Source organism: Marichromatium purpuratum 984 (genome assembly GCF_000224005.2).
Classification (GTDB): Bacteria; Pseudomonadota; Gammaproteobacteria; order Chromatiales; family Chromatiaceae; genus Marichromatium; species Marichromatium purpuratum.
In genome coordinates this window covers 1,568,734-1,682,987 of record NZ_CP007031.1, presented here as the reverse complement: position 1 = coordinate 1,682,987, position 114,254 = coordinate 1,568,734, and the positions used below count along the sequence as shown (strand labels likewise).

Annotated in this window: 97 protein-coding genes, 1 tRNA gene, 1 pseudogene and 1 CRISPR repeat array (2 of these 100 only partly in view); of the genes and pseudogenes, 38 read left to right on the top strand and 61 right to left on the bottom strand. The window is 69.0% G+C overall.

The genetic code is table 11. From position 1 onward, the window contains the following. The 3 genes from phoR to pap form a co-directional block, all read left to right on the top strand. Window positions 1–710 carry the 3' portion of a phosphate regulon sensor histidine kinase PhoR gene (phoR, locus tag MARPU_RS07610; protein ID WP_005223701.1) on the top strand. It extends 652 nt beyond the left edge of the window, so 710 of the gene's 1,362 nt are visible here — the last part of the coding sequence; its start codon lies off the left edge, out of view; its stop codon occupies window positions 708–710. A 340-nt stretch (window positions 711–1,050) separates the two neighbouring features. After that, window positions 1,051–1,533 (top strand): acyl-CoA thioesterase, encoded by a 483-nt coding sequence (locus MARPU_RS07605; RefSeq protein WP_005223702.1) that lies wholly within the window; start codon window positions 1,051–1,053, stop codon window positions 1,531–1,533. A gap of 68 nt (window positions 1,534–1,601) precedes the next feature. Further along, window positions 1,602–3,182 carry a polyphosphate:AMP phosphotransferase gene (gene pap / locus MARPU_RS07600; protein ID WP_005223703.1) on the top strand — a complete coding sequence of 527 codons (1,581 nt, stop codon included), beginning with the start codon at window positions 1,602–1,604 and terminating at the stop codon, window positions 3,180–3,182. Window positions 3,183–3,186: 4 nt separating this feature from the next. Here pap and MARPU_RS07595 read toward each other — a convergent pair whose 3' ends face one another. The 26 genes from MARPU_RS07595 to mutL all read right to left on the bottom strand — a co-directional run bounded on the left by MARPU_RS07595 (window position 3,187) and on the right by mutL (window position 27,801). Further along, window positions 3,187–3,963, bottom strand: coding sequence for a TatD family hydrolase (locus MARPU_RS07595; protein ID WP_005223704.1), 777 nt, complete (start codon window positions 3,961–3,963; stop codon window positions 3,187–3,189). Between the two features lie 10 nt (window positions 3,964–3,973). After that, on the bottom strand, window positions 3,974–4,345 hold the full coding sequence (locus tag MARPU_RS07590) for a PilZ domain-containing protein (protein WP_005223705.1): 372 nt from the start codon (window positions 4,343–4,345) through the stop codon (window positions 3,974–3,976). A 45-nt stretch (window positions 4,346–4,390) separates the two neighbouring features. After that, the gene (holB, locus tag MARPU_RS07585) at window positions 4,391–5,407 is read right to left on the bottom strand and encodes a DNA polymerase III subunit delta' (protein ID WP_005223706.1); all 1,017 of its coding nucleotides are present in this window, start codon (window positions 5,405–5,407) and stop codon (window positions 4,391–4,393) included. Further along, window positions 5,404–6,060 (bottom strand): dTMP kinase, encoded by a 657-nt coding sequence (gene tmk / locus MARPU_RS07580; protein WP_005223707.1) that lies wholly within the window; start codon window positions 6,058–6,060, stop codon window positions 5,404–5,406. Before tmk ends, holB begins: the two co-directional genes overlap by 4 nt. Beyond that, on the bottom strand, window positions 6,061–7,065 hold the full coding sequence (mltG, locus tag MARPU_RS07575) for an endolytic transglycosylase MltG (protein WP_025275193.1): 1,005 nt from the start codon (window positions 7,063–7,065) through the stop codon (window positions 6,061–6,063). An 11-nt stretch (window positions 7,066–7,076) separates the two neighbouring features. Further along, window positions 7,077–7,952: an aminodeoxychorismate lyase gene (pabC, locus tag MARPU_RS07570; RefSeq protein WP_407636535.1), complete on the bottom strand. Its 876-nt coding sequence runs from the start codon at window positions 7,950–7,952 to the stop codon at window positions 7,077–7,079. A 75-nt stretch (window positions 7,953–8,027) separates the two neighbouring features. Beyond that, window positions 8,028–9,266 (bottom strand): beta-ketoacyl-ACP synthase II, encoded by a 1,239-nt coding sequence (gene fabF / locus MARPU_RS07565; protein ID WP_005223710.1) that lies wholly within the window; start codon window positions 9,264–9,266, stop codon window positions 8,028–8,030. Window positions 9,267–9,365: 99 nt separating this feature from the next. Beyond that, window positions 9,366–9,602, bottom strand: coding sequence for an acyl carrier protein (gene acpP, locus MARPU_RS07560; RefSeq protein ID WP_005223711.1), 237 nt, complete (start codon window positions 9,600–9,602; stop codon window positions 9,366–9,368). A gap of 154 nt (window positions 9,603–9,756) precedes the next feature. Next, window positions 9,757–10,497, bottom strand: a complete 741-nt coding sequence (gene fabG, locus MARPU_RS07555) for a 3-oxoacyl-ACP reductase FabG (RefSeq protein ID WP_005223712.1) — start codon at window positions 10,495–10,497, stop codon at window positions 9,757–9,759. Beyond that, window positions 10,490–11,434, bottom strand: a complete 945-nt coding sequence (fabD, locus tag MARPU_RS07550; protein ID WP_005223713.1) for an ACP S-malonyltransferase — start codon at window positions 11,432–11,434, stop codon at window positions 10,490–10,492. Before fabD ends, fabG begins: the two co-directional genes overlap by 8 nt. 27 nt (window positions 11,435–11,461) lie before the next feature. Further along, window positions 11,462–12,418 carry a beta-ketoacyl-ACP synthase III gene (locus MARPU_RS07545; protein WP_005223714.1) on the bottom strand — a complete coding sequence of 319 codons (957 nt, stop codon included), beginning with the start codon at window positions 12,416–12,418 and terminating at the stop codon, window positions 11,462–11,464. Further along, complete coding sequence (gene plsX / locus MARPU_RS07540; protein ID WP_005223715.1) at window positions 12,418–13,452, bottom strand: phosphate acyltransferase PlsX; 1,035 nt, start codon at window positions 13,450–13,452, stop codon at window positions 12,418–12,420. The genes MARPU_RS07545 and plsX overlap by 1 nt, the downstream gene beginning before the upstream one ends. Window positions 13,453–13,502: 50 nt before the next feature. Further along, window positions 13,503–13,679, bottom strand: coding sequence for a 50S ribosomal protein L32 (rpmF, locus tag MARPU_RS07535; RefSeq protein ID WP_005223716.1), 177 nt, complete (start codon window positions 13,677–13,679; stop codon window positions 13,503–13,505). A gap of 70 nt (window positions 13,680–13,749) precedes the next feature. Then, window positions 13,750–14,319: a YceD family protein gene (locus MARPU_RS07530; protein ID WP_005223717.1), complete on the bottom strand. Its 570-nt coding sequence runs from the start codon at window positions 14,317–14,319 to the stop codon at window positions 13,750–13,752. Between the two features lie 49 nt (window positions 14,320–14,368). After that, window positions 14,369–15,505 carry a sodium ion-translocating decarboxylase subunit beta gene (locus tag MARPU_RS07525; protein ID WP_005223718.1) on the bottom strand — a complete coding sequence of 379 codons (1,137 nt, stop codon included), beginning with the start codon at window positions 15,503–15,505 and terminating at the stop codon, window positions 14,369–14,371. Between the two features lie 10 nt (window positions 15,506–15,515). Continuing rightward, window positions 15,516–17,312: a sodium-extruding oxaloacetate decarboxylase subunit alpha gene (oadA, locus tag MARPU_RS07520; RefSeq protein WP_005223719.1), complete on the bottom strand. Its 1,797-nt coding sequence runs from the start codon at window positions 17,310–17,312 to the stop codon at window positions 15,516–15,518. Between the two features lie 97 nt (window positions 17,313–17,409). Further along, the gene (locus tag MARPU_RS07515) at window positions 17,410–17,673 is read right to left on the bottom strand and encodes an OadG family protein (protein WP_005223720.1); all 264 of its coding nucleotides are present in this window, start codon (window positions 17,671–17,673) and stop codon (window positions 17,410–17,412) included. A gap of 11 nt (window positions 17,674–17,684) precedes the next feature. Further along, window positions 17,685–18,980: an adenylosuccinate synthase gene (locus MARPU_RS07510; protein ID WP_005223721.1), complete on the bottom strand. Its 1,296-nt coding sequence runs from the start codon at window positions 18,978–18,980 to the stop codon at window positions 17,685–17,687. 12 nt (window positions 18,981–18,992) lie between these two features. Beyond that, window positions 18,993–20,186, bottom strand: coding sequence for an ATP phosphoribosyltransferase regulatory subunit (locus MARPU_RS07505; RefSeq protein WP_005223722.1), 1,194 nt, complete (start codon window positions 20,184–20,186; stop codon window positions 18,993–18,995). A 13-nt stretch (window positions 20,187–20,199) separates the two neighbouring features. After that, entirely contained in the window at window positions 20,200–20,382 is a 183-nt protein-coding gene (locus MARPU_RS07500) for a DUF2065 domain-containing protein (RefSeq protein WP_005223723.1), read from the bottom strand. Window positions 20,383–20,682: 300 nt separating this feature from the next. Next, the gene (gene hflC, locus MARPU_RS07495) at window positions 20,683–21,570 is read right to left on the bottom strand and encodes a protease modulator HflC (protein WP_005223724.1); all 888 of its coding nucleotides are present in this window, start codon (window positions 21,568–21,570) and stop codon (window positions 20,683–20,685) included. Further along, window positions 21,570–22,733, bottom strand: coding sequence for an FtsH protease activity modulator HflK (gene hflK, locus MARPU_RS07490; protein ID WP_005223725.1), 1,164 nt, complete (start codon window positions 22,731–22,733; stop codon window positions 21,570–21,572). Before hflK ends, hflC begins: the two co-directional genes overlap by 1 nt. A 263-nt stretch (window positions 22,734–22,996) precedes the next feature. After that, window positions 22,997–24,283, bottom strand: coding sequence for a ribosome rescue GTPase HflX (gene hflX / locus MARPU_RS07485; RefSeq protein WP_005223726.1), 1,287 nt, complete (start codon window positions 24,281–24,283; stop codon window positions 22,997–22,999). A gap of 32 nt (window positions 24,284–24,315) precedes the next feature. Next, entirely contained in the window at window positions 24,316–24,576 is a 261-nt protein-coding gene (gene hfq, locus MARPU_RS07480) for an RNA chaperone Hfq (protein WP_005223727.1), read from the bottom strand. 258 nt (window positions 24,577–24,834) lie between these two features. Next, entirely contained in the window at window positions 24,835–25,803 is a 969-nt protein-coding gene (gene miaA, locus MARPU_RS07475) for a tRNA (adenosine(37)-N6)-dimethylallyltransferase MiaA (protein WP_005223728.1), read from the bottom strand. 27 nt (window positions 25,804–25,830) lie between these two features. Then, window positions 25,831–27,801, bottom strand: a complete 1,971-nt coding sequence (mutL, locus tag MARPU_RS07470) for a DNA mismatch repair endonuclease MutL (protein WP_005223729.1) — start codon at window positions 27,799–27,801, stop codon at window positions 25,831–25,833. A 532-nt stretch (window positions 27,802–28,333) separates the two neighbouring features. On the opposite strand from mutL, the gene MARPU_RS07465 reads away from it, so the two are divergent. Both MARPU_RS07465 and MARPU_RS07460 read left to right on the top strand, forming a co-directional pair. Then, complete coding sequence (locus tag MARPU_RS07465) at window positions 28,334–28,822, top strand: peptidylprolyl isomerase (protein WP_005223730.1); 489 nt, start codon at window positions 28,334–28,336, stop codon at window positions 28,820–28,822. Window positions 28,823–28,899: 77 nt separating this feature from the next. Continuing rightward, on the top strand, window positions 28,900–29,637 hold the full coding sequence (locus tag MARPU_RS07460) for a UDP-2,3-diacylglucosamine diphosphatase (RefSeq protein WP_005223731.1): 738 nt from the start codon (window positions 28,900–28,902) through the stop codon (window positions 29,635–29,637). Here MARPU_RS07460 and MARPU_RS16615 read toward each other — a convergent pair. The 5 genes from MARPU_RS16615 to MARPU_RS07435 form a co-directional block, all read right to left on the bottom strand. Continuing rightward, window positions 29,634–32,252: an ATP-binding protein gene (locus MARPU_RS16615; protein WP_005223732.1), complete on the bottom strand. Its 2,619-nt coding sequence runs from the start codon at window positions 32,250–32,252 to the stop codon at window positions 29,634–29,636. The genes MARPU_RS07460 and MARPU_RS16615 overlap by 4 nt on opposite strands. 48 nt (window positions 32,253–32,300) lie before the next feature. Beyond that, window positions 32,301–32,768, bottom strand: a complete 468-nt coding sequence (locus MARPU_RS07450; protein ID WP_005223733.1) for a rhodanese-like domain-containing protein — start codon at window positions 32,766–32,768, stop codon at window positions 32,301–32,303. 168 nt (window positions 32,769–32,936) lie between these two features. Next, complete coding sequence (locus MARPU_RS07445; RefSeq protein WP_005223734.1) at window positions 32,937–33,599, bottom strand: response regulator; 663 nt, start codon at window positions 33,597–33,599, stop codon at window positions 32,937–32,939. After that, a complete protein-coding gene (locus tag MARPU_RS07440; RefSeq protein ID WP_005223735.1) occupies window positions 33,599–35,188 on the bottom strand; it encodes a sensor histidine kinase in 1,590 nt (529 codons plus the stop codon). Before MARPU_RS07440 ends, MARPU_RS07445 begins: the two co-directional genes overlap by 1 nt. 12 nt (window positions 35,189–35,200) lie before the next feature. Beyond that, window positions 35,201–36,994, bottom strand: coding sequence for an ABCB family ABC transporter ATP-binding protein/permease (locus tag MARPU_RS07435; protein ID WP_005223736.1), 1,794 nt, complete (start codon window positions 36,992–36,994; stop codon window positions 35,201–35,203). A gap of 309 nt (window positions 36,995–37,303) precedes the next feature. Here MARPU_RS07435 and MARPU_RS17545 point away from each other — a divergent pair, with 309 nt between their 5' ends. Together MARPU_RS17545 and MARPU_RS18130 are read left to right on the top strand one after the other, a co-directional pair. Beyond that, window positions 37,304–37,474 carry a hypothetical protein gene (locus MARPU_RS17545; RefSeq protein ID WP_005223737.1) on the top strand — a complete coding sequence of 57 codons (171 nt, stop codon included), beginning with the start codon at window positions 37,304–37,306 and terminating at the stop codon, window positions 37,472–37,474. Between the two features lie 86 nt (window positions 37,475–37,560). Further along, a complete protein-coding gene (locus MARPU_RS18130; RefSeq protein WP_084015226.1) occupies window positions 37,561–37,761 on the top strand; it encodes a TOBE domain-containing protein in 201 nt (66 codons plus the stop codon). Between the two features lie 446 nt (window positions 37,762–38,207). Here MARPU_RS18130 and MARPU_RS07425 read toward each other — a convergent pair whose 3' ends face one another. The 9 genes from MARPU_RS07425 to MARPU_RS07390 form a co-directional block, all read right to left on the bottom strand. Continuing rightward, window positions 38,208–39,647, bottom strand: coding sequence for a hypothetical protein (locus MARPU_RS07425; RefSeq protein ID WP_025275190.1), 1,440 nt, complete (start codon window positions 39,645–39,647; stop codon window positions 38,208–38,210). An 894-nt stretch (window positions 39,648–40,541) separates the two neighbouring features. Further along, a complete protein-coding gene (locus MARPU_RS17540; protein WP_005223739.1) occupies window positions 40,542–41,516 on the bottom strand; it encodes a hypothetical protein in 975 nt (324 codons plus the stop codon). Window positions 41,517–41,804: 288 nt separating this feature from the next. Beyond that, window positions 41,805–43,220, bottom strand: coding sequence for a sigma-54-dependent transcriptional regulator (locus MARPU_RS07420; RefSeq protein ID WP_005223740.1), 1,416 nt, complete (start codon window positions 43,218–43,220; stop codon window positions 41,805–41,807). Between the two features lie 177 nt (window positions 43,221–43,397). Continuing rightward, on the bottom strand, window positions 43,398–46,805 hold the full coding sequence (locus MARPU_RS07415) for a PAS domain S-box protein (RefSeq protein ID WP_005223741.1): 3,408 nt from the start codon (window positions 46,803–46,805) through the stop codon (window positions 43,398–43,400). Continuing rightward, the gene (locus tag MARPU_RS07410) at window positions 46,802–47,602 is read right to left on the bottom strand and encodes a phosphate/phosphite/phosphonate ABC transporter substrate-binding protein (RefSeq protein ID WP_005223742.1); all 801 of its coding nucleotides are present in this window, start codon (window positions 47,600–47,602) and stop codon (window positions 46,802–46,804) included. The genes MARPU_RS07415 and MARPU_RS07410 overlap by 4 nt, the downstream gene beginning before the upstream one ends. A 34-nt stretch (window positions 47,603–47,636) precedes the next feature. Further along, window positions 47,637–48,317, bottom strand: a complete 681-nt coding sequence (locus MARPU_RS07405) for a sulfotransferase family 2 domain-containing protein (RefSeq protein ID WP_005223743.1) — start codon at window positions 48,315–48,317, stop codon at window positions 47,637–47,639. An 812-nt stretch (window positions 48,318–49,129) separates the two neighbouring features. Beyond that, window positions 49,130–50,218, bottom strand: coding sequence for a glycosyltransferase (locus MARPU_RS07400; protein WP_005223744.1), 1,089 nt, complete (start codon window positions 50,216–50,218; stop codon window positions 49,130–49,132). Beyond that, entirely contained in the window at window positions 50,215–50,388 is a 174-nt protein-coding gene (locus tag MARPU_RS17535) for a hypothetical protein (protein ID WP_005223745.1), read from the bottom strand. Before MARPU_RS17535 ends, MARPU_RS07400 begins: the two co-directional genes overlap by 4 nt. A gap of 224 nt (window positions 50,389–50,612) precedes the next feature. Further along, window positions 50,613–51,791: a glycosyltransferase gene (locus tag MARPU_RS07390; RefSeq protein ID WP_043763293.1), complete on the bottom strand. Its 1,179-nt coding sequence runs from the start codon at window positions 51,789–51,791 to the stop codon at window positions 50,613–50,615. Between the two features lie 69 nt (window positions 51,792–51,860). Here MARPU_RS07390 and MARPU_RS07385 point away from each other — a divergent pair, with 69 nt between their 5' ends. Next, on the top strand, window positions 51,861–52,805 hold the full coding sequence (locus MARPU_RS07385) for a glycosyltransferase family 2 protein (RefSeq protein ID WP_005223747.1): 945 nt from the start codon (window positions 51,861–51,863) through the stop codon (window positions 52,803–52,805). A gap of 366 nt (window positions 52,806–53,171) precedes the next feature. Here the strand turns inward: MARPU_RS07385 and MARPU_RS07380 are convergent. Then, window positions 53,172–53,262, bottom strand: a tRNA-Ser gene (locus MARPU_RS07380). A 139-nt stretch (window positions 53,263–53,401) separates the two neighbouring features. Between MARPU_RS07380 and MARPU_RS07375 the strand changes: the two genes are divergently transcribed. Continuing rightward, entirely contained in the window at window positions 53,402–54,220 is an 819-nt protein-coding gene (locus tag MARPU_RS07375) for a class I SAM-dependent methyltransferase (protein WP_005223748.1), read from the top strand. 9 nt (window positions 54,221–54,229) lie between these two features. Here MARPU_RS07375 and malQ read toward each other — a convergent pair whose 3' ends face one another. Further along, window positions 54,230–55,744 carry a 4-alpha-glucanotransferase gene (gene malQ / locus MARPU_RS07370; protein ID WP_005223749.1) on the bottom strand — a complete coding sequence of 505 codons (1,515 nt, stop codon included), beginning with the start codon at window positions 55,742–55,744 and terminating at the stop codon, window positions 54,230–54,232. A 443-nt stretch (window positions 55,745–56,187) separates the two neighbouring features. On the opposite strand from malQ, the gene MARPU_RS07365 reads away from it, so the two are divergent. The 10 genes from MARPU_RS07365 to MARPU_RS07320 all read left to right on the top strand — a co-directional run bounded on the left by MARPU_RS07365 (window position 56,188) and on the right by MARPU_RS07320 (window position 69,947). Beyond that, window positions 56,188–56,760 (top strand): carboxymuconolactone decarboxylase family protein, encoded by a 573-nt coding sequence (locus MARPU_RS07365; protein ID WP_005223750.1) that lies wholly within the window; start codon window positions 56,188–56,190, stop codon window positions 56,758–56,760. A 138-nt stretch (window positions 56,761–56,898) separates the two neighbouring features. After that, window positions 56,899–58,839, top strand: coding sequence for a methyl-accepting chemotaxis protein (locus MARPU_RS07360; protein ID WP_005223751.1), 1,941 nt, complete (start codon window positions 56,899–56,901; stop codon window positions 58,837–58,839). Next, window positions 58,836–59,873 (top strand): chemotaxis-specific protein-glutamate methyltransferase CheB, encoded by a 1,038-nt coding sequence (gene cheB, locus MARPU_RS07355; RefSeq protein WP_005223752.1) that lies wholly within the window; start codon window positions 58,836–58,838, stop codon window positions 59,871–59,873. The genes MARPU_RS07360 and cheB overlap by 4 nt, the downstream gene beginning before the upstream one ends. Continuing rightward, window positions 59,870–61,258, top strand: a complete 1,389-nt coding sequence (locus MARPU_RS16610; protein WP_005223753.1) for a CheR family methyltransferase — start codon at window positions 59,870–59,872, stop codon at window positions 61,256–61,258. Before cheB ends, MARPU_RS16610 begins: the two co-directional genes overlap by 4 nt. Window positions 61,259–61,274: 16 nt before the next feature. Beyond that, window positions 61,275–63,443 carry a hybrid sensor histidine kinase/response regulator gene (locus tag MARPU_RS07345; protein WP_005223754.1) on the top strand — a complete coding sequence of 723 codons (2,169 nt, stop codon included), beginning with the start codon at window positions 61,275–61,277 and terminating at the stop codon, window positions 63,441–63,443. A 47-nt stretch (window positions 63,444–63,490) separates the two neighbouring features. Then, window positions 63,491–63,841 (top strand): response regulator, encoded by a 351-nt coding sequence (locus MARPU_RS07340; RefSeq protein WP_025275188.1) that lies wholly within the window; start codon window positions 63,491–63,493, stop codon window positions 63,839–63,841. 14 nt (window positions 63,842–63,855) lie between these two features. Further along, a complete protein-coding gene (locus tag MARPU_RS07335) occupies window positions 63,856–65,580 on the top strand; it encodes a GGDEF domain-containing protein (protein ID WP_232229508.1) in 1,725 nt (574 codons plus the stop codon). Then, window positions 65,577–66,098, top strand: coding sequence for a chemotaxis protein CheW (locus MARPU_RS07330; RefSeq protein WP_005223757.1), 522 nt, complete (start codon window positions 65,577–65,579; stop codon window positions 66,096–66,098). The genes MARPU_RS07335 and MARPU_RS07330 overlap by 4 nt, the downstream gene beginning before the upstream one ends. A gap of 28 nt (window positions 66,099–66,126) precedes the next feature. Further along, the gene (locus tag MARPU_RS07325) at window positions 66,127–66,501 is read left to right on the top strand and encodes a hypothetical protein (RefSeq protein ID WP_025275186.1); all 375 of its coding nucleotides are present in this window, start codon (window positions 66,127–66,129) and stop codon (window positions 66,499–66,501) included. 233 nt (window positions 66,502–66,734) lie between these two features. Beyond that, complete coding sequence (locus MARPU_RS07320) at window positions 66,735–69,947, top strand: EAL domain-containing protein (RefSeq protein WP_005223759.1); 3,213 nt, start codon at window positions 66,735–66,737, stop codon at window positions 69,945–69,947. Window positions 69,948–70,038: 91 nt separating this feature from the next. Here MARPU_RS07320 and MARPU_RS17080 read toward each other — a convergent pair whose 3' ends face one another. Beyond that, window positions 70,039–70,638, bottom strand: coding sequence for a fasciclin domain-containing protein (locus MARPU_RS17080; protein WP_005223760.1), 600 nt, complete (start codon window positions 70,636–70,638; stop codon window positions 70,039–70,041). 244 nt (window positions 70,639–70,882) lie between these two features. On the opposite strand from MARPU_RS17080, the gene MARPU_RS07310 reads away from it, so the two are divergent. After that, window positions 70,883–71,440: a DUF1134 domain-containing protein gene (locus MARPU_RS07310; protein WP_025275185.1), complete on the top strand. Its 558-nt coding sequence runs from the start codon at window positions 70,883–70,885 to the stop codon at window positions 71,438–71,440. Between the two features lie 7 nt (window positions 71,441–71,447). Next, window positions 71,448–72,437 carry a metallophosphoesterase gene (locus MARPU_RS07305; protein ID WP_005223762.1) on the top strand — a complete coding sequence of 330 codons (990 nt, stop codon included), beginning with the start codon at window positions 71,448–71,450 and terminating at the stop codon, window positions 72,435–72,437. Between the two features lie 9 nt (window positions 72,438–72,446). Here the strand turns inward: MARPU_RS07305 and MARPU_RS07300 are convergent, their stop codons facing one another. Continuing rightward, on the bottom strand, window positions 72,447–72,923 hold the full coding sequence (locus MARPU_RS07300) for a cytidylyltransferase family protein (protein ID WP_005223763.1): 477 nt from the start codon (window positions 72,921–72,923) through the stop codon (window positions 72,447–72,449). Window positions 72,924–73,043: 120 nt separating this feature from the next. Here MARPU_RS07300 and cas3 point away from each other — a divergent pair, with 120 nt between their 5' ends. The 8 genes and pseudogenes from cas3 (at window position 73,044) to cas2e (ending at window position 81,756) form a co-directional block, all read left to right on the top strand. Next, the gene (gene cas3 / locus MARPU_RS07295) at window positions 73,044–75,659 is read left to right on the top strand and encodes a CRISPR-associated helicase/endonuclease Cas3 (RefSeq protein ID WP_005223764.1); all 2,616 of its coding nucleotides are present in this window, start codon (window positions 73,044–73,046) and stop codon (window positions 75,657–75,659) included. Between the two features lie 369 nt (window positions 75,660–76,028). Continuing rightward, the gene (casA, locus tag MARPU_RS07290) at window positions 76,029–77,546 is read left to right on the top strand and encodes a type I-E CRISPR-associated protein Cse1/CasA (RefSeq protein WP_005223765.1); all 1,518 of its coding nucleotides are present in this window, start codon (window positions 76,029–76,031) and stop codon (window positions 77,544–77,546) included. Between the two features lie 35 nt (window positions 77,547–77,581). Beyond that, complete coding sequence (locus MARPU_RS07285) at window positions 77,582–78,025, top strand: hypothetical protein (RefSeq protein WP_043763279.1); 444 nt, start codon at window positions 77,582–77,584, stop codon at window positions 78,023–78,025. Next, complete coding sequence (gene cas7e / locus MARPU_RS07280) at window positions 78,022–79,188, top strand: type I-E CRISPR-associated protein Cas7/Cse4/CasC (protein WP_005223767.1); 1,167 nt, start codon at window positions 78,022–78,024, stop codon at window positions 79,186–79,188. Before MARPU_RS07285 ends, cas7e begins: the two co-directional genes overlap by 4 nt. An 11-nt stretch (window positions 79,189–79,199) precedes the next feature. After that, window positions 79,200–79,880, top strand: coding sequence for a type I-E CRISPR-associated protein Cas5/CasD (gene cas5e, locus MARPU_RS07275; RefSeq protein ID WP_005223768.1), 681 nt, complete (start codon window positions 79,200–79,202; stop codon window positions 79,878–79,880). Further along, window positions 79,877–80,515, top strand: coding sequence for a type I-E CRISPR-associated protein Cas6/Cse3/CasE (cas6e, locus tag MARPU_RS07270; RefSeq protein ID WP_005223769.1), 639 nt, complete (start codon window positions 79,877–79,879; stop codon window positions 80,513–80,515). The genes cas5e and cas6e overlap by 4 nt, the downstream gene beginning before the upstream one ends. 50 nt (window positions 80,516–80,565) lie before the next feature. Continuing rightward, window positions 80,566–81,476, top strand: a pseudogene (gene cas1e / locus MARPU_RS07265) (type I-E CRISPR-associated endonuclease Cas1e). Continuing rightward, window positions 81,457–81,756 (top strand): type I-E CRISPR-associated endoribonuclease Cas2e, encoded by a 300-nt coding sequence (gene cas2e, locus MARPU_RS07260; RefSeq protein WP_005223771.1) that lies wholly within the window; start codon window positions 81,457–81,459, stop codon window positions 81,754–81,756. Before cas1e ends, cas2e begins: the two are co-directional and overlap by 20 nt. A gap of 91 nt (window positions 81,757–81,847) precedes the next feature. After that, a CRISPR array of direct repeats spans window positions 81,848–83,650; the repeat unit is 29 nt; unit sequence GTGTTCCCCGCGCATGCGGGGATGAACCG. 64 nt (window positions 83,651–83,714) lie between these two features. Here the strand turns inward: cas2e and MARPU_RS07255 are convergent. Both MARPU_RS07255 and MARPU_RS07250 read right to left on the bottom strand, forming a co-directional pair. Next, on the bottom strand, window positions 83,715–84,602 hold the full coding sequence (locus tag MARPU_RS07255; RefSeq protein WP_005223772.1) for a DMT family transporter: 888 nt from the start codon (window positions 84,600–84,602) through the stop codon (window positions 83,715–83,717). A gap of 245 nt (window positions 84,603–84,847) precedes the next feature. After that, entirely contained in the window at window positions 84,848–86,377 is a 1,530-nt protein-coding gene (locus MARPU_RS07250) for a sigma-54 interaction domain-containing protein (protein ID WP_025275184.1), read from the bottom strand. 213 nt (window positions 86,378–86,590) lie between these two features. Here MARPU_RS07250 and MARPU_RS07245 point away from each other — a divergent pair, with 213 nt between their 5' ends. Both MARPU_RS07245 and tsaA read left to right on the top strand, forming a co-directional pair. Beyond that, window positions 86,591–87,511 carry a sulfite exporter TauE/SafE family protein gene (locus MARPU_RS07245; protein WP_005223774.1) on the top strand — a complete coding sequence of 307 codons (921 nt, stop codon included), beginning with the start codon at window positions 86,591–86,593 and terminating at the stop codon, window positions 87,509–87,511. Between the two features lie 80 nt (window positions 87,512–87,591). Further along, complete coding sequence (gene tsaA / locus MARPU_RS07240; RefSeq protein ID WP_005223775.1) at window positions 87,592–88,305, top strand: tRNA (N6-threonylcarbamoyladenosine(37)-N6)-methyltransferase TrmO; 714 nt, start codon at window positions 87,592–87,594, stop codon at window positions 88,303–88,305. Window positions 88,306–88,312: 7 nt separating this feature from the next. Here tsaA and sbcB read toward each other — a convergent pair whose 3' ends face one another. The 9 genes from sbcB to ppc all read right to left on the bottom strand — a co-directional run bounded on the left by sbcB (window position 88,313) and on the right by ppc (window position 96,995). Continuing rightward, window positions 88,313–89,746: an exodeoxyribonuclease I gene (sbcB, locus tag MARPU_RS07235; RefSeq protein ID WP_005223776.1), complete on the bottom strand. Its 1,434-nt coding sequence runs from the start codon at window positions 89,744–89,746 to the stop codon at window positions 88,313–88,315. A 46-nt stretch (window positions 89,747–89,792) separates the two neighbouring features. Further along, window positions 89,793–90,137, bottom strand: coding sequence for a 50S ribosomal protein L19 (gene rplS, locus MARPU_RS07230; RefSeq protein WP_005223777.1), 345 nt, complete (start codon window positions 90,135–90,137; stop codon window positions 89,793–89,795). A 21-nt stretch (window positions 90,138–90,158) separates the two neighbouring features. Next, window positions 90,159–90,908, bottom strand: a complete 750-nt coding sequence (gene trmD / locus MARPU_RS07225) for a tRNA (guanosine(37)-N1)-methyltransferase TrmD (protein WP_005223778.1) — start codon at window positions 90,906–90,908, stop codon at window positions 90,159–90,161. 34 nt (window positions 90,909–90,942) lie between these two features. Then, window positions 90,943–91,455 carry a ribosome maturation factor RimM gene (rimM, locus tag MARPU_RS07220; RefSeq protein ID WP_025275183.1) on the bottom strand — a complete coding sequence of 171 codons (513 nt, stop codon included), beginning with the start codon at window positions 91,453–91,455 and terminating at the stop codon, window positions 90,943–90,945. 23 nt (window positions 91,456–91,478) lie between these two features. Next, window positions 91,479–91,742: a 30S ribosomal protein S16 gene (rpsP, locus tag MARPU_RS07215; protein WP_005223780.1), complete on the bottom strand. Its 264-nt coding sequence runs from the start codon at window positions 91,740–91,742 to the stop codon at window positions 91,479–91,481. 137 nt (window positions 91,743–91,879) lie between these two features. Further along, window positions 91,880–93,010 carry a toxic anion resistance protein gene (locus tag MARPU_RS07210; RefSeq protein WP_005223781.1) on the bottom strand — a complete coding sequence of 377 codons (1,131 nt, stop codon included), beginning with the start codon at window positions 93,008–93,010 and terminating at the stop codon, window positions 91,880–91,882. Window positions 93,011–93,059: 49 nt separating this feature from the next. Next, window positions 93,060–93,935: a 5-bromo-4-chloroindolyl phosphate hydrolysis family protein gene (locus MARPU_RS07205; RefSeq protein WP_005223782.1), complete on the bottom strand. Its 876-nt coding sequence runs from the start codon at window positions 93,933–93,935 to the stop codon at window positions 93,060–93,062. Further along, window positions 93,929–94,054 (bottom strand): hypothetical protein, encoded by a 126-nt coding sequence (locus MARPU_RS18080; RefSeq protein WP_005223783.1) that lies wholly within the window; start codon window positions 94,052–94,054, stop codon window positions 93,929–93,931. Before MARPU_RS18080 ends, MARPU_RS07205 begins: the two co-directional genes overlap by 7 nt. Before the next feature lie 154 nt (window positions 94,055–94,208). After that, window positions 94,209–96,995, bottom strand: a complete 2,787-nt coding sequence (ppc, locus tag MARPU_RS07200; protein WP_005223784.1) for a phosphoenolpyruvate carboxylase — start codon at window positions 96,993–96,995, stop codon at window positions 94,209–94,211. Between the two features lie 214 nt (window positions 96,996–97,209). Here ppc and MARPU_RS07195 point away from each other — a divergent pair, with 214 nt between their 5' ends. Beyond that, window positions 97,210–97,641, top strand: coding sequence for a hypothetical protein (locus tag MARPU_RS07195; protein ID WP_005223785.1), 432 nt, complete (start codon window positions 97,210–97,212; stop codon window positions 97,639–97,641). A 5-nt stretch (window positions 97,642–97,646) separates the two neighbouring features. Here the strand turns inward: MARPU_RS07195 and egtD are convergent, their stop codons facing one another. Then, window positions 97,647–98,663, bottom strand: a complete 1,017-nt coding sequence (gene egtD / locus MARPU_RS07190) for an L-histidine N(alpha)-methyltransferase (RefSeq protein ID WP_005223786.1) — start codon at window positions 98,661–98,663, stop codon at window positions 97,647–97,649. After that, entirely contained in the window at window positions 98,660–99,931 is a 1,272-nt protein-coding gene (gene egtB, locus MARPU_RS07185) for an ergothioneine biosynthesis protein EgtB (RefSeq protein ID WP_005223787.1), read from the bottom strand. The genes egtD and egtB overlap by 4 nt, the downstream gene beginning before the upstream one ends. A gap of 222 nt (window positions 99,932–100,153) precedes the next feature. Here egtB and MARPU_RS07180 point away from each other — a divergent pair, with 222 nt between their 5' ends. Further along, on the top strand, window positions 100,154–100,828 hold the full coding sequence (locus tag MARPU_RS07180) for an LON peptidase substrate-binding domain-containing protein (protein ID WP_005223788.1): 675 nt from the start codon (window positions 100,154–100,156) through the stop codon (window positions 100,826–100,828). 15 nt (window positions 100,829–100,843) lie between these two features. On the opposite strand, the gene MARPU_RS07175 is transcribed toward MARPU_RS07180, so the two are convergent. Next, window positions 100,844–101,950 carry an alcohol dehydrogenase catalytic domain-containing protein gene (locus MARPU_RS07175; protein ID WP_005223789.1) on the bottom strand — a complete coding sequence of 369 codons (1,107 nt, stop codon included), beginning with the start codon at window positions 101,948–101,950 and terminating at the stop codon, window positions 100,844–100,846. A gap of 107 nt (window positions 101,951–102,057) precedes the next feature. On the opposite strand from MARPU_RS07175, the gene MARPU_RS07170 reads away from it, so the two are divergent. The 3 genes from MARPU_RS07170 to MARPU_RS07160 all read left to right on the top strand — a co-directional run bounded on the left by MARPU_RS07170 (window position 102,058) and on the right by MARPU_RS07160 (window position 103,838). Beyond that, window positions 102,058–102,933 (top strand): LysR family transcriptional regulator, encoded by an 876-nt coding sequence (locus MARPU_RS07170; protein ID WP_005223790.1) that lies wholly within the window; start codon window positions 102,058–102,060, stop codon window positions 102,931–102,933. Between the two features lie 85 nt (window positions 102,934–103,018). Further along, entirely contained in the window at window positions 103,019–103,345 is a 327-nt protein-coding gene (locus tag MARPU_RS07165; protein WP_005223791.1) for a HesB/IscA family protein, read from the top strand. A 73-nt stretch (window positions 103,346–103,418) separates the two neighbouring features. Then, on the top strand, window positions 103,419–103,838 hold the full coding sequence (locus MARPU_RS07160; protein WP_005223792.1) for a SufE family protein: 420 nt from the start codon (window positions 103,419–103,421) through the stop codon (window positions 103,836–103,838). A gap of 10 nt (window positions 103,839–103,848) precedes the next feature. On the opposite strand, the gene MARPU_RS07155 is transcribed toward MARPU_RS07160, so the two are convergent. Together MARPU_RS07155 and MARPU_RS07150 are read right to left on the bottom strand one after the other, a co-directional pair. Further along, the gene (locus MARPU_RS07155) at window positions 103,849–106,002 is read right to left on the bottom strand and encodes a xanthine dehydrogenase family protein molybdopterin-binding subunit (RefSeq protein WP_005223793.1); all 2,154 of its coding nucleotides are present in this window, start codon (window positions 106,000–106,002) and stop codon (window positions 103,849–103,851) included. Further along, the gene (locus tag MARPU_RS07150; protein ID WP_025275181.1) at window positions 105,995–106,459 is read right to left on the bottom strand and encodes a (2Fe-2S)-binding protein; all 465 of its coding nucleotides are present in this window, start codon (window positions 106,457–106,459) and stop codon (window positions 105,995–105,997) included. The genes MARPU_RS07155 and MARPU_RS07150 overlap by 8 nt, the downstream gene beginning before the upstream one ends. Before the next feature lie 289 nt (window positions 106,460–106,748). Between MARPU_RS07150 and MARPU_RS07145 the strand changes: the two genes are divergently transcribed. Together MARPU_RS07145 and MARPU_RS07140 are read left to right on the top strand one after the other, a co-directional pair. Beyond that, a complete protein-coding gene (locus MARPU_RS07145; protein ID WP_005223795.1) occupies window positions 106,749–107,840 on the top strand; it encodes an efflux RND transporter periplasmic adaptor subunit in 1,092 nt (363 codons plus the stop codon). Then, on the top strand, window positions 107,837–110,944 hold the full coding sequence (locus MARPU_RS07140) for an efflux RND transporter permease subunit (RefSeq protein ID WP_005223796.1): 3,108 nt from the start codon (window positions 107,837–107,839) through the stop codon (window positions 110,942–110,944). Before MARPU_RS07145 ends, MARPU_RS07140 begins: the two co-directional genes overlap by 4 nt. Here the strand turns inward: MARPU_RS07140 and MARPU_RS07135 are convergent. Next, a protein-coding gene (locus MARPU_RS07135) for an EAL domain-containing protein (protein ID WP_005223797.1) crosses the window boundary here: on the bottom strand, window positions 110,901–114,254 show its 3' portion. 114 nt of this gene lie beyond the right edge of the window; only the last 3,354 of its 3,468 coding nucleotides appear in the window; its start codon lies beyond the right edge, outside the window — the gene reads right to left on this strand; the stop codon is at window positions 110,901–110,903. The two genes, MARPU_RS07140 and MARPU_RS07135, sit on opposite strands and share 44 nt — an antisense overlap.

Sequence of the window (114,254 nt, the reverse complement as noted above, 5' to 3'; positions counted from 1 at the left end):
GCACCCCGCTGACGGTGATCGGCGGCTTCGTCGAGAACCTGCTCGACGCCCCCAACACCCCCGAGCCCCACCGCCGCCCGCTGACCCTGATGCACAACCAGGCCGAGCGGATGCGCTCGATCATCGAGGATCTGCTCACCCTCTCGCGTCTGGAGATGCACGACAGCCCCGCCGACCAGCACAGCGTCGACGTCCCCGAGGAGCTGCGACTGATCCTCCAGGAGGCACAGGCCATCGGCGATGCCGGTCACCGACTCGACCCCCTGATCGACACCGGACTGCTGCTGCTCGGCAACCAACCCGAGCTGCGCAGCGCCTTCTCCAACCTCGTCTTCAACGCCATCAAGCACACCCCCGCCGGCACCCGCGTCCGCATCCGCTGGTGCCAGGACAAGGACGGCGCGACCTTCGTCGTCGATGACGACGGCCCCGGCATCGCCCCCGAGCACCTGCCCCGGCTCACCGAGCGCTTCTACCGCATCGACGCCGCGCGCTCGCGCCAGTCCGGCGGCACCGGGCTGGGACTGGCGATCGTCAAACACGTGCTCAACCGCCACGACGCCAGCCTCAACATCTCCAGCGAACTCGGCCAGGGCACCACCTTCGCCTGCCACTTCCCCGCCACCCGCACCCTGCGCCGCGACGCCCCCGCCCCCCACGTCGACACCACCCCACCCACTCCAAGCCGTTCGGCCAACGGCGAGGGTTGAGGCGACAGCCCATCTAACCGAAAGGCGCATCGAGATCGATGGGTCGTCTGGCATATCTCGATCGTCATCACCGCGACAGCTGCATCCAATCTGATGTCTCCGAGATCGGCCACCCAAACCGGCGCAACATCACGCGGCCCCTAAACCACAGCGACATTGGCGACGCCATCGGGCACACGAAGCGAACGGCGTACAATAAACCCGACGTCCAGGCTCGCGGCTCGGTCAACGGCAGATCACGACTCGATCGAGGCCCCGCCCTCCGACCCCGCAGTATCAGACCCCGCCCGATTATGCGAAGATCGGCGACAACCTTTTTGACCAACCATTCAAGCAATCCATGTCTTCGACCCTCGAATCCAGCCAACCCACCCCCACCTCTTCCGACGCCTGCGTGGTGCCGAGCGACCCGACGGCGGCGCCGGTGAGCGACCCGCGTCTCTGGCACCTCGGCACCCGCGTGGTGGCGATGCCGAGCGACACCAACGCCTATGGCGACATCTTCGGCGGCTGGCTGATGGCGCAGGCGGATCTGGCCGGGAGCACGGTGGCGATCCAGGTGGCGCAGGGTCGGGTGGCGACGGTGGCGGTCAAGGAGTTCCGCTTCCTCGCCCCGGTGCTGGTCGGTGATCTGGTCGATCTGTTCGCGCGGATGCAGCGTCTCGGCAACAGCTCGGTGACGGTCGAGGTACAGATCTGGGCACAGCGCGAGCCCGACCCGGCCAGTCGCCATCAGGTCGCTGCCGCGGCGATCACCTATGTCGCGGTGGACGACGATGGCCGACCGCGCCGGATCACGCCACCGCCGGCGCTGAGCGACTAGCGCCGCCCCGGGCGCACGCCCGGCCACCACACCTTGTCGCCCCACCCCGCAACACGAGGATTCGCACCATGTTCGAAGCAACCAAGGTCGGCCGCTCGGTGAGCAAGCAGGACTTCAAGGAGCAGCAGGCGCAGCTGCGCACCGATCTGCTGGCCGCGCAGCGCGAGCTGAAGGCAGCGCAGGTGCCGGTGGTGGTGCTGATCTCGGGGATCGAGGCGGCGGGCAAGGGCGAGGTGGTCAATCGGCTCAACGAGTGGCTCGACACCCGCGGGGTGCAGACCTTCGCCTTCTGGGACGAGTCCGACGAGGAGCGCGAACGTCCGCGCTACTGGCGTTTCTGGCGAGCGCTTCCGGGACGCGGCGAGATGGCGATTCTGTTCGGCGGCTGGTATCAGACGCCGATCGAGCACCGCTTCCGCGATCACTGCGGCGATGCCGAACTCGACGCCGAACTCAACCGCATCGTCGACTTCGAGCGGATGCTGATCCAGGACGGCACGCTGATCGTGAAGTTCTGGTTCCACATGTCGGAGTCCGACCAGAAGGCGCGGCTCAAGGAGCTTTCGCGCGACGACAAGAGCCGCTGGAAGATGCTCCCGGACAAGAGCAAGTTCTCCGAGCAGTACGCCGCCTTCGAGGAGGTCGCCGAGCGGGTGATCATGCACACCGATCGCGGCGTCTCGCCCTGGTACCTGATCGAGGCCGGCAACCGCCGCTATCGCGATCTCACCGTCGGCAAGACCCTGCTCCATGCGATGCGCTCGCGCCTGGCCGCCGCCGGGCCCGCCGACGAGCAGGTCTCGGGCATCGGCAGCCCGGAGCTGCCGGTCGGCGAGCAGGCACGGATCACCCTGCTCGATCAACTCGATCTCTCGCTCGCGCTCGAGCGCGATCCCTACAAGGCCGAACTCAAGCGGCTGCAGAACGAGATCAACGAGCTGGCCTGGCGCGCCTACAGTCAGAAGCGCTCGACGGTGCTGGTGTTCGAGGGGGTGGACGCCGGCGGCAAGGGCGGTGCCATCCGTCGCATCACCAACGCCATCGACGCCCGGCTCTATCGCGCCATCCCGGTGGCGGCACCGAGCGACGAGGAGAAGGCGCACCACTATCTGTGGCGCTTCTGGCGCCAGATCCCGCGCGCCGGCCATATCACCCTCTACGACCGCTCCTGGTACGGGCGGGTGCTGGTCGAGCGCGTCGAGGGCTTTGCCACCGACGCCGAGTGGCGCCGCGCCTACTCCGAGATCAACCGCTTCGAGGAGCAGCTGGTCGACAGCGGGGTGATCCTGCTGAAGTTCTGGCTGCACATCAGCCAGGACGAGCAGCTCAAGCGCTTCAAGGACCGCGAGAACGTCCCCTACAAGCGCTACAAGATCACCGACGAGGACTGGCGCAACCGTGAGAAGTGGCCGCAGTACAAGGAGGCGATCAACGAGATGGTGGTGCGCACCAGCACTCGCCACGCCGCCTGGACCCTGGTCGAGGGCAACGACAAACCCTATGCCCGGGTCAAGGTGCTGCGCACCATCTGCGCGGCCCTGACCGAGGCGCTCGAGGGCGAGCAGCCACCGCCGGCGGGTTATCTGCCCTGCGGCGAGCGTCGCCCGCAGCCAGCCGAGGGCGCAACCGCGGGCAAGAAGGGCAAGTGAGGACTCAGCCGGGCAGGTCGAACAGACGCAGTGCGTTGTCGCGGGTCAGTGCGGCGATCGCCTCCGGGGTCGAGCCGCGCACCTCGGCCAGGCACTCGGCCACGTGGGCGACCCAGGCCGGCTGGTTGGACTTGCCGCGATGCGGCACCGGAGCGAGATAGGGGGCGTCGGTCTCGATCAGCAGGCGCTCGTCCGGGACCTGGCGGGCGACCTCGCGCAGCTCGGCGGCGTTCTTGAAGGTGACGATCCCGGAAAAGCCGATGTGGAAGCCGAGTTCGAGGGCGCGGCGTGCCGTCTCCCAGTCCTCGGTGAAGCAGTGCACCACGCCGCCGACCTCGCCCGCGCCCGCCTGCTCCAGGATTTGCAGGGTATCGGCGCGGGCCTGACGGGTGTGGATCACCAGCGGCTTGGCGCAGGCGCGCGCGGCGGCGATGTGGGTGCGGAAACGGCGCTGCTGGCGCTCGGCGTCTTCGGCGCCACGATAGTAATCGAGCCCGGTCTCGCCGATGGCGCGCACCCGCGGATCGTCGGCGAGCGCGAGCAGGCGCGCCACGTCGGGGTCCTCGCCCTCGTTCTCGTTGGGGTGGACGCCGACCGAGCAGAAAACCTCGGGATAGGGCTCGATCAGCGCGCGCATCGCCGAATAGTGCTCCAGGTCGATGCCGATGCTCATCAGGTGGGTGACGCCCGCGGCGCGGGTCGCCGCGATCAGCGCGGCGAAATCGCCGCCATGAGGGGTGAGGTCCACCCGATCGAGGTGGCAGTGTGAATCAACCAGCATCAAAAACAGCCTACATGGTGTGGGTGGGACGCTCGGAGTTGAGCATGCCCGCCAGATAGTCTTCGATCTTGCGCCGCGCCGCGCCCTTGTCCTGATCGCTGAACTGCACCCCGACGCCGACCGAGCGGTTGCCCTCGGCGCCGGGCGGGGTGATCCACACCACCCGACCGGCCACCGGGATGCGGTCGGTCTCCTCCATCAGCTGCAGCAACAGAAAGATCTCGTCGTCGAGCTGATAACGCTTGGTGGTGGGGATGAACAACCCGCCGTTCTTGATGTAGGGCATGTAGGAGGCGTAGAGCGCGCTCTTGTCGCGGATGGCGAAGTTGAGGATACGCTGCTGGCCACCCAGCGCGCCCAGCGAGTTGGTCGGTGAACTCATCGATCGGGATCCTCGGGTGTGGATGCGTGCGGACGCCACGCGAGATCACGCCGACGCGGCTCGACCGGATACGGCCAGCTCACGCCATTCGATGGCCAGCGACTCCAGCAGCAGCTGGACGTTGACGCTGCCCTCGCACTGGGTGCGGGCCTCGAGCACTCGCCTGAAGAAGCGATGCGCGGCCACCGGATCGAGCCGTGAGGCGAGCGCAGCGAGCGCCTCGCGCTGATCGGGGTTGTCGAGCCGGGGCGGCGTCGCGCTCGCACCCAGCCGCAGCAGATCGCAGAGCCAGCCGGCCATCCACTCCAAGAGTAACGCGGCGCCGAGCTTGTTCCAAGCCGCCGCCTCTGCGAGCGGCGCGCGCTCCCCCCGGGCCAGGGCGATGAACCCCTGGAGCCGCTGCGCGCGCGCCTCCAGGCGCTCGGGGTCGAGCCGGTCGAGCGCGGCCAGCGGCGCGCCGTGGGCCAGACGCAACGCCAGCGCGGCCTGCTCATCGGGCAGACGACCACGCAGCCAGGCGAGCGCCTCGGCCTCCGCAGGCAACGCGATACGCAGTTGCTGACAGCGGCTGCGGATGGGCGCCGGCAGCCGCTCCGGGTGCTCGGCGACCAAACACAGCAGGGTGCGCCCGACCGGCTCCTCCAGGGTCTTGAGGAGCGCGTTGGCCGCCGCGGCGTTGAGATGATCGGCAGGATCGATCAGCACTACCCGCCGTTCGACGCGGCTCGGGGTCAGCGCCTCGCCGGCGCAGAGAGTACGGATCGCGGCGATCGGGATGTCACCGGACTTGCTCTCGGGGTCGGGACCGACACGCACCAGATCCGGATGATTGCCGGCGGCGAGCAGCACACACTCCGCACAGCGCCCGCAGGCCTGTCCTTCGGCGTCGGGCGCGGCGCAGAGCAGCGCGCGGGCAAAGCGTTCGAGCAGAGCACGCTTGCCGACCCCGGCCGGTCCGCTCAGCAGCAGCGCGTGCGGCAGCCGATCGGCGGCGCGCGCCTGCAGCAGCCGCGCCCAGGGCACGGCGAGCCAGGGCGGCAGTCGATCGCGCACCTGGCTCATCGTCCGGCCCCGAGCGTCTCGTGCAGCTCCACGGCGAGACGCTCGATCTCGGCGCTGACCGACGCCAGCGGCGCGGCGGCATCGATCACCCGATAACGCTCCGGCATGGTCGCCGCTCGTGTCAGATAGACCGAGCGCACGGCCTCGAAGAAACGCAGAGTCTCGCGCTCGAAGCGATCGGCCGCACCGGCACGGGCGCGGGCACGCGCCAGTCCCTGCGCCGGCGGCAGATCGAACACCAGGGTCAGATCGGGGCGCAGCGCACCCTGCACCAGCCGCTCGAGGGTGGCGATGGGGGCGACGTCGAGCCCGCGACCACCGCCCTGATAGGCGTAGGTGGCGTCGGTGAAGCGATCGCAGATCACCCACACCCCGGCCTCGAGGGCCGGGCGAATGGTCTTGTCGAGATGTTCAGCGCGGGCGGCGAACATCAGCAGCAGCTCGGCGCTCTCGCACATGGCGCCGTGCTCGGGGTCGAGCAACAGTTCGCGGATGTGCTCGGCGATCGGCGCCCCACCCGGCTCACGGGTGGTGATGACGCGCCGCCCCTGGGCACGCAGCGCCCCGGCGAGACGCTCGACCTGGGTGCTCTTGCCCGCGCCCTCGATGCCCTCGAGGGTGATGAAACGGCCAGCTTCGGTTGGTGCAGACATCTATTTTCCCAGGATATAGCGACGCACCGCGCGCTTGTGCTCGGCATAGGTGGCCGAGAACTTGTGGGTGCCGTCGCCCTTGGAGACGAAGAACAGGGCGTCGCCGTCGGCCGGGTGCAACACCGCATGGATGGTGCCGCGACCGGGCAACGAGATCGGCGTCGGCGGCAGGCCGTCGATCACATAGGTGTTGTAGGCGGTCGCCTCGCGCAGGTCGGAGCGGCGGATGTCGCCCTCATAGCGCTCACCCATGCCGTAGATGACGGTCGGATCGGTCTGCAGCCGCATCCCCATGCGCAGCCGTCGCACGAAGACCCCGGCGATCTTGGCCCGCTCATGGGTCGCGGCGGTCTCCTTCTCGACGATGGAGGCGAGGATCAGCGCCTCGTAGGGGGTCTCGACGGGCAGGTTCTCGGCGCGACCGGCCCACTCCTCGGCGAGCACCAGCTTCATCCGCTGCATCGCACGACGCAGGACGTCGATCCCGGTGGTGCCGCGGGGGAAGGCATAGGTGTCGGGGAAGAAGCGCCCCTCCGGGTGCTCGCCGGGATGGCCGAGCCGGGCCATCAGCTCGGCGTCGCTGAGCGCGGCCAGCCCCTCGCCGCCGAAGTGCGGATGGGCGTCGATCGCCTCGACCGCACGACGGAAGGTCCAGCCATTGACCAGGGTGATCGGATACTGGACCACCTTGCCGCGCACCAGGTGATCGAGCACCTCGACCGGTGTCATCGCTGCGGTGAGGGTGTACTCGCCGGCCTTGATGCGTGCCTGGTCGCCACGCCGGTAGGCCAACGCGATGAAGTAGTAAGGATGCGGGATGGCGCCGCGCTCGGTCAGTCGCTCGGCGATCTGGCCGAGCGAGCTGCCGACCGGGATGTCGAAGACGATGGATTCGCGATCGAGTGCGATCGGCGTCTTCTCGAAACGCTGGTAGTCGACCCAGACCCCGGCGCCGAGCGCGCCCAGGGCGATGAGCAGGATCAGGAGGATTCGCAGCAGGGTCATTCGATGAGTCGTCATCCAGGCGTGTGCGCGGCGGCCCGCACCGCGTGCAAGAGATCCCAGGGCTGATCGTCGAGGTCGAGGCACCGTGCCTCGAGCCTGGCCACCGGCCAGACACCGATCACCGCGTTGGTGAGAAAGAGCGCGCGGGCGCGCTCGAGGTCATCGACACACAGGCGTCGCACCGCGCAGCCGATGCCGGCCTCGGCAGCCAGCTCGCGCGCCAGTTCGCGCACCGTGCCGATGATACCGGCCTGATCGAGCGCCGGGGTGTAGAGCCGCACGCCGTCCCACAGGAACAGGTTGCTCATGGTGCCCCCGCAGATGGCGCCGTCCGGGGTCTGCATCAAGCCCTCGGCGATGGCGCCATCGTCCCACTCGCGCCGTGCCAGCACCGCATCGAGCCGGTTGAGGTGCTTGAGCCCGGCCAGCGCCGGATTCACCGAGACCGGCGTGCGACAGTAGCGCACCGCCACGCCCCGTCGCCACTCCGGCGCTGCCGGACGTGGATAGAGCAGCAGGATGCGCCGGGGTTCGGGCCGCGCCGGCGGTCGATAGCCACGTCCACCGCTGCCGCGCGTGAGCACCAGCTTGAGCACTCCCTCCTCGACGCCATCGAGCAACGTCGCGAGTTCGGATTCGAGCTGAACGGTAGATGGACACGGGATCCCCAGGCGCGCGCAACCATGCGCGAGTCGGGCGAGATGACGCAACCACTGACAGGGCCGGCCGGCACGCACCAGCAAGGTCTCGAACAGACCGTCACCATAATGCAGCGCGCGATCGGTGATCGTCAGATCGGACAGCGGACAGCCGTCGAGCAGCACCCGCAGCGGAGCACCCGGGGCGGTACGAAGCGATGCTGGGGAAGCGCTGGAATCGCTCAACACACGACTCCTGGAGGGGCGGGAGGACGCCACCGGGAGCGCGGCGCGAGAAACGCCGGTCCCGGTGGGTACGCGGGATCAGACCCGACGGAACACCAGAGAACCGTTGGTGCCGCCGAAGCCGAAGGAGTTCGACATCACTATGTCGAGCTTCGAGTCACGCGCGGTGTTGGGCACGTAGTCGAGATCGCAGTCGGGGTCCGGGGTGGTGTAGTTGATGGTTGGCGGCGCGACCTGATCGCGCAGCGCGAGCACCGAGAACACCGCCTCGGCGCCACCGGCGGCGCCCAGCATGTGACCGGTCATCGACTTGGTGGAGCTGACCATGGTCTTGTAGGCATGGTCGCCGAACGCGCGCTTGACCGCAGTGGTCTCGGCGATGTCGCCGGCCACGGTCGAGGTGCCGTGGGCGTTGATGTAATCGACCTCTTCCGGGCTGATGCCGGCATCGTTGAGCGCCATCAGCATGCAGTCGGCGGCGCCCGAGCCATCGGTCGAAGGGGCCGTCATGTGGTAAGCGTCGGAGTTCATGCCGACGCCGACCAGCTCGGCGTAGATGTGCGCGCCACGCGCCTTGGCCCGCTCGTAGTCCTCGAGCACCACCACACCGGCACCGTCGCTGAGCACGAAGCCGTCGCGCTCCTTGTCGAACGGACGGCTGGCGCCGACCGGATCGTCATTGCGGGTGGACAGCGCGCGCGCTGCGGCGAAGCCGCCGAGCCCGACCGGCGAGGTCGCCATCTCGGCGCCACCGGCGAGCATCACGTCGACATAGCCGTGACGGATCATCAGCGCGGCCTCACCGATATTGTGGGTACCGGTCGCGCAGGCCGAGACGATCGAGTAGTTCGGACCCTTGAGGCCGAATTTGATCGAGAGGTTACCGGCCACCATGTTGACGATGTTGGCCGGCACGAAGAAGGGAGAAATCCGACGCGGCCCCTTGGAGCGATAGGCCTCGTAGTTGTTCTCGATACCGGTGATGCCACCGATGCCGGAGCCGACGGCGACGCCGATGCGACGGCAGTTCGACTCATCGACCTCCAGTCCTGCGTCGGCGATGGCCTGAGAGCCCGCCGCGACGCCATAATGGATGAACTTGTCCATCTTCTTGGCGTCTTTCTCAGGGACGTATTCGCTCGGATCAAAGCCGTAGATCGGCCCACCGAAGCGGCTGCTGAACGGTTCGATGTCGAAGTGGGTGATCGGTTGGATCCCACTCCTGCCGGCAAGGATGCTGTCCCAAGCGGACTTGACGTTCAGACCAACTGGCGCCACCAGACCCAACCCAGTGACAACTACCCTTCTGCCTGCCATTGCTTACCTCTTCTCGTTCAGTACACCACGATTCGGCGGATCGAGCCGCGTGCGGCGTCCGTCTCCGACGGACGACTGCGCGCGGACAGCAACCCTGCCTCAGGCCTGGTGCTCGTTGATGTAGTTGATGGCCTGCTGGACCGTGGTGATCTTCTCAGCGTCTTCGTCAGGAATCTCGGTCTCGAACTCTTCCTCGAGAGCCATGACCAGTTCCACGGTGTCGAGGGAGTCCGCGCCCAGATCGTCGACGAAGGACGCCTCGGCGGTCACTTCTTCCTCTTTGACACCCAGTTGCTCGACGACGATTTTGCGAACTCGATCTTCAACGCTGCTCATAATGAAAGATTCCTCCGGAATGAATAAAGTGGCCCTCGCTGAGCCAGCCCGTATTCTAGTGACAAACGAGGGTCGATGAAAGCCAATAAATAGCCTTAGGTAAAAACCCTAACTGATTGATATAAGTCATTTATATCAATCAATGAAAAGGTTTTCACGCCATGTGCATGCCACCGTTGACATGCAGCGTCTCGCCAGTGACATAGGCCCCGCCGGGAGAGGCGAGGAAGGTCACGGCAGCGGCGATCTCCTCGGGGGCACCGAGTCGACCGAGCGGGATGGAGCCGAGCAGCGCCTCGCGCTGGGCATCGGGCAACACCCGGGTCATGTCGGTGTCGATGAAACCCGGGGCGACACAGTTGACGGTGATGCCACGCGCGCCGACCTCGCGGGCGAGCGACTTGGTAAAGCCCATCATCCCAGCCTTGGCCGCGGCATAGTTGGTCTGACCGGCGTTACCGCTGGCACCCACCACCGAGGCGATGTTGATGATGCGGCCCTTGCGCGCCTTGGTCATCGGACGGAGGCAGGCCTTGACCAGACGATAGATCGAGGTGAGGTTGGTCTCGATGACCGAATCCCATTCGTCATCCTTCATCCGCATCAGCAGGTTGTCGCGGGTGATCCCGGCATTGTTGACCAGGATGCTGGGCGCACCGAGACGTTCGGTGAGCGTCGCCAGGGCGCTGCTGATCGACTCCGCATCGGAGACGTTGAGTACCAGACCGATGCCTTGATGGCCGGCGTCCTTGAACGCCTGCTCGATCGCCGCAGCGCCGGCTTCGCTGGTCGCGGTGCCGGCCACTGCTGCACCCTGCTCGGCCAGCGCCATGGCGATGGCACGACCGATTCCACGCGAGGCGCCCGTAACGAGCGCGATTTCACCCTTAAGCATTGGCAGTCGCCTCCAGTGCCGCATCGAGGGTCTTCGGGTCGAAGACCGGCAGCGTCGTCATGTTCCTGTCGATACGCTTGCAGAGTCCGGCCAGCACCTTGCCCGGGCCCGACTCGATGGCCGCCGGCACCCCGTCGCCGGCGATCTTGCGTACCGTCTCGACCCAGCGTACCGGGCGATAGAGCTGCCGCACCAGGAGATCGCGCAACTCGGCGACATCGCCTGCAGCGGCAACGTTGACGTTGTGCAGCACCGGCACCTGGGGCAGCGAGAGATCGAGTTCGGCGAGACGCTCGGCGAGCTGCTCGGCGGCCGGACGCATCAGCGCACAGTGCGAGGGCACGCTCACCGGCAGCTGGACCGCACGCTTGGCGCCGGCGGTCTTGGCCGCCTCGACCGCGCGCGCGACCGCAGCGCTGGCGCCAGCGATGACCACTTGTCCGGGGGAGTTGAAGTTGACCGCCTCGAGCACCTCGCCGCTGGCCTGCTCGGCACAGAGCGCAATCACGGTGTCGTCGTCGAGCCCGAGCAGCGCGGCCATCGAGCCTTCGCCCGGCGGCACCGCCGCCTGCATCAGCCGCCCACGCTCGGCGGCCAGGCGGACGCCGTCGGCAAAGCCCAGCGCCTCGGCAGCGACCAGGGCGCTGTATTCGCCCAGCGAGTGCCCGGCCATCACCGTGGCGGGAGCGCCACCGGCCTGACGCCACACCCGCCACACGGCGATACCGGCGGCGAGCATGGCGGGCTGGGTGTTCTCGGTGCGGTTGAGCGCGTCCTCTGGACCGCTGTTCACCAGTTGCCAGAGGTCCTGACCGAGGGCGTCAGAGGCCTCCTCGAAGGTCTGGCGAACGCTGGGATAGGTCGCGGCGAGGGCATCGAGCATGCCGAGCGCCTGCGACCCCTGACCGGGAAAGAAAACGGCGAGTTGTTGTGGCATCGCAATACAGGAAGATCAAGAGGGAAATCAGTAACGGACCAGGACCGAACCCCAGGTGAAACCGCCTCCGAAGGCCTCCATCAGCAGCGTCTCGCCACGACGGATACGCCCATCGCGTACCGCCTGATCGAGTGCCAGCGGAATGGAAGCCGAGGAGGTGTTGCCGTGTTCGGCAACGGTCACCACCACTCGCTCCATCGGCAGATCGAGCTTGCGTGCGGTCGCCTGGATGATGCGGATATTGGCCTGATGGGGAATCAGCCAGTCGATGTCCGACTTGGTGAGGCCTGCGGCCTCGAGGGTCTCCTCGACGATGCGCCCGAGGGTGGTGACGGCGATGCGGAACACCTCGTTGCCCTTCATCTGGACGAAGCGGGCGTCGGGGTGGCCGTTACCGATCCCACCGGGGACCTGCAGCAGGTCCTTGTAGGCGCCATCGGCGTGAAGATGGGTGGAAAGGATGCCAGGCTCGTCGGCGGCCTCGAGCACCACCGCACCCGCACCGTCACCGAACAGCACACAGGTGGTGCGGTCGTTCCAGTCGAGGATGCGCGAGAAGGTCTCGGCGCCGACCACCAGCGCGCGCTTGGCCGCGCCGGTGCGAATGAATTTGTCGGCCACGTCCATTGCATAGACGAAGCCGGCGCACACGGCCTGCAGATCGAAGGCCGGACAGCCGTGCACATCGAGCCGCCGCTGCAGCAGGGTCGCGGTGCTCGGGAAGAACTGATCGGGGGTCGTGGTCGCCACCAGGATCAGGTCGAGGTCGGAGGCGGTGATGCCGGCCGCCTCCAGCGCCCTGCGCGCGGCCTGCTCAGCCAGATCGCAACAGCACTCACCCTCGCTGACCAGGTGACGTTTTTCGATTCCCGTGCGTTCCCGGATCCAGGAGTCCGAGGTATCGACGACAGCCTCGAGATCTGCGTTGGTCATGACGCGGGCCGGCAGATAGCTCCCGGTCCCGAGAATGCGGGAATACTTCATCAGGCGGTTTCCCTGTACTGTCCACTGCCCTCGAGCTGACGCCCGACCTGTTCGCCGATCCGCTTGGGGATATCCTCGCGGATCTCCTTCTCGGCGATGTAGATCGCGTTCTCGAAGGCGAATGCGTCGGCGCCACCATGGCTCTTGACCACGATGCCGCGCAGACCGAGCAGGCTGGCACCGTTGTAGCGACGTGGATCGATGTCACCGCTGAAGCGCTTGAGGATCGGCATCGCCGCCAGTCCGGCGAGCTGGGTGAACCAGTTGCGCTTGAACTGCTTACGCAGCGAATGACGCACGAACTTGGCCACGCCCTCGCTCGACTTGAGCGCAACGTTGCCGATGAAACCATCGCAGACGACCACGTCGACGTCATCGAGATAGATGCCGTCACCCTCGACATAGCCAACGTAGTTGAGGCTACTGTTGAGCAACAGCTCGTGAGCCTGCTTGACCTGCTCGTTGCCCTTGATCTCTTCCTGGCCGATGTTGAGCAGCGCCACCTTGGGGCGGTCGATGCCATCGACCACGCTCGCCAGCTCGCTGCCCATGACGGCGAACTGGAACAGGTGAGCGCCGGAGCAATCGACATTGGCCCCGAGATCGAGCATGTGGGTATGGCCGTGCAGCGAGGGCACCGTGGTGCTGATCGCCGGCCGATCGATACTCGGCAGGGTCTTGAGGACGAAGCGCGCGGTCGCCATCAGTGCCCCGGTGTTGCCGGCACTGACACAGGCGTCGGCCTCGCCGTCGCGAACCAGGTCGATGGCCACGCGCATCGACGAGTCTTTTTTGTTGCGCAGCGCCCGCGACGGCAGTTCGTCCATCGCCACCTCCTGGGAGGTGTGATGGATACGCAGACGCTCACGACTGGCCTTGCCGATACAGGCGTCGAGCCGCTGCTCGTCACCGACCAGGATCAGGTTGGCGTGGGGGTTGTCCGCGAGGTACTTGAGCGCCGCCGGGATCACCACGCTCGGCCCGTGATCGCCACCCATGGCGTCCAGGGCAATGGTACAAGGCTGTGCCTTCATTGCTCGACTCATGCGTCGCGACCCCGATGATCCGAAACGAACTCGACGGATCACTCAGACTTGTCCACAACCTTGCGGCCGCGATAGAAACCGTCGGCCGAGACGTGATGACGACGATGGGTCTCGCCGCTCGAGGGCTCGACCGAGAGCGTCGGCTTGCTCAGGGCGTCGTGGGAGCGACGCATGCCGCGCTTGGAAGGGGTCTTGCGATTCTGCTGAACTGCCATTGTTATCTCCAGGTACGGATCTGACGCCTCGTTGGCACGAGACGTCGCGTTGATCGAAATTGCGAAACCATCAGCCCTCGTCGTCGCGCCCGCGCGACTTCAGACTCGCCAGAATCGCGAACGGGTTGTCCCGCTCCGGCGGCGTCTCCAACAACGGCTCGGACTCGGCCAGCGAGGCATCGGTAGAAACCGGCGCCTCACACTCACCGGGCGCATGACGCGGCACCGCCGGGATCGCGAGCAGCAGCTCGTCCTCGATCCAGTCAAGCGGCTGCACCGGCTCGTCGTCTTCGACCAGCACCGGGTCGAGTGTCTCGTCGAGCTGCTCGGCCTGCTGCTCGCTGCGCACCAGCGCCAACCTCAAGGGCGCGCTCACCGCAACGGCGACCTCGCCGAGACAGCGCTGACAGGGCAGCCGCAACACCGCATCGACGTCCCCGAAGACACGCACGCGCCCCCGGGGATCACGCTCGAAGGCGAGACGGTAACAGACCTCGGCCTGGCCCTGCGCAAGCGGGGCGAGACCGAGGACGGCTTCGGCAAGCCTCGGCAGCCGCGCAAGCTCGATCGTGCCGGTGAAGACACGCGCGGCCTGCGCGGCACGCCATGGGTCCAGTCGCTCAGGTAACGACGCTGACATAAGCTAATCAAATTAACCCAGTTTTGCCGATTTCGTCAACTTCAACGAATCAACCACCGCCCACCAACGCGAGCAGGATACCGGCGGCCACCGCCGAGCCGATAACACCGGCCACGTTCGGTCCCATCGCATGCATCAGCAGGAAGTTGTGATGATCCGACTCGAGACCGACCTTGTTGACCACGCGGGCGGCCATCGGCACCGCCGAGACGCCGGCGGCGCCGATCAGCGGATTGACCTTGCCACCGGTGACCTTGCACATGACCTTGCCCATGATCACGCCGGTGGCGGTACCGATGCAGAAGGCCAGCGCGCCGAGCAACAGGATGCCGAGCGTCTGCACGTTGAGGAACATCTCAGCCGAGAGCTTGGAGCCGACGGCCAGGCCCAACATGATGGTGACCACGTTGATGATCTCGTTCTGCGCGGCGCGACTGAGGCGATCGACCACACCCGATTCACGCAGCAGGTTACCGAACATCAGCATGCCCATCAGCGGCGCGGCCGAGGGCAGCAGGGTCACGCACAGCACCAGCACCGCGAACGGGAAGAGGATGCGCTCGAGCTTGGAGACGTGACGCAGCTGCTCCATCTTGATCTGACGCTCGGACTCGCTGGTCAGCGCGCGCATGATCGGCGGCTGGATCAGCGGCACCAGGGCCATGTAGGAGTAAGCCGCCACGGCGATGGCGCCGAGCAGATCGGGCGAGAGGCGCGAGGCGAGGAAGATCGCCGTCGGACCGTCGGCGCCACCGATGATCGCGATCGAGGCGGCATCGGCCATGCTGAAGTCGAACCCGGGGATCAGGTTCAGCGTCAGCGCCCCGAGCAGGGTGGCGAAGATGCCGAACTGCGCCGCAGCACCCAACAGCAGGGTCGAAGGCCGCGCGATCAGCGCGCCGAAATCGGTCAGCGCGCCAACCCCCATGAAGATCAGCAGCGGGAAGATCCCGGTCTCGATGCCGACATGGTAGATCATGCCGACCATGCCGTCGGGACCACCGATCCCGGCCACCGGCGTGTTACAGAGGATGGCACCGAAGCCGATCGGCAGCAGCAGCAGCGGCTCGAACTTCTTGGCGATCGCCAGATAGATCAGCAGACCGCCGACGCCGATCATCAGCGCTTGGCCCCAGGTGAAATTGGCCAGTCCGGTGGACTGCCACAGTAGCAACAACTTTTCCATGGATCCGCGCTCAGCTCAGGGTCAGCAGGGCCTGACCGACCTGCACCGCATCACCCTCGGAGGCGCAGACCGCAGCCACGGTACCACCCTCGGGCGAGCGGACCTCGGTCTCCATCTTCATCGCCTCGAGAATCATTACCACGTCGCCAGAGGTGATCTGGTCGCCCGGCTTGACCAACACCTTAAACACAGTACCAGCCAGCGGCGCGGGAACCTCGCTCGCAGCACCCGCAGCGGGCGCCGGCGCAGCAGCCGGGGCGGCACCTGCCGCCGGGGCAATCATCTCGACCGCGCCCTCGGGCGAGACCCGGACGTTGTAAGCGTGACCATCGACCTCGACGCGATAGGCCTCGGCCATCGCGGTAGCGGCTGCGGCAGGCGCGGCCTTGTCGGCGGCGGCCGGTGCCTCGGTCCAGGGTGCCGGCTCGAAGGCCGAGGGGTTGTCGCGGTTCTCGATGAACTTGAGCCCGACCTGAGGGAAGAGCGCGTAGGTGAGCACATCGTCGACCACCGCCTCGGCGAGGTTCAGCGAACGCTCCTCGGCGATCTCCTGGAGCTGCGCGGTCAGCGACTCCATCTCCGGGGCGAGGTTGTCAGCCGGGCGGCAGGTGATCGGGCTCTGGCCCTCTTCCAGCACGCGCTGCTGCAGCTCGCTGTCGACCGGAGCCGGCGTCGCGCCGTATTCACCACGCAGCACACCGGCGGTCTCGGCGGTGATGCTCTTGTAGCGCTCACCCATCAGCACGTTGAGCACGGCCTGGCTGCCGACGATCTGCGAAGTTGGAGTGACCAGCGGGATAAAACCGAGGTCCTCGCGCACCTTGGGGATCTCGACCAGCACCTCGTCGAGGCGATCGCTCGCACCCTGCTCGCGCAGCTGGTTTTCCATGTTGGTGAGCATGCCACCGGGCACCTGGGCGACCAGGATGCGCGAGTCGACGCCCTTGAGCGCGCCCTCGAACTTAGCGTACTTCTTGCGCACGTCACGGAAGTAGGCGGCGATCTCCTCGAGCAGGTTGAGGTCCAGCCCGGTGGCGCGATCGCCGTCCTCGAAGATGGCGACCACCGACTCGGTCGGCGAGTGGCCGTAGGTCATGCTCATCGAGGAGACGGCGGAATCGACCATGTCGATGCCGGCCTCGACCGCCTTGACGATGGTGCTGGTACTCATGCCGGTGGTGGCATGGCTCTGCATCGCGATCGGAATCGAGCAGCTCTCCTTGAGGCGAGTGACCAGCTGCTCGGCGACATAGGGCTTGAGCAGGCCGGCCATGTCCTTGATGCAGATCGAGTGGCACCCCATATCCTCGAGACGGCGCCCCATGTCGACCCAGTAGTCGAGGTCGTGTACCGGGCTCACGGTGTAGGACATGGTGCCCTGAGCGTGCTTGTCGGTGGCGAGAACGGCCTTGATTGCAGCCTCGAGGTTGCGCAGGTCGTTCATCGCGTCGAACACGCGGAAGACATCGATACCGTTGGTCGCGGCACGCTCGACGAAGGACTCGACCACATCATCGGCGTAATGCCGATAACCGAGCAGGTTCTGGCCGCGCAGCAGCATCTGCTGCGGAGTATTCGGCATCGCCGCCTTGAGCTGACGCAGACGGTCCCACGGGTCCTCGCCCAGGTAACGGATGCAGGCGTCGAAGGTCGCCCCGCCCCAGCTTTCCATGGACCAGTAGCCCACCTGATCGAGCTTGGGCGCGATCGGCAGCATGTCTTCAAGACGCAGCCGAGTAGCGAGCAGGGACTGATGGGCGTCGCGCAGGACGACCTCGGTGATACCGAGCGGCTTGGGATCGTTCATGGTGAAGGTTCGATTTCGAAGTTCGCGATCAGGGGCGCCGCCGGTCAGGCGGGTACACCCCCCGACGACGCCTCGGTTACAGACGGACCCCTGGGTGTCAGGTCCGACGTCGCTTCCGGTACTGGACGACGGCAGCGGTGATCGCCGCAGTCAGGCGACGGTCGGTGACGGCGCCAGCACCTTGAGGGAAGGCGGGCCGCGCCTCGGGCGCGGTCTCCTCGGGCGCCCAGCGGCGCACGGCGGCGGCCACCAGGCGGAGCACGCCGATGAGCAGGATCAGAAAGGCGACCACGATGGTCATCCCGACGCCCATCAGCTGAAGGCCTTCGAGGAAGAGTTCGGAAAAGGAGATTTCGGTCATGACGATAGCCCTCAGACGTCAAACGGATGACGTCGGATCAGGGTCTGCACGCGATCAGGACCCGTCGAGACCAGGTCGACCGGCAGACCGCTGAGCTGTTCAATGGTTTCGATATAGCGTCGCGCGTTCTCGGGCAACGCCTCGTAGCTCTCGGCACCCACGGTCGAGTCACTCCAACCGGGTAGATCGAGATAGCGCGGGGTGCAACGAGCCATCGCCTCGCTGCCCACCGGCGGCGTCTCGAGCAGCTCGCCGTCGAGTTCGTAGCCGGTGCAGATCCGCACCCGCTCCATGCCATCGAGCACGTCGAGCTTGGTGATGCAGATACCGGTGACGCTGTTGATCGCGAAGGAGCGCTTGAGCGCGACCATGTCGAGCCAGCCACAGCGACGCTTGCGCCCGGTGGTGGCGCCGAACTCCGCGCCCTTCACCCCGAGGTGGTTGCCGTCGTCGTCGAACAGCTCCGAGGGGAAGGGGCCGGCGCCGACCCGGGTGGTATAGGCCTTGACGATACCGAGCACATAGTCGAGATCGCGCGGCCCTACCCCACTGCCACTGGCGGCACCGCCGGCGGTGGTGGTCGAGGAGGTGACGAAGGGATAGGTGCCGTGATCGATGTCGAGCAGCGCGCCCTGCGCGCCCTCGAACAGCACATCCTCGTTCCGCGCCCGCATCTGATGCAGCAGCCCGGGAACGTCGACGATCAGCGGACGCAGCTCCTCGGCATGGGCCAGGGCCTCGTCACGGATCGGCGCGAGTTCGAGCGGAGAGAGCTTGTAGTAGTGCTCGAGGACGAAGTTGTGATAGTCGAGCACCTCGCCGAGACGCGCCTCGAAGTGGCTCGCATCGAGCAGCTCACCGAGACGGATGCCGCGCCGCGCGGTCTTGTCCTCGTAGGCCGGCCCGATTCCGCGTCCGGTGGTGCCGATGGCGTTGTTGCCCCGCGCCCGCTCGCGCGCCTGATCGAGCGCGACGTGGTAGGGCAGGATCAGCGGACAGGCGGCACTGATGCCGAGACGCTCGCGCACCGGCACGCCGGCCTGCTCGAGCATCGCCATCTCCTCGAGCAGCGCCTGCGGCGAGAGCACCACGCCGTTGCCGATCAGGCAGCGCACACCTTCGCGCAACACGCCCGAGGGGATCAGATGCAGGACGGTCTTGGCCCCGTCGATCACCAGCGTGTGACCGGCGTTGTGTCCACCCTGGAAACGCACCACGGCGCCAGCGCGATCGGTCAGCAGGTCGACGACCTTGCCCTTACCCTCGTCGCCCCACTGGGTGCCTATTACAACGACGTTGTTGCCCATCTAGACTCTTTCCTACTCCGCATCGATAGCTTGTAATTCCCACTGCCCTTCGCGCCGCGCCAGGATCTGACTGCAGCCGAGTTGGCGTGGATCCTGTTCGACCCCGGGCAGTGCCTCGACCACCCGTCGCCCCGCGGCGCGCAGCCGCTCGATCTCGGCGCGCAGCGCCGGATCGGGATCGGCCGGCGCGAGCACCGGCGCGTCAACGCGATAGCGTTGCTCGAGCCCGCGCCCATGGCGCAGCAGCTCCTTGAGATCGGCGCTGAAACCGACTGCCGGGCGGGCCCGGCCGAACACCCGACCGATGTCGTCATAGCGTCCGCCACGCGCGACCTCGAGCCCCCAGCCGGGGACGAAGGCCGCGAACACCGCACCGGTCTTGTAGCGATAACCGCGCAACTCGGCGAGGTCATAATGGACCCCGACCTCGGGCAGCCAGCGCTGCAGCCCCTCGGCGATGCGCCGCAGATCATCGAGCGCCACCTGCACCGGACGGTCGGCGCGACTCAGCACCTGCTCGGCGCGTACCAGCGCGTCGGCGCCATTGAGTTCGGCGAGTGCGACCAGCATGTCAGCCGCCGCACCGTGGACACCGAAGCCGCCGATCAGCTGCTCGACCTCGGGCACCGCCTTGCGCTGGAGCGCATCGAACAGCGCATGCTCCTGTACCGCATCCAGCCCGGCCTGACGGGCCAGCCCGCGGAAGATGCCGACATGACCGAGATCGAGATAGCTCTCCTCGATCCCCGCCGCACGCAGCGTGAGCATGATCAGACGCAGGATCTCGATGTCGCTCTCGACCCCGCCGTGCCCGTAGATCTCGGCCCCGAGCTGGAGCGGACTGCGCGTTCCACCGAAGCCGTCGTCGCGGGTGCGCAGCACGGTGCCGAGATAGCACAGGCGCTGCGGCACATCACGACGCAGATGATGGGCATCCATGCGTGCGACCTGCGGAGTCATGTCGGACCGCACCCCGAGCAACCGCCCGGAGACCTGGTCGGTGAGCTTGAAGGTCTGCAGGTCGAGGTCCTGACCGGTGCCGGTCAGCAGCGAGTCGAGATAATCGATGAACGGCGGGATGACCAAGTCGTATCCCCAGCCGGCATAGAGATCCAGCAACTCGCGACGCAGCCCCTCGATGACCTGGGCCTGGGGCGGGAGCACTTCTTCGATTCCGGCTGGCAACAGCCACCGTTCCTCATTCATTGCGCACTAAAACTCAGTTCACCAGATAGAGCAGCCCGAGCCCGACGATCATGCTCGTCAACCCGGTCAAACGCAGCGCCCGATCCTGTTCGGCCGCTATCAGCAACAAGGCGCGCCTGAAGCTTCGCGGCGAGAGAAACGGCCAGATCCCCTCGACCACCAGCATCAGCGCCAGCGCGATCAGCAGCTCGTTCACGACCAGACGTCCTCGACCGGGGCTCGATCACGCGAACGCAACCGGGCCGGTACCCTTTCAAAAGGCGCCCATCTTTCCAGACGCAAGGGCATTTGTCCATCGTCGGGACATCGAAAAACACCCCACGAACAGACAAAAAAACGCAAATTCAGCGCAAAAGCAGCATTTTGTCAACAAAATGCATGCCTTTGACCGAGGAGCAAAAGAGTCACTGAAACGTGGACGAAACGTCCGACAGAGGTCTCGGGCGGGGGAATACGGCCCCGAAGCGGGGCCGCATCCTGCAACGGAGCGTGGGAATCAGCGGCCGATGGCCTCGACCGGGGCCTGTTGCTGACGGAAGAAGCGGAAGAACTCGGAGTCGGGCTCGAGCACCATCACGTCACCGCCGTTGCCGAAGGCCTGGCGATAGGAGCCGAGACTCCGGTAGAAGGCGTAGAACTCGGGGTCCTGGCTATAGGCGCTGGCATAGACCTCGGCGGCACGCGCATCGCCCTCACCACGGATCTCCTCCGACTGACGATAGGCATCGGCGGTGATCACGGTACGCTGACGATCGGCATCGGCGCGAATCCGCTCGGCGGCCTCAGAGCCCTTGGCCCGCAGGTCACGCGCCACCCGCTCACGTTCGGCACGCATGCGCTGATAGACCGACTCACTGACCTCGGGCGGCAGGTCGATCTTCTTCACCCGCACGTCGACGATTTCGACACCGAGGTCCTCGGTGTTGGCGTTGACCTCCTTGGTGAGGATCTGCATCAGCTCCAGACGGTCGTCAGAGACCACCTCCTGGATGGTGCGCTTACCGAACTCGTCGCGCAGGCTGGTGTTGATCCGCTCCGAGAGCAGCCGGCTGGTCCGCGCGCTGCTGCCACCGGTGGAGCGGAAGAACTGCGCCGCGTTGGAGATCCGCCACTTGGCGTAGGAGTCGACGATCACGTCCTTCTTCTCGATGGTGAGAAAACGCTCGGGGCGCGAGTCGAGGGTCTGGATGCGACGGTCGAAGATCTCGATGGAGTTGATCAAGGGCAGCTTGAAGTGCAGCCCGGGGCCGTACTGGTCGGAGACGATCTCACCGAGTCGCAGCTTGATCGCCACCTCGTACTGCTTGACCACGAAGGTACAGCTGTAGACGAGGAGCGCGAGCACCGCGACGCCGATCGGCAGCAGGGTCCTGTACTGATTCATCAACGCGTCCTCCGCTCACGGTCCACGATGCGCTGGGGCATGGCATCGCTCGCCCCGCTGGCGCTCGCCGGCGTCGCCGCGACCGGCGCCGACGCTGCCGGGCCACTCTGGACCGGCGTTGCTGATTGCTTGAGCATCTGATCGATGGGCAGGTACATCAGGCTGTTGCCGCCGTCCTCGACATCGAGCAGCACCTTGGCGTTCCCGCCGAGCACCTGCTCCATGGTCTCGAGATAGAGACGCTCACGCGTCACCTCGGGGGCCTTCTGATACTCGGTGAGGATGGCATCGAAGCGGGCCGCCTCACCCTCGGACTCGGCGATCACCTTGTCGCGATAGGCGCGGGCATCGGCGATGATGCGCGCGGCCTCACCACGGGCACGCGGCAGCACCTCGTTGGCATAGGCCTCAGCCTGGTTCTCGATGCGCTCCTTGTCCTCGCGCGCCTTGATGGCGTCGTCGAAGGCGGCCTTGACCTGCTCCGGCGGCTTGGCCGGCTGCATGTTGACCGTGGTCACCTCGAGGCCGGTCTTGTACTGATCCATCAGTGCCTGGATGCGCTCCTTGATGGTCACCGCCACCGCGCTACGACCCTCGGTCATCACGTAGTCGAGCTTGCTGCCACCGATGGTCACGCGTACCACGGTCACCGTGGCGTCACGCAGAGTCTTCTCGGGATTCTGGTCCTGGAACAGATAGTTCGCCGCATCCTGGATGCGCGACTGCACCGTCAGCTCGACATCGACGATATTCTCGTCCTGGGTGAGCATCGAGGCCTTGTGACTGAAGGTGGCGATCTCATCGACATTAACCTTGGTCACCGACTCGATCGGTGCAGGGATGTGCCAGTGCGGCCCCGGACCGGTGGTCTCGGTGAGCTTGCCGAAGCGGGTCTCGACACCGCGTTCGGCCGGCCCGACGATATAGATGCCGGTGGCCAGCCAGATCACCACCAGCACGGCCACCGCCACGCCGATCAGGCGCAGACTGAGGTCGCGCCCGGGACCGCCGCTCGGACCGCCCTGCCCGCCGCCCTTGCCACCGAAGAGCCCACCCAGGCGCTCCTGGAGCTTGCGTACCACCTCGTCGAGATCGGGCGGCCCCTGGTCGCCGCCACCACTCCAAGGGTCTTTGTTACCGCCACCTGGCTCGTTCCAGGCCATAGCTTCTCCGTCTGTACTGGTTGGTTGGGGAGTCGTCCCGGATTGCCCTGTCGGGGGTTGACGATCCGGCCACTGCAAACAGGGCGTCACGACAAGTCCGATGGCAGGTGAATATTGCGTAGAACAATGCCGACGTACGAGGCCGATATCAAGCGATATCGCATGATGAGGTCACGCGGACACGCATCCCTGATGCCCCAGATCGAAGGTGTCATTCTAAGATGGCGCGGCGGAGTGGGGCAAACGCCCCACCCCAATGAAACTCAGGGCTCGACACAGGCGGCCAGTCGCGCGTCGCGCGCTCGCAACCGCTCCAGATCGGCCCGCGCGATGCTGAAGGCCATCTCCCAACCGCCGCTCTCGAGCGGCGTGTCGGCGAGTATCTGCGCATGGGCGAAGAGCAGCGCCCGCACCCGCCCATCGGCCGGTTCGAGACGGACCCGACACTCGACGCGCTGACCACCGACACGCTCGGCGATCGCCTGCAGCAACAGCTCGATCCCCTCGCCCTCGCGCGCTGAGATCCACACCCGCACCGGCACGCCCTCGGCATCGCGCTCGAGACGCGGCGCGCCCTCCTCGAGCCGATCGATCTTGTTGAACACCTCCAAGCGCGGGATCTCGCTGCAACCGATCTCCTCGAGCACCTGCTCGACATCGGTGATCAGTCGCGAGCGCTGCGTGGCTGCGGCATCGATCACGTGCAGCAGCAACGCGGCGTTGCGCGCCTCTTCCAGCGTCGAGCGAAAGGCCGCCACCAGCTCGTGCGGCAGATCGCTGACGAACCCCACGGTATCGGCCAGCAGTGCCCGCTCGCCGGTCGGCAACTCCAATCGACGCAGCGTCGGATCGAGGGTGGCGAACAGCTGATCGGCCTGGAACACCCCGGCCTCGGTCAAGCGATTGAACAGCGTCGACTTACCGGCATTGGTGTAACCGACCAGCGAGACCACCGAGAGTTCGGCCTTGGCCCGCGCCTTGCGCCCCTGGGCGCGCTGCCCCTCGATCTTGCCGAGCCGGCGCTCGAGCATCGCCACGCGCTTGCCGAGCAACCGGCGATCGGTCTCGAGCTGGGTCTCGCCCGGACCGCGCAGCCCGATGCCACCCTTCTGGCGTTCGAGATGGGTCCAGCCGCGCACCAGTCGGGTCGAGAGGTGGCGCAGCTGCGCCAGCTCCACCTGCAGCTTGCCCTCGAAGGAACGCGCGCGCTGGGCGAAGATATCGAGGATCAGCCCGGAGCGATCGAGCACCCGGCACTGCACCAGGCGCTCGAGGTTGCGCTCCTGAGCCGGCGAGAGCGGATGATCGACGATCACCAGGTCGGCGGTGCAGGCGGCGACCAGGTCCTTGAGTTCCTCGGCCTTGCCGCTGCCGAGGAAGTAGCGCGGATCGGGCGCGGCGCGACTCCCCCCCAGGGTCGCCAGCACCTCGGCGCCGGCGGCCTCGGCGAGCAGCGCGAATTCTTCGCGCTGCTCGGCATCGACCCGCTCGCCGCCGAGATCGATCTGTACCAGCACCGCCCGCTCACCGACATCGGGACGCTCAAACACGTCGCGCCCCCACCAATCGTTGCGCGCACGACTCAGGCATCGTCGGACTTGTCCTCACCCTTCGGCGACTCATCGCTCGGCGGCAGCTTGACGTTGCGCGCCGGCACCACCGTCGAGATCGCATGCTTGTAGATCATCTGACTGACGTTGTTCTTGAGCAGCACGACGAACTGATCGAAGGACTCGATCTGCCCCTGCAGCTTGATACCGTTGACCAGGAACACCGAGACCGGCACGCGCTCCTTGCGCAGGGTGTTCAGGAAGGGGTCTTGCAGGCTATGGCCCTTTGCCATGTGTTGAGTCTCCTTGTTGTCGTTTGTTCGGTCGGCATCCGGATGTGACCGTGGCCGGACAGGCGCTCCGGGGCAGTGCTTCCCCCCATCCCGGATCACCTCCTCTCGCCACGCTCGCCATGACCGCAGCACCCATCAACGGGTTGCGGACTGGTGACGGACACCGGCCTGATTTGGAGCAGGCCCCCAGCGCGGGGACTTGACTGAGCATGCCTCGCTGGCGACACCGCGGCAAGGACCAGCAACACCGGCCACGACTCATCGGCCACCGCCCGCGCCACCGATACCAGCCGCCGCGAGCGCCGCCAGCGCCTGACCACAGGGATCCGGGTGATCATCGATCCAATGACAGTCGGGCTCGGCGCGCAGCCAGGTGAGCTGACGCTTGGCGAGCTGTCTGGAGGCATAGATACCGCGCTGCACCAGCTCATCACGGTCGTACTCGCCGTGAAGATATTTCAACACCTGGCGATAGCCCACGCAGCGCATCGAGGGCAGCTCCGGGTGCAGGTCGCCGCGCGCCCACAGCCGCTCGACCTCGGCCACCAGCCCCTGATCGAGCATGTCGCAAAAGCGCTGTTCGATGCGCCGATGCAGTAGCGCGCGATCGCCCGGCGCGCGCACCAGCTTCACCCAGCGATAGGGTGGCTCGGCGCGAGCGCGGGCCTCGGCGATCAGCGTACTCATCGGGCGCCCGGCCAGGGTGTGGACCTCGAGCGCGCGCTGGATGCGCTGCGGGTCATTGGGGTGGATCTGCGCCGCGCTCACCGGATCGACCTCGACGAGCCGCTCGTGCATCGCCTGCCAGCCGAGACGCGCCGCCTCCGCATCGAGCGCGGCGCGCACCGCCGCATCGGCCCCCGGCAGCTCGGCCAGACCGCGCAACAGACCGCGCACATAGAGCATGGTTCCACCGACCAGCAAGGGGATCCGCCCCCGCGCGCTGATCTCGGCCATCGCCGCCAGGGCATCGGCGCGGAACTGTGCGGTCGAATAGGACTCGCTCGGGTCGAGGATGTCGATGAGCCGGTGCGGAGCCTCGGCCAGCACCTCGGGGCCGGGCTTGGCGGTACCGATGTCCATGCCGCGATAGACCATCGCCGAGTCGACGCTGATGATCTCGCACGGCAGCCGACGCACCAGCTCGACGGCGAGATCGGTCTTGCCGGCAGCAGTCGGGCCGAGCAACAGGATGGCCCACGGCCGTGGGTCGGCGGAATCGATCATGACGGGGAGATCCTCTCGGGGTGCGGCTCAGCGGCCGCGCTCGAACAGTCGGTCGAGCTGATCGTGGGTCATCTTCACCCAGGTAGGACGGCCGTGGTTGCACTGATCGATACGCTCGACCTGCTCCATCTCGCGCAGCAATGCATTCATCTCTTCGATGGTGAGCCGCCGGTTGGCGCGCACCGCGCCGTGACAGGCCATGGTCGCGAGCACCGCGTCGATCGCCGCATCGAGCCGCCGACTGCGCCCGTGCTCGGTGAGATCGGCGAGCAGGTCGCGCACCAGCGGCGCGATCTCGGCCTGACGCAGCAGCGCCGGGACCTCGCGGATCACCAGGGTCTCGGCGCCGAGCGGCTCGATCACCAGCCCCAGCCGAGCGAGGGTCTCGCGCTGCGTCTCCAGCAACTCGACCTCGGCGCGACTGACCTGGAGGGTGACCGGCAACAACAGCGGTTGGGAGACGATACGCCCGCGCGCCCAGGCCTGCTTGAGCCGCTCATAGCCGATGCGCTCGTGGGCGGCATGGATATCGACCACGATCAGCCCGTCGCGCGCCTGGGCGAGCAGGAAGACGCCGTTGACCTGTCCCAGGGCGAAGCCGAGCGGCGGCGCATCGGTCGCCTCGGCCTCTTCCTGGCGCTGCGCGGGCCGCGCCCCGCCAACCTCGGGCAACGGCTTGGCCGGGGCGGCGGTCGCTGGCGAGGACGACAGCTCTCCCCCACCATCCCGTGCCGCTGGCGTCGGGTGCTGGAAGGCCAGATCGGCCTGATAGCGGGCCGGACGCTCGGCGACCCGGCCCGCTGGGGCGACGGGACTCCGCTCACCAGCGACAGCGGCTCGCGCGCCGGTGCCGACGCGTCTGGCCTGCCCGCCCGAGGTGGCAAGCGCCGGCGTCAGCGGCACGGCCGATGATGCGCACGCGGAGGCGGCGGCAATCGTCGCGGGTGCAATCGTCCCGGTCTCGGGCGTCCGCTCTCCGAGCACGCCGTCGGCGAGCCGGCGCTGCAGACTGCTGAAGAGGAAGTCGTGAACCTGACGACTCTCGCGGAAGCGCACCTCATGCTTGGCGGGATGGACATTGACGTCGACCTGACGCGCCGGCAGTTCGAGAAACAGCACGAAGGCCGGATGACGGGCATGGTGGAGCACATCGCTGAAGGCCTGGCGCACCGCGTGTGCCACCAGCTTGTCGCGCACCATGCGGCCGTTGACGTAGAAGTACTGCTGATCGGCCTGGCTGCGCGAGAAGGCCGGTGGCAACACCCAACCGTGCAGGCGTAACCCGACGGCCTCGGCCGCCACCGTCAGCGCCTGCTCGGCAAAGGACTGGCCGAGCAGCTGAGCGAGACGGGCGCGCTCACGTGCCGTCTCGCCACCGGCCGGGGCCAGATCGAACACCTGACGGCCATTGTGGCGCAGCACCAGGCCGACCTCGGGACAGGCCAGGGCGATGCGCCGCACCACCTGCTCGAGATGGCCGAACTCGGTGCGCTCGGTGCGCAGGAACTTGCGCCGCGCCGGGGTGTTGAAGAACAGCTCGCGCACCTCGACCGAGGTGCCGGGCGGGTGCGCGGCCGGTTGCGGCGACTCGAGCGTGCCATCGGGACCGACCCCGATACTCCAGGCCGGGGTGTCTTCGGGCGCCTCACGGGGACGCGAGGTCAGCGTCAGCCGGCTGACCGAGGCAATACTCGGCAGCGCCTCGCCACGGAAACCGAGCGTAATGATGCCGTCGAGATCCTCGAGTGCGGCGATCTTGCTGGTGGCATGCGCCGAGAGCGCCAGGCCCAACTCATCGCGCGGGATACCGCAACCGTCGTCACGCACCCGCAACCGCTTCACCCCGCCCTGCTCGACCTCGATCTCGATACGCTCGGCACCAGCGTCGAGGCTGTTCTCGATCAGCTCCTTGGCGATCGAGGCCGGGCGCTCGACGACCTCGCCGGCGGCGATCTGATTGACGAGATGGGGCGGGAGGGTACGGATCGGGGAAACCATCGCGCAGATGGAACCAGATCGACGCCCCCACGGCAAGGGCCAGCCGTGATCAGCGATCCGCTGATTGAACCGCAAGGCCGCAAAGTGCGCGACGGAGACAAGAGCCTCCAGCGGTCAGCCTCCTGTCGCCACCGGCGCACGCACCCTCGACAGCAGCACGGCTCGCCATCAGCCAGCTCCCCTCTCCTTGGCACCCGTGTTCGTGAGCAGGCCGCCACTGGCGGTTGGTCGCTGACAACTTGAACCGCTTCGCGTTCGTTATGGCCTTGCCGTTCGATCCTCCTGGCGGCGGGCTTACCTTTCGCGTATCAAGCAAAGCCCTTACCATGTAACATCTGCGACCCGTGTGACCATCGGACGGCCCTTGTGCCGACTGTGGTCGAGGTCCGGTCGAAGGGGGCAGACCATACACGCCGAAGGGCAGTCCGCCCCGGTGGTACGCCCCAGTGCCGAAGTCTATAAACGCCGTCGCCCTCGCGGGCGACCCGCTGTCCATCCCGTCCGTGAGGACGGGTCTCTCGCGGAGACATCCATGATCAAACTCACCACCAATCACGGCGACATCCTGATCGAACTCGACACCGAGCAGGCGCCCAAGACCTGCGCCAACTTCGAGCAGTACGTGCGCGACGGTCACTACGACGGCACCCTCTTCCACCGCGTGATCGACGGCTTCATGATCCAGGGCGGCGGCATGAACACCGACTTCACCGCCAAACCGACCCGCCGCCCGATCGAGAACGAGGCCAACAACGGGCTGAAGAACCTCGCCGGCACCCTCGCCATGGCCCGCACCATGGAGCCGCACTCGGCCACCGCGCAGTTCTTCATCAATGTCGCCGACAACGGCTTCCTCGACTATCCCGGTCAGGACGGCTGGGGTTATTGCGTGTTCGGCCGCGTGGTCGAGGGTATGGAGACCGTCAACGCGATCAAGGGCGTGAGCACCGGCAGCCGTAACGGCCACCAGGACGTCCCCGTCGAGGACGTCGTCATCGAGCGCGCCGAGATCGTCGACTAGCGCGCCATCGAGCTTCCCGGCCGCCCGCCCCGTCCCCGGCGCGGGCGGCCCCATCCCTTTCGATGCGACCCGACCCCATGGGCGAAACCCTTTTCGTCTCCGACGTTCATCTCTCACCACGACGCCCCGAGCTGACCCGATTGTTTCTCGGTCTGCTGGCCGGGCGGGCGCGCCGCGCCGAACGTCTTTACATCCTCGGCGACCTGTTCGACGCCTGGATCGGCGACGATGACGACGAACCGCTCCACCGGGAGATCGCCGCCGCGCTCGCCGCACTCACCACCGCCGGCACCCGCTGCTTCATCCAGCACGGCAACCGCGACTTCCTCATCGGTCGACGCTTTGCCCGCACCGGCGGCTGTCGGCTGATCCCCGATCCTCACCCGATCACCCTCGACGGCGAACGCGTCCTCCTGATGCACGGCGATCTACTCTGTACCGACGATCTCGCCTATCAGCGCTTTCGTCGGCGCGTGCGCAACCCGCTGGTACGGCGGCTGTTTCTGTGGCGCTCGCTGGCCTGGCGCAAGGCGCTGGCGGCCGACTATCGTCGGCGCAGCACGGCGGCCAACGCCGACAAGAGCGCCACGATCATGGATGTCACCGAGACGACGGTGGCGCGCTATCTGCGCCGTCATCGCGCCACCCGACTGATCCACGGTCACACCCACCGTCCCGCCGACCACCGACTGACGCTCGCCGGTCGCCCCGCCCTGCGCATGGTGCTCGCCGACTGGAACGAGCACGGCGGCGAGCTGCTGGTCCACCGCCCCGGCGGCGGCTTCCATCGCGAGCCGCTGCGCCCTGCCGGCTAGCGCGACAGCGCCCGCGCGATCGCCGCAGCCAGCTCGTCCCAGGTCACCGGCTTGAGCAGCACCTCGGCGATGCGCAGCCGCACCAGATCGGCCTGCTTGATGGCGCAACCATCGCCGGTGAGCATCAGCACCGCAACCCCGGTGTCGTTGCGACGGATCCGGCGCACCAGCTCCAGGCCGCTCATTCCCGGCATCATCTGATCGCTGATCAGCAGCTCAAACTCACCCTCGCCCTGCTCGAAGCGAGTCAACGCGGTGGCGGCATCGGCACAGGCCTCGACCCGCGCGCCGGCGCCGACCAGGGTCTCCTTGAGGTGGTGCAGGATCACCGGCTCGTCCTCGACCAGCAACACCCGCAGCCCCTCGATGTCGACCGGCTCGGCGCACTCCACGCTCGTCGGCTCGGGCGAGGGCTGGGGATCGGCCTCGGCGCTCGGCGGCAGCAGGATATCGAAGCACGCACCACCACCGGGCGCGGTACCGATCAGTACGTGTCCGCCATAGGTGCGCATGATCCCGGAGACTACCGCCAGCCCCATGCCGGCGCCCTCACCGAGCCGCTTGGTGGTGAAGAAGGGCTCGAAGATCTGATCGCGAACACCGGGGGCGATACCCGGCCCCGAGTCGCTGACCCGGATACAGGCCCAGCCGCCCCGGACCTGCTCGTGACAGATCGCGCACTCGGCCTGTTCGAGCTGGCGCAGCCTCACCCCCACCGAGATCCGCCCTACCCCCTGCATGGCATCGCGGGCGTTGATACAGAGATTCATCAACAGCTGCTGGAGATGGATCGGGTCGACGGTCACCGTCGGTGAGCGCGCCGGCCACTCGGTGACGATCTCCAGCGTCGCCGGCAGCACCGAGCGCAGCATCGACAGGATCTCGCGCAACCTTGGCACCAGCGGCAGCGGGCGCGCCGACTCCGAGCGCTCACCACGCGAGCACACCAGCAACTGACGCACCAACGCACGGGCACCGTTGACCGCAGCCATGACCTGTTCGAGCTGGGCATCGAGCCGCGGCTCGTGGGTGCCGAACTGACGCCGCGCCAGCTCCGCCACCCACTGGATGCTGGCCAGAGTGTTGTTGAAATCGTGAGCGATACCGCTGGTGAGCTGGCCGATCGTCTCGAGCTTCTGCGCCTGCTGCAGGGCACGCTGCAAACGCGCACGCTCGGTCTCGGCGTGCTTGCGCTCGGAGATGTCGCGGATCACCGTGACGATGTACTCCTCGCCCTCGGTGCTGGCGTGATGGGCATTGACCTCGACCTCGAAAGAACGCCCGTCGGCCAGCTGGCCATCGAGTTCGAAGGTCAGCCGACCGTCGCGTCGCACCCGTTCGAGCACGCGCGTCCAGCGCGCCGTCGAGTCCAGCGCCCCGCCGAGATCGGTGACGCGCCGCTCGAGAATCTCCGGCGCCGAGCGACCGACGAAGTCGCAAAAGGTCTGGTTGGCGTCGAGATAGCGGGCGGTGTGCGGATCGACCACCGCGATCATGTCGGTCGAGCAGTCGAGCAGATGACGGAAACGCCGCAGCGAGCGCTCCGACTCGCGGTTGCGCTGGCGCTGACGCTCGCGCACGAAGATCGTGATCGCCCCCAGCAGCACGCAGAGAAAGAGCACCAGCGGCAGGGTGGCGAGCAGCGCATGGCGATAGATCCGCCAGTTGGCGCGCTCGCGAACCACCAGCCAGGGTACGCCGTCGAGTCGGACACTGTGCACCCGTGCGCTGTCGAACATCCTGGTGACACCCTGATAGGCACGCGCCAGGGCGAGCAGCGCCGGGCGCGAGTCGGCGAGCGAGGCGGGATAGCCGCCCGCCTCCGGCCCGGCGGCGGCGATCACCCGACCGGTCATGTCGACGACATAGACTCGATCGCCCGAGCCTTGCTCGAGACCGAGATAGGCGCCGATCCCATCAAGCGTGAGATCGAAGCCGACGATGCCGTGGAAGCAGCCCCCGGCATAGACGGGCGCACCGAAGGTGACCATCGGGCCACGCCCGGCGGCATCGAGATAGACCTCGGAGACATAGGGCCGGCGATGCGGATTGCGCGCCGGCAATCCCTTGGCGTAAAGCTCGAAGTCGTGGATCGCCTTCGACATGAACAGCTGCTCGAACGGCAGGTAAGGATAGAGCGACATGAAGCCGCGCGCCGAGATGTAATAGACCCAGGGTGTCTCGGGATAGGCGCGGCGTACCCAGCGAAAGGTCGGCTCGAGCGCCATCGCCATCGCCAGCTCACGGCGCAGCGCCGGGTCGTCCTCGAGCGGCCCCTCGCCGGTGAGATTGAGACGCTCATCGGGGCGCGTCGGTGGCGCCAGCCCGACCAGCCCATAGCCGTCCTGACCGGGGACCGGCCCGAGCAACCGCAATCGCTCGAGCGCGCGCGAACCGGGATCGGCCAGCCCCGCCTCGGCGGCGGTGCGCAGCGCATCGGCGGTCTCCAGCGCACGATGGGTCACCGCACCGAGCAACAGCACCAGACGCTCGCTGCGATGCTCAAAGCGCGCCACCTCCCCGCGGATGGCCACCAGGCCGTGGAGAACGACTCCTCCGATCAACGCCGCGAGGATCGCCAGCCGGACCAGCAGCGTGCGTAACCGCATCGGCATCAACGCACCCCACGCGGCGATAATGGCCGGCCGATCATCCCACTGCCCTCAACGCCGCTCGGGGTTCACCTGATCGGGCCGCAGCCTGGGGGTGAAATAATCGTCGGCGACCTCGGGAGCGACCTCGACCCCGGCGGCGTCGACCAGTGGCTGGTCGTCGTCCTTCCAACCGCGCAGCCCGAGACGCAACGACACCACCCGCCGATAGCCGAGCACCTGCAGCGCGTGCGCGGCGAGCACGCTGCGATTGCCCGAGCGACAGACCACCACCTCGCGCTCGCGCGCCTCGACCAACTCGGGCAGGGTTTCCTCGTAGTCCCACTCGCAGGCCGATTCGAGGATGCCGCGCGGCACGTTGATCGAACCCGGTAGATGCATGGCTGCGTACTCGTCGGGCTCGCGCACGTCGACGATCAGCGGCGCCGGCGCGCACTCGAGCCGCTCGGCCAGATCCCAGGGCATGACCTCGCGGACCTCGGTCAGACAGTGCTGGATCAGTTGCAGAAAACGCTTCATGCAGAAACTCCCCGCGCGTCGCATGAGATCCACCACAGGCCGTCCCGGACGGACACGAAGCGGATGAATCGTGCTGGACACGACGCCCGACACCTCGACTCGGCACCAGGCAAAACGATTCATTGAATCATCATTGCGTGGATTTTGTCATTGATAAACCGAAAGCGCTCAGGATTCTCCCGCGCCGCCACGTGCGCACAGCCCGCGCTCGACGGCGATCACCGCCGCCTCCACCCGCGAGTGCACCTCGAGCTTGCGCAGGATCGCCTTGACGTGGAGCTTGACGGTGCCGTCGGAGATCCCGAGGCGCCGCGCGATCGCCTTGTTGCTCTGTCCCTCGGCGAGATGACAGAGGATCTCCTGCTCGCGCGGGGTCAGCTCGGGCGCCCCACCCACCGGGACCACACCGGCATGCCCACCCTCGGCCTGCACCGCGCGCGCCAGCACCACCGCCAGCTCCGGGGCGACCACGGTGCGCCCGGCGACGATGTCGCCGAGCGCGGCGATCAGCGCGTCGGGCTCCATGTCCTTGAGCAGATAGCCCTGCGCGCCCTGCTGCAGCGAGGTGATGACGTCGCGCTCCTCGGCGCTGGTGGTGAGCATCGCCACTGGCATGCGCAGCTCCGCGGCGCGCAGCGCACGCAACAGCTCCAGCCCGGTGAGCCGGGGCATGCGCATGTCGAGCAGCACCACGTCGGGGGCGTGCTCACGCGCCCGCGCCACCCCCTCGGCGGCGTTGCCGACGGCCACCACCTCGATGCCGCGCCGTTCGAGCAGCGCCTGCAGCCCGAACCGGAACAACGCATGATCATCGATCAGCAACACCCGCATCAGTCCGTCTCCCAGGCCGGGCGGCGCCCGGCGTCGAATAGCACCTCGACCCGGGTACCCTCACCCGGCTCACTCTCGATGCGTAGCTCGGCGTCGATGCGCCGTGCCCGCTCCTCCATGATCGACAGACCGATGTGCTCACCGGGATGGGCCCCGTCGACCGGCGCGCTGAAGCCCACCCCGTCGTCCTCGATGAGCAACACGTGCCGCGCCCCCTCGCGGGTGAGCAGCACCCGCACCGTGTGGGCGCGGGCGTGCTTGCGGATGTTGGCCAGCGACTCCTGAGCGATGCGCAGCAGCTGCAGCTCGGCGGCGGCGACCAGCTCGAAGGGTCGGGTGTCGTTCTGGAACAGCACATGGATGCCGCTCTCGCCGCCGAAGCGCTCGGTGAGCTTGGCCAGCGCCGGTACCAGCCCGCGACGATCGAGCGGCGCGCGGAAGCTCGCCAGCAGCTCGCGCAGCTCGGTATGGGCCTCGTCGAGTCCGTTGCGGATGCGCGCCAGATCGGTACGCGCGGGCGCCGGGATCGGCGCCTCGACCAATGCGTCGGCGAGCATCCGGCACTGGAAGCGCAGGCTCGCCAGGGTCTGGGCGAGCGAGTCGTGCAACTCGTGAGCGAGTGCGCTGCGCTCCTCGACGATCGACAAGCGCCGCGCCTCGGCGTCCGAGCGTTGCTTGGCGATCGCCATGCCGAGATGATGGCCGACGGTGAACAGCAGGTCCATGATGTCCTCGCGCATGCTCACCCCGGGGCGATCGACGAAGATGCTGTAGACCCCGAGCAGCTCGTCGCGATACTCCAGCGGCACCGTCACCACCTCGATCTCGGAGCTGGCGAACATCCGCCGCCCGTAGATGCGGGCGCAATAGCGCGCGTCCTGATCGCAGAGGATCTCGCCGGGGGCGAGCACGTTGCCGCACAGACAGAGATCGACCGGGGCCATGTCCTGCTCGCGCACCAGATCGTCGTCGAGCCCGATCGCACCGACCAACCGGCGGCTGCCGTCGGGCTGCACCAGTCGCACCGTCGCCGCGCGGCCGTTGACCATCTCCTTGAGCACCCGCAGGAAGCGCAGCAGCAGCGCCTCCAGGCTCTCGGCCTGATGGATGCCGGCGGCAACATCGTAGAGGATCTTCAGCGAAGCGGTCTTCTGCGCCAGACGCCGGGTCTGGCGCGCGACGCGGTTGTCCATGTCCTCGTAGAGATCGGTCAGCTCGGCGTTGAGGTCGCGGATGTCCTCGGCGATCGGCGCCAGCACGCCAAGATCACGCAGCTGCTCGCTCGCCCCCGGCTCGCCCTGACAGACCCGCGAGAGCGACTGCTCGAGCCGCGCCAGCGGCGCCAGCAGACCGCGGCACAGCCGCCGCCACACCAGCGCCAGCGCCGCCGCGCCGAGCAGCGCGGCGCCGAGCGCGAGCGCCCGCGTCCAGCCCGTCGGCGCCAGCACCGCGAGCGCCGCCAGCACCACCGCGCCGAGCAGCACCAGCAGCGGCGCGCGCAACCCCAGCGCCACGAGCAGCGCGCGTACCCGCCGCCCCTCGTCGAATCCCTCCGCGCTCAGGCGTCGCCGCGCGCCACCGATCCGCATCGCCCATCCTCCCTAGCTCGACTGCGCGCCCTCGCGCTGCTGCAACTCCCACATCGCCGCGTACTGGCCGCCGGCGGCGAGCAACTGCTGGTGGGTGCCCTGCTCGCGGATACGCCCGGCCTCCATCACCAGGATGCGGTCGGCCTCGACCACCGTCGAGAGACGATGCGCGATCACCAGGGTGGTGTGGTTCTCGGCGACCTCGGCCAGGGTCTGCTGGATGGCCTGCTCGGTGCGGCTGTCGAGCGACGAGGTGGCCTCGTCGAAGACCAGGATACGCGGACGCTTGAGGATGGTGCGGGCGATCGCCACGCGCTGCTTCTCGCCGCCGGAGAGCTTGAGCCCGCGCTCGCCGACCACCGTCTCCCAGCCATCGGGCAGCGACTCGATGAAGTCGCGGATGTGTGCCATCTCGGCGGCCTGCTCGATCTCGGCGCGGCTCGCCCCGGGGCGACCGTAGGCGAGATTGTAGTAGATGCTCTCGTTGAACAGCACGGTGTCCTGCGGGACGATGCCGATGGCCGCGCGCAGGCTGTCCTGGGAGACGGCGCGGATGTCCTGACCATCGATCAGCACCCGTCCGCCGATCGGGTCGTAGAAGCGAAACAGCAGCCGCGACAGCGTCGACTTGCCCGCGCCGCTGTGCCCGACCACCGCCACCGTCTGCCCGGCGGGGATGGTGAAGTCGACATCGCGGAGGATGGCGCGCTCGGGCTGGTAGTGGAAATCGACGTGCTCGAAGCGCACCTCGCCGGTGCGCAGCGCCAGCGCCGGGGCGCCCGGGGCGTCCTCGATCTCGGGCTCGCGTTCGAGCAGCTTGAACACCAGATCCATGTCGGCCAGCGCGTACTTGATCTGGCGATAAACGATGCCGAGCATGCCGAGCGGGATGAACAGCTGCAGCAACAAGGCGTTGACCAGCACCAGATCGCCGATGCTCATGCTGCCGTCGACCACCCCGCGGGCGGCGAGGATCATGATCAGGGTGACGCCGACGGAGATGATCGCCCCCTGGCCGAAGTTGAGCACCGACATCGAGTTCTGGCTGCGTACCGCCAACCCCTCCCAGGCGTCGAGGGTAGCGTCGTAGCGCTCCAGCTCCAGGCGCTCGTTGCCGAAGTACTTCACCGTCTCGTAGTTCATCAGGCTGTCGAAGGCCTGACTGTTGCCCTGCGAGTCGAACCGGTTCATCTGGCGGCGGTAGTCCATCCGCCACTCGGTGATGGCGAAGGTGAAGACGAAATAGACCGCCACCGTGGCGAAGGTCACCAGGGTGAAGCTCAGCGCGTACTGCCCGAGCAGCACCACCGCGATCAGCAGGAACTCGACCACCACCGGCAGCACGCTGAACACCACATAGTTGAGGATGGTCGAGACCGAGCGGGTGCCGCGCTCCAGATCGCGGCTGATCGCCCCGCTCTGGCGCCCCAGGTGGTAGCGCAGCGAGAGCCGGTGCAGATGCGTCAGCACCCGCGTCGAGAGCCGACGCATGGCGCGATAGCGCACCCGCGCGAAGACCACGTCGCGCAACTCGTTGAACAGCGAGGACGAGAGCTTGAGCGCGCCGTAGCCGAGCAGCAACGTCAGCGGCAGCACCAGCGCCTGGGTCTCGGGGTGCTCGAAGGCGTCGACGATCTCCTTGAGCAGCATTGGCACCCCGACGTTGGCCACCTTCGCCAGCACCAGACAGCCGATGGCCAGCGCCGCGCGCCCCCGGAACTCCCAGAGGAAGGGCAACATCGCCCGCAGATTGTGCCAGTCACGGCGGTCGCCGTGGATGCGCTCGGTGGCGGAGATTCGTTTCATGATATGGCTTGAGCCGGCGCGCCGGCTTGGCTGGAGGTGGAACAACGGACGTCGTGGCGCACCACGCCGGGGCACGAGACCCCGACCGGCACGTCCGGCGTTCAGGGGAAGCAATTATGCGGCCAAGCGCGGTTGGGCTCCAGCGTGGCCAGACAAGCCTCTGTCATGCCGGCCCCATCCAGCGTCGTCGGTGCTGGAGACGGATTTGAACCACGAAGTCGCGAAGAGCGCGAAGGATTTTCGTGTCGGGGCCGGCCCCTCACACGTCTTGTGACACGCCCCATTGTTCGGTCAGAATCCTGGAGGCCAATGGATGAACAGATCTCGGGAGCCGTCGCCGTCATGGAGCAGCCTATCACCCAACCTCCCTTCGTTGGCGCCTCGCGCATGCGGCTCGTTGACGGTTTGCTCTCGGCGCTGGATGAGGTCAAGACGCACCGCGAGACCCGGCTGGTCTCACTGGAAACGCCCTCCGGCTAGGGAAAGACACCAGTCGCCCAGGAATTCTACGCCCGGCTCGCCGCACGCGAGGCCGAGAACAATCCGAACACTACTGACCGGCCAGCATCCTCGACACCATTCTGGAGGCCCAGCTCGATCAGGTCGGCTCGCGGCGCAAGCATGTCTACCCTCGGCCTCGCCGTCGGCACCCCCCCCCCGAGGGCCGCCTGCTCGCGCGCATCACCCGCCACTCCTGGGAACGCCTCCGCCACCACCCCGGTCAACAGGTGCATGCGCAGGTCAAGGCGGTGGCGGTGATGGATTGAGCCCCGCCGCTCGGGTCATCACACTGTTGTCGCCGCCTTGTCGGCGACCTCGATGGGTGACAACGGGAGGCACGCCTGCAACGCGTCAAGATCTGCTGCATCGGCTCCAGTGAAGAGGCCGCCCTGGCCATCCGCTGCGGCGCCTCGGCGTTCGGGCTGGTCGCGGAGATGCCCAGTGGGCCCGGCGTCATCTCCGAGGCGGAGATCGCGGAGATCGCCGCACGCATCCCGCCGCCGATCGCCAGCGTCCTCCTCACCAGCCGCACCGACCCCGCCGAGGTCATCGCGCAGCAGAGGCGTTGCTGGCCTCACGCGCGGCCCATCAGAAGACGCGCGGGCCGCTCGACAGCATCCGCTGACGCGACGACGGTCCGGCATCTCCAGCATTCTCCCCGCCCTCTCCGTCCACATCGTCGAGAGGCACCTGCTCAGCTCACGCGCCTCACTCAATCGCCCCCCAATGACGATACGGCTCCAGCGTGATCGGTGGCCGCACCCGCAACCGCCTCATCAACACGCGCGCGGATGGTGTCCAACCCCTTCCGGTCCGACGGGCTGATGTGCCGCCCCGCTCGATCAAGGGTGTCGAAGATCGCCAGCATGGTGCCCCAATGCCGAGCCAGCGCGTGTTGGTCACCGCGAGCATCGGCGACCGTGCCAAGTTTGTAATACGACACGGCCAGGTCGCGCTGCCAGCCGGCGTGGCTCGGGTCGGACTCGGCCAGGCGCTCGGCAATGTCCAGGCTCTCCTCGTGGGCGGCCAGCGCCCCGGCCAGATCCCCCTGCGCGGCCTTGATGTCGCCGACCCTGTTGAGGCTCACGGAGCGGTCGCGCTGCCAGCCGGCGTGGCTCGGGTCGGACTTGGCCAGGCGCTCGGAGATGGCCAGCGCGCCATCGTAGTCCTGCTGTGCCCCGTCGAGGTCCCCGCGCGCAACCTTGAGGTTGCCGGTGCGGTCGAGACCGAGCGCGAGAAAATGCTGCCAACGCGGCTCTTCGGGCTGGAGCGCGATCAGCGCATCGACGCGCTGGCGGGCCAGGGTGAAGTCGCGCTCGGCCGCATCGAGATCACCGCGAATCACGGCGAGGTCGGCCTGATCGATGAGGAATCCGCGGTGGGTATCGAGGGCCTCGGGCCAGTCCGGGGCGAGCCCAACGACCTGCGCATAGAGCCCACGGGCGTGCTCCACCTCGCCCTCGGTGGCATAGAGGCCGGCACTGGCGAGCAGCGGTTTCAACTTGGCACGGTTGGCGGCACGGTCCTTGAGGAAGTGCGCGATGATGTCGCCACGCTGTGTTTCGATGTAATCGAGTGCAGCGGAGGGACCTTCTTCGTCCAGAATACGCGTGAGTTCCTTGGCGACGCTGTCGGCATCGGCGCCGCTGGCGATGCGCTGGAACTCCTCGGCCAACGCATCAATACGTGCAAGCTGTGCATCGCGCTGCGCCTCGGCGGCCTCAAGCTGACGCTGGCGCGCCTGCCAGTCGCCGACAATCGCCTCGGCGGCGTCTTTATCCCGCTGATAGGTCGCCTCGACCGAGGCCTCGAGCTGGGTGCGGAGCCGGGGGGTGGTGACAAGGTGCTCGTCGAGCTTGGATTCGACATAAGCGACGAGGGTGACGACGCTGGAGGCGACGGCGATGAAGGAGAGCAGTAAGCCCCAACCCGAGCGCAGCCAAGTGCGCCAAGCGTGTCTGGAGGCCAGCGATTCGGCCTCGGGGTCTATCGACGTGGCGTCGGCAGACGGTGGCGCAGCCCCCGGCGAAGGCTCGGCAAGAGCCTCGGGCTCGGGCGGCGGGCCGTCATCGCTGCCGGTAGGAGTGGCGGCCTCCGCAGGCGGCGAGGCCGGTTCAAGGTCTTCGGGTTGTACGTCACGCGGATCCGTCATCCTGGAATCCTCGGTTGCGGGCTTACCCTGAAGCCGCTCTACACACACTGCGCGAACGCCAACCACCCTGATTATCGACGTTTGAACGCGTTTTTTGGTCTTCGTCGTGAGTCGAGGCCGGTCTCTGGGCTTCACCGCTCGAATCCAGGGCCGATCGCGATGGGTGCGATTCGAGCGCTGGATGATTGCCGTTCGCTACAAATAGCGGGCGAATCAACCCCGCTTCATCCGCTCGCCGGGGAGACAGCCGTGGTAGGCCGATGGTTTGACCCCGGCGCATAAAAGTGTCGGGCGCACGCCGTCGTGTCAAGGGGCCCTGCCCTCGCCGCTACACGACTGCGGGCCGCACCAACCGCCTCCGCTCGGATTGAGGTTCCCGCCGAATTTCGTCCCCCAGGGATTGACGTAGACTGACGATCAACGCTTGGAGCGCACGACGCAGAAGACCCCGCAGCGGGTATACACGCTGGAGCGGCGCTCAGGTGGGTGCCGTCGGGGCGCAGCATCGCCTCGATCGCGCGCGAGATAAGCCTGATAGAGCAAACGGTGCGCAACTGGGTGCGGCGCAGTGAGGCGGTCAAGCTGGAGGAAAGCGCGGGCAAGGCAGGGTATGGAGCCCCGATATCACCGACATTTGGGCCCACCAGGGCTGGCTCTATCTGGCCGTCGTCTTCGACCTGTTCAATCGCAAGTTCGGCGAGCGCTTCGCGATCCGCGAGGCCATGCGCGCGACAGCCTTCGAGTACATCGAGGTCTTCGACAACCGCAAGCGGCTGCGCTCGACACTTGGCGATCGCCCCCGTCGAATTCATGCAACAGTGGCAGGCGGGACAGAACAGCGATCAGACGGTCGCATGAGATCAACCCCCTGGGGGACGAAAAAACAGGTGAACCTCATTCAGATTCAGGTTCCTCTGGATCCTTGACGCCCAATACATTACGCAGCCATACCTCAAAGGCGCCGACAAACGCATTTTGACTATCCTCGTCGAGGGCCGCCTCGATTGCCTTTAGACCAACACCAGGCTCCTCTGAATCGGTCACCACGGCCGTAACTACCTTGGGTCCAGAAAAAACCGACTTCAACACCATCATGTCAGTACCAGCCAGAAGACTCGCATCATACGATCGACCTATATCAAGACGACCGAAATCTTGATAGAGCATCAAGGCACTTCCTTCCGAACCTCCACTACCAGAATTACTTCCGACAGCCTGATAGCCCATAGTCAGCATCAAAGAAACATTTTTCATTCCTGAGCCAGGATTCCTTCCTACTGAAGCTCCGTAGATCAAACGCCTTGGCTTAAAAATAAAAGCATCTTTCTTTACAACAACATCTTCCTCAAGATAAAAAGCAGGACATCCCACAAATCGAGACCTCCCGCCACTGAAAGCGGCAACTACATCAGAAACATCTTTGCAACCCTCAGGCGAACCTGTCACGCTATCATCACCCATGCTGCCAATAAGCCCACGAGCAACAATCAAACACCCTTTTTCATTATCTACAAAATCACCATCAAAATACGTGATCGCCGAAAAGGAACCTGACAACCCATTCTTATAAGCTTCAATGTTTTCATCAATCAAATTCACAGCAACCTTGGCACCATAATACGCCGCAGCAGAAAAGACCGCTGAAGCAATAGTCCCGTAGGCCTTTGTTTCTTGAGAAGGAGAATCGCATGATGATTCATCTTGAAGAAGACGCTCACAACTACAAGGCTTGAGAACGAGAAAGTTTCCTAGACGCTTATCTGCCTCTTTGACTTCCAAACGATCAAAATCACGGCGATCCATGCCACTCACGCAGGAAACAATAAAAAACACTGAGATCGAAACCCCAAAAAACCTTGTCAATTTCATACCTCACCTCATATTTCCCAGCCATTACGATCTGTTTTTCCGCCCGCCACGAAACGGCGTCCCACGCTGGAACGACTGTCAACTCCAATATCCTCACCGAACGATTCGCCCTACCGGCCAAGGAACCACCGAAAAATTACATCAACTCAAGATTAAACACGTTTCGTGTAAAATCAAGTTCTAATGATGCATCGACGCGAGACAGAAACCGACTGTTTCTATCTGAAAAGCCCGTTCCCGTACGGAAGCGTTCTCTGAGCGATCGGCGGATCCAAAGGGCTCGGACGACTACCCCTCCCCACTCTGCCAAGCCTGCCGCTTCCGATACAACGTCGAGGGGCTGACTTCGAGGAGGGCGGCGGCGCGGGGGATGTTGCCGTCGCAGTGGGCGATGGCGCGTTCGATGGCCTCGCGTTCGACGCGCCACAGGGGTTGGATGCCGGGGTCGGGTGTCGTGGTGGTGGTGGCTGCGGCGGGCGCCGGTTGGGTGGGTTCGGTGAGGGGGGTGCGCGACGGGGTGATGAGGTGTTCGGAGAGCGGCGGCGGCAGCATCTCGGGGTCGACGGTCTCGCCCTGGTGGAGCACGACGACGTTGCGGATGACGTTCTGCAGCTGGCGGACGTTGCCCGGCCAGTGGTAGTCGCGCAGTCGCGCCGCGGTGGCCGGGGCGAAGCGCTGGAACGCCTTGCCCTCCTCGGCGGCGAAGCCCTGGAGGAAGTGCTCGGCGAGCAGCAGGATGTCGTCCTGGCGGGCGCGCAGCGGCGGCAGTTCGATGGGGATGACGTGGAGACGGTAGTAGAGGTCCTCGCGGAAGCGCCCGGCGGCGACCTCCTTGAGCGGGTCGCGGTTGGTGGCGCAGACGAAGCGCACGTCGACCGCCTCCTGACGGGTGGAGCCGACGCGCTGGAAGCTGCCGGTCTGGACGAAGCGCAGCAGCTTGGTCTGCAGATCGAGGTCCATCTCGCCGATCTCGTCGAGAAACAGGGTGCCGCCGTCGGCCTGTCCGGCGGCGCCGACGCGGTCGCGCGCCGCGCCGGTGAAGGCGCCGCGCAGGTGACCGAAGATCTCCGACTCCATCAGGTCGTGCGGGATGGCGCCGCAGTTGAGGGCGATGAAGGGCGCCTCGCGGCGCGGTCCCTGGCGGTGGATGGCCTCGGCGCAGACCTCCTTGCCGGTGCCGCTCTCGCCGGTGATGAAGATGGTGGCCTTGCTCGCCGCGGCGCTGTCGATCACCCGGTAGACGGCCTGCATCGCCAGCGAGGCACCGATGAAGCCGTGGTAGCGGTCGCGGTCGAAGGTCTCCTGGATGGAGTCGAGCAGGCTGGAGAGACGCTGGCGCTCGAGCGCGTTGCGCAGGGTGACGCGCAGGCGCCGGGCGTTGAAGGGCTTCTCGATGAAGTCGAAGGCGCCCTCGCGCATGGCGTCGACGGCAAGGTCGACCGAGCCGTGCCCGGTGATGATCACCACCGCCGTCGGCAGCCGCTGCGCGCCGACGTGACGGAGAATCTCCATGCCGTCCATGTCGGGCAGGCGCAGGTCGAGCAGCATCGCGTGCGGCGGGTGCTGGGCCAGCGCGGCGAGCGCCTCGGCGCCGGTCTCGACGGGCTCGACGCGGTAGGGTTCGGTGGCGAGGTAGCCGCTGTAGACCTCGCGCAGGACCTGACTGTCCTCGACGATCAGGATGCTGGGGGGTGTCTGCTCCATGGCGGGCGTCCTGGTCCGTTGGCGCGCCGACGACCGCCCCCGCGCGGGGGCGGTCGCCTCTCCGATGGTCGAGCCTCAGATATAGGGATCGTGCGCGGCGGCTTCATCCACCGCGCCGTCCGACGGTTCGCGTGACGCCAGCGCTGGCGGTACGCGCCGTCGAGGTCGACGGCGCACTCAGTCCCGAGCAGGCTCGCGCGGACCGTCCTCGCCTCCCGCGCAGCGTTGCCCGAGCGCCTCCAGCGCCTGCTCGGCGCACCCGCGCAGCCGCGCGATCAACGCCTCCAGACGGTCGCGGTCGGCGGCGCGGGCGGCCTGCTCGCAGTCGAAGGCGAGCGCCTGCAGCGCGCGCGCGCCGAGGGTGCCGGAGGCGCCCTTGAGGGTGTGGGCCTCGTGTTCGAGCTGGACGATCTCGCCGCCCTCCCAGGCCTGCTCGATGCACGCCACCCGGCGCCGGGTCTCGATCTCGAAGGTCTGCAGCATGCCGACGAGGAAGTCTTCGCCCATCTCCTCGGCGAGTTCGTCGAGCACCCCGAGATCGAGCACCCCGACCGCCGGCGCCGGCGCCGCGCGCTCCCTGGCCGCTGAGTCGGCCGAGGCATCCTCGGCGCGCTCGCCACCGAGCCAGCGCGCGAGGGCGGCAAACAGCTCGGCGCGCACCACCGGCTTGCTCAGATAGTCGTCCATGCCGGCGGCCAGGCAGCGCTCGCGATCCTCGCTGAAGGCGTTGGCGGTCATCGCCACGATCGGCACACGGGCGCGCTCGCCGGGCAGCGCGCGGATCGCCCGGGTAGCCTCCAGCCCGTCCATCCCCGGCATCGAGACGTCCATCAGCACCAGTGCATAGGGGCGCGCGCGCAGCGCGGCGAGCGCCTGATGACCGTCGGCGGCGGTCTCGACCCGGTAGCCGGCGCGCTCGAGGATCGCCAGCGCCACCAGACGGTTGGCCTCGCTGTCCTCGACCAGCAGGATCGGGCCGGTGGCGGCCGTTGCCGCCGGCGTCGGCGCCGCCGGCTCGGGCCGGGGCGAGTCGGGCACGGGGAAGAGTTCGGGGGCGCCGAGCGCCACGCCGAGCTGCCGACACAGTGCGCGCGGCATCAGCGGCAGGGTGGCGGTCTCGGGCGTCGGCGCGCTCGTCCGGTCGCGATGGATCGGGATCTCGCGCGCCGCCGTCCCCGCGCCCGGCGGGGCCACCAGCCACAGCCGCGCGGGCACGGCGGCGGCCTCGGCGAACCAGCGTTCCTCGCCGACGATCACCACCTCCAGACCGAGCAGCCGGAGCTGGCGCGCCAGCCCCTCGGCGAGCGGCGCGCTGGCGGCCCACACCTGCACCCGCCAGCCCGCGGCCAGACGCGCCAGACGCGCACGCCGCTCGTCGGCCGGGGCGCGCGCGCGCAGCGGCAGGCGCACCCAGAAGCAGGAACCAGCGCCGGGCTCGCTCGCGCAGCCGATCTCGCCGCCCATGATCCGCGCCAGCCCGCGACAGATCGCCAGCCCCAGTCCGGTGCCGCCAAAGCGTCGGCGACGCGAGTCGTCGACCTGGACGAACTCGCTGAACAGCTCGGGCAGACGCTCGCGGGCGATACCGATGCCGGTGTCGCGCACCTCGATCGAGAGTCGCTGCCCGGCGCCCTCGCCCATCACCCCGGCGCGCAGTTCGATGGCGCCGTGCTCGGTGAACTTGAGCGCGTTGCCGAGTAGGTTGAGCAGGATCTGGCGCAGCTGACCGGGGTCGAGTTCGACCCGCACCGGCAGTTGCGGGTCGAGGGTCAGCACCAGCTGCACGCCCTTGGCGAAGGCGCGCGCAGCGAACAGCCCGAGCACCCCTTCGAGCAGGGGTTCGAGGGCGCAGGGTTCGGGCCGGGTCTCCATCCGTCCGGCCTCGATCTTGGAGAAGTCGAGGATGCTGTCGACCACCGACAGCAGGCTGTGCCCAGCCTCGCCGGCCACCCGCGCACGGGCCGCCTGCTCGGGGTCGAGACCGCTCTCGAGCAGCAGCTCGTTCATGTTGAGGATGGCGTTGAGCGGGGTGCGGATCTCGTGGCTCATGGTGGCGAGGAAGCGCGACTTGGCCTCGCTGGCCTGCTCGGCGCGGGCGCGCGCCTCGATCAGCGCCGCCTCGGTGCGCTTGCGCTCGCTAATGTCGATGAAGTTGGCGATATAGTTGGTCACCCGCCCCGCGGGGTCGCGCACCGTGGTGATGCTCAGCCACTCGGAGAAGATCTCACCGTCGCGGCGACGGTTCTCGATCTCGCCCTCCCAGTGGCCGTCGCGCTCCAGCCGCTCCCACATCTCCTGGTAGAAGCGCTGCGACTGACGCCCGGACTTGAGCAGTCGCGGCGTCTCGCCGATGGCCTCGTGCGGGGCATAGCCGGTGATCGCGGTGAAGGCGCGGTTGACGCGCAGGATGCGGCTCTCGGCGTCGGTGATGAAGATCGCCTCCTGGGCCTCGAAGGCCTGGGCGGCCAGACGCAGCTCCTCCTCGGCGCGGCGCCGGGCGCTGATGTCGCGGATGAAGGCGGTGAAATAGACCGTCTCCTCGGCCTCGACCTCAGTGATGGCGATCTCGATCGGGAACTCGTGGCCGTCGCGGTGCAGCGCCTCCATCTCCAGACGCTGGCCGATCACCCGCCCCTTGCCCTCGGCGCGAAACCGCACCATGCCGCGACGGTGGGCGGCGCGATAGCGCTCGGGGACGATCAGCCGTTCCAGCGGCTGGCCGATGGCGTCCTCGCGCAGATGGCCGAAGATCTGCTCGGCCGAGGCGTTGAAGTCGACCACCCGGCCATCGAGATCGATGGTGACGATGGCATCGAGCGCGGCATCGAGCAGCGCGCTCTTCTGCGCCTCGCTGCTGCGGATGCGCTCGGCGAGCTGACGGGCGGCGGTGAGCGCCTCGTTGAGATCGGCATAGCTGCCGGCCAGGCGCGTGGACATCAGGTTGAAGGCGTGGATCGCCTCGCCGATCTCGTCGTGGCCGTGCTGGGGGATGCGCACCCCCGGACCCTCGCGGGCGATGCGGTTGGAGGCATCGCGCAGACGCAGCAGCTGACGGCTGAGATAGGTACCGAGCAGCAACGAGAACAGCGCCACCAGCGCCATCTCGAGCAGCGCAATCCCGATCGCCCTGGAGCGCGCCGAGCTGAGCAACGCGTGGAAGGGCTCGACCGAGACGCCCAGCTCGACACGACCGAAATAGGCCCCACCGGCATGGATCTCGGCACGGGTGTCGAACACCCCGTCGGTGGCGCGCGAGGCGTCCTGATCGGGCACGAAGCGTCGCGCCAGCGCGCTCGCCGCGCCGGCCTCGGCGAGGATCAGACCGTCGCGATCGCGCACCCGCGCATAGACGATGTCGGCGTTGGTCAGCACCTCGTCGAGCAGGCTCTCGAGCCGGGCCAGATCGGTGGCCAGCACCGCGTCGGTGGCATTGGTCGCCACCAGGTTGGCGGCGGTGGCTGCGCGCTGGAGCAGCTGCGCCTCGTTCGACTCGCGCAGCCAGCTCAGCGCGCTGAACACCAGCAGCGCCAGCAGCACCGCCTCGATCAGTGCGATGCCGAGGATGGTCTTGAGACGGAAGCTCACGGGGCCTCGGCGCGCAGATCGTCGAGCAGGTCGATACCGAGGGCGCGCACGTCGTCCCAATCACCATCCTCGGCGGCCACCAGCCGGGGCATCCCCAACGTCTCGATCAGCGCCTGTCCCTCGGCGTCGGCAGCCAGTCCGAGCATCGCCTCGCGCACCCGCGCGAGCACCTCGGGGGCGACCCGCGGATGGCTGGCGAAGGCGTGGCGGGTATAGCCCTCGGTGGTCATCAGCACGCGTAGCTCGGCGCGCCGCTGCGGGGCGAGCGCTTCGAGGGTGCGCACCACCCCGCCGCCGGCGGGATAGAGTCCGACGCTCACGGTGCGGTAGACCGAATCGTGCGAGGCGACATAGCGCGAGGTGAAGGTGATGCCGCGCTGGGCCAGCTCGGCGCGGATCAGCACGCTGGCGGCGAAGGCCGCCGGCGCCGGGAAGGCCAGGGTCGCGCCTTGCAGCGACTCGACCTCGCGCAACGGGCTGTCGGCGCGCACCACCAGCACCCCGCGCAGCCGCCCCTCGGCGCGGGCAAGGGCGCGATAGCCGGGGTCGCGGGCGAACACCGTGTAGTGATAGGGGTTCATGTAGGCGAGATCGTACTCGCCCTGCGCCAGACGACGCTCGAAGGTGGGGATGTCGGCGGCGGTCTCGAAGCGCAGCGCCACCCCGGCGCGCGCGCCGAGCGCCTCGAGCAGCGGCACCCAGAGACGCGCCAGGGTGCTGGCCGATTGCTGCGGCACGATGCCGAAGCTCAGCTCCGTGGCCGGTGCGGCCAGCGGTGCCACGAGCAGGGCCAGCAACAGCAGCGGCGGCCAGCGACGGCGCCGGGCGTGCTCAGAAGCGGTAGCCGAAGAGTTCGATGTCGCGCCGGAAGCGGCGCGCAATCCAGTCGCGGCTTTGTGAGTCATAGAACTCCCGATAGTCGAGCCGGCCATGCCGGGATCGGTTGAAGTGCTCGGGCGCCGGGGGCGCCAGACCGAGATGGTCGCACAGTGCGGTCAGATCCTCCTGGTAGTACTCGAAGCGGGCGAGGAAGTCGATCTGCAGCCGCCCCCCTCGATCGCTCAGATAGTCGCTCTGGGAACGACCGACCATGAAGCGATGAACGGGCGCCTGGCTGGCCCAGGCAAGCCAGTCGCCGGGCGCGCGCGGGCGCAGCGCGCGACGCAGGAACTGCTTGAAGCCGGGGCCGGAGAGATGCCTCGTGCCCAGCGCCTCGTCGGAGCTGGCGCGCGCCAGCGCGATGTACCACGACAGCGCCAGATCCCAGGGGTTGCGCACGAAGGCGAAGCGGAAGTAGTCGGGATACCTGGCCAGCAGCCGGGCGTTGTCGCGATAGGTGCTGTGCTGGCGACCGTCGAAGTGACAGCGGTCCTGCCAGCCCGGGGCGCGCACGTCGAGCCCGGCGAGCGAGGCCCGGGTGTCGAGGTCGTCGCGCAACACCGAGGTCAGTGAACTCCCGCCGGTCTTGGGGATGTGGAAATAGACGAAGCGGCGGCTGTGGGAGAGCAGCATGGTGTTCTGGCTCCGGGGTCGGGTTTCCAGGGATGAGCGGATTGGACGTCCAGATCGCCTTGCGCAGACGTCTGCTCAACCCCAGCAACCACCGTGCCAGGCAATCGGACTCGCGCGCCAGCTCCTCGGCCGGCGGTGGATTGAGACGGTCGTCGGACAACCGCGCCTCGGCCCCGCGCGGGCGCACGGCGGTGCAGCGGGCGCAGACCCGCTCGGCCGAGCCCCCGACGCTGTTGCGATCGGTGCGCGGCGAGGCGGCGAGGCGGCGAGGATCAGGCTATCGCAGCACGTCGGCCACGCCTCCGGGCAGGCGGCGAAGTGCACCGGCGCGAGCGGCGGCGCAGGATGCGACTCGATCTGCAATGGCCGCGCCCGAGCGGCCCCGAGGCCGTCGAAAGCGCCCCCGATGACCCCCTCCGCTTCGTCGTCGACACCATCGCCCATCCGCGCTCCCTCCTCCTCCTCGTCCATGCCGCTCGGGGCGGGAGAGCCCCAGACCCCGCCAGGACACCTGTAGGCGCCCGCGTCAGAGCACAAGCCAGGCCCGCCGCGCGGCCACGCTCACTGGCCCGCCTTCACCCCGTGTCATCGGCGCGCGCACGACCGCGCCGATCCAGCCCCCGCATCAGGGGAAGGCGCACACCGACGGCGACTACAGGACATGCACGGCGCGGGCAACCGTACCAAAAACAGCGCCGACCCGGCCATCGGTACCAGACTACCGTCCCCGGCCGACAGCCGATAGCCGGGGGCTTTCATGGGGGCACGGCGGCCAGGGTGAGCACGACGAGCCGACGGCTCCACACCGCGAGTCAGCTCGCAGCGGGTTGACGGAGGGCGGCGTAGGCCGCGGCCATCGCCCGCAGCTCGGCGCGGACGAGGACATAGGGGCGCGGGTCGGACGGCAGGGCGCGCGCGATGCCCGCGAGCTGCACCGCCAGCGCCGTGCTCAACACCGCGACATCGCCCGGCGGCACCACCCGGGCGGTGGCAGGACAGGCGGTCTCGACGGCGGCGCCGGTGGCGGCGACCACCACCGGGATGCCACAGGCCTGGGCCTCCAGCGGCGCCAGCGCCAGCCCCTCGGCCAGCGCGGGCCAACAGCACAGATCAAGCGCCTGGTAGAAGGTCGGCATGGCATCGACCCGCCCCATGAAGTGCACACGCTGCGACAACCCCAGCCGGGCGACCAACCGGCGCAGCGCGCCCTCCTCCGGGCCGCTGCCGGCGAGTGCCAGGTGGGTGTTCGCGTCGAGCCCAAGCAGCGCCTCGATGAGCAACTGCTGGCCCTTGAGCGGGTGGAGTCGCGCGGCGCAGCCGATCAGCCGCGCCTCGCGCGGGAGATCGAGCTGTTCGCGCGCCAGGGTGCGATCACCGGGCACGAAGTGATCGGTGTCGACCCCCTTGAGAATCAGCCGTGGCCGCCATCCCGGCAGGCGCGCGCGGATGCGCGCGGCGACATGCTCGGCATCGGCGACCAGCCGTGGCCGGGTCAGCGCCAGCGTGCTCCAGTGCAGCCAGCGCCGACGCACACCCTGCAGATGCCAGGTGTCGTGCTCGGTGTGCACCAGATGGCGCACCCCGGCCAGGCGCGCGGCCAGACCGGCATAGACCAACGGGCCGATGTGATGGGTGTGCACCGCCACCGCCCCCTCGGCGCGCAGCAGCCGCGCCAGACGTGGGATCAGCGTCGGCGTCCAGCCCGCGGGCTTGGCGAGAAAACGCAGCCGAGCGACATGAGTCTGCAGCCGTGGCCAGGCGGCAACCGCCGCTGCGCCCTCACCCTCCAGACTCACCACCAGGTGGCGCTCGGAGGCGGCGCCGTGACGCGCCAGCTCCAGCACCATGGTCTGCAGTCCCCCGGGACGCAGGTGCGGCACGACATGAACGATGGTGGTCATCGGGGATCCTCCACGAGCAGATGATCGTCGGCACGGTCCGTCGAGAGATCCTCGACCCCGTCGTACGGCCTGAGTGGGGTGCGGCTGAGCACCGGCGGCACGGTCAGGTCGCGCTGAGGCCCGGCGCCGGCGGGCAGATCGTCGATGCGGTAGAGCAGAGCGATGGGCATGGTCGGGACCGAGGAGCAGGGGGTGACGGATCGTCAGCAGATCGCGTGCCACGTCTCATCCGCGCGCGCCGGCGCGCTCCCGTGTCGCCCCCCGCCCTCGCGTTGCAGCGTGCAACGCGACCGGCAGCGGGCCCTTGCATCCTGCAACGCTCTTCGGGACGGCGTCGCGGCCAGCGCGAACCCGTAACCGGCGCCCGATGTCCGGGGCGTGCGCGGGGGCCATCTCACACCTCCTCGACCAGCGCCGAGAGCGCCCGGGCCTGGCGCTCGGCGGTGAACAGCTCCAGCAACCGTCTGCGCCCCGCCTGCCCCATCGCCGCCAGGCGCAGCGGCGCCATGGTCGCCACCGTCTCGAGGGCGCGGGCGAGCGCAGCGCGATCGCCCGGCGCCACCCGCCAGCCGGTCTCGTCGGTCACCATCTCCTTGCAGCCCATCAGCATGGTGGTGACCACCGGCAGCGCCATCGCCATCGCCTCCTTGACCACCACCGGGTCGGTGTCGCGGTCACCGTCGGCGGCGATGCGAAAGGGCGCGACCAGTGCCCGGTAACCGGGACCGTGACGCGCCAGCCACTCGGCCGGACGGACCCCGAGGAACTCCACCCAGTCATCCAGCCCGAGGCGCGTGCAACGCGCCTGCAGCGCCTCGCGCAGTGGGCCGTCGCCGACCAGATCGAGCCGCGGGCGGTGCGCCGCCGGGACCAGCGCCAGCGCCTCGAGCAGATCCTCCACCCCCTTGGTCTCGCGCAGCCGACCGATGAACAGCAACCGATCGGCGTCCGCGGCACCGCTCACCACCGGCGCGAAGGTGCGAGGGTCGACCCCGCAGTAGAGCACCCCGACGCGCGCGCGCGGCGCCAGCGCGGTGAAGTCGCGCCGCATGTCCTCGCAGACGGCCACCGCGAAGTCCACCCGGTCGAGCTTGAGCGCGAGATCGGCGGGGGTGGCAGGGGCGGCGTAGACGTCACGGCCATGACCGGCGAAGGACACCCCGATACCGAGCCAGCGAGCGGCGACGATCGCCGTGGCGGTGGAGGCCTGGGCGAAATGGGCATGGAGATGGGTACAGCCCTCGTAGCGCATCACCGCCGCCACCCGCGCGGCGCTGTAGAGCAGCGCGGCGCGCGGCAGATCGCGCTGGCGCAGCGCGAAGCCGAGCCCGCGCATCAGGCTCGGGCGGAGACCGCCGAGCGCCTCGGCGGCATCGGCCGGACCGAGATCGGAGAGATACCAGGTGCGCACCGCCAGACGCTGATCGCTGGCCTGGGCCGGTCCCGGATGACGGCGGAAGGCGATCGGCACGACTCGGTGACCGAGCGACTCCATGGCGCGGATCTCGGTACCGATGAAGGTCTCGGAGAGAACCGGAAAGGCGGGGACGAGGTAGGCGATCGTCTTCTTCATGGTCATGATGTTTCCGTTTGGCATGCGAACTGCTGCGCCTCGAGCAACATCAATGCCAGAGGACTCGCCATGTCGCCCCAGCCCATCCAGGTCTCGATCATCATCCCCACCCGCGACTGTCTCGAGCAGCTGCCGCGCGCGATCGACAGCGTTCTCGCCCAGCAGCTCGAGACCTTCGAGGTGCTGGTCGTCGACGACGGCTCCGAGGACGGCACCTGGGACTGGCTGTGTGCGCGCGCCCGGCACGCGCGCTGGCTGCGCCCGATCCGGCTCGGCGGTCATGGCGCAGCGCACGCGCGCAACCAGGCCATCGCCGCGGCGCGCGGCGAGCTGGTCGCCTTTCTCGACGCCGATGATTGCTGGTACCCGGGCAAGCTCGCCGCGCAGCTCGCCCTCCACCGCCGCGACCCCGAGCTGGTGATGAGCTTCACCAACTACCGCCATGTCGGCGCCGACGGCGAGGACCATGGCGACTGCTTCAGCCTCTGGCCCGGATTCCGGCGACTGCTCGAGGGCGACGACGCGTTCCGCCGGCTCTCCCACCCCGCCGCGCTGCTGTTCGCCGAGAACGTGGTCGGCACCTCGACGGTCGTGGCCAGACGCGATGCGTTGCACAATGCGAAGGGATTCGACCGCCAACTGCATTCTGCAGAGGACTGGGACCTGTGGCTGCGCCTGGCCAGCGCCGGGGCGGTCGGCTTCAGCCCGCGCGTCTACTGCGACTACGAGAGACGCGCCGAGGCCGAGGCCGCTCGCACCGAGGCGCGGCTCGCGGCGCTGGCGCAGATCATCCGGCGCTACCGCCCCGAACTCGGCACTGCGCACCCGCTCGCACTGCGCCGCGCCCGCGCCCGGTTGCTGGTCGGCGAGGCCGAATGGCACCGCGCCGAGGGCCGCCCGGCGCGGGCCTGCGCCAGCCATCTGCGTGCGCTCTCGCTCAACCCGCAGTGGCGCACCCTGCGCGGCGCGTTCACCGACGGGCGACGGCTCGCGCTGCGGCCCTGGCGCGGCTGAGGGTTCAATCCGCCCAGAGACCGCGAACAGAGGCGGCCACAGCTCCGGGACAGGGATGGCAAGCATCCGGCGCGGCGCCTTCATCGAGACCGCCCGGCTCGCCCCGTCAGCCAGCGGCCACCGGCCCGATCGGCCCGGACGATCCGCAGCAGCAGGCGAATCCGCGCGCGCAGCGCACAGGATTGGGGAAGTTGACAGCGGGTACGGACGACTCCGGCGGAGATGATGCGCGAGACATGCGCGACCCGAGGCCGGACGCTATCCACCCCGTCGGGGCGGCTGAGGATCAGCCCGGGTGCCCCGGCGATCGGGGCGAGGAGATGCGGACAAAAAAATACCGCCTCGAGGGCGGTATTTTTTGCTGTGTGGCGGAGAGGGTGGGATTCGAACCCACGATAGGCTATTAACCTATACACACTTTCCAGGCGTGCTCCTTAAACCACTCGGACACCTCTCCGGAAAACACGCCGACAGGAAGACCTGCAGCGCGTTTGAGCCGTGAACTTTAACCGAAACCCCGACGGCTTTCAACCCGTTTCTTCTCGCCCGCCGAGCAGGCATCATCGCCCGACCCGTCCCGGCCAGATCATCGCCCCATGTCCGATACCCGCGCCAGCACCGCCGACCGTCACCGTCTCTACGAACTCGCCGTCCAGGCCCCGGAGGCCGAGATCGACCTGCTCGATCAGCTCGTCACCGACCTGCGCGGCCGTCCGGCGCGACGGCTGCGCGAGGACTTCTGCGGCAGCGCCGCAATCGCCGCGGCCTGGGTGCGCCGCCGCCCCGACAATCAGGCCCTCGGCATCGATCTCGACGCCGCGGTGCTCGACTGGGCGCGCACCCACACCCTCGCCGCGCTCGCGCCCGAGGCGCGCGCACGGCTGGCGCTGCGCCAAGCCGATGTCCGTGAGGCCGCCACCGCGCCCGTCGACCTGGTGGTGGCGATGAACTTCAGCTACTGGCTGCTGCGCAGCCGCGAGACGCTCGGCGACTACTTCCGCGCGGTGCGCCGCGCGCTCGCCCCCGACGGGGTCTTCCTGCTCGATGTCTACGGCGGCTACGACGCCCCGCGGGTGATCCGCGAGGCGCGCCGTGTCGCCGACCCCGAGCAGGGCGACTTCGACTACATCTGGGAGCAGGCGCGCTTCGACCCGATCAGCAGCGATCTGGAGTGTCACATCCACTTCGCCTTCGACGACGGCTCGCGGCTCGAGCGCGCCTTCAGCTATCAGTGGCGGCTGTGGACCCTGCCCGAGCTGCGCGAGCTGCTCGCCGAGGCCGGCTTCGGCGAGGTCGGCGTCTACTGGCAGGGCTGGGACGCCGAGGGTGAGCCCGACGGCGACTTCGTCGCGGTCGAGCGCGGCGAGCCCGACGCCGGCTGGATCGCCTATCTCGGCGCCACCCCGGCGCGCTGAGCGCCGCGCTCAACCCTCAGGGTGCGGCAGCCGCCCGAAGAGTCGACTGAGCGCGCGCAACCGCTCGGCGCTGCCGGCCTCGAGCATCTCCTCGCGAAAGCGCCACTCCCAGTTGCCCTCGGCGGTGCCGGGGCGGTTCATGCACGCCTCGGCGCCGAGCCCGAGCACGTCCTGCAGCGGAAACAGCGCCATCTCCGCCACCGAGCCGAGGGCGCTGCGGATGAAGTCCCAGTGGATCTCATGACCGTCGGTGTTGAGATAGACCCGGGCGTGGCGGCGTACCGACTCGTCGCGGCTGTCCCACCAGCCGCGCAGGGTGTTGTTGTCGTGGGTGCCAGTGTAGACGGCCTGACGGGGGCGGTGGTGATGGGGCAGGAAGTAAGACCGCCCGAAACCCTCGGGGATGTCCTCGAAGCCGAACTGGAGGATCGCCATCCCCGGCAGTCCCAGCCCGTCGCGCAGCGCCTCGACGTCCTCGGTGATCACCCCGAGGTCCTCGGCGATCAGCGGCGGATCCTCGCCGAGCGCCGCCTGGAGCACGCTGAAGAGCCGCATCCCCGGCCCGGCGACCCAGCGCCCGTTGACCGCGGTCGGCTCGTCGGCGGGGATCTCCCAGTAACCGGCAAAGCCCCGGAAGTGATCGACGCGCACCAGATCGACCAGCCCGAGCACCTGGCGCAGCCGCGCCACCCAGAAGGCGTAGTCGTCGGCGGCCAGCGCCGACCAGCGATACAGCGGGTTGCCCCAGCGCTGTCCGGTGGCGCTGAAATAGTCCGGCGGCACCCCGGCGACCACCGTCGGTTCGCCCTCGGCGTCGAGTTCGAACCAGTGCGGGTGGGTCCACACCTCGCTCGAGTCGTGGGCGACGAAGATCGGGATATCGCCGATCAGGCGCACGCCACGGGCATGGGCATAGTCACGCAGCGCCTGCCACTGCTCGAAGAAGCAGAACTGGACGAAGCGCTGCAGCGCCAGCGCCTCGCCGTTGGCCGCGGCCCAGCGCGCCAGCGCGCCGGGATCGCGCAGGGCGTAGTCGCGCGCCCACTGGGTCCAGGGGCGCTGCGCGTGGAAGGCCTTGAGACCGCTGTAGAGGGCGAAGTCCTCGAGCCAGTCGCCATGGGTCTCGCAGAAGGCGGCATAGGCCTCGCGCTGCACCGCCGTGGCGCGCGCCTCGAAGCCGCGCCGGGCGCGTTCGAGCAGCGCGCGCTTCCAAGCGCCGACGGCCTCGTACTCGACCCGGTCGGCGGCGAAGGCCGGCGCCTGCTCCAGATCCTCGGGATCGAGCCAACCGGCCTCGAGCAGCCGCTGCGGACTGATCAACAACGGGTTGCCGGCGAACGCCGAGGTGCACTGATAGGGTGAGTCGTGATAGCCGGTGGGACCGAGCGGCAACATCTGCCACAGCCCCTGGCCGGCGGCGGCGAGGAAGTCGACGAATCGGTAGGCACCCGGCCCCAGGTCGCCGATCCCGAAGGGACTGGGCAACGAGGTCGGGTGGAGCAGGATACCGCTGGTGCGGTGCATGGAGGGGCCTCCCGGTCAGCTGCTGTCCGCTGGTCGCATCCTAACGCCGATCGCCCCGCGACAGCGACCACGATCCGCATGGACGGACACGTTCGCATCACTCCGGGCGCACCGCACGGCTCGCACCGGGCACGGGTCGGGCGATCGGTGACAGGCCGAGCCTCCGATCATGGGGACGCGGGCAAGCCATTGAAAGCAGGGCGACGCCGTCGCGCGGCGGCGCGCGACGATTGATCCGCGAGCGCGCCTTGGGCTAGCGTGGAGACACCGGCGCGCCGACGACGCAACGTCGACGCACCGGCCTCGAGCCGTCGTCCGCAACCGTGACCGGGCGCACGGTTTCGACACCTGCACTTGGCTTCACCCCATTCGCCCGCACCGGGTGTCCGACGCCGGACGGATCTCTCCACCCCGGCCCCGACAGCAGTAGGAACCCATCGACCATGAGCAGTCCCGACACCTTCAAGCACTCACTCAGCCGCGCCCGCGAGTACGGACTCGAGGAATTCCTCGAGATCATCGGCGAACTCTCCCAGGAGAGCACCAAGAAGGGCCGCATCGACCGCGCCAGCAAGGAGCTGATCACCCTCGGTATCGCCCTGGCCAAGCAGTGCCGGCGCTGCATCGACATCCACAGCGATGCGGCACAGCGTCTCGGCGCCGGCGATGGCGAACTCAGTCAGGTGCGCAAGATCGCGCTGTTTCTCAAGGCCAGCCCCAGCGGCGGCGGCGAGATGTGGGAATCCTGGGAGGACTCCTGGCGCGAGTACGTGCTTGGGCGCGGTCCGATCGAGCACCATGTGCGCGAGCTGATCGCGCTCGGCATCGCCCTGGTCGAGCAGCGCCGCGAGCACATCCGTCTACACGCGCGCTCGGCGCTGGAGTTCGGCGCGCCACCCGAGGAGATCTTCGAGGTGATGCCCATCGCGCTGCTGATGGACGGCGCCCCCGCCCTCTCGCAGATCCCCCATCTGGTCGAGGCGCTCGAGGCGCCGACACTGCAACTGAGTGCCTGAGCGCAGCGCGTGGTCGCGCCCTGGGCGCGGCTGCGCTAGCATCCGCAGCTGACGCGCCGCCCATCGCCTGCGGTGGCGGCGCCATCACGCCGGCCCCAGAGTGGCAGCCGGCCCCGCGGATCACTACGGAAGCCTGCGATGTTCAAGTATCTCCCGCTGTGGGCCAATATCCTGCTGGGCATGGGGCTGGCCATCGCCCTGGCCGTGGCGGCACTCACCTACAACAACCTCCACGACATCGATCGCCTCACCGCCGAGGCCGAGCACGAGCAACTCGCGCTCTATGCCGACAGTCTGCAGGCCGAGATCGCCGCCGAGACCCGGCTGGCCGCGGCGATGAGCACCCTGGTGGCGAACCTCCCCGATATCCAGTCGCACTTCGCCGCAGGCGACCGCGCCTGGCTGCGCGCGGCGCTCGAACCGGCCTATCGCAAGCTCCACGCTGACTATGGCGTGGTGCAGTTCCAGTTCCACACCCCGCCGGCGACCTCGATGCTGCGCCTGCACATGCCCGAGCGCTACGGCGACGACCTCTCCGGCTTCCGTCACTCGGTGGTCGACACCAACCGCGAGCGCGAGCCCCAGCGCGGGCTCGAGGTCGGGGTGGCCAACCTCGGCGCGCGCGGCATCGTCCCGGTGGCGTGGCAGGGGCGTCATGTCGGCTCGGTGGAGTTCGGCATGGCCTTCGGCGCCGACTTCTTCGCCAACTTCAAGCAGCATCACGGCGTCGACGCCGCGCTGCACCTGGCCCGCGCCGACGGTCTGCGCACCTTCGCCGGTACCTTCGGCGCCCAGCCGCTGCTCGACGACTCGCGGCTGCGCGCGGCGCTCGCCGGCACCCCGCAGCTCGTCCACACCCGGCTCGGCACCACCCCGGTGGCGGTCTACGCCAGCGCCGTGACCGACTACTCCGGCACCCCGATCGGGGTCATCGAGCTGGTGCGCGACCGCAGCGCGGCGCTCGCCGCGATCGCTGCCAGCACCCGCGAGGCCTGGCTGGTCGCGGCCCTGGTCGCTGGCCTCAGCCTGGTGCTGACGCTGCTCACGGCGCGCGCGCTCGAGCGGCGCATCCGCCGGCTCGCCGGCGGCATCAAGCAGATCGCCGCCGGCGACCTCAGCCACGAGATCGCCATCGACGGGCGCGACGAACTCGCCGCGCTCGGTCACGACGGCGAGCGCATGCGCCGCCATCTCCACGGTCTCGTCGGCGAGGTCGAGCAGGATGCACGCGCCGTCGACGAGGCCGCGCGCGAGATCGCCGGCGCCGTCGAGGGCCAGGCGGCGACCTCCAGCGAGATGTCGGCCTCGATCGCTGAGATCACCTCGACCATGGAGGAGCTGTCGGCCTCCTCGACCCAGATCGCCGAGTACTCCGGCTCGGTGGCCGAGATCGCCAAGCGCACCTACGACGACAGCCTGCAGGGGGCCGAGTCGATGCAGCAGCTGGCCGCGCAGATGGAGGAGATCCGTCGCGACAACCAGCACGCGCTCGCCGAGATCGTCGCCCTCGGCCACAAGTCCAAGGAGATCTCCAAGGTCATGGAGATCATCGACACCGTCGCCGATCAGACCAAGCTGATCGCCTTCAACGCCGCGCTCGAGGCCTCCTCGGCCGGCGAGGCGGGCAAGCGCTTCGGCGTGGTCGCCGCCGAGATCCGCCGCCTGGCCGACTCGGTCACCGACTCGACCAGCGAGATCAGCAACAAGGTCATCGAGATCCAGGACGCCATCAACCGTCTGGTGATCAACTCTGAGAAGGGCTCGCAGAGCATCGCCGAGGGTCTCGAGGCCTCCTCGCGCAGCTCCGGGCTCCTCCGTTCGCTGGTCGAGGCCGCCGGCGAGACCACCAGCTCGGCGCAACAGATCAGCCTCTCGACCCAGCAGCAGAAGACCGCCAGCAACCAGGTGGTAGTGGCGCTGCGCGAGATCGTCACCGCCAGCGCCGACACCGCCCAGTCGGTGCAGCGCATCGCCCAGGTCGCCCAACAGATGACCCAGCTCTCGACCAACCTCGGCCAGCGCGTCGACCGCTTCGAGCTCGGCGCCGCGCCCGCCGCCGACACCCGGGATCCGGCATGAGCGCGGGCCGCCCGATCCGCGTGCTGGTGGTCGACGACAGCCCGCTGGCACGCGCGCTGATCCGCACCCAGATCGAGGCCGCCGCCGGTCTCGAGGTCTGCGCCGAGACCGGCAATGGCCGCGAGGCGCTGCGGCTGACCCAGGAGCTCGCCCCCGACATCATCACCATGGACCTGCAGATGCCGGGGATGGGCGGGCTCGAGGCCATCGCCGAGATCATGTCGACGCGCGCCACCCCGATCCTGGTGGTCTCGGACCTGGCCGATGCGCGCAACGCCATGGCCGCGGTGGCGCACGGCGCGCTCGACGCCCTGCCCAAGGAGGCGCTCGGCGACGCGTCGCGCCTGGCGCAGCGGCTGCGCACCCTCGCCGGGGTGCCGGTGATCCGCCACATCCGTCGCCCCCAGGCCCCCGCCGCCCTCGCCCCGGCGGCCCCCGAGCCGCGCCGTCACCGCGCCCAGGTGGTGGCCATCGCCGCCTCGACCGGCGGTCCCCACGCGCTCGCCCAGATCCTCGCCGCGCTGCCGCCCGACTTCCCCGCGCCGCTGCTCATCGCCCAGCACATCGCCGACGGCTTCGCCCAGGCGATGGCCGCCTGGCTCGACGGGCTCTGTCCGCTGCCGGTGGCCGTCGCCGAGCCCGGCGAGGCGCTGCGCCCCGGCCGGGTCCACATCGCCGACCCCGGCCAGCACCTCGGCGTCGACCACGAGCAGCGCATCCAGCTCTCGCCGCGCGCCGCCGGCGACATCTACCGCCCGAGCTGCGATCACCTGCTCGAGTCGGTGGCGGCGCACTACGGCGCACGCGCCGTCGGCGTGATCCTCACCGGGATGGGGCGCGACGGCGCACGCGGGCTGCTGGCGATGCGCCGCGCCGGGGCCCCGACCATCGCCCAGGACGAGGCCAGTTCGGTGATCTTCGGCATGAACCGCGAGGCGATCGTCGCCGGCGCCGCCGCCGAGGTCCTCGCCCTGGCCGAGATCCCGCCGCGTCTGTGCACCCTGACCGGCGCCGTCGCGCCCGCCCCGTCGTGAACGATCTCGCCCCGCTGCGCACGCTCATCAGGGAGCGGATCGGGCTGCACTTCGACGCCGCCTCCGAGACGACGCTGCGCGAGGCGCTGGCGCGTCGCATCGCCCACACCGCGAGCGACGGCCCCGCGGCCTATCTGGCCCGGCTGCGCGCCGACGAGGCCGAACTCATGGCGCTCGGCAGCCTGCTGACGATCAACGAGACCTACTTCTATCGCGAGGCCCAGCACCTCGAGCTGCTCACCGATCACCTCATCCCGACGCTGCGCGCGCGCGACCACGCGCCCCCGGAGACGCCGATCCGCATCCTCTCGGCCGGCTGTTCGAGCGGCGAGGAACCCTACTCGATCGCCATCGCCCTCGAGCAACGTCTCGGCGCCGAGGCCGCCGCCGCGGTGCGCATCAGCGCCGGCGACCTCGACCCCGAGGTGCTCGAGCGCGCTCGCGCCGGGCGCTACGGCGCCTTTACCTTCCGCGCCCTCGACCCGGCACTGCGCGCGCGTCACTTCACCCGGCTCGACAACGGCCAGCACCAGCTCGCCGCCGCCATCCGCGCGCGCGTCGACTTCCTCGCGCTCAACCTGCTCGCCCGCGACTACCCGCCGGGGCTGCAGGGACAGGACGTGATCTTCTACCGCAACGTCTCGATCTATTTCGATCCGCCGACCCGCGCCCAGGTGCTCGCGCAGCTGGCGCGGCTGCTCAACCCCGGCGGCTTCCTCATCGTCGGCGTCGCCGAGACCCTCGCCAACGACATCGGACTGCTACGCCAGCACGTCCATCGCGGCATCTTCTATTTCAGCAACGCCCCGCTCGCGCAGCCCGCCCTCACCCCGCCCCGCCCGGTGCGCCGCACGCCGCCACCGCTCGACCCGGCGCGCTGCTATACCGAGGCGCTGGAGCTGGCACGCGCCGAGCGCTACACCGAGGCGCTGACCCGGCTGGCCATGATCCCGCTCGAACGCCGCTCGGTGGCGGCACTGGAGCTGCGCGCGCTGCTCGAGTTCGAGACCGGGGCGATCGCCGCGGCGCAGGCGAGCTGCGAACAGGCCCTGGCCAGCGATCCCTGGTCGCTCGAGGCGCTGCTCGTCAGCGCGCGCTGCGCCCGGCGCCAGGGCCGCACGCAGGCGGCGAGCACGCAACTGGCCCGCGTCATCTATGTCCAACCCGAGTGCTGGCGGGCGCACTATCAGCTCGCCGAGCTGCATCGCGCCGAGGGCGCTGCCGCGCCCGCCGCGCGCGAGTACCGTATCGCCCGCAACCTGCTCACCGCCGAGCTGCCGCCCGGCGCGCCGCGCCCACTGCTGCCGAGCGCGCTGTCGCGGCGCGACCTGCGGCTGATCTGCGAGCGCCACCTGGCGCGGCTCGCCGCCCAGGGCGCGGACTGAGACGGACGCCACGGGCATGGCCATCGACCTGCAACGCTTCCTGCAACGCTTCGTCACCGAGTCGCACGGCCACCTCGGCGAACTCGAGGCTCAACTCTCGGCGATGGCACGCGACGAGCCGCTCGGGCGCGATGAACTCGACGCCGCCTTCCGCGCCGCCCACACCATCAAGGGCTCGGCGCGGATGCTCAAGCTGGGGGTGATCGCCGAGACCGCGCACGCCCTCGAGGACGTGCTCGGGGCGCTGCGCGAGGGGCACCTGGCCCCCTCGCCGGAGCTGGCCACGACCCTGCTCGAGTGTCATGACGCCATCGGCGACCTGGTGGCCGCCGCCACCACCCCCGAGCAGCTGCCCGAGCACCCCGACCCGGCGCTGCTCGCGCGGCTGCTCGAGCACGCCGCGCCCAGCGCTGACCACGCCCCGACAGCCGCTCCCGGGCCAGCGGCGCCCGCCGCCATGGTGAGGAGCGCCGCGCCTGGCGCCGAACACGCGCCGCCGCGGCTCGACCTGCGCCCGACCGAGACGGTGCGCGTCGGACTCGACAAGCTCGACGGCCTGATCCGACTGATGGGGGAGCTGATCGCCACCCAGGGACGCTATCGTCAGCGCCTGCTCGAGGCCCGCGCGCTCGACGTCGAACTCGCGCGCCTGCTCGAGGACAACCCGGCGCTGGCCGAGCACGCCGCCGGTCGGCAGCGTTTCACCCGCGCGCTGCGCGATCTGGCGCAGGAGCAGGAGCGCCTCACCAGCGAACTCGGCGATCGCGCCCTGGGTCTGCGCATGCTGCCGCTGTCGACCCTGTTCGAGCCGATCGCGCGGATCGCCCGCGAGCAGGGTCGGGCGCTCGACAAGCAGGTCGACTGTCACGCCAGTGGCGGCGAGATCGAACTCGATCGTCATATCGTCGAGCGTCTCGGCGATGCCCTGGTGCATCTGCTCAGCAACGCCGTCGACCACGGCATCGAGTCGCCCGAGGCGCGGCGCGCCGCCGGCAAGCCCGCGCTCGGACGCATCGAGATCAGCGCGCGCAAGGACGGCGCCGGGGTGGCGATCAGCATCCGTGACGACGGGCGCGGACTCGATCGCGCGCGCATCCTCGAGCGTGCGGTGCGCCAGGGGCTGATCGAGCCGGAGCAGGCGACGACGCTGGAGCCGGCGCAGGTCGCCGAACTGATCTTCCGTCCCGGCTTCAGCACCAGCGAACTGATCACCGAGGTCTCGGGGCGCGGGGTGGGCATGGACGTGGTCCGGCGCACCGTGGTCGATGAGCTGCACGGCACCATCACCGTCGCCGACGAGCCCGACCAGGGCACCCGGCTGACGCTCAAGGTGCCGCTGTCGCTGGCGCTGATGCGGGTGCTGCTGTTCGAGTCCGGCGATCGGGTCTTCGCGCTCACCGCGCAGCATGTCGAGCGACTGATCCGGGTCGCACTCGACACCACCCTGCAGGTTGCCGGACACCCGACGCTGACACTCGACGGCACCTGCCTGCCACTGGTCACCCTGGGCGCGCTGCTGGGGCTGGAGCGGCGGGCCGGCACGCCGCCGCCTGCGGCGCCGCTGATCATCGTCATCGGCACCGCGCGCGCCAAGCTCGGGCTGATCGTCGATCGTCTGGTCGACGAGCGCGACATGGTGATCAAGCCGCTGCCGGCACACATGCGTGCGCTCGCCCCGGTCGGTGAGCTGGTCGGCGGCATCGTCACCACCGGCGACGAGACCCTGGTGAGCGTGCTCCAGGCCCCGGCACTGCTGCTTGCCGCCGCGCGGCTCGAGGCTGATGATCCGGTGCGCGGCGTGATCGCCGCGCCAGCGGCGGCACACCATGTGCTGGTGGTCGACGACTCGCTCAACACCCGCGAGATCGAGCGCGACCTGCTCGAGTCCAGCGGCTATCGCGTCACCCTCGCAGAGGACGGACTCGAGGCACTGGACAAGGCGCAGCGACAGCGCTTCGACGCCGTCGTCAGCGACGTCGAGATGCCGGGGCTCGACGGCTTTTCCCTGACCGCCCGGCTGCGCGAGAATAGCGACTATCGCGCCACCCCCATCGTCATCGTCAGCTCGCGCGCCGACGAGGCCGATCGACGCCGGGGCATCGAGGTCGGCGCCAACGCCTATATCGTCAAGGGCGACTTCGCCCAGTCGAGCCTGGTCGATACCCTGCGGGGATTGATCGGATGACCCTCGCCGGCACCATCGGTCACAAGAACCACCTAGGACGCCACCGCATGCACATCCTGATCGTCGACGACGACACCCTCACCGGCGAACTCACCGCCGCCATCCTCGAGCAGGCCGGACACCATTGCGAGATCGTCGCGCACGGCCTCGCTGCACTCGAGCGGCTCGAGGCCGCCACCAGCCCCTTCGACTGCGTGATCTCGGATCTGCACATGCCGCTGCTCGATGGCTTGGAACTCGAGGGCGAGATCCGTCAACTGGGGCTATCGATCCCCTTCATCCTGCTCAGCGGCGATGACCTGCGCGCGACCTCGGACCAACACCCCGGCATCAGCGCTCATCTCTGCAAGGACGAGACCCTGGAAGAGGCCCTGCTGCAGACAGTCGCCCGGCTGTGAGCAGCATCACTGCAATGTCGTCACCCGCAACCATGCGCATGACACAGCAGCAATCAGCAAACCTCCAGGCGCGCAAGGCGCGGCTGCGCGCCTCCTTCATCACCCAGCTGCCGAGCCGCCTCGGTGAGCTGCGCGAGCGCGTCTCGCGGCTCGACCCCGCACAGCCCCCGGACAGGCTCAACCTGCAGGAGATCCACCGGCTCTTCCACACCCTCAAGGGCTCGGGGGCGACCTTCGGCTTCCCCGAGGTGATGGCCGCCGCGCGCGACGCCGAGCAGCACCTCAGTCGGGTGCTCGACGGCTACGAGGCGCTCGGCGAGGAACTGCTCGACACCCTCAGCCACCAGCTCGACGCGCTCGAACACCTCGAGATCGACCGCGCCCCCTGCCTGCCCCAGGAGCCGCCGGCCCAGGTCGCGCTGCCGGCGCGCCGCAGCGGTCGCGATATCACCACCAGTCGCGCCGAGCACTCCATCTATATCTGCGACGACGACCCCGAGGTGGTCGCCGAGCTGGCGATGCAGCTCGGTTGCTTCGGCTACCGGGTGACCGCCTTCACCTCGCTGGCCAGGCTCCACCGCGCGGTCGCCGAGGCGCCGCCGGCGGCGGTGATCCTCGACGTGGTCTTCCCCGAGGGGATCAACGCCGGACCCGAGGCGCTCGCCGAGATCAATCGCCTCACCGGCCAGCGCGTGCCGACCATCTTCATCTCCAACCGCGAGGACTTCGGCGCCCGGCTGCATGCCGTGCAGGCCGGCGGCAGCGCCTACTGCACCAAGCCGGTGAAGACCGTGGAGATGGTCGAGATCCTCGACCTGATCACCGACACCAACCCGGTCGAACCCTTCCACATCCTCATCGTCGACGATGATCCCGACCTGGCGCAGTACCATGCGCTGATCCTCGAGGCCGCGGGCATGGTCACCCGGGTGCTCAGCGACCCGGCGCTGGTGCTGCGGCAGCTCGAGACCTTCCAGGCCGATCTGATGTTGATCGATCTCTACATGCCGCAGTGCTCGGGCCCGGAGCTTGCCCAGGTGCTGCGTCAGGTGCCGGCGCACGTCGGCCTGCCGATCATCTACATCTCCTCCGAGACCGACGCCGAACGCCAGTTCCGCGCGCTCGCCGCCGGCGCCGACGGCTTCCTCACCAAGCCGATCGCGCCCAAGCGGCTGGTCGCCGAGATCCGGCTGCGCGCCGAGCGCATGCGTACCCTGCGCTCGCTGATGGTGCGCGACAGCCTCACCGGGCTGTTCAACCACAACACCATCCTCCAGCTCCTCGAGATCGCGGTGGCCGCGGCGCTGCGCGGCAACACCCCGCTGAGCTTCACGATGATCGACATCGACCACTTCAAGCAGGTCAACGACAGCCACGGTCACAATGTCGGCGACCAGGTGCTGATGGCCCTCGGGCGCACCCTGCGACTGCGCATGCGCGACTCCGACGTGGTCGGACGCTACGGTGGTGAGGAGTTCGCCGTGGTGATGATCGGCGCCAGCGCCGAGCGCGCGATGCAGGTGCTCGACGCGCTGCGCCAGAGCTTCGCCGCGGTGACCTTCGTCGGCGAGGGCGGCCAGCAGTTCCACAGCACCTTCAGCGCCGGACTCGCCGCCTTCCCCGATTTCACCGACACCGACACCCTGCAGGATGCAGCCGACCGCGCCCTCTATCAGGCCAAGCGTCGCGGTCGCAACCGCATCGAGTGCGCCACCGTCGCCACGGAGCCGAAACCTTGACCCAGCACGACGACCCACTCGGCGCACTGCTCGCCGCCCGCCCCGAGGACAGCGGCCCGACATCCGACAGCGAGTCGCAGGATCTGGTCAAACTGGTGGTGTTCGCGCTCGGCGAGCAGCGCTTCGCCCTGCCCGGCGCGCGCATCGGCGAGATCCTGCCACTGGTGCCGATCCATCCGGTGCCCGGCTGCCCGCCGGCGCTCGAGGGGGTGATCTCGGTGCGCGGCGAGATCACCTCGGTGCTCTGTCTGGCGACCTTGCTCGGGCGCCCCGCCCCGACACCGGTCACACGCGGGGCGATCCTGCTCGCCAGCGCGCGTGAGATCACCAGTGGACTGCGGGTCGAGCGTGTGGTCGATGTCGTCGACATCGCCGGGCACGACATCCTCGAGCCCCCGCCGACACTGCCCTCGATGCTCGCCCGGGTGACCACCGGGGTGTTCACCGCCAAGGCGCACACGGTCGCGCTGCTCGATCTCGAACGCTTATTCATCGACTTCATGAAGGAGTCGGCCTAAGCGCATGGAAAACCAAAAAACACAGAGGATGACTACGCCCCAGGGGATCGATCTGTTATGGTTTCACGCCAATCGGCTGGGCTTTGCCCTGGAACGCCGTCGGATCCTCGCCCTGGAGCTGGCCGACAGCGCCCGCGCACCCCATATCACCGAGCTGCTGCGACTGTCCTCGGCGCTGGACGAACCCCCAGCGCAACACCAGCGCCAGCTGCTCCTCGCCCACCCCGAGGGAGCGCTCCGGGTCCGTGTCGACGAGCCGATATCGCTGTACCGGGTACAGGCCGGTGAGCTGCATCCACTGCCGCCGCTGCTGGCGGCCTGCAGCCGGCTGCCGTGGCTGCGGGCACTGGCCTGGAAGGACGCACCGGTGATGGTGCTCGACCCTTGGCACGATCGCGGCTGAACGGATCGGATCACCGGGACTGTGGCAGCGGCAACAGGGATGGATCGCGACACCATCGTCGCCATGCCCGAGTGGGCAGCGGAGGAAGCAACAGAGATGGCGCTATTGCTCCTGGAGCGAGGCCGCCCCGAGGCCACCGAAGAACGCGACCCCAGGCACCACGGTGCCTCACGGACATGGCGGCACTGCCACCGTGCCCGCACGCGACAGGTCCCAACCGCGCGGAGACCCGGATGACGCCCAAGGACGCCACCACCAGCAACGTGCAGTTGCGCGAACGCGCCCGTCAGATCCTGCGCGATGGCCGCATCACCCCGGCGCTGAGCGAACTCCATCACGGCGGCGTCGGGCTCGAGCAGCTCCTCGAAGAGTTGCATATCTACCACGCCGAACTCGAACTCCAGCAACAGGCGCTGCGCGAGAGCCAGCACCTCAGCGAGATCGCCCGCACCCGCTTCACCCGGCTCTACTACGAGCTGCCCGTCGCGGTGCTGCAGATCACCGAGAACGGACACATCGGCGATCACAACAGCGCCGCCTCGCGCCTGCTCAAACTCGATTGCCAGCTGTTCACACTGCTCGCCCACCCCAGGCATCAGCCCTTTCTGCTGAGCGCACTGCAGCGCGCGCTGCGCGAGGGCAAGGCCAGCTGCGGCGAGATCGCGCTGCGCGGCCGCGAGACCTGTCCGCTGCTCGCCGAGCTGGTGCTGATCCGGCTGCCGATCCCCGAGAGCGACCGCTTCGAGTGCATCTGCTGCGTCATCGACCAGACCGAACAGATCGCCCAGCGCGAGGCGCTGATCAACGCCAACACCCGCCTGGCGGTCGCCGCCGAGGTCGTCGACGCCAGCAATACGGTGGCCTTCCGCTGGCGTCCCGAGCCCGGCTGGCCGATCAGCTATGCCTCGCACAACATACGCCGCTGGGGCTATCCGCTCGAACGCATCCAGAGCGGCGAGCTGCAGTTCATGGAGCTGATCCACCCCGAGGACCGCGCCCGGGTCGATGAGGGCTTCACCGATCATCTCCACGCCACCGACGCGGTCTTCAGCCTGATCTATCGGGTGATCTGGGCCGACGGCTCGCTGCACTGGGTCGAGGAGGACACCAGCGTGGCGCGTACCGCCGATGGTCAGGTGCTCTACTTCCAGGGCCTGGTGACCGATGTCACCGAGCGCGAACAGGCCCAGCACGCACTGCGTCGCCAGCTCAACCTGCAGGGACTGCTCACCGAACTCTCGACGCTGTTCAGCGACCCCCGCCAGGAACACCCCGAATGTGCCCTCGCCCAGGCGCTCGAACGTATCGGCCACTTCTTCGAGGTCGATCGCTGTCTGCTCTCGCATCTCGAGGACGCTGCCGAGGACGGCTCCCGCGCGCGGTGCGCCCAGCAGTGGCGCGACACCGGCATCGCCGCCGCGCCACGGCTCCACCCCACGCCGCTGCCCCTCGACTTCGTCGCCGAGCACCAGGCGCGACGCCCGGTCAGCCTGCCCTCGCGCGAACACCAGGCACTCGGGATGGAACTCGAGCGTCAGCTGCTCGAACACCGCGGCATTGGCGCGCTGCTGGTCGCGCCACTGCTCGACGCCGACCAGCGCCCGGCGCTGCTCGAGCTGGAGTGTCTCGCGCCACGGGTCTGGAACAGCGACGAGGCGCAGACGCTGCAGCTGATCGCCGAGACCCTCTCCAACCTGCGCGTGCGCCAGCACGCCCAGCGCGAGCTGTGCGCCAGCGAGACCCGCTATCGTCAGGTCGCCTCGGTGGTGACGGACGTCGCCTACTCGGTGCTGCGCGCGGCGGACAACAGCCCCAGGCTCGAATGGATGACCGAGTCGATCACCACGCTCAGCGGTTACAGCGTCGAGGAGGTCCGCGCCCACGGCACCTGGCGTTTCATGGTGATCGAGGACGATCAGGAGTTGTTCGTCTCGCGCATCCTCGAGCTGGCCGTCGGCACCAGTTCCACCTGCGAGCTGCGGCTACGCCATCGCGACGGCACGCTGCGCTGGGTGCGCGCCACCACCGAGTGCCGCGCCGACCCGACGCGCCCCGGCGCGCGCCGTCACTACGGCGGACTGGTCAACATCAGCGACGAGAAACAGCTGGCCTTCGTCTCCCACTACGACCCCCTCACCGGTCTGCCCAACCGCGCACTGATGCGCCAGCGTATCGAGCAGGCGCTGCACATCGCCACCAAGCGACGGCTGGGGGTCGCGCTGCTCTCGATCGATCTCGACAACCTCAAGCAGGTCAACGACTCGCTCGGCCATCGCCTCGGCGACCAGGTGCTGCGCGAGGTCGCCCAGCGGCTGCTCGGAGTGCTCGGCAGCGACGACACCCTCGCGCGCTTCGGCGGTGACAACTTCATCTGGCTGGCCACCCGCAATCGCTCGGTGCAGGCCTCGGGAGAACTCGCCGAGCGCATCCAGCAGGCACTGACCACGCCCTTCGTCATCGACGGCCACTCGCTGCTGATCAGCGCCTCGATCGGCATCGCCCTGCACCCCGATGACGCCCGCAGCACCGATGCGCTGATCAGCCACGCCGACGCCGCGCTGCACACCGCCAAGGCCGAGGGACGCGGCGCCTATCGTTTCTTCACCCCGGCGCTCAACGAACAGATGCACCAGCAGTTCCAGCTCGAGCAGGATCTGCGTCACGGGCTCGAGCGCAAGCAGCTCTCGCTTCACTTCCAGCCCAGGGTCGACATGCGCGATGGACGCATCCTCAGCCTCGAGGCACTGGTGCGCTGGAACCACCCACGCCACGGCTGGATCGCGCCGGGGCGCTTCATCCCGGTGGCCGAGGCCACCGGGCTGATCCTGCAGATCGGCCCGCTGGTATTGCGCCAGGCCTGCGGCCAGCTCGCGCGCTGGCGCGAGGCCGGGATCGCGCCGGTACCGGTGGCGGTGAACCTCTCGGCCAACGAGCTTTATCAAGACGCGCTCACCGAGCGTATCGACGGCATCGCCAACGAGTTCGACATCCCACCCGAGCTGCTCGAGTTCGAGATCACCGAGAGCGCCACCATGCGCTCGATCGACCGCGCCGTCGACATCCTCGCCGGGTTGCGCGAGCGTGGTTTCTCGATTGCGATCGACGACTTCGGCACCGGCTATGCCTCGCTCAACTATCTCAACCGCCTGCCGGTCAACGCGCTGAAGATCGATCGCTCCTTCCTCGCCGACATCGGCGCCGAGAGCGCCCGTCACGATCAGGCCGCGGCGATCGTCAAGGCGATCATCGGACTCGGCAACAGCCTCGGCCTCGAGGGCATCGCCGAGGGCGTGGAGACCCGGCTGCAACGCAATTTTCTGCTCCAGCACGGCTGTCACATCGCCCAGGGCTATCTCTACAGCCGCCCGCTGCCGGGCGCCAGCATCGAGCCGCTACTTCAAGCCGGTTACATCGATCTGCCGGAACAAACGATCCTGGAGGTCTGAAACGACGACGGGGCCGCGACCAGATGGCCGCGACCCCGCCGTCGGGATTGCTGGAAGGATCGCCCAGCTCGGTGGGCGGCGACGGGACGGATCAGAGCAGCACGCGGTCGATCACGTGCACCACACCGTTACGCGCGGCGATCGACTGCGAGATGGTCGCATCCCCGACCTTGATCATCCCCGGCACGCTGATCGCGACGCGATCACCCGAAAGCGTCGGCGCGCTCTCGAGCTGCATCAGCTCGGTCGGGCTCAGGCGCCCCGGCACCACATGCGCGGCGATCACCTGATTGAGCCGTTCCTTGTCCGAGAGCAGCGCCTGGAGCTGCTCGGCGGGGATGCGCGAGAAGGCCTCGTTGCTCGGCGCGAACACCGTGTAGGGCCCCCCCTCGGAGAGCATCGCCTCGGCGCCGGCAGCCTCGATCGCCGCCTGCAACTCACTGAACAGGCCCGAGCCCTGGGTGATGTCGGTGATCGACTTGGCGGCGCCATAGGAGGGATCGCGCAGGCTGTCGTAGTGGGCGAAACGATCGGTCGGCGTCGCGTTCTGCAACCCTGCCCGGGCCCGCTCGAACGTCTCCTCGTCGGCATAGCGGCTGCCGAGCGAGAGCGCGGCCAGGGGGCCCAACGCAATCGACAGCATCAGGATTCCGGTCACGGGGCTGATCGAAGAGGTGCTTGCATTGCTCATGGCGCGAATCCTCTGGGCATAACTGAATGAAACATGATGGTCAGGCACAAGCCGTCGGCTTCCGTGCCGGGACGATACGGCCAATTTCCTACCTTCGCACTCAAGTATTAGTGCACATCCAGAAAAGGCAAGCAAAACCCGATTTACTCCGCGGGATCAGCCCGCGCCATACCAATCCGGCGGGAATTGACCCAGAATGGAGGGGCAGCGACCACATCGTCATCACGGGAGCCCGTTGATCATCATGTCCGCCCTGTCCCCTCGACTCGTCCTCTGCCTGCTCCTCGCCCTCGCCCCGGCACTCGCGCCAGCCGTCGAGCAAACCTATCGCCAGCAGGAGATCCTCGACAGCCTCGAGACCTTCTTCGGCGACGGCGCCGAGAACCTCGGCACCGTGGTGCGCAAGGTCTTTCGCGAACAGGGTGAGCCCAACGGCTATATCACCGGCGAGGAGGTCGGCGCCGCGCTCGGGGTCGGGGTGCGCTACGGCAAGGGACGGCTGTACATGAAAGACGGCTACACCCGTCCGGTCTACTGGCAGGGGCCCTCGATCGGCTTCGACATCGGTGCCAACGCCGCCAAGGTGTTCGTGCTGGTCTACCGGCTGGCGACCCCCGACGCGCTGTTCCAGCGCTATCCCGGCGCCGAGGGCAGCCTCTACTTCGTCGGCGGGGTCGGGGTGAACTATCTGCAGTCGGGCGACACCGTGCTCGCGCCGATCCGCTTCGGCGCCGGCTGGCGCCAGGGGGTGAGCGCCGGTTACATGGACTTCACCCGCAAGGCCCATCTCAACCCGTTCTGAGACCGCGATGCCAAGCGCCGCCCCCAGCACCGTCCAAGCCCCACCCCCGGCGAGCACCGCCGAGACGCCGCTCGACGGGCTGCGCGCGCGGCTCGGGCGCACCCATCTGCGCCAGCGCCTGGGGCTCGAGCGCGATCATGAGGTGTTCGTGCTCAACCGCCCCGGCGCCCACTTCTTCTATCCCGAGAACTGGTACTCGGTGCACGGCGCCATCCGTCACTGCCTGCGTCTGAGCGGGCTCTACGGTCGCGCCCGGCGCAACGCCCATCGTCACCGCCTCGTCGAGCACCCGCTGGCGCTGCGCCGACTGCCCCCCGTTTTCCACGGGATGCGCATCCTCCACCTCACCGACCTGCACGTCGACATGGCCGCAGAGAACACCCGCGCCATCGCCGCCGCCGTGCGTCGGCTCGACTACGATCTCTGCGTCCTCACCGGCGACTACCGCGCCCGCACCTTCGGCCCGATCGCGGCGGTGATCGAGGGCATGAGCGAGATCCGCGACGCCCTGCACGGACCGGTCTACGCCGTGCTCGGCAACCACGACAGCCTGCGCCTGGTGCCCGAACTCGAGTGCCTGGGCATCCGCTTCCTGCTCAACGAGACCGTCACCCTCGAGCGCGACGGCGCGCGGCTGCACCTCGCCGGGGTCGACGACGCCCACTACTACCAGCTCCACAACCTCGACAAGGTCGCCGGCGCGATCCCCGAGGACGAGACTGCGATCCTCCTCTCCCACACCCCGGAGATCTACCGCCAGGCCGCCCACGCCGGCTTCGCCGCGATGCTCAGCGGTCACACCCACGGCGGCCAGATCTGTCTGCCCGGCGGCATCCCGCTGATCTGGGACGCGCACTGCCCGCGCCGGCTCGCCGCCGGCCCCTGGCGCTACGGCGCGCTCGTCGGCTACACCTCGACCGGTGCCGGCACCTCGGTGGTCAACGCCCGGCTCAACTGCCCGCCCGAGATCACCATCCACACCCTCCAGCCCGACTGAGCCACCGGCTCAGCGTCGCCAGCGCCGCCACAACCGCGCGATCAGCGGGGTCAGCGCCAGATCGATCAGGGTGAAACCGACGAGCACCGCCGCCACCGTCGTCCAGCCACCGCCGAGCACCGCCACCGCGAGCAGCGTCGGCAACAACGCCTCGGCGAACTGATCGAGCCCCGGTCGCGCCGCGCTCGACCGATCTCCCAGCCGACGCTTGAGAAAGCTCGTCGCCAGATCCCCGGTCATCGCCGCTGCGGCCACCCCCAGCCCGAGCAAGGGGGAGACCCCCAGCGCCCAGGCCACCACGGGCGTACTCGCCAGCGCCGTCCCCACCCCGCGCCAGGTCTTCGACGGCCCGAGCAGCGCCCGCCCGTCGCGCCAGCGCGCGCCACCATCGAGCGCCCGACAACCCCGCCGCCCGAACACCAGCCGCGCCACCACCGGCGCGCCATTGGCCCAGGTCACCAGCACCAGGATCGACAACCACGCCATCTCGCTCTGCCCCTCCACAGCCTCTCGACACCCCACCTGGCCCGCGCCGCGCGCCTGCGCCATGATCGCACGCACCGGCAACGACGCCACGCCCACATGGCCACGCGAGGAGGCAGCATCATGGAGACGACGACACTCAACCACTACTGGGCCAAGGCCGACACCACCGCCGAGCACGACCCGCCCTGGCACCCCTTCGTCCATCACGCGCTCGACGTCTGTGCGGTCGCCGCCGAGCTGTGGGCGGCCTCACCGCGCACCCAGGCGGCCTTCGCGACGGCCTTTGCCGATGAGCCCGACCCGGCGCGCCGCCACGCCTGGGTGCTCTACTTCATCGCCCTGCACGATCTCGGCAAGCTCCACGCCTGCTTCCAGTGCAAGGCACCCGACGTCCTCCCCCTGAGCTGGCCGACGCTCGCCGCGCGCCCGGCCAGCGGCTGCGGCAGGTTCGACCACGGACTCGTCGGCTATGCGCTCGGGCGCAAACTCGCCCGGACCGTGCCGGGCCGCCGCCGGGGCTGTCCTCACTGGCGCGACTGGCTCGGCGCCGTCACCGGTCATCACGGCGAGGTCTTCGACGACGAGCACCCCAGACTCAACGACACCAAGACCCTCCTCGACGGCTACGCCGACCCCGACATCGAGGCCCAGGATCACGCCGCCCGCCGCGATTGGCTGGCACGTGCGGCCAGCCTCTTCCTTGAACAACAGGGCATCACCGCGGACGACTCGCCGCCACCCTGTGATGACAGCGCCCGCGCCCTGCTCGCCGGCTTCTGCAGCCTGTGTGACTGGATCGGCTCGGACAGCGCCCACTTCCCCTATCGCACGCCGGGCGAGCCCGCCGCGGACTATTGGCGATGCCGCCGCCAGCACATCCGCGACACCGGGCTCCTGCACCGGCTCGGCCTGCTCGGCGCGTCGCGGCCCTATCCGGGGCTCACCGCCCTGCTGCGCAACGGCGAGCGCCCGCGCGGCGTACAGACCCTGATCGACGCATCACATGCGGCGCGCCCCGGCCTGACGCTGATCGAGGCCCCGACCGGCAGCGGCAAGACCGAGGCGGCCCTGGCGCTGGCCTGGCAGCTCCTTGCCGCGGGCGAGGCCGAGACCATCGTCTTCGCCCTGCCCACCCAGGCCACCGCCAACGCCATGCTCGGGCGCTGCGCGGACTTCGCCCGCCACGCCTTCGATGACGCCAACCTGGTGCTCGCCCATGGCCACAGAGACCTCAACGCCCGGTTCCGCACACTCGTCGAGCGCGGCACGCACAGCGCCGCCGACACCCAGCCCCCGGCCAGCGTACAGTGCGCGCACTGGCTCGCCAGCAGCCGCAAGCGGGTCTTCCTCGGTCAGCTCGGGGTCTGCACCATCGACCAAGTACTGCTCTCGGTGCTACCGGTGCGGCACAACTTCATCCGCGCCTTCGGTCTGCACCGCGCGGTGCTGATCGTCGACGAGATCCACGCCTACGACGCCTACATGCAGGGACTGCTCGACGAGGTGTTGCGCCGCCAGCGCGCCACCGGCGGCAGCGCCATCCTGCTCTCGGCGACACTGCCGAGCCGAATCCGCGAGCGCCTGCTCGACACCTGGCGCGACACGCCGGCGACGGCCACGACGACGCCCGCCGTCTATCCCGCGCTGTGGCGCGACGACCGAACGACACCCGACTGCCTGCCGGAGACCGAACAGCCCCCAGGCCGCACCGTCGCCCTCGAACTCTGGCGCGACCCCAGGCTGCGCCCCGACACAGCGGGGATCGAGGCGCTGATCGAGGCCGCGCGCCAAGGCGCACGGGTCGGAGTGGTGATGAACCTGGTCGACGATGCCCAGTGGCTCGCGCAGCAACTGCGCGATCGGGACGCGGTGCCGGTCGATCTGTTCCACGCCCGGTTGCGTCGGCGCGATCGCCAGGACATCGAGCAGCGGGTACTCGAGCGCTATGGTCGCGACGCCGCCGAGGACGGCGGGCGCATCCTCGTCGCCACTCAGGTGATCGAGCAGAGCCTCGACCTCGACCTCGATTGGCTGATCACCCAACTCTGCCCGGTCGACCTGCTGTTCCAGCGCATCGGTCGCCTGCATCGACACCCGCGCGCCAGACCGAAAGGTTTCGAGACCCCTCGATGCAACGTGCTCGCGCCGCCCGAGGGCACCGAAGACTATGGGCTGCATCAACTGATCTACGGCGATGCCCGGCTGCTGTGGCGCACCGAGCGGCTGATCCGCGAGCGGAGCGAGGCGCGCTTTCCCGCGGCCTATCGCGACTGGATCGAGACGGTCTATGACGACCAGGCCCAGGACGACGAACCGGACGCCATCTATGGCTGCCACTGTGGCTGGCGCGACGCGCAGCGTGCCGCGAACGACAAGGCGATCCAACTGACACGGCTCAACCAGACCCAATTCCGCGACAACGACGAGCCGGCCCGCGCCCTCACCCGCGACGGCGAACTGGGTGTCGACGTGCTATTGCTCGATCACACCGGGCACACGCTCGAAGGCGAGCCCCTGCCCGCCGCCACCGATCCGGCGTGGGAGGAAGCGCGACTGCTGAACACCTGCCCGGCGCCGAGCAGCTGGAAGAAAACGACGCTGGCCGACTGCCCGTGCGACGAGCACGGCCTGGTCCCGCTCCACATGGAGACGATCGGCCCTGGCCGCTGGCGCTGCCCACAAAGCGGGCTGATCTACGACACCCGGCTCGGACTCTCGCGCCAGCCCCTGGACTGAAGCCCACCGCCAAGAACGGGCGCGGGGAGCGCCCGTTACCCCGCCATCCCCGCTGATGCGGGGAACCCATCCGCGCACTTCGCGGCTCACACAGTGAAACGCGGATCATCCCTCACAGACGAGGGAACCGGCCCACCATAAACGCTTCGTCGACGACACGACAAACGTAGCGAGCGAGACAGATCCCAAAGTCTCCGCCTTGAGCCTGCAAGATAAAACAGTAAAACGCTTCGTTGACCTTTTAGCACGGGGCGATTACCTTCGCGTCAGAAGCGAGATCAAGGACGATGGCCCGAGCATGCCAGGAGATGGCGGCGTCGACACCCAGCGTCCGCGATCGCCCCGGACACTGTCACGGAGAGTTGACGCATGGACCTGCTCCAATCCCCCTGGATCCCGGTACGCGACCACCACGGCACCGGCGACTTCCGTCTCCTCACCTACCGCGAACTCCTCTGCGAACCGGGCGCGTGGCGGCTGAGCCTGCCGCGCGACGACCTGGAGCTGGCCGCGCTGCAACTGCTGGTGTGCCTGACCCAGGCGCTGTTCACGCCCGAGGACGACGAGGCCCTGTTCGAACAGCTCGACCAACCGCTCGACCCCGCCGCGTTCGAGCACGCCATTGCCGAGGTCCTCGACTGGTTCCAGCTCGACCACCCGACCCAGCCCTTCATGCAGACCCGTGGGGTCAGCGCCAAGGAGGTCACGCCGATCCAGAAGCTGTTGATCGGGCTGCCCGAGGGCAACAACCACGCCTTCTTCAACGCCCCCGGCGAGGTTCGGGCGCTCAGCGCACCGATCGCAGCCATCGCCCTGTTCCACCAAGCGTCAAACTGCCCCAGCTTCGGCGGCGGCTTCCAGGGCAGCCTGCGCGGCGGGGCGCCGATCACCGTGCTGGTCGATGCCGCCGATCTGCGCCTCCAGGTCTGGTCCAACGTGCTCACCCGGCCGCGGCTGCAGCGGCTGCTGCCCAGCTGGCAACCGGACCACGCCCGCGATCGCCCGACCTGGGTCGAGCCGATCACCGCGCAGTCGACCATCCAGTGGAACCAGATCGGGGTGGTGCGCGGGCTGCTCTGGCAACCGGCACACGTCGAGCTGGTCGCGACCGAACCCGGTCCCTGCGACCTACTCGGCATCGACGCTGGGCCGCGTTATCTCGGCTTCCGCAAGGAGAAGTTCAAGTTCACCGTCGACGGGCTGTGGCCGCACCCGCACGGCGCCGTCGAGACCCGCGCGAAGGCGGGCAAGCTGGAGCAGCGGTTCACCTCCTTCACTACCACCGCACCAGCCTGGACCCGACTGAGCGAGCTGGCGATCGCGCGGCAATCGGCCAAGGGCGAGGGCGCGCGCCCGCCGCTCACCGTCACCCAGTTCGGCGCGCTGGAGGAGGATGCACCCTTGCGCCTACTCGTCGGCGGCTATCGCAACAAGCAGGCGTCGGTGCTGGAGCGGCGACACGAACTGATCACCCTGGGCGCCGGGTGGAACGCGGTCGACACCCGGCTGCACCAGTTGGTCGAGCTCGGGCTGCGGGCGAAGGGCGCACTACAGAATGCGCTCCGCTTCGCCGCGCAGGGCAAGCAGAAGAAGGGCAGCCACCACAGGGAGCTGCCCGGACTCGGCAACCCCGCCCTGCCCTCGATCGCCGAGCAGCGCTTCTACAGCCGCACCGAGCCGATGATCCTCGACATCCTCGCCGACCCGGCCACCTTCACCGACTGGCGCAACGCGCGGCTGCGCTACATCGATCGGCTGGCGCAGGACTGCCACCCCCTGTTCGCGCAACTCACCGATCCCTATGCCCACAACCCGGCGCTGATCCCGATCATCGCCTGGTCCAGACGCATCCTCGAACGCGACCTCAAGCACCTTCGGGAGGAATGATGGCCAAGGACACCCAATCGCAAGACGACGATCAAATGCAGGAATTCCGCGACCTCCACGCGCGCCACGCCGCCCTGCCCAACGGACTGCAGGCCGAACTGCGCCGGGTCGACCACCCCGACACCCTGCGTGACTGCGCCGGGCTCTACCGGCTGTTCCCGGGCGTGCGGCCCACGGATCAACAACTGCGGCAGGCCTTCCTGCTGCCCTGGTGCAAGGAGGTCGAGAGCGCGCAACCACTCGCCCAACGCTGCGCCGAGCACATCCACGAGCGGCGCATCATCCAGATGGCCCGCGACACCGCGCCACAGGACCTGATCGCCTTCCGCCGACTGCTGATCCACCTGCACAGTCAGGCCCCGGTCGGCTGGTTGGAGGTCGCCAGACTCGCCCAGTTCTGGAGCGACCGGTGCAAGCGCCGCTTCGTCGAAGACTTCTATCTCAACCTCTATTCGCTCGATCAAGGAGATGCCGCATGAGCCGCCCGAACTTCGTCAACCTCCACGTCCTCATCTCGCACAGCCCCTCGTGTCTCAACCGCGACGACATGGGGCAGCAGAAGACGGCCATCTTCGGCGGCAAGACCCGGGTGCGCATCTCCAGCCAGTCGCTCAAGCGCGCCTTCCGCTTCAGCGACACCTACCGCCAGGCGTTCAGCCGCTCGACCCGCACCCGCCGTCTGCTCGACCAGTTGGTCGCCGACCTCGACCCGGATTCCGGCATCGACGCCGCGGCCTTCGAGCAGTGCGCCCTCTATGTCGCCGCGATCTTCGAGGGCAAGACCAAGGAGGCCGAGATCCAGAGGTACGTGCGCGCCAAGAGCGGTCACATCGAGACCCAGATCATCCCCTTCTCCAGCCACGAGATCGAAGCCATCGGCGGCCTGCTGCGCGAGGCCGCCGCGCTGGCGACGGAGAAGGCGCGCATCACCCATCTCAAGCAGGCGGTCAAGGAACTCGAGCAGCGCCTGCGCCACCAGCTCGACCTCGATGTCGCGCTCTCCGGGCGGATGGCCAACTCCGAGCTGATCCACGGTGTCGACGGCGCCCTGGCCGTCGCCCACGCCCTCACCACCCACACCGTCGAGCCGCAGGACATCGACTGGTTCACCGCCGTCGACGACCTCACCCAGGACGCCGGCGAGAGCGGCGCCGGGCACCTCAACGTGCAACAGTTCTCGGCGGGCGTCTTCTACCGCTACGCCAGCCTCAACCTGCGCCAACTGCAGTACAACCTCGGCCTGCTCGACACCATCGACGCCCCCGAGACCGCCGCGGGCCGCGCCCGCGCGCTCGCCATCGCAGCCCATGTGCTGCAACTGATGACCACCGTGGTGCCGGAGGCCAAGCAGCAGTCCTTCGCCGCCCACAACATCGCCGACTGCGCCCTGGTCAGCCTCGCCGACCAGCCGATCTCGCTGGCCAACGCCTTCGAGAGCCCCGTCCCCAAGGACCGCGAGGGCGGCTATCTGCGCCCGTCGATAGAGACCATGCTCGACTACTGGCGGCGACTCAACCGCGCCTATGGACTCAATGAGACGGCGCGCGTCTTCACCCTCGACGACGCCACCGCCGAGACCCCGCCGCACCTCGACACCCTGCCCGCGCTCCAGACCTGGCTGCGCGAGGACGGCCACAGCTGAGGACACTGCAGATGGCCAGATATCTCATCCTGCGTCTCGACGGTCCGATGCAGTCCTGGGGCACCCACACCTTCGAGGACTATCGCCCGAGCAACGCCTTCCCCACCCGCAGCGCCCTGGTCGGGCTGCTCGGCGCCTGTCTCGGGATCGCGCGTGGTGACGCCGAGCGCATCAGCGCGCTCGCGGCGAGCATCGAGATCAGCGTGCGCGCCGACCGCAAGGCCCAACGCCCCGAGGAGAGCGAGTCGAGCGACAAGTCGGCAATCCGCGAGCGCGACTACCACACCGTGCTCGATGCCCGGAAGGTCGACGGCTCGACCAACCGCCATCCCATCCAGTCGCACCGCGAGTACCTGTTCGACGCCAGCTTCACCGTCGCCATCGGCGCTCGACCCGATACCGCGTTCGACCTCGATCGCATCGCCGCCGCGCTGCGCCGACCGCTGTTCACTCCGGTGCTCGGCAGACGCTCCTGCCCACTCGCCCACCCGCTGGTCACCGACGGCGTGATCGAGGCCGCGGATGCGCTCGCCGCGCTCGACGGGTCTCCACCCACGGGCGGCCCGATCTACACCGAGCAGCGGCTGGCGCACGGGCGCACCATCCCGATACGCGACGTCCCACACGATCCGCGCCGGCGTCAGTTCGCCAATCGGCTGGTCTATCTGCACCGGCAGGAGGGAGAGGCATGATCCTCAGTCGAGCCGAGATCCCGCCGCGCGCGGCCCCCGATCGCTACGCCATCCACCGCGCGCTGTGGCGGCTGTTCCCCGAGCAACCGCGCGAACCCCGGAGCAGCCCCGAGCAACCCCGGCAGGGCTTTCTGTTCCGGATCGAGCAGCAACAACCGGGGCAGCCGACCCGGGTACTGGTGCAGTCGCGCCAACCACCGCAGCCCCACACGGACCTGCGCCTGATCGCCAGTCGTGCGTTTGACCCCCGACCGAGCGTCGGCCAGCGACTCGCCTTCGTGCTCACCGCCAACCCGGTCAAGACCATCCGCGACGCCCACCATGCCGACAAACCGGGCAAGCGGCACGACACCTGCCGCGTCCCGCTCACCCGTGAGACCGATCAGCAACAGTGGCTGATCCGCAAGCTCGCCGGCGCCGCCGAGATCGAGCACGCCGTCGTCCAGCCACACCCGCCGAGCCATTTCAGGCGCAAGCAGCGCAGCGGCAAGATCGCCACCGTCGGCTACGAAGGCATCCTCAGGGTGACCGATCCAGCGGCGCTGGTCGGACTGCTGGAGAACGGCATCGGGCCGGCCAAGGGGCTCGGCTGCGGACTGCTACTGGTCCGGCGCGCGCCCAGCGGCATCGACTGAGCGCACCGGCAGACCCAGGGAACAGGCCAACACCGCGCACGGAGCACCACATGCTGCCACCACTCGAACCCATCGCGATGAAAGAGCGCATCTCGCTGATCTTCATCGAATACGGCGAGATCGACGTGCTCGACGGCGCCTTCGTCGTCATCGACACCAAGGGCGTGCGGACCCACATCCCGGTCGGCAGCATCGCCTGCATCATGCTCGAACCCGGCACCCGCGTCTCGCACCGGGCGGCGGCGCTCGCCGCCCGGGTGGGACACTGCTGGTGTGGGTCGGCGAGGCCGGGGTCCGGCTCTACGCCTCCGGCCAGCCGGGCGGCGCCCGCGCCGATCGCCTGCTCCACCAGGCCCGGCTCGCGCTCGACGACCAGGCGCGATTGCGCGTCGTGCGACGCATGTACGCGCTGCGCTTCGGCGAAGAGCCGCCGCAGCGGCGCAGCGTCGACCAGTTGCGCGGGATCGAGGGCATCCGGGTCAAGAAGATCTATGCCGAGCAGGCCAAGAGCTACGGCGTGCGCTGGAAGGGGCGCCGCTACGACCCCAAGGACTGGGACACCAGCGATCTGCCCAACACCTGTCTCTCCTCGGCCACCGCCTGTCTCTACGGCATCACCGAGGCCGCGGTGCTGGCCGCCGGCTATGCCCCGGCGGTCGGCTTCATCCACACCGGCAAACCGCTGTCGTTCGTCTACGATATCGCCGACATCGTCAAGTTCGAGACCGTCGTGCCGGTCGCGTTCCGGATCGCCGCCAAGGCTCCGCAAAACCCCGAACGCGAGGTCAGGCTGGCCTGCCGCGACGTCTTCCGCCAGACCAAGCTGCTCGGCAAGCTGATCCCGATGATCGAGGACGTCCTGGCCGCCGGCGAACTCGCGCCACCACCACCGGCACCGGAAAACATCCCTCCCGCCATCCCCACCCCGGAAGGACTCGGCGATGCTGGTCATCGTCACTGAGAACGTCCCACCCCGGCTACGCGGCCGGCTGGCGGTGTGGCTGCTGGAGATCCGCGCCGGCGTCTATATCGGCACCCCCTCCAAGCGGCTGCGCGAGTTCATCTGGGAGCAACTCCTCGCCGGCGTCGAGGACGGCAACGCGGTCATGGCCTGGAGCACCAACACCGAGTCCGGCTACGACTTCCGCACCATCGGCGAGAACCGGCGCATCCCCGTCGATTTCGACGGACTCAGACTCGTCAGCTTCCTCCCCCCACCCCCATCGGACCCCTCACGATGATCGAAAAACCACCCCCTTCGATAGAACCCGCAAATCTGGTAGATTCAGAGGCGCGTATTTTTCTTCGCTGAATCATGCAAATACGCGAAGAGTGTTCCCCGCGCATGCGGGGATGAACCGCAGAATTGCAGCGCCGCGTTTGGCGACGAGAAGGTGTTCCCCGCGCATGCGGGGATGAACCGAGACTGCAATGAGCCCCCTCGTTGCGTTCTGTGTGTTCCCCGCGCATGCGGGGATGAACCGTCTGCAATCCCCGCCCGCTTGAGCGCTTTGTACGTGTTCCCCGCGCATGCGGGGATGAACCGACTACTACATGGACAAGGGCGTGATCGAGCGCGTGTTCCCCGCGCATGCGGGGATGAACCGGTCACCGACTCAACCATCACTATCGACAACGAGTGTTCCCCGCGCATGCGGGGATGAACCGGGTGGCATCCCGCTTGGCTCCGCCTGCGCTGCGTGTTCCCCGCGCATGCGGGGATGAACCGCAACAGGATAGCCATGAGTCATTACCCCACGAGTGTTCCCCGCGCATGCGGGGATGAACCGTAGTCGCGCCCAAAATACGAGCGACGCACGAGGTGTTCCCCGCGCATGCGGGGATGAACCGCTCGCGGTCACGCTCATCAGCCGCCGAGGCCTGTGTTCCCCGCGCATGCGGGGATGAACCGATCACCGTCGACGCGTTCCGCACGGCGCTGAAGTGTTCCCCGCGCATGCGGGGATGAACCGGCGTGGCTGGTGGCGATCGGGGTGGACGAGGAGTGTTCCCCGCGCATGCGGGGATGAACCGGGAAGGGGCCGAGGAGACGGCGCTATCGGCTCGTGTTCCCCGCGCATGCGGGGATGAACCGGCTCGCGGCTGGCCGGCGGAGCATCTATCTGCGTGTTCCCCGCGCATGCGGGGATGAACCGTTTTCGATCACTTGGTCCGCTTCTTTGTAGTCGTGTTCCCCGCGCATGCGGGGATGAACCGACCCCATAAACGGGATCGAATCGAACGGGCACGTGTTCCCCGCGCATGCGGGGATGAACCGCCGAACCATAACAGAACGCAACGAGGGGGCTCGTGTTCCCCGCGCATGCGGGGATGAACCGGCGTTAGCGTAGTAGATGACGAACCGCGCGCGGGTGTTCCCCGCGCATGCGGGGATGAACCGCTCTACAGCACCCGCTATTGTTCCCTGACCACGTGTTCCCCGCGCATGCGGGGATGAACCGACACGGCCCGCAGCACCTTGCTCGGCGGCATCGTGTTCCCCGCGCATGCGGGGATGAACCGGCCGACAAGCGCGCCCGGGAGAAGATCGAGAAGTGTTCCCCGCGCATGCGGGGATGAACCGATAGCGCCTTCCAAGACGCGTTCGAGTGCTTCGTGTTCCCCGCGCATGCGGGGATGAACCGCAATTAAGGGAGATAGCAGGCGTGTTGAAGGTGTGTTCCCCGCGCATGCGGGGATGAACCGAGTCCTGAGCCTGGCTTGGTCGAGATCTCCCTGTGTTCCCCGCGCATGCGGGGATGAACCGAAGGGCGCTCTCATCGTCTCCGGCCTCGGGACGTGTTCCCCGCGCATGCGGGGATGAACCGGAGGCTGGCCGAGGGAAACGGGATCACTCAGAGTGTTCCCCGCGCATGCGGGGATGAACCGGCTTACCGGGTCGGCGTCGTTCATCAGGTCACGGTGTTCCCCGCGCATGCGGGGATGAACCGTGCGGCGACGGTGACGACGCGGGCGTTGGCGGGTGTTCCCCGCGCATGCGGGGATGAACCGCCGATAAGTCAGAGCGCTATGGTGGCGTGATCGTGTTCCCCGCGCATGCGGGGATGAACCGCTGATCTCGGCCTGGGAGATGCGGCAACCGTTGGTGTTCCCCGCGCATGCGGGGATGAACCGGTTCTCGATGGGCAGTACGCCGGACGGGGCCTGTGTTCCCCGCACACGCGGGGATGTCTCCAGCTCACCGCACCACCCGCCAACGCCGCCACCACTGGTCGCCCCACTCGAACAGGGCGAGGCCGGCGAGGATGGTGAGGCTGCCGAGCCAGATCCTCGGGGTCAGCAGTTCGTCGTTGACGAGGTGGCCGAGGAGCAGGGCGAGCACCGGGGTGATGAGCGGGATCAGCGCCACCCGGCTCGCCTGCATGTGGTGGAGCACGAAGTAGTAGAGGATGAAGCCCAGGGTCGAGCCGAACACCGCCAGGTAGAGGATCGACCAGAGCGCGCGCGGCGGTAGCGTCGCCGGCAGCGCGAAGCCCTCGCTCAGCCCCCAGCTCAGCAGGAACAGCGGCACCGCGATCAGCAGCGCGCCGGTGGTGGTCTCGACCGGGTGCAGGCGCGCGCCGATGCGCTTGATCCAGACCGCGCTGGCCGAGTGGATCACCACCGTCACCAGCACCCCGGCCATGCCCAGCAGCGCCTGAGCGCCGAGCGCCAGCCCCTGGGCGAAGATCAGCCACAGCCCGCCGATGCCGACGGCGATGCCGAGCAGGCGCGCCGGGGTGAGCGCGCGCTCGCCGAGCCAGACGGCGGCCATCAGCGCGGTGACCACCGGGGTCAGCCCGAACAGCACCGAGATCAGCCCCGAGGAGATGAACTGCGCCGCCCAGTAGACGCAGCTCATCGAGCCCCAGATGCCGAGCCCGGCGGCGACATAGGTCAGCAGCGCCGCGCGGTTCCAGCGCATGCGGCGGCTCATCACCGCCACCAGCACCAGACAGAGGAAGACGCCGAGGACCATGCGCGCGGTGGCGCCGAACTGGGCGCCGGCCTCGCTGCTCCACTTGATCGCCAGTGGCGTGGTCGACCAGATCAGGACCACACCGATGAATGCCGCTGGAACCGACACCTGAAACCTCCATTGCACGGATACGAGAACGAAAAAGGCCGCGGGGGATGCCGCGGCCTGGGAAGGGAATCGAAGTCACGCAGGGACAGTCGTCTTCGGTTCACCCGGGCACGCGGCGACGCGTCAGCCAGCGCATGAGGCGAGCGACGTATCGGGGGCGATGAACGAGGACGAGGACTTGTGACATGCCCCGAGTCTCGCCGATTCGGCGAGCGCGCACAAGCGCGATCGTCGCGCGGCGTGGCTCAGTCGCGGAAATCGCGCGCGGTCAACCCCAGCCGACGCATCCGCGAGCGCAGAGTGTTGGGGTTGAGCGCGAGCAGGCGCGCAGCGCCGTGTGGACCCTCGATCCGGCCCCGGGTATGGCGCAGAGCGGCGGCGATGTGTGCGCGCACCACCTGATCGAGCGGCGCGATGCTGTCTGACTCGACGGCGGGCGCGGTCGCGGCGTGCGGGCGTGGCGCGCCCGGCCCACCGGCGCCGAGCGCCTGGGCGATGGCCAGCCCGCGCCCTTCGCCCAAGATGGCGGCGCGCTCGATCACCGCGCCGAGTTCGCGCACGTTGCCCGGCCAGGGGTAGTCGAGCAGCAGCGCCAATTCATCGGTGCTCGGCTGCTGCGGCGCCAGCCCGAGGCGCAGCGCCGACTTGCGCGCGAGGTGCGCGGCCAGCGCGGGGATGTCGTCGCGGCGCTCGCGCAGCGCCGGCAGGCGCAGCGGGAAGACGTTGATGCGATACCACAGGTCCTCACGGAAGCGCCCGTCGGCGACCATCGCGTGGAGGTCGCGATGGGTGGCGGCGATCAGCCGCACGTCGGCGCGCAACGGCTGCTGACCGCCGACACGCTCGAAGCTGCCGTCCTGGAGGATGCGCAGCAGCCGCACCTGGACGGCGAGCGGCAACTCACCGATCTCGTCGAGCAGCAGGGTGCCGCCGTCGGCGCGCTCGAACCAGCCCTGACGCCGACTGGTGGCGCCGGTGAAGCTGCCGCGCTCGTGGCCGAACAGCTCGGAGTCGGCCAGCTCCGGCGGGATGGCGCCGCAGTTGACGCGCACGAAGGGCGCCTCGGCGCGACGCGAACGGGCGTGGATGGCGCGCGCGATCACCTCCTTGCCCGAGCCGGTCTCGCCGAGCAGCAGCACCGGGGTGTCGGTGGGGGCGACCTGCTCGACGCCCTGCATCACCCCGCGCAGTCCGCCCTCGGCGCCGATCAGGGTGTCGCCGAGTCCCTGTCGACCGAGCCGGGTGAGCAGCGAGTGACGATCGGCCTCGGCACTCTCACGCAGCCGCGCCAGTTCGCGCAGATGGCGGTCGTTGCGCAGCGCCACCGCGCAGGGGTGGGCGATGGCGTGCAGCAGCCGCTCGGCCCCGGCGTCGAGCGGGCCACCGAGCAGCAGCACGCCCAGCGCCTCGTCGTCGAGGGCGAGTCCGAGCGCCCCGCCCCGCCCCGCCAGCCCCGTCGGCAGCAGCCCGGGGAGGTCGTCGGCGAGCGCGGCGAGCGGCGCGACCCGTGCCTCGCCGCACAGGCACCAGCGCCGCAGCCGCGCGCGCTGATCGGCGCTCGGCGTGCGCGCGCGGATCAGCGCCGGGGGCGGCGCGCCGCCCCACCCCAACGGTTGCAGCCGACCCTGCGCGGGGTCGAGTTCGAGCAGCAGCAGCCAGTCGTGGGCGAGGTGCCCGGCGAGTAGCGCCGAGAGCGCGGGCGCGCCCTCGCAGAGCGCCGGGCGACAACAGAGCGCGCGCCACAGTGCGAGCAGTATCGGGTCCTGATCGTCCATATCCGTTTCATTTCGTGGGCAAGCCATTCAATAAAACGGATTATCCGTGATATGGAACGGCACGAACAGCGCCCTGCCCGTGCTCGGGCTCCTCCCATCATCCTGACAGGGTTTCCCGTTCAATGACTTGGGCGATCCCGGCACATCCTGGCCCGGTTCTTGTTCAAGGGGGAGCGCAATCTTCCACCAATCGAACCCAAGGAGTCCCGACCCATGAATGCCGCCGTCGCCACCGTCGCGACCCTCTCCGATGTCTACCGCACCCATCGTCGTCGTCTGCTGCTGTGGGCGGTCCTGGTCTCGAGCGTGGTGCTCGCGCTGCTGGCGCGCGACCCGCTGGTCGAGCAGGGGCTGTTCGATCCCGAGTGGATCAGCCTCGGCAGCGCGGCACTGCTGGCAGTGTTCGCCGCCGCGCTGCTCTGCGAGTATCTCGACTCCAGTCTCGGCATGGGCTATGGCACCACCCTCACCCCGCTGCTGCTGCTCGCCGGCTTCGCGCCGCTGCAGATCGTCCCCGCGGTGCTGCTCTCGGAGCTGCTCACCGGGCTCGCCGCCGGGCTGCTGCACCACCGCGACGGCAACATCGACCTGCGCCGCGATCACCAGGCGCGGCGCACCTTCTGGCTGCTGGCGACGCTGAGCGCGGTGGGCGCGATCAGCGCGGTGCTGTTGGCCGTCCGGCTCTCGACCCAGTGGTTCTCGGTGGCGATCGCGGTGATCGTGCTCGGCATGGGGCTGGTCACGCTGATCACCGCGCGCCGCCGACTGCGCTATCGCCCGGCGGGGATCCTCGCCATCGGCTCGATCGCGGCCTTCAACAAGGGACTGAGCGGGGGCGGCTACGGGCCGTTGGTAACCTCGGGACAGGTGGTCTCGGGGGTGGCGCCGCGTCAGGCGGTGGCGATCACCTCGATGGCCGAGGCGCTCACCTGCCTGATCGGGCTCATCGCCTATCTGTTGCTCGGCGGTGGCATCGACTGGTCGCTGGCGCTGCCGCTGAGCGCCGGGGCGCTGCTCTCGGTGCCGCTGGCCACGGTCACGGTGCGCCGCCTGCCCGAGGCGCTGATCCGGAGCGCGGTCGGCGTGCTGACGCTGACCCTCGGCGGGCTGCTCGCGTTCAAGCTGCTGCTCTGAGACGGCGCCGAAATGGTAGGCTGGACCCTTTTGCCGGGCGCCCGCGCCCGGCTCAGGGTCCACACGCACACGGAGTCTCGATGTCCTTCAGTTTCGACCCCATTGGTTTCATCCGCTCGCCCTATACCGACAAGTTCGGCATCCCTCGCCAGCCGCGACTGGTCGAGGCCGCCCACGCCCGGCTCGAACTCTGTCCCGAGTACGCCCGCGAGGAGGCGTTCAAGGCGCTGGAGGGTTTCTCTCACGTCTGGGTGGTGTTCGTCTTCCACGACGACTGTCTCGATGCCGGGTGGCGCCCGACGGTGCGCCCGCCCCGGCTCGGCGGGCGCGCGACGGTGGGGGTGTTCGCCAGTCGCGCGCCCTATCGGCCCAACCCGATCGGCATCTCGGCGGTGGCGCACGAGGGGCTGGAACGCGACGGCAACGGACTGGCGCTGAAGCTGCGCGGGATCGATCTGCTCGACGGCACCCCGGTGCTCGACATCAAGCCTTATGTCCCCTATGCCGACGCGCTGCACGACGCGCGCAGCGGCTTTGCCCAGGAGCGGGTGGTGTGTCTGCGCCCGATCCGCTTCGAGGCCGCCGCGCTCGAGGGCATCGCCCAGGCCGACCCGGACGGTCGACTGGGGCTGCGCGCGCTGATCGAGCAGGTGTTGACCCAGGATCCGCGCCCCGGCTACATGGACCGCTACCCAGAGCGGCGCCGCTTCGGGCTGCAGCTCTACGATCGCAATATCCGCTGGGAGTTCGACGAGCAGTACATCCGCGTACTGTCGGTGGAGCTGGCCTGCTGAGGGCGGCTCAGGGGGCGATGTCGAGGACCTGCTCGGCCCAGTCGGCGAGCGCTTCGAGCACGCGGGCGCGGGCGGGGTCGAGGCCCTCGGCGTCGAGTTCGGCAAGCCGCTGCTCGAAGTCGTCGATGGTGAGGCTCGCGCCCCCATCGGGCTCGGTCAGACGCGCCAGACGATAGCCGTCCCAGCGCTCGCGCTCCTCCGGTGAGAGGGTCTCGGGCCAGTTGCGCGCGCGGTAGCGAAACAGCATCTCCGGCAGGCGCGGGTCCTCGAACGCCGGGGCGAGCCCGACGAGCTGCGCCGGCGGCAAGCGCCGCAGCTCGTCGAGCAGGCGGCGGTCGCGATCGCCAAGGAAGCCGCCGCCGTAGAGCATCAGGTCGGGGTCGGTCTCGGCCGCGGGCGGGGTGTCGAACAGCGCCCGCGCCCGCTTGGCCAGCTCGGCGGCGTGCTCGGCGGCGAAGCGGGCGTGCTGTTCGACCGCAGCGGGGTCGATCTGCCAGCGCGCCGCGGCCTCCGCCCCCAGGGTCTTGAGCGGGGCGAGCACCGGGGCGCGGTTGAGGTGCACGGTCTTGAGCGGCGGGCGCTGCACATCGGCGCCGCGCGCCGCGGCCGGGGTGAACAGACGCGCGCGCAGCTCATCGACCGGGGTGTCGAGCAGCAGCGCCGGGTGGTGGCGCAGGTCGAAACAGAGCACCCCGTTAGGGTTGCCCGGATGGGGGGCGAGCGCGGCGATCGGGGCGATGCAGCCGAGTGCGGCCGGGTAGCGCGCCGAGGCGTGGAGCAGCGGCTGTCCGCGATCGATCAGCGCGCGCGCCTGGCGCTTGTCGCGCAGCGTCAGGGCGTAGTCGAACAGCCGCGGCTGGGCACGCTTGAGCAGCCGCGCCAGGGCGATGGTGGCGCGCACGTCGGCCAGCGCGTCGTGCGCCTGACCGTGCTCGATGCCGTTGGCCGCGCTCAGCGCCTCGAGCCGGAACGAGGTGGAGCCGTCCTCGTGTCGCGGCCAGGCGATGCCCTCGGGGCGCAGCGCGTGGGCCAGACGCAGGGTGTCGATCAGGTCCCAGCGCGAGTTGCCGTTGCGCCACTCGCGGGCGTAGGGATCGAACAGGTTGCGATAGAGCAGATGACGGGTGACCTCGTCATCGAAGCGCAGGCTGTTGTAACCGACCCCGCAGGTACCGGGGGTGGCCAGTTCGGCATGGATGGCGGCGGCGAACTCGGCCTCGCACACCCCCTCGCGCGCGGCCAGCTGCGGCGTGATGCCGGTGATCAGGCAGGCGTCGGGATGGGGCAGCAGGTCGGTGGCCGGGCGGCAGTAGAGCACCAGCGGATCGCCGATCTCTTCGAGCTCGGCATTGGTGCGCACAGCGGCGAACTGACAGGCACGATCACGCCGGGGGTCGGCGCCCCAGGTCTCGTAATCGTGCCAGAGGAAGGTCCGGGACAAGGCGTCCAGAACGCGCGACCGCCCGGGCGGGCGGCCGCCACGAACCTCAGACCTTTTCCTTGATGCGGGCGGCCTTGCCGGAACGCTCGCGCAGGTAGTAGAGCTTGGCGCGACGCACGTCGCCCTTGCGCTTGACCTCGATCCCGGCGATGGTCGGGCTGTGGGTCTGGAAGACGCGCTCGACGCCCTCGCCGTGGGAGATCTTGCGCACGGTGAAGGCGGAGTTCAGACCGCGGTTACGGATGGCGATCACCACGCCCTCGAACGCCTGCAGGCGCTCACGGTTGCCTTCCTTCACGCGCACCTGGACGACGACGGTGTCGCCCGGGGCGAAATCCGGCACTTCACGGGTGATCTGCTCGTTCTCGAGCTGTTGAATGATGTTGCTCATGGTTTCCTTAGGCTCCTGTTCTTACCCGGCGCCATCGGCATGATGGGCCCGGACGAAGTCATCGAGCAGCGCCTGTTCGTCCGCACTCAGGCCTCGCCGCTCCAGCATTTCCGGTCGGCGCAACCAGGTCCGCCCTAGCGCCTGGCGCAACCGCCAACGTTCGATCGCGCGGTGATCGCCGCCGACCAGCACCGCAGGGACCTCCTCTCCGTCGATCCGCTCCGGTCGTGTGTAATGGGGGCAGTCCAGTAGCCCGTCCATGTGTGAATCCTGACGCGCCGAATCGGCGTGTCCGAGCGCGCCCGGCAGCAGCCGGATCACCGCGTCCATCACCACCATGGCCGGCAGCTCGCCGCCGCTGAGGACATAGTCTCCGATTGACCATTCCTCGTCGACGTGCCCCTCGATCAGCCGCTCGTCGACACCCTCGTAGCGCCCGGCGAGCAGGATCCACCCCGGTTGCGTGGCGATCTCGACCATCGCGGCCTGATCGAGCACCCGCCCCTGGGGCGAGAGATAGGCGACCCGGCTCGCCGGCGCCGCCGCGCGCGCGGCGGCGATGGCCGCGCGCAGCGGCTCGACCTTCATCACCATCCCCGGTCCGCCCCCGTAGGGACGATCGTCGACGGTGCGGTGCACGTCGTGGGTGAAATCGCGCGGATTCCACAGCTGCAACGCAGCCAGCCCACGGGTCAGCGCCCGCCCGGTGACGCCCTGTTCGGCGAAGGTGCCGAACATCTCGGGGAACAGGGTGATGACGTCGAAACGCATGGCGCATGGACTCTCTGTTCGGCCTCGGGGCCGCTCAGAAGTCGGGGTCCCAGTCGACCTCGACGCGGCCGGCGGCGAAGTCCACCTGCTTGACGACATCTTCCCACACGAAGGGGATCAGTCGCTCGCGCTCACCCTTCACCACCAGCACGTCGTTGGCGCCGGTGGCGAACAGGTGGCTGATGCGACCGAGCGACTGCCCTTCGGTGGTGTGCACCTCGAGCTGCTCGAGGTCGCACCAGTAGAACTCGTCGGCGCGCGGCGGCGGCAGTTGATCGCGGGTGATGGCGATCTCCTGACCGACCAGCGCGGCGGCCTGATCACGGTCATCGCAGCCCTCGAGCCGGGCGACCAGACCCTTGCCGTGACGCTTGCCCTCGCAGAGCTTGCGGGGCCGCGCCTCGGGACCGAGCAGCCATTGGCTGTAGTGGAGGATGCCCTCACGTGGATCGGTCTCGGAGAACACCCGCACCCAGCCGCGCACGCCATAGACGCCGGCAATGCGCCCGAGCACGATGCGCCGCGTCGACGGCGACCGATCAGTCATCGCGCCCGTCATCCCGTGCCGTCTCAGGCCGCGACGGCCTCGACGTCCTTGGCAGCCTGCTTGAGCAGCTGCGCGGCGCGGTCGGTCGGCTGGGCGCCCTGGCCGAGCCAGTAGTCGGCGCGCTCGCGGTTGATGCGCAGCTCGACCTCACCACCCTTGGCATTCGGGTTGTAGAAACCGAGGCGCTCGATGTAGCGACCGTCGCGCTTGGCGCGCACGTCGGCAACAACGACCTGATAGAAGGGGTTCTTCTTCGAACCACCACGGGACAAACGAATCGTGACCATGTGCTGTCCTGGCTCAGACTGAACTGTTAGCGATGCGGGACACCCCGCGGGTAAACGCGTAAATATACAGAATCTTGCGAGAAATGGAAGAGCGGAGTTCGATCGCGATCGCCCCGCCCGCCCCCGCCCGCCCCCGCTCAACCGCGCTCGGCGCTGCTTCGGGCGCTGGCGGCACTGAGCGTGGCGCGCAGATCGGCCTCCAGACGCGTCAGCTCGGCGTTGGCCTCGGCACGCGCGCGCTTGCCAGCATCGGCGATCTGCAGGCTCTCCTCGATGGTCTCGATCAGGCTGCGGTTGGCCTGCTTGACCGCCTCGATGTCGAACACCCCACGCTCGATCTGGCGCCGCGCCTCGGCGTTGGCCGACTTGAGGTTGGCGGCGTTGGCCTGGAGCAGCTCGTTGGTGAGGTCGGTGGCCGCCTTGAGGGTGTCGGCCGCCTCGGCCGAGCGGAAGATGGTCACCGCCTGGGCGAGCTGCTGGCGCCACAGCGGCACGGTGTTGACCAGGGTGGAGTTGATCTTGTTGATCAGCCCCTTGTCGTTCTCCTGCACCAGACGGATGCTCGGCAGCCCCTGCATCGCCACCTGACGGGTGAGCCTGAGGTCGTGGACGCGCCGTTCCAGGTCGTCGCGCGCGCCGCGCAGGTCGCGCAGCCGCTGCGCCTCGACCATGTCGGCGCCGGCCTCGACCTGGGCGACGAGCGCCGGAATCGCCCGCTCGTCGAGTTCGGCGAGCTTGCGCTCGCCGGCGAGGATATAGGACTCGAGCGCACGGAAATAGTCGAGATTGGCGGCATAGAGCCGATCGAGTGCGGTGACGTCGGTGAGCAGCTGGGTCTTGTGGCCCTCGAGCGCGCGCGAGATGTCCTCGATCTGGTCGCGCACCGCCTCGTACTCCTCGAGGAAGCGGGCGATCGGCCGGGTCTTGCCGAGGAGCTTGGAGAACCAGCCCTGACGGCGGTTGGGATCGAGCCCCTCGACGTCGAAGCCCTTGAGGGTGGTGACCATCTCGCTGAGCGCGGCGCCGGCCGGGCCGGTGTCCTTGGCGCGCACGCCCTCGAGCATCCGGTCCGAGACCTCGGTGAGACGCTGCTGGGCCTTGGCGCCGAAGAACATCACCGAGTGCGCGTCGCGGAAGTCGAGTTCGCCGAGCAGGCGCTCGACCTCGGCCTCGTCGACACCGCCGTGCTCGGGCAGCCCGAACTCGGACATCGACTCGGCGGGGACGGCGCGCCCACTGGCGCTCTGGGGATACTGGGATTGGCTCACTGCGGTTGATCTCCGGGGAAAACGGGTGAGGACGGCGCGCGCCGGGCGACTAGCTCAGGCCCTCGCGCTCGAGCTGCTGCTTGAGCACCTCGATGCGTACGTCGAGGTCCATCAGGTCGCTGTCGAGCAGGCGCTGGTGCTGCTCGTCGAAGACCTCCTCGACGGTGACCAACACGCCGCGGAAGTTCTCCTCCAGCGCCAGCACGTCGGCCTGACGGTGGGTGCGGGCATAGCCGTCGGTAACCTGACGCACGCCGTCGAGATAGACGTTGAGGAACTTGCGCGCGCGGAACAGATCGGTCGGACGCTCGGCGATCTGCTCGAGGATACGCCGTCCCTTGAGCGCGATGCGCCCGAGCCGCGCCTTGAGTTCGGGGTTGGCGATGCGCGCGGCGGCGGTCTCGACCTCGATGAGCTTCTGCTCGGCCTCGGCGAGCGCCGCGGCGACCTTGCGTGCGCGCGCATCCGAGAAGTCGAAGGGCTGCTCGGGCGCCTCCGGCATCAGCCCGTAGCTGAGATGGAAGCCGAGCAGCGCGACTGCGGCGAAGGCGAGCGCGAGCCCCGCCCCCTGCCCCAGCGAGACCAGCACGCACCAGCCGGTGGCGAGCGCCACCAGCAGCCCGCCGAGGGTCTGCAGCCGCACCCGCGGCAGCCGCGCGAAGCGCCGGCGGCGATCCTGCAGGTGCGCCTCGCGGATACCGCGCCGGGTGAGATAGGCCGCGGCCATGAACAGCGCGAAGCCGCTGGCGTCGGCGAGGAAGGACTCCAGCCGTCCGGCGCCGAGCGCGATCAGCGCGCCGAACAGCAGCGGCAGCGGCAGCACGAACAGCAGCAGCCCGCGCAGCCGCGGCGCGCGCGGCGTCTCGCGCGCCACCACGCCCTCGCGCAGCAGCTCGCCGAGCCGTCCGGCCCCGCTGCTCACCATGAGAACAAGGCCTGACAGGAGACCAGGCCGACGCTGAAGAAGAGCAGCACCCCCCCCAGCGCCCTGGCGCCGAGCGCCGGACGAGCGGGGGTGGAACGGTTGGAATCGGGATCGTTCATGGCGATGGGATCTGAATGAGTCGGGTGACGCGAGGCGCCAGCGTCGGCCACGCTGACCGCCGCGCGCAGATGCGCGTGATTTCATCTTCTGTGGTTCAAAGCCGTTTTTTCAATAAGGATATTCGTTCCCGGCGCCACGCGGGCGGCGGTGTGTTCAACCAGTGTTGCGCATCCCGGCGGCGATGGCGTTGATCGAACGCAGCAGCGGATCGAGCCACTGCTCGCGTTGCTCCGCCTCGGGCTCGCCGCGATAGCGCTCGAGCAGCACCACCTGGATGTGGTTGAGCGGGTCGAGATAGCGGTTGCGACGCAGCAGCGAGCGGCGCAGCGCCGGTTGGTCGGCGAGCAACCGGTCGGTCTCGGTGACCGCCAGCACCTCGCTCAGGGTCAGCCGGTACTCGGCCTCGATGTGCGCGAGGAGGGCCGCGGCGCGCGGCGGGTCGTCGGCCAGGCGCAGGTACTCACGGGCGATCGCCATCTCGGCCTTGAACAGCGACATCTGGGTGTTCGACAACAGCACCCGGAAGAAGGGCCACTCGCCATACATCCGCCGCAACCGCACCAAGCGTTCGGGATCGTCGCCGCGATAGCGCGCCAGCGCGGTGCCGATGCCGAACCACCCCGGCAGGGTCAGCCGCGCCTGTCCCCAGCCGAACACCCAGGGGATGGCGCGGATCGAGCTAAGCGAGCGATCGCCGCGGCTGCGGTGCGCCGGGCGCGAGCCGATGTTGAGCAGCGCGATGCCGTCGACCGGGGTGCAGGCATAGAAATAATCGAGCAGCCCCTCGGTGCCGACCAGCGCGCGATAGGCCGCCTCGCCGTGCGCGGCCAGCTCGGCCATGACCTCCAGGTCCTCGGCGCGCTCGGGCGCGGCGGACTCAATCAGGCAACGGCTGGCCTTGATCAGACCGCTGATCCCCATGGTGAGTTCATAGCGCGCGGTCTCGGGGTTGGCGTAGCGATAGGAGAGCACCTCGCCCTGCTCGGTGAACTTGATCTGGCCGTGCACGGTATCGGCCGGCTGGGCGAGGATCGCCTCGTGGGTCGGCCCGCCGCCGCGCCCCACGGTGCCGCCGCGGCCGTGAAACAGCCGACAGGCCACGCCGTGCTCGTCGGCGAGCGCGATCACCTTGCGCTGGGCCTCGTAGAGACGCCAGCCCGAGGCGAGGATGCCGCCGTCCTTGCAGGAGTCGGAATAGCCGAGCATCACCTCCTGCTGATCGCCCGAGGCGCGCAGCAGCGCGCGATAGGTGGGATCGGTGAACAGCCGCCCCATCACCGCGTCGATCCGCGCCAGGTCGTCGATGGTCTCGAACAACGGCGCGATCTGCAGGGTGCAGAACCAGCCCTGGCGGTCGCGTCCGGCGAGCCCCGCCAGCCGCGCCAGCAGCATCACCTCGAGCACGTGACTGGCCTCATGGGTCATCGAGATCACGTACTGACCGATCGCCTGCTCGCCGACCTCGGCGCGCGCCCGGGCGATGGTCTCGAAGGTCTCCAGGGTCTCGCGGGTGGCCGCGCCGAGGGTCGCCTTGTCGATGACGAAGGGCTGGGGGTGGACGATCGCCTCGACCAGGGCGAGCAGGCGCTGCGACTCGTCGAAGGCGAGATAGTAGGGCGCGCCGGGCTGGCGGGCGAACAACTCAGCCACCGCCTCGGTGTGGCGGCTCGACTCCTGGCGCAGGTCGAGCTGCACCAGATGGAAGCCGAAGGTCTCGACCAGACGGATCAGGTCGTGGAGCGGCCCGGCGGCGGCGCTGGCATCGCCGTGATGGATCAGCGAGTCGCGGATCAGCCGGAGGTCGACGAGGAAGGCGCGGGCATCGCAATACCCGGCCGCCGGCAGCGTCTCGGCCTCGGCGAGACGGGCACGCACCCGCGCCAGGTTGGCCTCGAGCCGGTGGGCGACCATCGCCAGCTTGCGCCGGTAGGGCTCGTTGAGGAAGCGGCGCAGGCTCTGCCCCATGGTCTCGACCCAGTAGTCCTCGTCGGCGTCGAGGCTGTCGAGGAAGGCCGGCGCGGGCTCGCACAACGCGCTGGAGTGGCTGAGCATGCGCTGCAACCGCCCCACCCGTTCGAGATAGTGCTCAAGCGCCAGCTCGGCGTGCATCCGCACCGCCAGCTCGGTGGTCTCGGGGCACACGAAGGGGTTGCCGTCGCGATCGCCGCCGATCCACGAGCCGAAGCGCATCAGGCTCGGCACCGCCGCGGCGGTCGCGGCACCGTGGACCCGGCGCACCGCCTTCTCGAGGATGCGATAGACCTCGGGCACGGCGCCAAACAGCGACTCACGGAAGAAATAGAGCCCCTGGCGCACTTCATCGGTGACCTGTGGCTTGTGCACCCGCACCTCGTCGGTCTTCCACAGGATCTGGATCTGGGCGCGGATCTCGGCGAGCTTGTCCTCGCGCTCCTCGTCGTTGAGCCGGTGGCGGTGCAGGTCCTGCCCGGCGAGGAAGATGCGGCGGAAGATCTCGGCGATGGTGCGCCGCCGCGCCTCGGTGGGGTGCGCGGTGAACACCGGCAGATAGACCAGGTGCTCGAGCAGGCTCTGGAAGGGTGCGGGCGCCACCCCGTCGGCGGCGAGCCGACGCACGGTGTCGTCGAAGGAGCCGCGCCACAGCCGCTCGCCGGAGGAGACGCGCGCCATGCGCTGGAGATGGGCGTTGAGTTCCTCGGCGGTGTTGACCAAACCGAAATAGATCGCAAAGGCGCGGATCACCTCGGCCAGGGTCTGCGGGTCGAGCCCCTCAATGCGCGCCCGCAGGCGCGCGCGCAGCGTCTCGTCCTCGCCCTCGCGCAGCTGCATGAAGCCCTCGCGCAGGCGCTCGACCACCACCAGCACGCGCTTGCGACTGTGCTCGCGCAACACGTCGCCGAGCAGCCGGGTGAACAGCTCGATGTCGTGCTCGAGCACGGGGTCGTCCACGGTCTCGTTCATCAGCTTGGCTCCGGGGGATGGCGCGGCACTGCCGCCAGGGGCACGGGCGCGGGCGTCCAGGCCGCGCGGCCACCGTCAGCATCGACCGCGACGACGGGAAACGCAAGCTCGGGACCGCGCCGGCGGCGTCCTGCAGAAAGATGACGATCCTGTTTCGAAATCGTTACCCGTGTGCTTTACTCAGGTATAGCCTTACCGCGTCGGAGTCGTGCCCATGCCCCACCCCGCCACCACGTTCGCGCTGCTCTGCTGTCTGCTCGGCGTCCTGCCCCAGCCGCGGGCCGAGACGCCCGCCTGCCACCAGCCCTTCGCCCACGCCGAGGCTGGCGCCGAGCGGCTGCGCGCGATCGCCCGCGCCTGCGACGACCCCGTCCTCGCCCGGCTCTATCACCACCGCGCCGCGCATCGCGAGGCGCTCGGCGAGATCGCCCTGCTCGCCCGGCTGCACCGCGCCCACGGCAACACCGACCGGCTGCGACTACACCAGGGACGCATCCACGCCGCGCTGCTCGAGGGCTTCGCCGCACGCGCCTGGCGCGGCGGACGCGCCGAGACCCTCGACGCCCTCGCCCGCGGCTACGCCCGGGCGATCGACCGGCTCGAACGCACCATCGCCGGCCAGGACCTGGCCTACGGCGGGCGCTGAGCCCCTCAGCAAGCCTCGACGCGCAGACAGTGCACGCTGAACAGCCGGTGCGGGTCGGTCCACACCCGCTCGGGGACGAAGCCCGCGCCAGCGGCCAGCTGGTGGAAGCCGGCGATGTCGTACTTGTAGGAGTTCTCGGTGTGGATGGTCTCGCCGGCGGCGAAGACGAAGCGCTGCCCGGCGACGGTCACGGTCTGCTCGCGCAGGCTCTCCAGGTGCATCTCGACACGTCCCAGGGCGGCGTCGTAGCGGGCGCGATGGGCGAAGGCATCGAGGTCGAAGTCGGCCTCGAGTTCGCGGTTGAGCCGTTCGAGCAGATTGCGATTGAAGGCCGCGGTCACCCCCTGGGCGTCATCATAGGCCGCCTCCAGCACGGCGCGCTCCTTGCGCAGATCGACACCGACCAGCAGCCGCCCGCCGATGCCCACCAGCACCGCCACCCGCTGGAGCAGCGCGCGCGCCTCCTCGGGCTCGAAGTTGCCGATGCTCGAGCCGGGGAAGAAGGCCGCCAGGCCCTCGCGATCGCCCTCGATCGGCAGCTCGAAGGGGACCGAGTAATCGGCACAGGTGGCGTGGATGGCCAGCGCCGGGAAGTGCTCGGCGAGCGACTCGGCCGAGGCGCGCAGGTGATCGCGGGAGATGTCGATGGGGACATAGACCTCGGGTTCGAGCGCCGCGAGCAGGATGCGGATCTTGAGACTGCTGCCGCTGCCGAGTTCGAGCAGCACCCGACCGCGCCCGAGCAGGTCGGCCATCTCCTCGCCGTGGTCGCAGAGGATCCCGATCTCGGTGCGGGTCGGGTAGTACTCGGGCAGCTCGGTGATAGCGTCGAACAGCCGCGAGCCGCGCGCGTCGTAGAAGAGCTTGGGCGAGAGCCGCTTGGGGCTGGCCGCGAGCCCGGCGAGGACCTCGGCACGCAGGTCGTCCGGGGTCGGGTGGGCATCGAAGAAGCGCACTCCCGGCGCGATCCCCGAGCGGGGCGGGCGCGATCCGGTGGCGAGCGTGGCGGCGATGTTCATCATTCGACCTCCGCGAGTCTGAATCCCTTGAACTGCCAGCGTTCGTGGGGATAGAAGAAGTTGCGATAACTGAGCCGCAGATGGTCGCGCGAACTCACGCAGGAGCCGCCGCGCAGCACCATCTGGTTGCACATGAACTTGCCGTTGTACTCGCCGATCGCGCCGCCGGGGGCGCGATAGCCGGGATAGGCGAGATAGGCCGAGGCGGTCCACTCCCAGAGATCGCCGAAGAGCTGACGTATCCCGCTGCCACGCGCCGGACGGGGATGGAGCAAACCGCTGTCGAGGAAGTTGCCGGCGAGCGCGACACCGGCGGCGGCGTGCTCCCACTGCGCCTCGGTCGGCAGCGACTTGCCCGCCCAGCTGGCGTAGGCATCGGCCTCGTAATAGCTGAGGTGACAGACCGGCTCGGCGGGGTCGAGCGGGCGCATGCCGCCGAGGGTCAGCGTCTGCCACCGGCCATCGACCCGCTCCCAGTAGAGCGGCGCCTCCCAACCCTCGGCGCGTACCCGTGCCCAGCCGTCGGAGAGCCAGTGGGCGGGGTCGTGATAGCCGCCGTCCTCGACAAAGGCGAGGAACTCGGCGTTGCTCACCAATCGGTCGGCGAGCGCGAAGGGTTCGAGGAAGACACGGTGGCGCGGACGCTCGTTGTCATAGGCGAAGCCCTCGGCGCCGGCGCCGATCTCGACCAGCCCACCGTCGAACGACACCCAGTTGAGCGGCTCGGGCGCGCCCGGCGCCGGCGCCGCGAGATCGGCGCGATAGGCCGGGCGCAACGGGTTGTGAGCGAGGTTGCGCTTGATGTCGGTGAGCAACAGCTCCTGGTGCTGCTGCTCGTGATTGAGCCCGATGCGCAAGCGCAGCTCGACGCGCGGCCAACGCTCGGCGTCGCAGCACTCGATCAGACGCAGCATGGCCGTGTCGACATGACGACGATAGTCGTAGACCTCCTCGACCCGGGGACGCGACAGCAGCCCGCGCTCGGCGCGGGGCCAGAAACCGCTGCCGGTCTGCTCGTAGTAGCTGTTGAACAGATGCGCGAAGCGCGGATCGAAGGGGCGATAGCCATCGAGCGACGGCATCAGCAGGAAGGTCTCGTAGAACCAGGAGACATGGGCCAGGTGCCACTTCGGCGGGCTGGCCTCGGGGACGACCTGAAGGCCGTAATCCTCGATGGCGAGCGGTTCGCAGAGGTGTTCGGTGAGGGCGCGGACCCGACGGAACTCGTCGGCGAGTCCGGCGCGCGTGCCATCCGTTGGGGTTGGGTGCATCTCGTCCTCGCTTCGGCTGCAGGTGGGACGACGGCGGACCTCGGTCACACCGCCAGCGGACCTCGCCCCCCTGAGTGTGCGGCCACCGCCGAGGAATCCAAACCCGATGCCGCAGGGCTGGGGATGCGACGCACACACCCCAATCTGCTCGCTGTACCACCCGGTTCGCGGCGCGCTCCGCCCGCGGCGCGGGGCACGTCCACCGAACCCCGGAGCAGTGAGATGACGCGCACCCCCTTCTTCCCCAAGTTCGCCGATCTGCCGACGGAACTCGCAGTCTTCCCCCTCCCCGGCGCGGTACTGATGCCGGGCGTGCAACTCCCGCTCAATATCTTCGAGCCACGCTATCTGCGCATGATCGACGACGTCCTCGCCGCCGATCACCTGCTCGGCATGATCCAGCCGCAGGAGACGCCGGGCGAGGACGAGACGACGCCGACCGCCCCGCTCCATCCGGTCGGCTGCGCCGGGCGCATCACCAGCTACAGCGAGACCAGCGACGGGCGCATCGTGCTGGTGCTCACCGGGGTGTGTCGCTTCCGCGTCACCGGCGAACTCGCCGAGCGCGCTGGCTACCGCCGGGTGGCGCCCGAGTGGCGGGACTTTGCCGCCGATCTCGACGAGCCGGTGTCCGGCGCGATCGCCGAGCGGCGCCCCTTTCTCGTCGCGCTCGAGCGCTACTGTCAGGTACGCCGCGTCGAGGTGCCGTGGCAGGACCTCGAGCAGATGCCCGACACCGACCTGGTCAACCTGCTCTGCGCCCACCTGCCACTGAGCCCGGAGGACAAGCAGGCGCTGATCGAGACCCTGGAGACGCCGGCGCGCGCGGTGCTGATGCGCGGCCTGCTGGAGATGGCCACGATCGCCGACATCGACGTCGACGACCAGCGTCACTAACGACCGACGTCGCGCTCAGCGCGCGATCTCCGGGTGATCGACACGGATCACGATCTTGCCGACGTGCTGCTTGTCGAGAAAGGCGCGCTGTGCCTCGCGCAGTTGCGCGAGATCGAACGCGGCGGCGACCCACGGCCGGATCTCGTCGCGCTCGATATAGCCGATCAGATCGGTGAAGACGCGATCGGGCTGGAAGGTCGAGCCGAACAGGGTGAGATCGCGCAGATAGAGCGTGCGCACATCGAGTTCGACGATCGGCCCGGCGATCGCGCCCGCGGCGACGTAGCGACCCGCGCGGCGCAGCGTATCGAGCAACGCCGGCCAGCGCGGCCCGGCGACCACGTCGACCACCACGTCGAAGGCATCGCGCGGCAGCGGCGCCTCGCGCCCGAGCGTCGCGTCGGCACCGGCGGCGCGGATCGCCGCCGCCTTGGCCGCGCCGGTCATCGCGGTGACATGGGCGCCGCGACGCTTGGCCAGCTGCACCGTCGCCAGCCCGACGCCGCCCGAGGCGCCGGTGATCAGCACCCGCTCGACGCCAAGCGCCACCTTCTGCAGCATCGCCTCGGCGGTCGAGTAGGCGCAGGGGATCGAGGCCAGCTCCAGGTCGCTCCAGTCGGAGCGGATCGGCAACGCATCGGTGGCAAAGGTCTTGGTGTACTGCGCGAAGGCGCCGTCGCACTCCGAGCCCAGGGTCCAGGTCGACAGCTCGCCCCCCGGCGCCCGGCTCGACTGCAGCGCGCGCACCAGCACGCGTTCGCCGAGACGCGCCTCGGGCACCGCCGCGCCGACGGCGACGATCTCGCCACAGCAGTCGGCCCCCTGGATCAGCGGGAAGGCGATCGGCGCACCCGACCAGGCGCCATCGCTCGCCGCCGCCGGGGCCGCGCCGTCGCTGGCGAGCGAGGCGGTGTCACCACGCACCGACTTCGAGTACCAGGCGGTGCGGGTGTTGATGTCGGTGTTGTTCACCGAACTGGCATGGACCCGGATCAACACCTCGTCCGGCCCCGGTTGCGGCACCGGCAGGTCGTCGCGCCACGCCAGCCTGTCGAGACCACCGTGGCCGGTGAGGACGACGCCGGACATGGTCGCCGGGATGTGATGAAGGTGATGCTGCATGATGAACGCCTCGCTGTCTGCCGAAGCTGGCATGATCGGCGGCGGCGAAATATGATTCAAAGTGATTATTTCGCTCGAACCATCGATTTCAGTCATACAGGAGCGGCATGCGGACACGACTGGAGATCGGCGCGCTACAGGCGCTGTGCGCGATCGCCGACCAAGGCGGCGTGACCCGGGCTGCGGCGTACCTGGCACTGTCGCAATCGGCCGTCTCGCACAAGATCAAACGGCTGGAGGAGGGACTCGGCTGCACCCTGCTGACCCGCCGCACCGGCACGACACCGTTCACCGACGAGGGCGAGCGGCTGCTTGGCTATGCGCGCCGTCTGCTCGCACTGCACGACGAGGCGCTGCTGAACCTCGGGCAGCAACCCTTGACCGGACGGATCCGGCTCGGCATGACCGAAGACATCAGCGGCGGCGGGCTGGCGCGCATCCTCGGGCGCTTCACCCGCCGTCATCCCGAGGTCAGCGTCCAGGCCCGGGTCGGCCAGAGCCTGGCGATCGCCACGCGACTCGCGCGCGACGAGCTCGACATCGGCATCCTCCAGGTGTTCGCGCACCAGACGCTGAGCACCGACCTGGTGCTGGGGCGCGACGCCCTGCACTGGGTGAAGTCGCCCGATCTCGCGCTCGACCTCTCGCGCCCGGTGCCCTTCCTCTCGTTCGACGACAGCTGCTTCTACCGTCACTGGGCGATGGAAGCGGCGCAGTCACAGCCCCCCGGACTGACCACCGTGCTCACCTGCCCGAGCATCGCCGGGATCCTCTCGGCACTGCACGCCGGGCTCGGCGTCGGACTGCTGCACGCCAGCCAGATCCCCCCCGGGCTGGAGGTGATCGACGCCCCCTTCCCCGCGCCCCCGGCCATCGCCCATGTCGTGCGGGTCAGCCAGCAGGCGCGCGAGCGCGCAGTCGGCGCCCTGGTCGACGAGATCGCCGCCGAGCTCGGGCGCCCGGCGCTCACCCGGGTGGCCTGAGCGCGCCGACGAGGATTGAAAACCCCGCCGGTCGGCGCCCATCTAGGCTCAACGCTTCAGTACAGGCCAGATGAGGTAAGCAACCATGGCAGTCACCCTGACCGAGGCGGCCGCGCGCCACGTCTCCCGGATGATCGAGCAACGCGGACGAGGGGTCGGGCTGCGGGTGGCGACGCGCAAGAGCGGCTGCTCGGGCTTCGCCTACGAGGTCGACTACGCCGACGCCGTCGCGCCCACCGATCAGGTGTTCGAGAGCCACGGCATCAAGATCGTGGTCGATGACCAGAGCCTCGCGCGCATCGACGGCACCGAGATCGACTTCGTGCGCTCGAGCCTGCTCAACCTCGGCTTCGAGTTCCGCAACCCCAACGTCAAGGACCAGTGCGGCTGCGGCGAGTCCTTCAGCGTCTAGCACGGATCCGGTAGACTCGGTCGGCCGCGCACCCCGCGCGACCGACCCCAGCAACCAACCGCAGCGATCCACCATGCATCAAGACGCCGCCATCCAGGCCATCATCGACGACTTCGACCTGCTCGACGACTGGGACCAGCGCTATCAGTACCTGGTCGAACTCGGCGAGCGCCTCCCGGCGATGGACCCCGCCGACAAGACCGAGGACAACCGCGTGGTCGAGTGCATGAGCCTGGTGCACGTCGTCGCCCGCCCCACCGAGGGCGGACGGCTGGTCTATGCCGGCGACTGCGACACCGCCATCATCAAGGGCGTAGTGGCGCTGCTCGTCGGGCTGTTCTCCAACCGCAGCGCCGAGGAGATCGCCGCGCTCGACGTCGACGACCTGTTCACCGGGCTGGCGCTCGACGAGCACCTCAGCCCCAACCGTCACGTCGGCGTCTTCGCCATCGTCAACAAGATGCAGCGCCAGGCCGCCGCGCTCGGCGCCTGACCCCGCCCGTTCAGGCCAGGCGCAGCGGCAAGGCGCGCTGACGCTCGCCCCCGGCCGCGGCGATCGCCGCGGCCAGCGCCGGGGAGAGCGCCAGCGGCCCCAGATCCCCCACCCCGCCAGGGGTCGCGGCACCGGCGATCAGCTCGACCTCGACCTCGGGCATCTCGTCGAGACGCAGCAGCCGATAATCGGCGAGCGCGCGCTGCTCGACCCGCCCGGCAGCGAAGCTGATGCGCTCGCCGAGCGCGACGCTCAGGCCGAAGGCGACGCCCCCCTCCATCTGCGCGCGCACCCCGTCGGGGTCGACGGCCAGCCCACAGTCGACCACGCACCACACCCGCACCACCCGCAGCCCGTCGCCGGCGGCGCGCGGCGCCACCTCGACGACCTGGGCGACCAGGCTGTCGTAACCGGTGGCCAGGGCGATGCCGCGTCCGTGACCCGGAGCCGGCGACTGCGACCAACCGGCCAGCGCGGCGACGCGCTCGAGCACCGCGCGTGCGCGCGGTTGGTCCTCGAGCAGTGCCAGGCGCAGCGCCAGCGGATCGCGGCCGGTGGTCGCGGCCAGTTCGTCGAGGAAGCACTCGACGACATGGGCGTTGTGCGCCCGCGCGCCGCCGCGCCACAGCCCGAGCGAGACCGGCAGATCGGCGCGACGGTACTCGACGCGCAGCGCCGCCAGCGCGTAGGGCAGCGCGGTGGCGCCCTCGACCAGGGCCGGGTCGAGCCCGTCGGCGATCTCCTCGGGCGCCAGCCGCGCCAGCACCGAGGGGCCGACGATACGGTGGTACCAGGCGCGCGGCAGGCCCTCGGCGTCGAGGGTGGCGCGCAGCCGGTGACAGGTCATCGGACGGTAGTGATCCTGGGTGAGATCGTCGGCGCGGGTCCACACCACCTGCACCGGTCGCCCGAGGCGCTGCGCCAGCTCCACGGCGTCGGCGACGAAGTCCTGCTCGACCCGACGACCGAAGCCGCCGCCGAGCAGGGTGGTGCGCACCTCAATGCGCTCGGGCGCGAGCCCGGTGATGCGCTGCGCCGTCTCCAGCACCCGTTGCTGGGCCTGGGTGGGGACATGGATCACGCAGCGCTCAGCACTGACCTCGGCGGTGCAGTTCATCGGCTCCATGCAGACATGGGCGAGGAAGGGCAGGCTGTAGTCGGCCTCGACCACCCGCCCGGCCTGTTCGAGCACGGCCAGCGCCTCGCCGCGCTCCTCGGCCAGCGCCGCGCCGGGCGCGTCGAGGCGCGAGCGCAGCCGCGTCTCCATCCGCGCCTGATCGGCCGTGGTGTCGGCCGCGGGGTCGCAATCGATCTCCAGCGCGGCACGCCCGCGCAGCAGGCTCCAGGTGTCGCGCGCCACCACCGCGACACCATGGCGCACCGCCAGCACCGCCTCCACCCCCGGCACCGCACGCGCGGCATCGGCGCGCCAGGCGGTGACCCGCGCGCCGCTGAGCGGACAGCGCGCCACGCTGGCATAGCGCATTCCCGGCAGGCGCACGTCGAGCCCGTAGCGCGCCGCGCCCACCACCTTGTCCGGGGTATCGAGCCGGTGCCGTGGGGTGCCGATCAGTCGCCACTGCGCGGGCGCCTTGAGCGCCACCGACTCGGGCAGCGGCAACCGTGCCGCCGCCTCGGCCAGCGCGCCATAGTCGAGCCGGGTCTCGCCGTCGGGGTGATGGACCACGCCTCGCCGCACCCGACACGCCTCCGGGGCGACGTCCCAGTGCGCGGCGGCGGCGCGCACAAGCAGGGTCCGCGCCACCGCGCCGGCCTCGCGCAGCGGTCCCCAGGCATCGCGTACCGAGGTGCTGTCGCCGGTGGCCTGCTCGCCGAGCAGACGATTGACATAGTCCGGCGCCACCGGCGCCGGTTCGAGTTCGAGCTGGTCGAGCCCGACCTCCAGCTCCTCGGCCACCAGCATCGGCAGCGCACTGGTCACCCCCTGGCCCATCTCCGAGCGCGCCAGCATCAGCACCACCCGGCCATCGCTGTGGAGACGCAGCCAGGCACCAGGGGCGAACGTGCTCGCAGCACCGTCGAGCGTGTCCGTCTGCTCGGCGTCGGCGGCACCGATGCCGAGCATCAGGCCGCCACCGGCGAGCAGGCCGAGCCTGAGCAGGGCGCGGCGACTCAGCCGGAGACCGGGATCGGCATCAACCATTGTGCACCTCGGGGTTGGCCGCGCGCTGGATGGCGCGGCGGATACGCGCATAGCTGCCGCAGCGGCACAACACCCCGGACATGGCCGCGTCGATCTGCTCGGGGCTCGGCTGCGGGTGGGTGGCGAGCAGCGCCGCGGCGCTCATCAGCTGGCCGGACTGGCAGTAGCCGCACTGCGGCACCTCCTCAACGATCCAGGCCAGTTGCAACGGGTGACGACCGTCGGGCGAGAGCCCCTCGATGGTGGTCACCTCGCGCCCCGCAACCTCGCCCAGGGTCACACCGCAGGAGCGTACCGGCTCGCCGTCGAGGTGCACGGTGCAGGCGCCGCACTCGCCCTCGCCGCAGCCGAAGCGGGTGCCGGTCAGCCCGAGATGATCGCGCAGCGCCCACAGCAGGGGCATGTCGGGGTCGAGATCGAGCCGCACCGGCTCGCCGTTGAGGGTCAGGGTGATCATGGCATCCATCGCGTTCGGGTCGCGACCGGGCGAGACGCGCCGGTCCCCAACCGGCCGGACCGCGCCGCGGGGTCCGCCGGAACCTGCCGCGGGGCCCGCCTGACGGCGACGCCGGTCTCTGTGGCGAGCACCCGGACGGCGCGTTAGGATTGCAAATTTCCACCCCGGGCGAAAGGGAGTCGACCGCGCCCGCGCGCTGAACCATTCGCCGCCGGCACTGCCTCACTCGGGGTGAGAGCCGGTGCAGCAACACCCGCGCCACCGACCCAGCCGTCACAGGATCGACGTCATGCCCGTACCGCATCGTGCCCCCCCGCCCCGTCCACTGCCGCTGCTGCTGACGCTGCTGTGCGTCGCGCCGCTCCTCGCCGCGGCGCCACCGACCGGGGTGATCGTGGCCACCGCCGCGCAGACCGAACTGGCCGAGCGCGTCGAGGCGCTCGGCACGCTGCGCGCCAACGAGTCGGTGATGATCACCTCCACGGTCACCGAGACCATCGCCGCGCTGCACTTCGACGACGGCCAGCGCGTCGAGCGCGGCGCGCTGCTGGTGGAGCTGACCAGCGCCGAGGAACAGGCGCTGCTCGAGGAGGCGCAGGCGCGCCGCGCCGAGGCCGAGCGCCAGTACCGCCGGGTGAACGCGCTGGTCGCCCAGGACTCAGCCGCCGAGTCGCTGCTCGACGAGCGCCAGCGCGACCTCGAGACCAGCCGCGCGGTGCTGGTGGCGCTCGAGTCGCGGCTGGCCGATCGCGTCATCCGCGCCCCCTTCGCCGGGGTGCTGGGGCTGCGCCAGGTCAGTCCCGGCGCCCTGGTCGAGCCCGGCGACCCGATCACCACCCTCGACGACGACGCCGAGATGAAGCTCGACTTCACCGTGCCCAGCCGCTATCTCGCCGGGCTCACCCCGGGGCTGCGGGTGGAGGCGCGCACCCGCGCCCATGGCGAGCGGGTGTTCGTCGGCGAGGTGCGCGGCGTCGACAGCCGGGTCGACCCGGTGACCCGCGCGGTGCTGGTGCGCGCCATCCTGCCCAACCCCGAGCGGCGGTTGCGCCCGGGGCTGCTGATGCGTCTGGAGCTGCTGTTTGATCCGCACACGGCGGTGGTGGTGCCGGAGGCGGCGCTGCAGCAGCGCGGTCAGCGTCACTTCGTGCTGGTGGTGGTTGAAGACGCCGCCAACGACCGGCTGATCGCCGAGCGGCGCGAGGTCGACATCGGCATCCGCCGTCCCGGCGCAGTCGAGATCCGCGACGGGCTGGCCGTCGGCGAGCGGGTGATCACCGATGGCCACCAGCGGGTGCGGCCCGGCGCCGAGGTGCGGGTGCTCGCCGTCGATACGGGCGATGCGCCGCTGCAGAGGCTGCTCGAGGAGTCGGAGACGTGATCCTCTCCGATCTCGCCGTCACCCGCCCGGTACTGGCCACGGTCTTCGCGCTGCTGCTGGTGGTCTTCGGGCTGGTCTCCTTCGACCGTCTGGCGCTACGTGAATACCCCGACATCGATCCGCCGGTGGTCTCCATCGAGACCGGCTATCCGGGGGCCGCGGCCAACGTCGTCGAGACCCGCATCACCCGGCTGATCGAGGATCGTATCGCCGGGGTCGAGGGCATCCGCACCCTGGAGTCGAGCAGCGAGGACGGGCGCTCGACCATCACCGTCGAGTTCACCACCGATCGCGACATCGACGGCGCGGCCAACGACATCCGCGACCGCGTCTCCGGCGTGCTCGACCAGCTCCCCGACGAGGCCGAGCCGCCCGAGATCCAGAAGGTCGACAGCAACGAAGACGTGATCATGTGGCTCAACCTCACCGCCGAGGGGTTGAGCGTGCCGGCGCTCACCGACTATGCCCGGCGCTATCTGGTCGATCGGCTCTCGGTGCTCGACGGGGTGGCGCGGGTGCGCGTCGGCGGCGCCCAGGTCTATGCCATGCGCATCTGGCTCGACCGCAACGCCCTGGCCGCGCGCGGGCTCACCGTGGCCGATGTCGAGCAGGCGCTGCGCGCCGAGAACCTGGAGCTGCCCGCCGGCAGCATCGAGTCGCGCGACCGTCAGTTCAGCGTGCGCCTGAGCCGCGCCTTCGCCACCGCCGAGGACTTCGCCCGGCTGGTGGTGACGCGCGGCGACGACGGTCATCTGGTGCGCCTCGGCGACATCGCCCGAATCGAGCGCGGCACCGAGGAGGACCGCACGCTGTTTCGCGGCAACGGCGTGGCCATGGTCGGGCTCGGCATCATCAAGCAGTCGACGGCCAACACCCTCGCCGTGGCCGAGCGCGCCAAGGCCGAGATGCGCCGGCTCAACACCAGCCTGCCCGAGGGCATGGTGATCCGTCAGAGCTACGACTCCTCGGTGTTCGTCGCCGAGGCCATCGCCGAGGTCTACAAGACGCTGGCGATCGCCATCGCGCTGGTGGTGCTGGTGATCTATCTGTTTCTCGGCAGCGTGCGCGCGATGCTGGTGCCGGCGGTAACGGTGCCGGTGTCGCTGATCGCCACCTTCACCGTGCTGCTCGCGCTCGGCTTCTCGGTCAACATCCTCACCCTGCTGGCGCTGGTGCTGGCCATCGGGCTGGTGGTCGACGACGCCATCGTGGTGCTCGAGAACATCCACCGCCGTATCGAGGAGTATGGCGAGAGCCCGCTGGTGGCGGCCTATCGCGGCACCCGTCAGGTCGGCTTCGCGGTGATCGCCACCACCCTGGTGCTGATCTCGGTGTTCGTACCCATCGCCTTTCTCGAGGGCGATCTGGGGCGGCTGTTCGGCGAGTTCGCGCTGACCATGGCCGCGGCGGTGGCCTTCTCCTCGCTGGTCGCGCTCACCCTCTCGGCGAGCCTGGCCGCGCAGATCCTGCCCGCGAGCCACCAGCCCGGCGCACTGGCCCGCGCCGTCGACCGCGGCTTCGTCTGGCTGCGCCGCGGCTACGCGCGGCTGCTCGGGGTGCTGCTCGCGCGCGCCTGGGTGGTCGGACTGGCCTTCGCGCTGACCCTCGGCGCCGCCGCCTGGCTACTCGATCAGCTGCCCCAGGAGTACACCCCGAAGGAGGATCGCGGCGCCTTCTTCGTGCTGGTCAATGGTCCCGAGGGCGCCTCCTTCTCCTACATGGAGGAGTACATGGACGAGATCGAACGCCGATTGCTGCCCTATGCCGAGTCGGGCGAGGCGATCCGCGTGCTGGTGCGCGCGCCGCGCGCCTTCGGCACCCTTGAGCGCTACAACTCAGGGATCGTGATCATGGTGCTCGCCGGCTTCGATGCGCGCCGCTCGGGCTGGGCGATCATGGACGAGGTGCGTGCGCGGCTTGCCGACCTGCCCGGGGTGCGCGCCTTCCCGGTGATGCGCCAGGGCTTCGGCGCACGCATCCAGAAGCCGGTGCAGTTCGTCATCGGCGGCGGCACCTACGACGAGCTGGCCGCGTGGCGCGACGCCCTGGTCGAGTCGATCGAGACCGACAACCCCGGCCTGGTCGGGCTCGACTGGGACTACAAGGAGACCAAGCCGCAGCTGCGCGTGGCGATCGACTACGACCGCGCCGCCGACCTCGGGGTGCGTATCGAGACCATCGGGCGCACCCTCGAGACCATGCTCGGCTCGCGTCAGGTCACCACCTATCTCGACGATGGCGAGGAGTACGACGTCATCCTCGAGGGCGAGCGCGACAGCCAGCGCACCCCCGGCAGTCTGGAGAACCTCTATGTGCGCTCGGCTCACGGCGACACCCTGATCCCGCTCTCCAACCTGGTCCAGGTCAGCGAGCAGGCCGACTCCCAGCAGCTCAACCGCTACAACCGCATGCGCGCCATCACCCTCTCGGCCAACCTCGCCCCGGGGGTCTCGCTCGGCGCGGCGCTCGACGCGCTCGATGCCCGCGCCGCAGCGCTGCTGCCCGAACACGCGCGCATCGACTACCGCGGCGAGAGCCGCGACCTGCGCAGCGGCGCGGCGGGCATGGCGCTGGTGTTCGGGCTCGGGGTGCTGGTGGTCTTCCTGGTGCTGGCGGCACAGTTCGAGAGCTGGATCCACCCGCTGGTGATCATGCTCACCGTGCCGCTGGCGATGGCCGGGGCGCTCGGCGGGCTGTGGCTGAGCGGGCAGACGCTCAACATCTACAGCCAGATCGGGCTAATCATGCTGGTCGGGCTGGCGGCCAAGAACGGCATCCTCATCGTCGAGTTCGCCAACCAGCTGCGCGATCAGGGCCATGCGTTCCGCGACGCGCTCACCGAGGCGGCCGACGTGCGCCTGCGCCCGATCGTGATGACCGGCATCACCACCGCCGCCGGCGCCGTGCCGCTGCTGCTCTCGAGCGGCGCCGGGGCCGAGACCCGGGTGGTGATCGGCACGGTGATCCTCGCCGGGGTGATCGCCGCGACCCTGTTCACCCTGTTCGTGGTGCCGGTGGCCTACGACCTGCTCGCCCGGCGCACCGGCTCACCGGCGGCGCTCAGACGCCGTCTGCAACACGAGGCGTCGGCACGAGGCGACTGAGCCAGTCGCGCTCGAGCACCTCGGGCTCGAGCGGGCGGGCGTAGAGAAAGCCCTGCACCTGGTGACAGCCGTGACCGCGCAGGAAGGCCGCCTGTGCTTCGGTCTCGACGCCCTCGGCGATGGTCTCGAGGCCGAGCGCGGCACCCAGGGCGATGGTCGCCTTGACGATCTCGGCATCGCTGGTGTTGTGGGTGACGTCCTTGACGAACTCGCGGTCGATCTTGATCTTGTCGGCGCGCAGGTTGCGCAGATACTGCAACGACGAGAACCCGGTGCCGAAGTCGTCGATGGCGAAGCGCACGCCAATCTCGGAGAGACGGATGATGTCGGCCTGGGTGCGAGCATCGGCCTGGATCAGCACCGTCTCGGTGAACTCCAGCTCCAGCTCCTCGGGCCGCGCCCCGGTGCGCTCGAGCACCGCCAGGATCTGCTCGGCGAAGGCGTCGTCACCGACCTGCTCGGCGCACAGATTGACCGCCACCCGCCCGAAGACCAGCCCGCGCTCGCGCCACGCGCGCGCCTGTCGACACACCGCCTCCAGCACCCAGGCCGAGATCGGGCGGATCATGCCGCGCCGCTCGGCGACCTCGATGAAGGCGCCGGGGTGGAGCAGGCCACGCTCGGGATGGCGCCAGCGCACCAGTGCCTCAACCCCGACCAGCGCGCCGCTGCGCAGATCGACCTGCGGCTGGTAGTGCAGCCACAGCTCCTCGCGCTCGAGCGCGCTGACCAGCTCCGAGGCGAGCTGGATCTCGTGGCGCAGCTGCTCGGTCATCGCTTCTGCGAAGAAGGCATGGGTGCCCCGCCCCGCCTCCTTGGCCTTGTAGAGGGCGACGTCGGCGCGCGCGATCAGGTCGTCGACGTCGAGGTCGTGGCGGTCGGCCACGGCGATGCCGATGCTGGTGTTGGTGCTGATCGCGCAGTCGGCCAAGGCGAAGGTATCGGTGAAGCAGGCCACCACCTTCTCGGCCAGCGCCGCGGCCTCGCCAGGATGCGCGATCGGCACCTGCAGCAGCGCGAACTCGTCGCCGCCGAAGCGGGCGAAGACGTCGCTGGCGCGGACCACCTCGCTGATGCGCCGCGCCACCGCGCACAGCAGCTCGTCGCCGACCGGGTGGCCGAGGCTGTCGTTGACGTCCTTGAAGTGATCGAGATCGAGCATGTGCAGCGCGAAACGCTCGCCCGAGCGCCTGAGCAGCGCCAGCGCCCGGTCCACCTCCTCCTTGAACAGCATCCGGTTGGGCAGCCCGGTGAGCCCGTCGTGGAAGGCTAGGTGCTGGATCTCGGCCTCGACGCGCTTGCGCTCGCTGATGTCGTGGAAGGTCACCACCGCGCCCTCGATCCGCCCCTCGCGCAGGATCGGGGTCGACCAGTACTCGACCGGGAAGTGACTGCCGTCGCCGCGCCAGAACACCGCGTCGCTGACGTGATAGGCGCGGCCCTCGCGCATCGCCCGCAGCATCGGGGTGTCGGTCTCGCTGATCGCACTGCCGTCGGGGTGCGAGTGATGGATCAGGGCGTGGATGGCGCGCCCGGTGAGCTGCTCGGCCGGGATGCCGAGCAGCCGCGCGGCGGCCGGGTTGACGAAGGTCGCGCGCGCCTCGGGGTCGAGTCCGAACACCCCCTCGGTGCTCGAGTCGAGCAGCAGCCGCGCGCGCTCCTCGGCCAGGTGGGTGGCGCGCTCGACCCGGGCGTGCTCCATCACGATCGCCGCCAGGTCGGCGGCCGACTCGATCAGTTCGATGTCCTCGTCGCTGGGCACCGAGACCTCGGTGGCATAGATCGCGAAGGTGCCGAGCACCATCCCGTCCGGGGCGAGGATCGGCTGCGACCAGCAGGCACGCAGCTCGGTGCTCAGCACCAGATCGCGCGCCGAGCGCCAGAAGGGGTGCGACAGCAGATCGGCGACCACGACCCGCCTGCCCTGGCTCACCGCATGGCCGCAGGAACCCACGCCCGGCCCGACGACCAGCCCCTCGGCAGAGCGCCGGAAGTGCTCGGGCAGACCGCGGGCGGCGGCATTGTGAAGCGTCCGGGTCGATGGCTCATAGCGATAGATCGCACACAGGGTCCGTGGCGAGACCCGATCGATATAGTCGATGATCGCCTCCAGCGCCTCCTGCTGGGGGCGGCCACGGGCGAGCAGCTCGAGCACCCGGTTGCGCCCGTCGAGCAGGGTCCGCGAGCGATGGTAGTCGGTGATGTCGTGGGCGACGCTGACGAAGCCGATCACCCGGCCCTGTGCATCGCGCCGGTAGTTCCACTCCACCTGCAGATCGATGACCCGACCCTCGCGGGTGAGGTTGCGGTTGAAATAGGTCGTCGGCGGCGGCTGCAACCGGGCGAAGCGGCGCAGGTCCTCGGCAAGCCTGGTGCGCTCCTCGGTGACGACCAGCTCGGTGGCGTGCATCCCCACCAGCGCATCGCGGCTGTAGCCGAGCAGCCGCGCGGCGGCGGGGTTGACGTAGCGGATCGCGCCGTCGAGATCGATCTCCATGACCGCGTACTGCTGCACCTCGACCAGGGTACGGAATCGTTCCTCGCTCTCGCGCAGCGCGGCCTCGGCGGCGCGCTTGCGATCGAGCATGCGCGCGGCGGCGCGGGCGATCAGCGCCGATTCACGAAAACGCATCCGCACCGGCTCCAGCGCCAGCTCGGGGTCGCTGCCGGCGCGGGCGAAGAAGCGCACGAAGGCGACGACATCGGCGCGGGCGTCGCGCCCGACACGCCATGCCAGCACCAGCACGACGAGCAGGATCAGCCCCAGCCCGACGGCCAGGGTGAGCAGCTTGGCACGCAGATCGGCGCCGACGGCGCGACGACGCTCGGCGACCACCTCCTCGAAGCGATCGAGCAGACAACCGGCGCCGACATACCAGCCCCAGGGCGCGATCGACTCGACATAGCTCAACTTGGGCGCGGTGCGCCAGCCCGGGAAGGACGGCATCAGGTACTCGACGAAACCGCCGCCGGACTGGGCCGTGGCGATCAGCTCGCGCACCACCGGGCGTCCGCTGACATCGGTGACTGTGAGTACGTTGCGCCCGCGCACCGGGCCGAGCAGTGAGATCCCGTCCCAGCGTCCGGCGAACAACATCGCCTCGCCGCCCTGGTTGCGGATCTCCAGCCATTCCAGCACCCGGCGTTGCGCCTCGCGCTCCAGACGCACGGCCTCGGCGCCGCGCGCCGCCTCCACCGCGAGCAGTTGACGCTGATAATGGGCGAAACGCACCGCCTCGCTCACCCGCGCCCGCAACCGAGCGCGGACCTCGTTCAGATGATAGGCATGCAGCGCCTCGGTCTCCTGGCG

What these genes read in the sequence shown, in the direction of transcription:
- MARPU_RS07400 (WP_005223744.1), bottom strand. Translation starts at nt 50,218, where the DNA reads ATGACCACCATCGTTCATGTCGTGCCGCACCTGCGTCCCGGGGGACTG.
- fabD (WP_005223713.1), bottom strand. Translation starts at nt 11,434, where the DNA reads ATGCCACAACAACTCGCCGTTTTCTTTCCCGGTCAGGGGTCGCAGGCG.
- mutL (WP_005223729.1), bottom strand. Translation starts at nt 27,801, where the DNA reads ATGGTTTCCCCGATCCGTACCCTCCCGCCCCATCTCGTCAATCAGATC.
- MARPU_RS07390 (WP_043763293.1), bottom strand. Translation starts at nt 51,791, where the DNA reads ATGAAGAAGACGATCGCCTACCTCGTCCCCGCCTTTCCGGTTCTCTCC.
- MARPU_RS07325 (WP_025275186.1), top strand. Translation starts at nt 66,127, where the DNA reads ATGACTACGCCCCAGGGGATCGATCTGTTATGGTTTCACGCCAATCGG.
- MARPU_RS07180 (WP_005223788.1), top strand. Translation starts at nt 100,154, where the DNA reads ATGACGCGCACCCCCTTCTTCCCCAAGTTCGCCGATCTGCCGACGGAA.
- MARPU_RS07440 (WP_005223735.1), bottom strand. Translation starts at nt 35,188, where the DNA reads ATGCGGATCGGTGGCGCGCGGCGACGCCTGAGCGCGGAGGGATTCGAC.
- MARPU_RS18080 (WP_005223783.1), bottom strand. Translation starts at nt 94,054, where the DNA reads ATGAACGATCCCGATTCCAACCGTTCCACCCCCGCTCGTCCGGCGCTC.
- MARPU_RS07405 (WP_005223743.1), bottom strand. Translation starts at nt 48,317, where the DNA reads ATGCTGCTCTCCCACAGCCGCCGCTTCGTCTATTTCCACATCCCCAAG.
- MARPU_RS17545 (WP_005223737.1), top strand. Translation starts at nt 37,304, where the DNA reads ATGGATGAACAGATCTCGGGAGCCGTCGCCGTCATGGAGCAGCCTATC.
- MARPU_RS07340 (WP_025275188.1), top strand. Translation starts at nt 63,491, where the DNA reads ATGCACATCCTGATCGTCGACGACGACACCCTCACCGGCGAACTCACC.
- MARPU_RS07510 (WP_005223721.1), bottom strand. Translation starts at nt 18,980, where the DNA reads ATGGGCAACAACGTCGTTGTAATAGGCACCCAGTGGGGCGACGAGGGT.
- MARPU_RS07375 (WP_005223748.1), top strand. Translation starts at nt 53,402, where the DNA reads ATGTCCGATACCCGCGCCAGCACCGCCGACCGTCACCGTCTCTACGAA.
- MARPU_RS07505 (WP_005223722.1), bottom strand. Translation starts at nt 20,186, where the DNA reads ATGAATGAGGAACGGTGGCTGTTGCCAGCCGGAATCGAAGAAGTGCTC.
- tmk (WP_005223707.1), bottom strand. Translation starts at nt 6,060, where the DNA reads ATGTCTGCACCAACCGAAGCTGGCCGTTTCATCACCCTCGAGGGCATC.
- MARPU_RS07365 (WP_005223750.1), top strand. Translation starts at nt 56,188, where the DNA reads ATGAGCAGTCCCGACACCTTCAAGCACTCACTCAGCCGCGCCCGCGAG.
- cas5e (WP_005223768.1), top strand. Translation starts at nt 79,200, where the DNA reads ATGGCCAGATATCTCATCCTGCGTCTCGACGGTCCGATGCAGTCCTGG.
- MARPU_RS07460 (WP_005223731.1), top strand. Translation starts at nt 28,900, where the DNA reads ATGGGCGAAACCCTTTTCGTCTCCGACGTTCATCTCTCACCACGACGC.
- MARPU_RS07155 (WP_005223793.1), bottom strand. Translation starts at nt 106,002, where the DNA reads ATGGTTGATGCCGATCCCGGTCTCCGGCTGAGTCGCCGCGCCCTGCTC.
- tsaA (WP_005223775.1), top strand. Translation starts at nt 87,592, where the DNA reads ATGTCCTTCAGTTTCGACCCCATTGGTTTCATCCGCTCGCCCTATACC.
- MARPU_RS07170 (WP_005223790.1), top strand. Translation starts at nt 102,058, where the DNA reads ATGCGGACACGACTGGAGATCGGCGCGCTACAGGCGCTGTGCGCGATC.
- MARPU_RS07335 (WP_232229508.1), top strand. Translation starts at nt 63,856, where the DNA reads ATGTCGTCACCCGCAACCATGCGCATGACACAGCAGCAATCAGCAAAC.
- MARPU_RS07310 (WP_025275185.1), top strand. Translation starts at nt 70,883, where the DNA reads ATGTCCGCCCTGTCCCCTCGACTCGTCCTCTGCCTGCTCCTCGCCCTC.
- hfq (WP_005223727.1), bottom strand. Translation starts at nt 24,576, where the DNA reads ATGGCAAAGGGCCATAGCCTGCAAGACCCCTTCCTGAACACCCTGCGC.
- MARPU_RS07420 (WP_005223740.1), bottom strand. Translation starts at nt 43,220, where the DNA reads ATGGAGCAGACACCCCCCAGCATCCTGATCGTCGAGGACAGTCAGGTC.
- mltG (WP_025275193.1), bottom strand. Translation starts at nt 7,065, where the DNA reads ATGACCCTGCTGCGAATCCTCCTGATCCTGCTCATCGCCCTGGGCGCG.
- MARPU_RS07385 (WP_005223747.1), top strand. Translation starts at nt 51,861, where the DNA reads ATGTCGCCCCAGCCCATCCAGGTCTCGATCATCATCCCCACCCGCGAC.
- MARPU_RS07175 (WP_005223789.1), bottom strand. Translation starts at nt 101,950, where the DNA reads ATGCAGCATCACCTTCATCACATCCCGGCGACCATGTCCGGCGTCGTC.
- MARPU_RS07465 (WP_005223730.1), top strand. Translation starts at nt 28,334, where the DNA reads ATGATCAAACTCACCACCAATCACGGCGACATCCTGATCGAACTCGAC.
- fabG (WP_005223712.1), bottom strand. Translation starts at nt 10,497, where the DNA reads ATGCTTAAGGGTGAAATCGCGCTCGTTACGGGCGCCTCGCGTGGAATC.
- MARPU_RS07195 (WP_005223785.1), top strand. Translation starts at nt 97,210, where the DNA reads ATGCCCCACCCCGCCACCACGTTCGCGCTGCTCTGCTGTCTGCTCGGC.
- fabF (WP_005223710.1), bottom strand. Translation starts at nt 9,266, where the DNA reads ATGGCAGGCAGAAGGGTAGTTGTCACTGGGTTGGGTCTGGTGGCGCCA.
- hflK (WP_005223725.1), bottom strand. Translation starts at nt 22,733, where the DNA reads ATGGCCTGGAACGAGCCAGGTGGCGGTAACAAAGACCCTTGGAGTGGT.
- MARPU_RS07250 (WP_025275184.1), bottom strand. Translation starts at nt 86,377, where the DNA reads ATGGACGATCAGGACCCGATACTGCTCGCACTGTGGCGCGCGCTCTGT.
- cas2e (WP_005223771.1), top strand. Translation starts at nt 81,457, where the DNA reads ATGCTGGTCATCGTCACTGAGAACGTCCCACCCCGGCTACGCGGCCGG.
- MARPU_RS07360 (WP_005223751.1), top strand. Translation starts at nt 56,899, where the DNA reads ATGTTCAAGTATCTCCCGCTGTGGGCCAATATCCTGCTGGGCATGGGG.
- MARPU_RS07205 (WP_005223782.1), bottom strand. Translation starts at nt 93,935, where the DNA reads ATGGTGAGCAGCGGGGCCGGACGGCTCGGCGAGCTGCTGCGCGAGGGC.
- egtB (WP_005223787.1), bottom strand. Translation starts at nt 99,931, where the DNA reads ATGCACCCAACCCCAACGGATGGCACGCGCGCCGGACTCGCCGACGAG.
- MARPU_RS07305 (WP_005223762.1), top strand. Translation starts at nt 71,448, where the DNA reads ATGCCAAGCGCCGCCCCCAGCACCGTCCAAGCCCCACCCCCGGCGAGC.
- hflC (WP_005223724.1), bottom strand. Translation starts at nt 21,570, where the DNA reads ATGAATCAGTACAGGACCCTGCTGCCGATCGGCGTCGCGGTGCTCGCG.
- oadA (WP_005223719.1), bottom strand. Translation starts at nt 17,312, where the DNA reads ATGAACGATCCCAAGCCGCTCGGTATCACCGAGGTCGTCCTGCGCGAC.
- MARPU_RS17080 (WP_005223760.1), bottom strand. Translation starts at nt 70,638, where the DNA reads ATGAGCAATGCAAGCACCTCTTCGATCAGCCCCGTGACCGGAATCCTG.
- cas7e (WP_005223767.1), top strand. Translation starts at nt 78,022, where the DNA reads ATGAGCCGCCCGAACTTCGTCAACCTCCACGTCCTCATCTCGCACAGC.
- egtD (WP_005223786.1), bottom strand. Translation starts at nt 98,663, where the DNA reads ATGATGAACATCGCCGCCACGCTCGCCACCGGATCGCGCCCGCCCCGC.
- ppc (WP_005223784.1), bottom strand. Translation starts at nt 96,995, where the DNA reads ATGAACGAGACCGTGGACGACCCCGTGCTCGAGCACGACATCGAGCTG.
- trmD (WP_005223778.1), bottom strand. Translation starts at nt 90,908, where the DNA reads ATGCGTTTCGACGTCATCACCCTGTTCCCCGAGATGTTCGGCACCTTC.
- MARPU_RS07160 (WP_005223792.1), top strand. Translation starts at nt 103,419, where the DNA reads ATGCATCAAGACGCCGCCATCCAGGCCATCATCGACGACTTCGACCTG.
- cas6e (WP_005223769.1), top strand. Translation starts at nt 79,877, where the DNA reads ATGATCCTCAGTCGAGCCGAGATCCCGCCGCGCGCGGCCCCCGATCGC.
- MARPU_RS07605 (WP_005223702.1), top strand. Translation starts at nt 1,051, where the DNA reads ATGTCTTCGACCCTCGAATCCAGCCAACCCACCCCCACCTCTTCCGAC.
- cas3 (WP_005223764.1), top strand. Translation starts at nt 73,044, where the DNA reads ATGGAGACGACGACACTCAACCACTACTGGGCCAAGGCCGACACCACC.
- MARPU_RS07345 (WP_005223754.1), top strand. Translation starts at nt 61,275, where the DNA reads ATGGCCATCGACCTGCAACGCTTCCTGCAACGCTTCGTCACCGAGTCG.
- MARPU_RS07150 (WP_025275181.1), bottom strand. Translation starts at nt 106,459, where the DNA reads ATGATCACCCTGACCCTCAACGGCGAGCCGGTGCGGCTCGATCTCGAC.
- MARPU_RS07590 (WP_005223705.1), bottom strand. Translation starts at nt 4,345, where the DNA reads ATGAGTTCACCGACCAACTCGCTGGGCGCGCTGGGTGGCCAGCAGCGT.
- MARPU_RS07285 (WP_043763279.1), top strand. Translation starts at nt 77,582, where the DNA reads ATGCAGGAATTCCGCGACCTCCACGCGCGCCACGCCGCCCTGCCCAAC.
- rpsP (WP_005223780.1), bottom strand. Translation starts at nt 91,742, where the DNA reads ATGGTCACGATTCGTTTGTCCCGTGGTGGTTCGAAGAAGAACCCCTTC.
- rplS (WP_005223777.1), bottom strand. Translation starts at nt 90,137, where the DNA reads ATGAGCAACATCATTCAACAGCTCGAGAACGAGCAGATCACCCGTGAA.
- MARPU_RS17540 (WP_005223739.1), bottom strand. Translation starts at nt 41,516, where the DNA reads ATGAAATTGACAAGGTTTTTTGGGGTTTCGATCTCAGTGTTTTTTATT.
- MARPU_RS07320 (WP_005223759.1), top strand. Translation starts at nt 66,735, where the DNA reads ATGACGCCCAAGGACGCCACCACCAGCAACGTGCAGTTGCGCGAACGC.
- MARPU_RS07525 (WP_005223718.1), bottom strand. Translation starts at nt 15,505, where the DNA reads ATGGAAAAGTTGTTGCTACTGTGGCAGTCCACCGGACTGGCCAATTTC.
- MARPU_RS07545 (WP_005223714.1), bottom strand. Translation starts at nt 12,418, where the DNA reads ATGAAGTATTCCCGCATTCTCGGGACCGGGAGCTATCTGCCGGCCCGC.
- malQ (WP_005223749.1), bottom strand. Translation starts at nt 55,744, where the DNA reads ATGCACCGCACCAGCGGTATCCTGCTCCACCCGACCTCGTTGCCCAGT.
- MARPU_RS07435 (WP_005223736.1), bottom strand. Translation starts at nt 36,994, where the DNA reads ATGAAACGAATCTCCGCCACCGAGCGCATCCACGGCGACCGCCGTGAC.
- pap (WP_005223703.1), top strand. Translation starts at nt 1,602, where the DNA reads ATGTTCGAAGCAACCAAGGTCGGCCGCTCGGTGAGCAAGCAGGACTTC.
- miaA (WP_005223728.1), bottom strand. Translation starts at nt 25,803, where the DNA reads ATGATCGATTCCGCCGACCCACGGCCGTGGGCCATCCTGTTGCTCGGC.
- rpmF (WP_005223716.1), bottom strand. Translation starts at nt 13,679, where the DNA reads ATGGCAGTTCAGCAGAATCGCAAGACCCCTTCCAAGCGCGGCATGCGT.
- MARPU_RS07450 (WP_005223733.1), bottom strand. Translation starts at nt 32,768, where the DNA reads ATGAAGCGTTTTCTGCAACTGATCCAGCACTGTCTGACCGAGGTCCGC.
- MARPU_RS07530 (WP_005223717.1), bottom strand. Translation starts at nt 14,319, where the DNA reads ATGTCAGCGTCGTTACCTGAGCGACTGGACCCATGGCGTGCCGCGCAG.
- MARPU_RS07245 (WP_005223774.1), top strand. Translation starts at nt 86,591, where the DNA reads ATGAATGCCGCCGTCGCCACCGTCGCGACCCTCTCCGATGTCTACCGC.
- MARPU_RS17535 (WP_005223745.1), bottom strand. Translation starts at nt 50,388, where the DNA reads ATGCCCATCGCTCTGCTCTACCGCATCGACGATCTGCCCGCCGGCGCC.
- plsX (WP_005223715.1), bottom strand. Translation starts at nt 13,452, where the DNA reads ATGAAGGCACAGCCTTGTACCATTGCCCTGGACGCCATGGGTGGCGAT.
- casA (WP_005223765.1), top strand. Translation starts at nt 76,029, where the DNA reads ATGGACCTGCTCCAATCCCCCTGGATCCCGGTACGCGACCACCACGGC.
- holB (WP_005223706.1), bottom strand. Translation starts at nt 5,407, where the DNA reads ATGAGCCAGGTGCGCGATCGACTGCCGCCCTGGCTCGCCGTGCCCTGG.
- MARPU_RS07515 (WP_005223720.1), bottom strand. Translation starts at nt 17,673, where the DNA reads ATGACCGAAATCTCCTTTTCCGAACTCTTCCTCGAAGGCCTTCAGCTG.
- MARPU_RS07425 (WP_025275190.1), bottom strand. Translation starts at nt 39,647, where the DNA reads ATGACGGATCCGCGTGACGTACAACCCGAAGACCTTGAACCGGCCTCG.
- cheB (WP_005223752.1), top strand. Translation starts at nt 58,836, where the DNA reads ATGAGCGCGGGCCGCCCGATCCGCGTGCTGGTGGTCGACGACAGCCCG.
- MARPU_RS07300 (WP_005223763.1), bottom strand. Translation starts at nt 72,923, where the DNA reads ATGGCGTGGTTGTCGATCCTGGTGCTGGTGACCTGGGCCAATGGCGCG.
- MARPU_RS07445 (WP_005223734.1), bottom strand. Translation starts at nt 33,599, where the DNA reads ATGCGGGTGTTGCTGATCGATGATCATGCGTTGTTCCGGTTCGGGCTG.
- MARPU_RS07595 (WP_005223704.1), bottom strand. Translation starts at nt 3,963, where the DNA reads ATGCTGGTTGATTCACACTGCCACCTCGATCGGGTGGACCTCACCCCT.
- rimM (WP_025275183.1), bottom strand. Translation starts at nt 91,455, where the DNA reads ATGACTGATCGGTCGCCGTCGACGCGGCGCATCGTGCTCGGGCGCATT.
- acpP (WP_005223711.1), bottom strand. Translation starts at nt 9,602, where the DNA reads ATGAGCAGCGTTGAAGATCGAGTTCGCAAAATCGTCGTCGAGCAACTG.
- MARPU_RS07145 (WP_005223795.1), top strand. Translation starts at nt 106,749, where the DNA reads ATGCCCGTACCGCATCGTGCCCCCCCGCCCCGTCCACTGCCGCTGCTG.
- MARPU_RS16615 (WP_005223732.1), bottom strand. Translation starts at nt 32,252, where the DNA reads ATGCCGATGCGGTTACGCACGCTGCTGGTCCGGCTGGCGATCCTCGCG.
- MARPU_RS07165 (WP_005223791.1), top strand. Translation starts at nt 103,019, where the DNA reads ATGGCAGTCACCCTGACCGAGGCGGCCGCGCGCCACGTCTCCCGGATG.